This is a genomic window from Dankookia sp. GCM10030260, from assembly GCF_042666655.1.
Classification (GTDB): Bacteria; Pseudomonadota; Alphaproteobacteria; order Acetobacterales; family Acetobacteraceae; genus Paracraurococcus.
In genome coordinates this window covers 54,996-165,302 of sequence record NZ_JBHTDE010000006.1, presented here as the reverse complement: position 1 = coordinate 165,302, position 110,307 = coordinate 54,996, and the positions used below count along the sequence as shown (strand labels likewise).

Genomic DNA, 110,307 nt, shown 5'->3' with positions numbered 1-110,307 from the left:
CTGGCCGAATTCCAGTGCGCCATTTAGGTCCAGCACGACGGGGCTCGGTGGCCGCACCGTCAGCGGGGCATAGACCAGCAACCCGGCTGCTCTTGCCGCCCGGGTCAACACCAGGTCGTCCGACATCGCCTGGTCCCAGAGCCGCGGCAGGTCGAGCCGGTCTAGGGCTTCGCGGCCGATGGCGGTGGCCCCGCCCCAGCAGATGTTCCAGGACGGCGAACGCGGCAGGGTGGCGATGCCGGTCTCGATCAACGATAGCGCCTCGGTCGCCCAGCCGGCACCGGGGGCGGGCAAGGTCCAGCGGTAGCCGGTGGCGATGGCGCCTTGCCCGGTCAGCACGGGGCGCAGCAGGGCGCGGAGTTGGCCGGGGGGCGGCAGCGTGTCGGCATCCAACGTAACCACCGCGGCGTCGGTGGGGCGGCGTTCGCGCAGGGCCGCCAGCAGGTTCTGCACCTTCTGGCCGCGGCCCTCGGCCGGGCCGGCAACGGCCAGCGAGGCACGGCCAGGATTCGCCGAAACATAGGCGGCCAGCACGGCATGCGCCGGGTCGTCCATCGATTCGACCGCGAAGGCGACACGCCAATCGGGCCAGTCCTGTGCCGCGAGCGCGGCGAGGAAATCCAGTAGCAGCGGCCCCGCGCCGCGCACCGGCACCAGCACCAGCACCGGCGGCGTCGCCTCCGGCCAGGGCTGCGGCCGGCGCAGCAGATGTCGCGTCACCGCGCTGGCGAAGGTCGCCATCACGGCCAGTACCAGCCAGGCCGCGACCAGCCCCGCGCCCACGACGCCCATCCCGGCCCTCCCATCTCGTTGCCACCCTGCCGCCCCTTGTGGTGGTTGCCCAGCCTGGGTTTGCACGGCGGCACGGGCAGCGGCATCTTTCCGGCGGATCTTGGGGACCGGGGCGATGGCCGAATACGATCTGGTGGTGCGCGGCGGCGAGGTGGCGACCGGCTTCGGCACGACGCGCTGCGATATCGGCATCCGCGGCGGCCGCATCGCGGCGCTGGCCGACCGCGTCGAGGGCGGCGCCTCGACGCTCGATGCCGGCGGCCTGCTGGTGCTGCCCGGCGGCATCGACAGCCACTGCCATATCGAGGAGCCGTCCCGCGGCGGCTATGTCAGCACCGCCGGCACCCCGCCGGTCACGGTGAACGAGGAGAGCTTCGTCAGCGCCAGCACCTCCGCCTTCGCCGGGGGAACGACCTCGGTCGTGTGCTTCGTGCCGCAATGGAAGCACGAGGGCATCCTGCCGCGGCTGGAGGACTACGAGCAGCGCGCCGCCCGCGGCATGCTGGACTACAGCTTCCACCAGATCATCACCGACCCGACGCCCGACGTGCTGGAACGCGAGGTGCCGCTGATCGTGGCGAAGGGCATCCGCAGCCTGAAGGTCTTCCTGACCTACGAGCCGCTGCACCTGTCGGACGAGGAATACATCAGGGTCCTGGTGACGGCGCGGAAGAACGGCTGCCTGGTCACCGTGCACTGCGAGAACTACGCCGCCATCAAGTGGCGGACCGAGGCGCTGCTGGCCGCCGGCATGACCTCCCCCAAATACCATGCCTGGTCGCGCCCCGGCATCGTCGAGCGGGAGGCGACGCACCGCGCCATCGCCCTGGCCGAGCTGGTGGACCAGCCGATCCAGGTCTTCCACGTCAGCTGCGCCGAGGCAGCCGAGGAGATCGCCCGCGCCCAGCACCGGGGCCTCAAGGTCTGGGGCGAGACCTGCCCGCAATACCTGACCCTGACCGCCGCCGACATGGACCGGCCGGGCTTCGAGGGCGCCGCCTATATGTGCAGCCCCTCCCCCCGCACCGCGGAGGAGCATGGCCGGGTCTGGGAGATGATCCGGCGCGGCACGCTCGACATCGTCTCCTCCGATCATTGCGGGTTCTCGATGGGGGGCGAGCACGGCAAGGCCTCGGCCGGGCGGGATGCGAGCTTCGACGCCATCCCGAACGGCATCCCGGGTCTGGCCGCCCGGCTGCCGATCCTGTTCAGCGAGGGCGTGTCGAAGGGGCGGATCACGCTGGACGATTTCGTCCGGCTGAGCGCGACCAACCCGGCCCGGCTGATGGGGCTGGCACCGCGGAAGGGGATGATCGCGGTCGGCGCCGATGCAGACCTGGCGGTCTGGGACCCGAAGAAGAAGGTCACGCTGACCAACACGCTGATGCAGCACGCCATCGACTACACGCCGTATGAAGGGCTGGAGGTGACCGGCTGGCCGGTGGCCACGGTCCGCCGCGGCACGGTGGTGATGCGCGACGGCGTGGTGCAGGCGGAACCCGGCACCGGGCAGTTCCTGCCGCGCGGGCCCTATGCCATGGCGACGCCGCGCGGCGTGCTGGCCAACGGCTTCGACGCCGCGCCCGCGCCGGGCTGAGCCGGAACCGGAATGCGCGACGGGCGCTGAGGCGTCATGCCGCGCGCCATTCTCCTTCTTGCCCTGCTGCTCGGCGCCTGCGCCGACAGCCGCACCCCGCAGGCCTTCGACCAGCGCATGGCGGGCTTCGTCGGCCGGCCGGAGGCCGAGCTGGTCGCCGGCCTTGGCGTGCCGAGCCGCAGCTACGAGGCGGATGGCCGCCGCCTGCTGCAATGGGACTTCCTGGCACCGAGCACGACGCCCGCGGTCTATCCCAGCATCGGGCTGGGCTTCGGCAGCTTCGGCTTTGGCCGGGGCGGCGGCAGCGGGGTGGGGGTCGGCACCGGGCTGGGCTTCGGCTCACTGGGCGGCGGCGGAGTGCCGCAGGGCTGTTCGGTGATCTTCGAGACGCGGGACGGCACGGTGCAGGGCTTCAACCGCAACGGGCCGGGCTGCATCGCCTAACCGTCTTCCACCACCGCCCGCCCGGTGACGAAGCGCCAGTGGTGCCACAGCAGCCTGGCCGCCAGCGACCGCCAGGGCGCCCATTGCTCGGCCATCGCTACCAGCAGCTTCGGCCCCGGCCGCGCCTCCAGCCCCAGCAGATGCGCGGCACTTGCGGCCAGCGCGACATCGCCGGGCGGGAAGATATCCGCCCGCTGATCCGCGAACAGCAGGTGCACCGCCGCGGTCCAGGGTCCCAGGCCCTTCACCGCGGCGATATGGGCGATGGCCTCGACATCGCCCATCGCGGTCAACCGGCAAAAGTCCAGCCGCCCCTCGACACAGGCTGTCGCCAAGGACCGCGCATGCGCCGCCTTCGGCCGTGACAGCCCGGCCATCCCGCACAAGGTCGCGTCGTCCAGCGCCAGCAGCCCGACAGGCTCCAGCGCCCCGGGCAATCCCGAAAGCCGTTTCCAGATCGCCGAGGCCGCCTGGTTGCTGATCTGCTGGCCACAGATCGCCCGCAGCAGGCCGGGAAACCCCGGCTGCCGCACCCGCCAGGCCAAAGGCCCGGCCGCGGCCTCGATGCCCGCGAAGCGCGGGTCGGCCGCAACCAGCGCGGCGATGCCGGCGCGGGCCCAATCGGGTGCCTCGGGAAAGGGGGGCGGCGGCAGGGTGGTTTGCAAGGGGGGGACCATCCCCGCCGCCGTTTAGACCATCGGCGCCGCGAGGGGGAGGGAGCGGCGCCGACTGCACCCTGAAGCTGGGCCCGTCCTGTTGCCGCGGAAAGCCCCGCGGCGTGCCGAATTGCAACGGCTTGCAACAAGTGACGCCCGTGCAACGTCCTGCAACAATCGTGCTGACAAACTTCGGCACAATCCGCGCCGGCGCGCTATGTAACAACCACGATGGAGCCACAACCCCATATCCTGGTCGTCGATGACGACCGCGAGATCCGCGACCTGCTCTCGAAATTCCTCGAGCGCCAGGGCATGCGCGTCTCCGCCGCGCGCGATGCGAAGGAAGCGCGGAAGCTCTGGCCGCTCGGCCGCTACCACCTGGTGGTGCTGGATTTGATGCTTCCCGGCGAGAGCGGGCTCGACTTCGCCAAATGGCTGCGCGCCCAGGGCGAGGTACCGATCGTCATGCTGACGGCGATGAGCGAGGAGACCGACCGCATCGTCGGGCTGGAGCTCGGCGCCGACGACTATCTCGGCAAGCCTTTCAATCCACGCGAGCTGCTGGCCCGCATCCGCGCCGTGCTGCGCCGGGCGAACGGCGAGCCGGGCGCGGCGAAGGAGCCGCCGGCCAAGGCGATCCGTTTCTCCGGCTGGACGCTGGAGCCCGCCCGCCGCCGCCTGCTGAACCCGGACGGCGCTGAGGTGCCGCTGACGGGCGGCGAGTACGAGTTGCTGCAGGTGCTGGTCGAACGCCCCAACCGCGTGCTGACCCGGGACATGCTGATGGACCTGCTGCGCGGCCGCCAGGCCGGGCCGTTCGACCGGGCGATCGACGTTGCCGTCTCCCGGCTGCGGCGCAAGCTGGAGGATGACGGGCGCAATCCCAGCCTGATCAAGACCGTCCGCGGCGGCGGCTACGTGCTGGCCGCGACGGTCGAGAAGGGGTGAACCAGCTTTCCCGACCGGCGCAGGAGGCGCCGCCGCGCCGCCGCTTCCATCTCTGGCCGCGCAGCCTGGCCGGCCGTACCGCGCTCGTGCTGCTGCTGGCGCTGACCGTGGTGCAGGCGGCCGGGCTCACCATCCACGCGCTCGACCGGGTCGACCTGCAGCGCTTCGCCCAGACGCGGGAGATCTCACAGCGGGCGATCAGCGCCTGGCGCACCGTCCTGCTCGCCCCGCCCGACCGGCGGGCGCAGATGCTGGCGGAGCTGGAGCTGCCCAGCGGCCTGTCGGCGACGCTGGACGACAGGCCGATGGCGCGGCCCGAACTGCCGCCGATGCCGCCGCCGGTCGCCCGGATGCTGCGCTTCGACCTGTTCGCCGCCAGCCCGCCGCGCTTCCGGCCGCGCGAGGTGATCACGTCCTGGATCCCCGGCGGCCCGAGCTTCGCCGCCAGCCTTCGCCTGCCCAGCGGCGAATGGCTGAACCTGCATATCCATCTGCCGCCGCCACGGCCCTGGCATTCCGAGACCTTCCTGATCGCCTTCGCCGCGATGACGCTCGCGGCCGGGCTGCTCATCCTCTGGGCGGTGCGGCGGCTGACCCGGCCGGTGCGGGCCCTGGCCGAGGCGGCCGAGCGGCTGGGCCGCGACGTCAACGCGCTGCCCTTGCCGGAAGCGGGGCCGACCGAGGTCGCCACCGCGGCGCATGCCTTCAACACCATGGCGGCGCGCATCCGCCGCTTCGTCGGCGACCGGACCCAGATGCTGGCGGCCATCGGCCACGACCTGCGCACGCCGATCACCCGGCTGCGGCTGCGCGCCGAATTCATGGACGACGACGAGCAGCGCCGGAAGATGCTGGCCGATCTCGACGAGATGGAAGCGATGGTGGCGGCGACCCTGGCGTTTGCGCGGGACGACGCGGCGGCCGAGCCGACGGTCGCGGTCGATATCGCGGCGCTGTGCCGTACCGTGCTGGACGAGGCGGCGGACGGGCACCCGGACCTGGCCGAGGCCATCGCCTATCAGGGGCCGGAGCGGCTGGTGGCTCAGGTCCGGCCGGTGGCGATGAAGCGGGCCATCGCCAACCTGGTCGGCAACGCGCTGGCCTATGGGGCGGCGGCGCGGCTGACCCTGGCGGCGCCCGAGGCGCCGACCCGCATCCTGCGGCTTGCCATCGAGGATGACGGCCCCGGTATCCCGCTGAGCGAGCTGGAAACGGTGTTCCAGCCCTTCCGCCGGCTGGAGACCAGCCGCAACCGGGAAACCGGCGGGACCGGGCTCGGCCTGCCGATAGCCCGCAACATCTTCCGGGCCCATGGCGGCGACGTGGTGCTGCGGAACCGGCCGGGCGGCGGGCTGGTGGCGCTGGCGACGCTGCCCGGTTAGGCGGCGGGCGCCAGCGCGCGGACGCGCGGGATCACCTCCTCGGCGAAAAGCCTGATCGTCTGGTGCCGCACCAACTGCGGCACGCCATAGGTGGCGTTGCTGACGACCATGTAGTTGAAGCCGAGGTCGATATACGCCTGCAGCCGCCGCGCCACGGTCGCCGGCGAGCCGATCAGGTTCTGCGCCAGGTAGCCCCCCAGGTTGGCGGGGTCGGAGAGCTGCCGCAGGTTGGCGAACATGCGGTTGAACTGCTCGTAGCCCGGGATATTGCCCCAGGGGGCGTGGTCGGACTGGTAGTGCTCCACCTGCAGGGCGAAGAATTTCGGCAGGTATTCCAGCGCCTGGGCCTGGGCTGCTTCGTCGGTCTCCGCGACGAAGCACTTGATGGATATGGGCAGGGTCACGTCGGTCGGGCGGCCGGCGGCGGCGCTGCGGTCCTTCCAGGTCTCCAGGATGCGGCGCAGCAGCTTGTCCGGGAACGATGAGAGGCAGAGCGGCGGCAGGCCGAGATCGGCCATGATCGCCGCGCTCTCGAGGCTGCCGATGGCGCCGTAGAAATTCGGCATCCGGCCTTCCAGCGCCGGCCGCAGCACGGTCGGCGTGGTCCAGTTGGCATAGTGCCCGGCATGGGTCACCGGGCCGCCCTGCAGCGCCTTCCGGGTGAACTCCCAGCATTCGCGGAAGCGGTCGCGGGCGGTTTCCATGCCGATCCCGAAGGCGTCGTATTCCGACTTCGCCGTGCCGCGGCCCATGCCGATATGCAGCGCCCCGTCGCTCAGCGTCTGCAGCATCGCCACGTCCTCGGCAAAGCGCACCGGGTCGTACCAGGGCAGCACCATGACCGAGGTGCCGAGGCCGAGGCCGGGGCAGGCGGCGGCGACGTGCGACAGGAAGAGCAGCGGATTGGGCTGCGGGTAGTAGTCGCTGAAATGGTGCTCCACCATCCAGGCGGCGTCGTAGCGCAGCCGGTGCAGCAGCTCGGCATCGGCGATGGCTTCGCGGTAGAGCTGGCGGTCGGTCAGACCCGCCTCCCCGACGGCGCCGATCTGGTAGGCGAAGCGGGCTTCGGTGGCCATGTGGACCCTCCCCGGGGCGTTCTTGCGAAACGCTACGGAGCGCGGCCGGCCGGCGTCAACTGGCGGGCCGCGCCGGGCGGCGCCATACTGCGGCCAAGGGCAGGGGATGCGGTCATGGAATTCGGACGTCTCGGCGTGTGGTGCTCGACCGACCGGCTGGACGCGGCGGGGCTGCGGGCGCTGCTGCGTAGCGTCGAGGACAAGGGCTACGGCACGCTCTGGTACCCGGAATCGCGCGGCTATGAATCGGTGGCGCTTGCCAGCTTCCTGCTGGCGAACAGCACCAGGCTCGTCATCGGCAGCTCGATCGCCAATATCTATGCGCGCGATGCCTTCACCGCGCGGCGGGCGCTGGCGACCCTGAACGTGCTGCATGGCGGACGCTTCGCGCTCGGGCTTGGCGTCTCCCATATCCCGATGGTGGAGGGTCTGCGCGGGCATCGCTACGACAAGCCGATCCCCGCCATGCGCGCCTACCTGGACGGCATCGCCAAGGGCGGCGAGGCGGCGCTGGAAGGGCCGGTGCTGCTGGCCGCCCTCGGACCGAAGATGCTGGCGCTGGCGGCGGCGCAATCGGACGGTGCGGTGCCCTACAACGTGACGCCCGAGCATACGAAGCAGGCGGCGGAGATCCTCGGCCCGGGCAAGGTGCTGGCGGTGGAGCAGAAGGTCTGCGTCGAGCCCGACAAGGCGCGCGCCCGCGCCTTGGGCCGCAGGGAACTGGCGCGCTACATGACGCTGCCGAACTACGTGAACAATTGGCTGCGGCTCGGTTTCTCCGAAGGTGAACTGGCGAATGGCGGCAATGACCGCTTCATCGACGCCATGGTGATCTCGGGCGACGCCGAGGCGGTGAAGGCCGGTCTCCGCGCGCATTTCACCGCCGGCGCCACCCATGTCTGCATCCAGCCCGTCACCGATGACGGCGATACCGAACACCGCGACGCCATGCTGGCGGCGCTGGCCGATACCTGAGGGAGACGGGTCCGATGCTGACGCTCGGCTACAAGGCCTCTGCCGAACAATTCGCCCCGGCGAAGCTGCTCGATTTCGGCGTGATGGCGGAGCAGGTGGGGTTCGACTCCTGCTTCATCTCCGATCATTTCCAGCCCTGGAAGCACACGGATGGGCATGCGCCCAACTCGCTGGTATGGCTTGGCGCGCTGGGGGCGCGGACGCAGCGGCTGGTGATGGGGACGTCGGTGCTGACGCCGACCTTCCGCTACCATCCCTCGATCGTGGCGCAGGCCTTCGGCACGCTGGGATCGATGTTCCCCGGCCGCGTCATCCTCGGCATCGGCACCGGCGAGGGGCTGAACGAGGTGCCCTCCACCGGCGCGCCCTGGCCGGAATTCAAGGAACGCTTCGCCCGGATGCGGGAGGCGGTGCAGCTGATGCGGAAGCTCTGGACCGAGGAGCGGGTGAGCTTCGAGGGCACCTACTACAAGACCGACAAGGCGACGATCTATGACCGGCCGGAGACGCCGGTGCCGATCTATGTCGCGGCCGCCGGCGCGCTGGTGGCGAAATACGCCGGCCGCGGCGGCGACGGGTTCATCTGCACCAGTGGCAAGAAGCCGGAACTCTATACCGAGACGCTGTTGCCGAACGTTGCCGCGGGGCTGGAAGCGGCGGGCGCGCCGAAGCCGGGCTACGACCGGATGATCGAGGTGAAGGTCTCCTTCGACACCGACCGCCAGCGCGCGCTGGAGGATACCCGGCACTGGGCGGCGCTGGCGCTGTCGCCGGAGGAGAAGATGTCGGTCGAGGACCCGGCCGAGATGGAACGCCTGGCGAATGCCCTGCCGCTGGAACGCGCCGCCAGCCGCTGGATCGTCTCCGACGACCCGGAGGAGCATGTGGAGCGCATCGGCTATTACGTGGGGCTGGGCTTCCGCCACCTGGTCTTCCACGCGCCGGGGCCGGACCAGGCGCGCTTCCTGACCCTGTACGGGGAGCGGGTGCTGCCCCTGCTGCGCCGCCGCTTCGGGTGAGCGAGGCGGTCTCCCTGCTGGCGCTGCCCGGCCTGCCGATGCTGGCGGCGGGCGACGACCTCGGCGCGATCCTGGCGGATGGCATGGCACGGGCCGGCGTCTCGCCGCGCCTCGGCGACGTGCTGGCGGTGGCGCAGAAGGTCGTCAGCAAGGCGGAGGGGCGGAGCGTCGCCTTGAGCAGCGTCACGCCCTCCGCGCAGGCCGAGGCGCTGGGGGCCGAGACGGGCAAGGACCCGCGGCTGGTCGAGCTGATCCTGTCGGAGAGCGTCCGCGTGGTGCGGTCGCGGCCGAACCTGATCATCGTCCAGCACCGCCTTGGCTTCGTCATGGCGAATGCCGGGATCGACCAGTCCAATGTCGGCGAGTCCGGCCATGCGCTGCTGCTGCCGCTGGACCCCGATGGCAGCGCGGCGGCGCTCTCGGCCCGGCTCGGCCTGCCGGTGGTGATCACCGACAGCTTCGGCCGGGCCTGGCGGCGCGGCACCGTCGGCGTGGCGATCGGCGCGGCGGGGCTGCCGGCCCTGCTCGACCTGCGCGGCCGGCCGGACCTGTTCGGCCGCACCTTGATGGTCAGCATCACCGGCTTCGCCGACGAAATCGCTGCCGCCGCCGGCCTGGTGATGGGCCAGGGGGCGGAGGGGCGGCCGGCGGTGCTGGTGCGCGGGCTGCGCTGGGACGCACCGGCGCTGCCGGCCTCGGAACTTGTGCGCGTCGGCGCGGAGGACCTGTTCCGGTGATCGTCGCATTGTCTGGTGGGATCGGCGGGGCGAAGCTCGCGCTCGGCCTGTCGAAGGTGCTGCCGCCTGAAGAATTGCTGGTGGTCGCCAATACCGGCGACGATTTCGAGCATCTCGGCCTGACCATCTGCCCGGATATCGACACGCTGAGCTATACGCTGGCGGGCCTCGACAACCCGGTGCTGGGTTGGGGCCGGCAGGACGAAAGCTGGGCCTGCATGGACACCCTGGCAGGCCTCGGCGGGCCGGACTGGTTCCGCCTCGGCGACCGCGACCTGGCGCTGCACGTGCTGCGGACGCACCGGCTGCGCGGCGGGGAGACGCTGTCCGCCATCACCGAGGACATCCGCGGTCGGCTGGGGATCGGCCCGCGCATCCTGCCGATGAGCGATGATCCGGTGCGCACCCGCATCCGCAGCGACGAAGGCTGGATCGACTTCCAGGACTGGTTCGTGCGGCAACGCGCGGCACCGGCGGTGCGTGCGGTGAAATTCGCCGGTGCCGCGGCGGCGCGCGTGCAGCCGGAGGTGCTGGCGGCGCTGCATGCCCGCCCGCGCGCCGTGGTGATCTGCCCGAGCAACCCCTTCATCAGCATCGAGCCGATCCTGGCGGTGCCGGGAATGCGGGAGGCGATTGCGGCCTCGAGCGCGCCGGTGATCGCCGTCTCGCCCATCATCGCCGGGCAGGCGGTGAAGGGACCGACCGCCAAGATGTTTTCGGAACTCGGCGTCGCACCCTCCGCCGCTGCGGCGGCCGCACGCTATGGCGACTTGCTGCAAGGCTACGTCATGGAGGAGGGCGACGACGCCATCGGCATCGCGCCGCGCGTCTTCCGCGCGGCGACGCTGATGCGGACGCTGGACGACAAGGTGGCGCTGGCACGGGCCGTGCTGGCCGCGGTGGATGCGCTACGGTGACTTTCTGGGCCGTGCTGCCGGTGAAGGAAATGGCGGGGTCGAAGCAACGCCTCTCGCCGCTGCTGTCGCCGGAGGAGCGCGTGGCGCTGATGCGGATGATGGTGGGAGAGGTATTGGAGGCGCTGCTCGGCGCGCGCGGTTTGGCTGGCGTCGCGGTGGTGACGTTGGATGGCTGGACAACGGCGGAGGCCAAGCGCCGCGGCGCGCGAGTGATCACCGCGGGCGCGCGGGATGGGCACACGGGCAGCGTCACCGCAGCGGCTCGGGTGCTGGCGGCGGAGGGGGCCACCGGCGTGCTGACCATGCCCGGCGACATCCCGGCGGTGACGGCGGCGGAGGTCGAGGCGCTGGTCGCGGCGCATGGTGCGGCGCCGGCCTTCACCATCGCCCCGGCGCATGACGAGAAGGGCTCGAACGGCGTGGTGCTGAGCCCGCCCGGCGTGGTGCCGCTGCGCTTCGGCGAGGACAGCTACTTCCCGCATCTGGCCGCGGCGCGGGCGTGCGGCATCGAACCACGCATCGTCCCGCTGCCCGGCGTGGCGATGGACATCGACCATCCCGAAGACATCGCCATGTTCGCCGGCCTCGACGTGGCCCACGGCACCCGCACCCTGGGCTGGCTGCGCGATTCGGGCGTGCTGCTGCGCCTGTAACCCAAGCTGCCCCAAGGCCTTTCGGCTTCAGGCAGGGGTACGGCGTCGCCCTGCTAGGCGTGTTCCCTTCGGCGCGGCGCCGTCTGGATGACGGGTGTGAGGTCCTGCGCCGCGTAGGATGCATGCTTGCGTTCCTCCGACACCGGGCCATACAGCGTCGTGCGCTGCTGCGGCATGCGCCCGATCGAGCGGATCAGCGCCTCCATCGCCTCGGGCGGGAATTCCTGGCCGTGCTGCGTTCCGGCGGCGCGGCTGATGCTCTCGTTCATCAGCGTGCCGCCGAGATCGTTGGCGCCGGCCTGCAGCGCCAAGGCGGCGCCCTGCGGCCCCATCTTCACCCAACTCGTCTGGATGCTGGTGATGTGCGGGTGCAGCACCAAGCGCGCGACGGAGTGCATCAGCAGCGCCTCGCGGAATGTGGGCCCGCGCCGCGCCTGGCCGCGCAGATACATCGGCGCTTCCATGTGCACGAAGGGCAAGGGCACGAATTCGGTGAAGCCCCCCGTTTCCGCCTGCAGGTCGCGCAGCACCAGCAGATGCCGCGCCCAGTTCAGCGGCGTCTCCACATGGCCGAACATGATGGTCGCCGTCGTGCGCAGGCCGAGCGCATGCGCCGCCCGCGCCACCGCGAGCCATTCGGCGGTGTTCACCTTGTCCGGGCAGATGATGGCGCGGATCTCGTCATCCAGGATTTCCGCCGCGGTGCCCGGCAGCGTGCCAAGCCCGGCCGTCTTCAGACGAGCCAGGTAGTCACCGAGCGACAGGCCCAGCGTCGCCGCACCCTGCGTGACTTCCAGCGGCGAGAAGGCATGGATGTGCATCCCAGGCACCGCCGCGTGGATCGCCCGGCAGATGCCTTCATAGGTCGCGCCGGTATAGTCCGGGTGGATGCCGCCCTGCAGGCAGACCTCCGTGGCGCCGCGGGCCCAGGCTTCCTCGGCACGGCGGACGATCTCGGCGTGGTCGAGGTCGTAGGCCGGGCCGCGCAGCGCCTCGTGCGTCTTGCCCTTGCTGAAGGCGCAGAATTTGCACTTGTAGGTGCAGATGTTGGTGTAGTTGATGTTGCGGTTGACGACATAGCGGACGGTCTCGCCGGACATCGCCGTGCGCAGCCGGTCCGCAGCGGCGGCGACATGCGCCTGGTCGGCGTCGCGCGCGTCGAACAGCCGCATGATGTCCGGCACGTCGAGCCGCGCGCCGCCGCTGGCGCGCTCCACGGTGCGGGCCAGCGTCGCATCGGCCGCGGCCAGCCGCGGCGCCCGCAGCAGCGGCAGGCGTGTCTCGCCGGGTGACCAGTCGTCGCCACGGGCGAAGCCTTCGGCATCGCTGGCACGGCGCATCGCGGTGGCAACGGCGGGCGAGAACCAGGCCTCTGGCTCGCGCACGAAGGACGGGTATGTCGGCAGCCGCTGCACCAGCACCTTGCCGGCCTCGGCGGTGCGCGCGGCGAGTTCCTCCAGATGCGGCCAGGGAGCTTCCGGGTTGACGTGGTCCGGTGTCACCGGGGAGACCCCGCCCCAATCGTCGAGCCCGGCCCCGACCAGCTTCTGGTAGACGCCGGGCGACAGGTTCGGCGGCGCCTGGATATGCATCGCCCCGCCCAGCACCAGCCGCGCCGCGGCGATGGTCCAGAGCAGGTCGTCGAGGTCCGGCTCTTCCGCCCCGGCCCGCTTGGTGCGCGGCTTGGCGCGGAAATTCTGGATGATGACTTCCTGGATATGGCCGTGCTGCGCGTGGAGATCGGCGATGGCCCGCAGCGCCTCCAGCCGCTCCGCCCGCGTCTCGCCGATACCGATCAGGATGCCGGTGGTGAAGGGCACGCGGAGTTCGCCTGCCAGCCGCAGCACCTCCAGCCGTGCCTCGGGGTGCTTGTCGGGGCTGCCGTGGTGGACCTGGCCAGGCTCGCACAGCCGCGCGCTTGCGGACTCCAGCATGATGCCCTGGCTGGCGGTGACGGCGCGCAGGGCGGCGATCTCGTCGCGGCTCATTACGCCGGGGTTGGCATGCGGCAGCAGGCCGGTTTCCTTGAGCACCAGGTCGCACATGGCGGCGAGGTAGGAGATCGTCGTCTCATGCCCCAGCGCCGCCAGCGCCTCCCGCGCCTGTCGCCAGCGAAGCTCCGGCTTATCGCCCAGGGTGAACAACGCCTCGGTGCAGCCGGCGGCGGCGCCGGCGCGGGCGACCGCCAGCACTTCCTCGGGCGACAGGTAGGCGCTGTGGCCGGGGCGCGGGGTCTCCGCGAAGGTGCAGTAGTGGCAGACGTCGCGGCAGAGTTTCGTGAGCGGGATGAACACCTTGCGCGAATAGCTGATGACGCGGCCGCACGACGCGTCGCGCAGCGCTGCCGCCTCCGCCATCAGCACGGCCAAGGGCATGGCTTCCAGCCGGTCCTGCACTCTTGCACTCTCCTGCCACTGCCCTCCATCGTGGGTCAGGCACCGCCCGGATGCAATGCGCGGGCGGCGGAGGAAACGGCATGCAGATCGGCTTCAACGCCCCCAGCGGCGGCCCCCTGGCAACCCCGGAGCACCTGACCCGCCTGGCGCAGGAGGCCGAGGCGATGGGCTACGGCTACGCCACCATCAGCGACCACGTGGTGATCCCCAAGGATATCCACGCGAAGTACCCCTACACCGACAGCGGCGAATTCCCCGCCGGCAGCCGCGGCGAACGGCACGAGCAGCTGACCCAGGTGATGTTCCTGGCGGCGAAGACGACGACGCTGCGGCTGGTCACGTCCGTGATGGTGGTGCCGCACCGGCCGGCGCTGCTGACCGCCAAGATCCTGTCCACCATCGACGTGCTTTCGGCCGGGCGGCTGACGCTGGGTATCGGCGCCGGCTGGCTGCAGGAGGAATTCGAGGCGCTGCAGGTCCCCGATTTCGCCGCCCGCGGCAGGGTGACGGACGAATATATCCAGGCAGCGCGCGAGCTCTGGACCGCGCCGGAGCCGCGCTTTGCCGGCGAGTTCGTCCGCTTCCAGGACATCAGCTTCCAGCCGAAGCCCGTCCAGCCCGGCGGGCCGCCGGTCTGGGTGGGCGGGGAGAGCGGCCCGGCGCTGCGGCGCACCGCGCGGCTCGGCGATGCCTGGTACCCGATCGGCACCAACCCCTCCTTCCCGCTGGAGAGCCTGGCACGCTACCGCGCCGCGGTGGCGAAGCTGCGCGGGCTGGTGGAGAAGGAGGGCCGCGACCCGGCCAAGGTGGCGCTGGCCTACCGGGTGCAGAAATACGGGCCGGAGGTGCCGGCGGTGGCCGGCGACGGCGAACGGCGGCTCTTTTCCGGCACGCCCGGGCAGATCGCCGACGACCTGAAGGCGCTGCGCGACCTGGGCGTCGTCGCGGTGGACTTCACCTATCCGGGCAATACGGTCGAGGAGGTCCTCGCCGGCATGCGCGACTTCCGCGACGGCGTGATGGCGGGGCTCTGACCATGCGGCTCGGCCTCACCCTCGGCATGGGCGCCGGCGTCGACACGGCGCTGGTGCTGGAAGCCGAACGGCTCGGCTACCATTCGGTCTGGTGCGGCGAGAGCTACGGCAGCGATGCCGTCACGCCGATCGCCTGGGTGCTGGCGCGCACCACGCGGATCAAGGCCGGCACCGGCATCATGCAGATGCCGGGGCGCACGCCGACCTGCGCGGCGATGACGGCAATGACCCTGCAGCAGTTGTCGGGCGACCGGTTCCTCTGCGGCGTCGGGCCATCGGGCCCGCAGGTGGTGGAGGGATGGCACGGCCAGCCCTACGGCACGCCGATGGTCCGCACCCGGGAATACATCTCCATCATCCGGGCGATCGTGGCGCGGGAGAAGCCGCTGGAACACCAGGGAGAGCACTACCGCATCCCCTATGACGGGCCGGATGCGACCGGGCTCGGCAAGCCGCTGAAGTCCATCCTGCACGGGGCACCGCTGAGATTCTACTGCGCCTCCATCACCCCCGGCGGCATGCGGCTGGCAGGCGAGATCGCCGACGGCAACCTGCCGATCTTCATGTCGCCGGAAGGCGCCGGGCTGGTGACGAAGCCGACGCTGGAGGGCATGGCAAAAGCGGGCAAGCCGGCCAACCTGCACGCCTTCGACATCGCGCCCTATACCAAGATCAAGCTGGGCAACGACCTGCAGGCCTGCCGCGACGCGGCGAAGCCGGAACTCGCGCTCTACATCGGCGGCATGGGCGCGAAGGGCAAGAATTTCTACAACGACTATGTCCGCCGCCTCGGCTACGCGGACGCCGCCGCGGCGATCCAGGAGGCCTACCTGGCACGCCGCCACCGCGACGCCGCGGCGCTGGTACCCGACAAGCTGGTCGACGAGATCGCGCTGGTCGGCCCGGCCGACCGCATCCGCGGCCGGCTGCAGGACTGGAAGGCGGCGGCGCGGGACGGCAGCATCGGCACGCTGGTGCTGACCGGGGCGACGCAGCAGGCGCTGCGGGTGGTGGCGGAAGCGGTGCTGTAGCATCATCGCGCCTCCCGACCCGGAGACCGCCGCGCCATGCCCGCCCATACCCTCCGCGCCCTGCCCGAGACCACGCGCATCGGCGTCTTCAACGCCACCTTCCCGCCGGTGCTGACCATCGCGCCGGGTGACACGGTGGAGGTCGAGTGCATCTCCGGCCGGCCCAGCGTGATGCCGCCGGAAGGCAGCGGCTTCACCGTCCCGCCGGCGCTGCAAGCGGTCATCGCAGCCAACCGCGAGCCCTGGCTCGGCCATATCATGACCGGCCCGATCGCCATCGCCGGCGCCGAGCCGGGCGACACGCTGGAGGTGCGGATCGACCGCATCGAGCCGGGCGCCGACTGGGGCTACAACATCATCCGCCCGCTGGCCGGCACGATCCCCGAGGATTTCCACGAAACCCACCTGATGCATATCCCGGTGGACCGCGACCGCCGGGTCTGCACGCTGCCCTGGGGCACCGAACTCGCCTTGGCGCCCTTCTTCGGGGTCATGGGCGTCGCCCCGCCGCCGGCCTTCGAGACCATCACCTCGATCGCGCCGCGCATCCATGGCGGCAACCTCGACAACAAGGAGTTGCAGGCGGGGTCGTCGCTGTTCCTGCCGGTGCACGTGCCGGGCGCCAATTTCTCGGTCGGCGACGGGCATGGCGTGCAGGGCGATGGCGAGGTCTGCGTCTCGGCGCTCGAGATGTGCCTGACCGGCACCTTCACCTTCCAGCTCCACAAGAAGACCGGCCAGGCGATGCCGCGGGCGGAGACGCCGACCCACTATGTCTCCATGGGCATCAACGAGGATCTCGACCAGGCGATGAAGCAGGCGCTGCGCGAGATGATCGCCTTCATCTGCAGCCGCACCAACCTGGCACGGGAACAGGCCTATGCCTTCTGCTCGCTGGCCGTGGATTTCCACGTGACCCAGACGGTGAACGGGGAGAAGGGCGTGCACGGCCTGCTGAAGAAGGGCCTGCTGTTCTGACCTGAAGGGGGGCGCATCCATGGACCACATCTTCGGCACCGGCGAATTCCGCTACGAAGCCGTGCCCGACTGGGGCCGGCTGCCTGAAGGCTGGTCCTTGAAGGAGGTCGCCGCCGTCGCGGTGGACAGCCAGGACCGGGTCTATGCCTTCAGCCGCGGCGAGCACCCGGTCTGCGTCTTCGACCGCGACGGCAAGTTCCTGACGAGCTGGGGCGAGGGCCTGTTCGGCCGCGCGCATGGCCTGCACATGGGACCGGACGACAGCCTGTGGTGCACCGACGACGGCGACCACACGGTGCGCAAATGCACGCTCGACGGCCGCGTGCTGCTGACCATCGGCCTGCCCGACCGGCCCGCCCCCTTCATGTCCGGCCAGCCCTTCAACCGTTGCACCCATACGGCGCTGTCGCCGGAAGGCGACATCTTCGTCTCCGACGGCTACGGCAACGCCGCCGTGCACAAATACTCGCCCGAGGGCAGGCACCTGTTCTCCTGGGGCCGGCCGGGGATGGAGCCGGGCGAGTTCAACCTGCCGCACAACATCGTCTGCGACGCGGCCGGGCTGGTCTACGTGGCGGACCGGGAAAGCCACCGGGTGCAGATCTTCGATGGGAAGGGGCAGTATCAGGGGCAGTGGACGAATGTGCACCGGCCCTGCTCGCTCTTCCTCGGCAAGGGTCCCTGCCCCTGCTGCTATGTCGGCGAGCTCGGGCCGCAGCTGCCGGTGAACCGGTCCTTTCCCAATCTGGGGCCGCGTATCTCGGTGCTCGACATGGAAGGCCGCGTGCTGTCGCGCTTCGGCGAGCTGGGCGGGGGCCCTGGCCAGTTCTGGTCGCCGCACGGGCTCTGCGTCGACAGAAGCGGCGACCTCTACGTCGCCGAGGTCAGCTTCACCGCGTGGCCGCGCTACCACGACGGCGAGGCGCCGCCGCCGGAGGGCGTGCGCTGCTTGCAGAAATACCGCCGCGTGCCGGCCTGATGGACCGGCTCGAAGCCCTCGCCGCCCGGCTGCCGCGCGCCTATCCGGGGCCGGGCGGCGCCATCGCCGTGCTGAAGGACGGCGCGGTGCTGCTGCGCCATGCCTGGGGCTTCGCCAATGCCGAGCGGCGCATCCCCTTCACGCCGGCCACGCTGTTCCGCATGTGCTCCATCACCAAGCAGTTCACCTGCGCCGCGGTGCTGGACTCCTGCCCCGATCCCACCGTGCTCGACCCGCTGATCCGCGCCCGGCTGCCGCTGCTGGGCGAGGCGTGGCCCGGGGCGCTACATCTGGCGCACAACCAGTCCGGCCTGCGCGACTACTGGGCGGTGGCGATGCTGCATGGCGCGCCGGTCGAATCCGCCTTCGGCGATGCCGAGGCGGCGCGGGTCATCGCCGGTACCGCCTCCCTGCAATTCGCGCCGGGCACGCGGTATTCCTACGTGAACCAGAATTTCCGCCTGTTGTCGGACGCGCTGGAGGACCATGCCGGCCGCGGCTTAGCCGAGTTGCTGCGCACGCGCATCTTCGACCGCGCCGGCATGGCCAGCGCGTTCCTCGCGGCCGACACCCGCGCCATGCCGGACGGCACCGAGGGCTATGAGGGCAATGTCGCCACCGGCTTCCGCGCCGCGGAGAACCGCATCCTCTGGACCGGTGATGCCGGGCTCGGCGCCAGCCTCGACGACATGATCGCCTGGGAGCGGCATATCGACGCGACGCGGGACGATCCGGACTCGCTGCATGGAAGGCTGGCCGCGCCGGTCACCTTCGCCGATGGCGCGCCGGCGCCCTATGGCTTCGGCCTTGGCCGCGGGCGCGAATTCGGCCGGGCGACCCTCGGCCATGGCGGCGCGCTGCGCGGCTGGCGCAGCCATCGACTCTACGTGCCGGCCGAGCGCGTCTCGGTCGTGGTGCTGTTCAACCACTTCGGCGATGCGCATGGCGCGACGATGGAGGCGCTCGGCGCCGTGTTGGACGCGACGCGGCCGGGGCCGGATCCGACGCTGCCGCCGCCCGCCTGGGTGGGCGCCTATCTCGAGCCGGAGACGGGGCTCTCGGCGCGGATCGAAGCCGCAACGCCCGGCCGGCTAAGGCTGCGCTACGGCCACTCGGCCGAACTGCTCGATCTGCAGCCGGATGGCAGCGCGACCAACGGCCAGACCCGGCTTCGCCTGGCGGCCGACGGGCTTTGGATGGACCGGCCGCAGGAGAACCAGTCGAGCCGGCTGCGGCCTTGCGACGGGGAGGCGACGCGCGACCTCGCCGGCCGCTACCGCTGCGCGGAGTTGGATGCCGGGCTCGACATCGTCGATGCCGGCGGCACGCTCTATGGCGGCTTCTCCGGCTGCCTCGGCCAGGGCCGGATGGAATTGCTGGAGCCCATCGCCCACGGTATCTGGGCCCTGCCCTGCCCGCGCGCGCTGGACCACACGCCGCCGGGCGACTGGACGCTCGCCGTCCGCCGCGCCGGGGATGGCGGCATCGAGGGCATCACGCTGGGCTGCTGGCTGGCGCGCCGGCTGGATTACCGGCGCGTCGGGTAGCTACGTCACCGCCTCGATCAACTTCGCCCAGCGGTCCAGCTCCGGCAGGATCACGTCGCGCTTCGCCGCATCCAGGCTCAGCACCACGCGCGCGACGCCCAGGTCGCGGTCGGCCAGCAACGCGTCGCGGTCCTCCTGCACGCCCCAGATGGTGATCGGCACCTCCTCCTCGCGGCGGCCGGCCTCGGCAAGCATGGCGCGGAATTGCGGGACCAGCGCCGCGACATCCGCATAGTGCTTGCGCACCCGGTGCGGCATCCAGCCATTGCCGTAGCGCACCGCGCGCCTGGCGCCCCAGGGAAACGCGCCGCCGACGATGATCGGAGGATGCGGCTTCTGCACCGGCTTCGGCCAGGTCATCATCGGCGGGAAGTCGACGAATTCGCCGTGGTATTCCGGCTTCGGCTGCGTCCAGATCGCCTGCATCGCCTCGATCCGCTCCCGCGCCAGCTTGTGGCGGGTGGCGAAGACGGTGCCGTGGTCCTCGATCTCCTCCTGGTTCCAGCCATTACCGACGCCGAACAGGAAGCGCCCGCCGGAGACCTGGTCGAGCGAGGCGACCGACTTCGCCGTCTGGATCGGGTCGCGCTGCACCACCAGGCAGATGCCGGTGCCGACCAGCAAGGTGCGGGACGCCATGGCCGCCGCGGTCAGCGTCACGAAGGGGTCCATGACATCGTAGTACTGCTTCGGCAGGTCGCCGCCGCTGGGGTGCGAGACGCGGCGGACCAGCGGGATATGCGAATGCTCCGGCGCCCAGAGGCTGTCGAAGCCGCGTTCCTCCAGCGCCAAAGCGAGCTCCGCCGGCGACATGGAATAGTCGGTGAAGAACATCGCCGCGCCGATCTTCATGGCCTTCCTCCCATCGTTGCGGGAAGGCTGGACCGGTGCGGCGGCAGCGGCAAGCCCGGGGTCAGGCCGCCCGAGGGCGGATGCCCGCGGGCGAGAATCTGCCCTGTGGAATTTGCCGCTACTCGGCCTGGGCGCCGCTGATCTCCACCAGCGTCTTCCAGCGTGCCTCCTCGCCGCGCCAGAAGGCGCCGAAGGCCTCGGGCGAAGCGTCCGTCACCGGCTGGAAGCCGAGCGGGACCAGCCGCGCGCTGAATTCCGGTGCCTTGGCGACCTGGGTGATCAGCGCATGCAGCCGGGCCAGCACCGGGTCCGGCGTCCCGGCCGGCGCCATGATGCCGTACCAGACCTGGGCATCGACGCCCTTGCCGGGCAGCAACTCGTTCATGCTCGGCACGGTCTCCAGCCCCGGAACATAGGCGAGGCGCTCGGCGCTGCCAACCGCCAGCGCGCGGAAGCGGCCTTCCCGCACATGCGGCATCAGCGCCGGCATCACGTCGAACATCATGTCGACGTTGCCGGCCAGCAGGTCCTGGATGGCCGGCCCGCCGCCGCGATAGGGCACATGGGTGATGTCGATACCGGCGACGCGCTTCACCAGTTCCATGTAGAGATGGCTGGTGGTGCCGGTGCCGGACGAGCCCATGGTGATCCGGCCGGGGTCCTTCTTCGCCGCCGCCACCAGCTCGGCGAAACTTTTCCAGGGGCGCTGCGCGTTGACCACCAGCAGGATCGTGCCGGTGGAGACGCGGGTGACCGGCGCCAGGTCCTTCATCGGGTCGATCGGCATCCGCGCGCCGTAGAGGTACTTGTTCGCCGCCAGCGTGTTCGCCGCGCCGATCAACAGGGTATGGCCATCCTTGTCCGCCCTTGCCACGAATTCCGCGCCGATGTTGCCGCCGGCCCCGGCGCGGTTCTCCACCACCACCGGCTGGCCGAGCAGCGGCGACAGCTTCTCCCCCAGCATGCGGGCAGTGATGTCCAGCGCGCCGCCGGCGGCGATCGGCACGATGAGGCGGACCGGGCGGTTGGGCGTCCAGGTTGCGGCTGAGCCCTGGGCCCGAGCGGCGGCGGGGACCAGGGTAGCGGCGGCGAGGCCGAACAAGGGACGGCGACGGATCATGCGGGAAAGCTCCGGGGATTGCCCCGCATCTCAGGGCAGCGGGCCCCCGGGTCAACCCAAAAGGAACCCGCCGGGCTGCGGCGCGTGGAAAACCCATGCCGAACGATGCCCCGCCCATGGCCGCGCTGATCGAGGGAAGGCTGGACCGGCTCGGCCTGACGCCCGAGGAAGCCAGTCGCCAGGCCGGGCTGCCGGCGGATTTCCTCGACCGTTTGGCCGAGGGCCGTGTCCCGCCGCCACGCGGCCAGAAGCTGGTCCGGCTGGCCGAGGCGCTGGCCACCAGCGTTTCCTACCTCGTCGGCCTCGACCCCGACACGCCGCCGCCCGCCGAGCTGCTGGAGGAGGAGCAGGGCTCGCTCGGCCTGCTGGCGGGGGATGAGGAGGCGCTGCTGCGGGCCTATCGCCGGCTTGAGTTCCCGCAGAAGGCGGCTGTGGTGCTGGTGATCCGCAGCATGGCGGGGCCGGAGCCGGTGGCGGATGCCGTGCCGCCGAAGCGAGTTGGGCGGCGCTGATGCCGATCATCGCGGCACTAGCGTGACCATCGCCCGGCAGTGCGGAATGTCCTCCATGGTGAGGGCGGTCATGTAGGACTGGCTCTGCAACGAGTCGAGAATGCCGGACCCGCCATCTGGATCGTCACCGCTCCTGGCCCGCCTCCCACCCGGTACCGACCTTCCAGGCGGTAGGCCTGAAGGCGGTCATCGACGAAGATGTTGGCACCCTGCGGGCGGAGGCCTGGGTCAAGCTCGCTTACGGTCGCCAAGTCATGGCCAAACCAAACCTCCAGCCGCGAGGCGCTCTGGTTGGGCGCCAGCATGTCGGTGATGGTGATCGCCCACGCTCCGGTATCGGAATCCGCTCGCCCGCCGCCCCAGCCGGCCTTCGGGCTCCCGGCACGATCGGCGACGCGGCTGCCGCCCTCGATCATCTCCGGGCTTTTCAGAGCCAGCAACACGAGGAAGCTGCCGAACCCCAGGCTGAGTGCGCCTGGCAGGATGCCGATGGCCGGGATCTTCACTTCCCGGGCCTCGAGTCCCCCGCCAAGGATCGCGATTGCGATCATCACGCATCCAAGCAGAAAGGTAATCGTCGGTGCTGGAAACAACATGGCGGCATACGCCCTGAAATGCTTTGGGCGCCGTTGGGTCCGCAACGCCAAGTTTACACGGGATGCGGCCACGCAAGAAGGCAATGCCGCCTCTTGGCTGATGGGCATGTGCGCGCTGGCACAGCGCGCTGCGCCGGCACGGCTCCTCTCGTCCGTGGGCCGTGCCGAGCTGGATTGCATTTTTCCAGGCCTAGTGGCCAGGCTTGGGACGGCGGCGGGCGCTACTCGATCCTGATCCCGGCATTCCGGATCAGCGCCGCATAGCGGTCCGCATCGGCGCGCAGCAGCGTGGCCGCATCGGCGCTGGTGCCGCCGCCGGGGATGAAGCCGGCTTCCTTGATCCGCGGCCGCAGCAACGGGTCGGCCAGCGCCTTGTTGACCGCCGCGGCCCAGCGTTCGCGCACCGGGTCCGGCAGGCCGGGCGGGCCCATCAGCATGTACCAGACATTGGCGTCGAAGCCGGGGAAGCCCGATTCCGCCACGGTCGGCAGGTCGGGCAGCCATTCGATCCGGCCCGGCATGGTGGTGGCCAGCGCCCGCACCCGCTCGCCGCGGATATGCGGCAGGTAGGTGGGGAAGGTGTCGATGGCCAGGTCGATGCGCCCGGCCAGGATCTCGTTTACCGCCTGGCCGGTGCCGCGGAAGGGCACATGGGTCATCCGGATCCCGGCCGAGGCCGCCAGCAGTTCCGCCGCCAGATGCTGCTGCGTGGCGACGCCGGAGGAGGAATAGTTCAGCGCCCCCGGATTGGCCTTGGCATGGGCGATGAAGCCGGCGAGGTCCTTGGCCGGGGAGGACAGCGGCACCACCGCCACCAGCGGCACGGTGGCCGCCAGCACCACCGCGGTCTGGTCCCGAATGATGTCGAAGGGCGGCGGGGTCATCAGCGGCGGCACGACGGCGGAGGCGCTGACGGTCGACATGTACAGCGTATGGCCATCCGGCGCGGCGCGGCTGCCGGCGAGCGCCGCGATGGTGCCGCTGGCGCCGGGCCGGTTCTCCACCGCGATGGGCTGGCCGAATTCGGCCTGCAGCGCGGGCGCCAGGAAGCGGGCGATGATGTCGGTGCCGCCGCCGGGGGCGAAGCCGACCAGCAGGGTGATCGGGCGCGTCGGCTCCCAGCGCGGCTGGGCGCGGGCCAGGTGCGGCAGCGCCAGCAGTCCGGCACCGGCCAGCATGTGGCGGCGGTGGATCATCGGGTTTCCTCCTGCGTGGCCGGGCTGCGCCGGCCTTGGGTTCCTCGGGCCTTGCGGCCGCTTCAGGTGCCGGTCCACTGCATCGGCCGCTTGGCGAGGAAATTCTGCACGCCCTCGCGGAAGTCGTTGCTGGTGAAGCACATGGTCACCAGGTCGTCGCCGTTCACCTGCCGGGCGGCAAGGCGGAGCCGGCGCATCGCCTCCTTGGTCGCGCGCAGCGTCAGCGGCGCGTGGCCGGCGAGCGTGCGGGCCAGCGCCTCGGCGCGCGCCTGCAGCGCCGCATGGTCGGGCAGGATCTCCGACAGCAGGCCGATCGCCTTCGCTTCCTCGGCCTCGACCAGCCGGGCGGTGTAGACTAGGTCGATGACCCGGGCCGGGCCGATCAGCGCGGCGAGCCGGCCGTAATTCGCCATCGACAGGCAATTGCCCAGCGTCTTGGCGATGGGGAAGCCGATCCGCGCATTGGCCGCGGCGATCCGCATGTCGCAGACCGCGGCGATGGCGGCGCCGCCGCCGGTGGCCGCACCCGCGATGGCCGCGATGGTCGGCTTCGGGCATTCCTCGAGCGCGGTCAGCACGCCGTCGATCCGCTCCTCATAGGCCAGGGCATCTTCGGGGGTGCGGAACTCGGTGAACTGGGAGATGTCGGTGCCGGCGGCGAAGGCCTTCTCCCCGGCGCCGGTGATGACGATGGCGCGGAGCGACGGGTCGTCCCCAGCGGTCAGCGCGATCTGCCGCAGCCTCTCGTACATCGGGAAGGTCAGCGCGTTGCGCGCCTGCGGGCGGTTGAGCGTGACGAAGCCGATGCCGTCGCGCGTCTCATACAGCAACTCGTCCATGGGGCCTCCCGGGTTTGCGCCATTGGTGGCGGTTGCGGGGCCGGTTATCAAGCGGGGAAGCCAGGAGGAACGACCCATGCTGCCGCTGTCCCGCTTCACCGTGCTCGACCTCACCCGCGTCCGCTCCGGCCCTACCTGCGTGCGGCAGCTGGCCGACTGGGGCGCCAGGGTCATCAAGATCGAGGCGCCGGAGGAGATCGACACCGGCAGCGGCATGGGCGGCGACCGGCACGGGCCGGACTTCCAGCAGGTGCACCGCAACAAGCGCGGCATCACGCTGAACCTGAAGCACCCGGACGGGCTGGCGCTGTTCCGGACCATGGTGGCGAAGGCCGACGTGGTGGTGGAGAATTACCGCCCCGACGTGAAGGATCGCCTGGGGATCGACTTCGAGGCGCTCTCGGCGATCAACCCGGGGATCGTGCTGGGCTCGATCAGCGGCTTCGGCCAGACCGGGCCCTATGCCAAGCGGCCGGGCTTCGATCAGATCGCGCAGGGGATGGGCGGGCTGATGTCGGTCACCGGCCTGCCGGGCCAGGGTCCGGTACGGGTCGGCATACCCGTCGCCGACCTCACCGCCGGGCTCTACACCGCCATCGGCATCCTGGTGGCGCTGCTGGAACGCGAGCAGACCGGCCGCGGCCGCTGGGTGCATACCTCCCTGCTGGAGGCCATGGTGGCGATGATGGATTTCCAGGCGACGCGCTGGACCATGCGCCACGAGGTGCCGCAGCAGGCTGGCAACGACCACCCGACCACGGTGCCGACCGGGCTGTTCCGGACCAAGGACGGGCTGATGAACCTGGCCGGCGGCGGGCAGGAGATGTGGAACCGCATCGTCGAGACCTTGGGGATCATCCAGCAGGCCAAGGACCCGGATTTCGCCACCGACAAGACCCGCGCGGCGAACCGGGAGAAGACCAACGCCCTGCTGCAATCGGTGCTGGAAACCGACACCTCGGAGAACTGGATCGCCCGGCTGAACAAGGCCGGCGTCCCGTCCGGGCCGGTCTATGCCATGGACCAGGTCTTCGCCGATCCGCAGGTGCGGCACCTGGAGCTCGAATGGCCGGTGGAGCACCCGGCGCTCGGCATCGTCAACCTGGTGCGGGCGCCGATGACGCTGGACGGTGTCGAACCGCCGCGGCGGCCGACGCCGGAACGCGGCGAGCATACCGCCGAGGTGCTGGCCGAGTTCGGCATCGACGCCGCGGCACTGGCGGCGCTGCGCGCCAAGGGCGCCGTCTAGCCCCGCACCGCTTGACCCCGGCGCGGCGCTGCGGCAGCACCGCGCCTCCATGAGGGAGGAACGCGACGCCATGCGCATCGCCTCGGTCCGCGACGGCGTGGTGCCGATCGCCTCCGCCATCGCCAATGCCTATATCGACTTCTCCAAGATGACCGCCTCGGTCGTCGCGGTGACGGTGGAGGACGGCGCCGGCCGCAGCGCCACCGGCTACGGATTCAATTCCAACGGCCGCTACGCCCAGCCCGGGCTGCTGCGCGAACGCTTCATCCCGCGCCTGCTGGAAGCCCCGGAAGCCTCCCTGGTCCATGCCGATGGCGGGCTGGAGCCGGCCGGCGCCTGGGCGGCGATGATGCGGAACGAGAAGCCGGGCGGCCATGGCGACCGCAGCGTCGCGGTCGGCGTGCTCGACATGGCGCTCTGGGATGCCGCGGCCAAGCTGCAGGACAAGCCGCTGTGGAAGCTGCTGGCCGAGCGCTACCGCGGCGGCGAGGCGGACGAGACCGCCTGGATCTACGCCGCCGGCGGCTACTACTATCCCGGCAAGGGGCTGGACGAGCTGGTCGAGGAGATGCGGCGCTACCTCGACCTCGGCTACAGCGTCGTCAAGATGAAGATCGGCGGCGCCCCGGGCACGCCGCTGCGCGACGCGCTGAAGCTCGACGTGCAGCGGATCGAGGCCGTGCTCAAGCTGCTCGGCGGCGACGGCTCCCGCCTCTGCGTCGACGTCAACGGCCGCTTCGGCCTGCATGCCGCGCTGGCCTATGGCGCCGCCCTCGCCCCCTACAAGCTGCGCTGGTACGAGGAGCCGCTCGACCCGCTCGACTACAGCACCCATGCAACGCTGGCCGAGCATTACAGCGGCCCGATCGCCACCGGCGAGAACCTGTTCTCGATGCTCGACTGCCGCAACCTGATCCGCCATGGCGGGCTCAGGCCGGACCGCGACATCCTGCAGTTCGACCCGGCGCTGTCCTATGGCCTGGTCGAGTACCTGCGGACGCTGGCGATGCTGGAGGAGCACGGCTGGTCGCCGCGCCGCTGCGTCCCGCATGGCGGGCACCAATTCGCCTTGAACATCGCGGTCGGCCTCGGCCTCGGCGGCAACGAGAGCTACCCGGAGGTCTTCGCCCCTTTCGGCGGCTTCGCCGATGCGACGCCGGTGCGGGACAGCCGCATCCGCATGCCCGACGCGGCAGGCATCGGCTTCGAGCGGAAGGCCAATCTCTGGGCCGTGCTGCGGGACCTGTAGCGGCTGTGCGCCGGCGCACCGCGCGCCGGCGCGCCGCATCGCAGGGTCGGATCGCACCGGGTGCTTCCACAGCCCCGCCCGGCGCGGGACCGATGCCATGCTCCGCTTCGCCTTGCTTGCCGCCCTGCTCCCCACCGCCGCCCTGGCACAGGTGCAGCCGGTCGTCGCCGGAAACCCCGACCCTTCCTTCCGCCTGATCAACCGCGACCCGGCGGCGATGCACGAGATCTACGTCTCCCCAACCGGCCGGCGGGACTGGGGCGCCGACCGGCTCGGCCAGGACGTGCTGATCCCCGGCCGCTTCGCCCGCATCAGCCTGCCCACAGGGCAGTGCCTGCACGACATCCGCGTGGTCTTCGCCGATGGCCGCGCGGTGGAACGGCGGCGCGTGGATACCTGCGTGGCATCGCAACTGGCCTTCCCCTGATCGCCGGGGCGGCGGCGCGGGGATTTGCCCTGACGCCCGGGCCGGTGGAGTCTGGCGCCACCAGCGCCGGAGCCACCGCATGACCCGCCTCCTCGTCCTCAACGGCAACACCACCCAGGCCGTCACCGACCGCATCGCTGAGGCCGCCCGCAGCGCGGCGCCGGAAGGGATGACCGTGGACGCGATGACCGCCCCCTACGGCCTGCCGCTGATCGTCACCCGGGCCGACTGGCTGCTCTCCGGCCCGCCGATCCTGGAAGCCCTGGCCGCGAAGCGCGGCACCTACGACGCCGCGGTCATCGCCGTCTTCGGCGACCCGGCGCTGGACGCGGCGAAGCTGCTGCTCGATGTGCCCGTGATCGGCATCTCGGAAGCCGCCTTCCATGCCGCGTCCATGCTCGGCCGGCGCTTCGGCATCGTCTCCTTCACCGCCGCGCTGCGGCCGATGTTCGAGGATTGCCTGGACCACCACGGCCTGCGCGGCCGCTGCGCCGGCTTCCGCATGGGTCCGGTCGATGCCTCCTACCCCGCCCAGCTCGGCGCGGCGGAGACGGCGGAGCTGCTGGCGCTGATCGACCAGTCCATCGCGCAGGACGGGGCGGAAGCGGTGATCCTGGCCGGCGGGCCGCTGGCCGGGCTGGCCGCGGTGCTGCAACCCTCGGTCGGGGTGCCGCTGGTCGATGGCACCGTCGCCGCGGTGCGGCTGGCCGCGGCCCTGGCCGGGATGCCCCGCCCCGCGCGGCCCCACCGGGCCCGGCCGCTGACCGGCTACGGGACGGAGGTGGCCTCGCTCTACGGCGCGTGATGGCTGGCGGGGTTGCCAGCCGGGCGCAGCCCGCGTTCCTGGCGGCAACGACCCGGAGCCTCACCACCATGACGACAGCGACCTGGCTGCGCCTCGCAGCCGGATGGGGCAGCGTTGCCGCCTTCCTCGCCTTCGGCGCCGGCGGGCTGCACGACCTGTCCGACCCGCTGCGCGTGGCCGGGCTGTTCGCCTGGCTGCTCGGCGTCATCATCTGGCTCGCCTTCGGGGTGGTGCACGAAGCCGAGGAGTTGGCGGAGATGCTGGGCGAGCCCTTCGGCACCCTCATCCTCACCTTGGCCATCGTCATCATCGAGGTCGCGCTGATCAGCGCGGTGATGCTGGGGGCGAAGGAAGCCCCGGCGCTCGGCCGCGACACCATGTATGCGGTGCTGATGATCGTGCTGAACGGCGTGGTCGGGCTCGGCCTGCTGGTCGGCGGGCTGCGGCACCGGGAGCAGTCCTACAACCTGCAGGGCGCTGCCGCCTATCTGGGGGTGATGATCCCGCTGTCGATCATCGCGCTGGTCCTGCCGAACTTCACCACCTCCACCGTCGACGGCTCGCTGACCCCGGCGCAGGCGGCGTTCTTCTCCCTGTTCACGGTGCTGCTCTACGGCATCTTCCTCTGGCTGCAGACCGGACGGCACAGCGGCTTCTTCATCGACCCGGCGGAGGCCGACGCGCCCCGGCTCGCGGGGCCGCCGCGGAAGCGCGGCGCCACGCTGCCGCATGTCGCGCTGCTGCTGGCCAACATCCTGCCGATCGTGATCCTGTCGAAGAGCCTGGCGGCGGTGCTGGATTTCGGCATCCACGCCATGGGCGCCCCGCCGGCGCTCGGCGGCGTGCTGATCGCCATGGTGGTCTTCACCCCGGAAGGCCTTTCGGCGTTGCGGGCGGTGGCGGCGAACCAGTTGCAGCGGGCGGTCAACCTCTGCCTCGGTGCCGCCACATCGACGCTCGGGCTGACGGTGCCGGCGGTGCTCATGATCGGCCTGCTGACCGGGCAAACCGTGGTGCTCGGCCTGTCGGCGGCCAACATGGTGCTGCTGGTCTCGACGCTGATCCTCAGCGCCCTCACCTTCTCCGGCCCGCGCACCACCATGCTGGAGGGCGCGGTGCACCTGACGCTGTTCGGGGTCTTCTTCGTGCTGATCTTCAGCCCGTGACCCGAACCGGCATCACCCGCGGGTAATGACGATCTCGCTGTAGTCGGACGGCACCCGCAGCGAGCCGTCGGTCGCCGTGTCGAAGCGGGCGATCAGGGCGTGCAGGTCCTCCGCCAGCGCCGCCTGCCCGGCCTGGTCCAGCGCCAGGAAGGCCTTGTGCACCGGCCCGTACCACAACCGGAACACCTCGATGAAATGCGCCGGGGAGCGGTAGCGGAAGACGAAGCGGCGGTCGTGCACCGCGATGCCGCCGGCGCCGGCGCCGAAGACCTCCTCGATCCAGGGCCGGCTGCCCCACAATGCCGGCGACTTCAGCCCGGACGGCGGCGGCACATGCCGGGCCAGCGTGCGGAAGAGCTGGCCGATGAAGCCCTCCGGCGTCCAGTTCGCCATGCCGATCCGGCCGCCCGGACGGCAGACCCGCAGCATCTCCCGCGCCGCGGTGGCCTGGTCGGGGGCGAACATCACGCCGAAGGTCGAGACCACGGCATCGAAGCCGGCATCGGCGAAAGGCAGCCTTTCGGCATCGGCCATCCGCCAGGCGACCTCCAGCCCCTCGGCCTCGGCCCGCGCCCGGCCGCGCGCCAACAGCGTTTCGACATAATCGGTCGAGGTCACCGCGCAGCCGCGGCGGGCGAAGGCCAGCGTCGCATTGCCGTTGCCGGCGGCGACATCCAGCACGTTGGACCCCGCCGGCAGGTCCATCGCCTCGGCCAGGGATTCGCCGGTGATCTGCAGGGTGGTGCCGATGCGCGCATAATCGCCCGAGGCCCAGGCGGCATTCTGCCGTGCCTTGATGGCGGCATAGTCGGGCGCGGCTTGGATCATGGTGTCCATGGCGGTGTCTCCCTTGGGGGCCGGCGGCACGCGGTGCCGGCCCGGCACCCCCGGTATCGCGCAGCCGGGCGCCGGCCTGCTTGGCGGCCAGCCGGGATTTGCATTGACCCGGGTGGGGGATTTGCCGGTGATTGCGGGGGGAAGCCCGCGGGGACGCGATGCTGTACCGGTTCGACGCCTTCGAGCTCGATACGGGGCGCTACGCGCTGCGCCGCGACGGCGCCCCGTGCCATGTCGAGCCGCTGGTCTTCGACCTGCTCGTTTTCCTGCTGCGCAACCCGGGCCGGGTGCTGGGGCGGGAGGAGATCGTCGAGCAGGTCTGGCAGGGCCGCGCGGTGTCCGAGGCGACGATCTCCTCCTGCGTCAAGGCCGCCCGGCGGGCCCTGGGGGACAGCGGGGAGGACCCGACCTATATCCGCACCGTCCGCGGCCGCGGCTTCGAATTCACCGCCCAGGTCTCGGCGCAGCCCGCCACGCCGGATATCGCGCAGGCGGCGAGCCTGCCGGCGACGCCAGCGGCGAGCCTGCCGGCGACGCCGGCGGGCGATGCCTCGCCGCTGCCGATCCTCGCCGTGCTGCCCTTCGCCAACCTCAGCGCCGAGACGGACGCCTATTTCGCCGATGGGCTGACCGAGGACATCATCATGCACCTGGCGCGCTTCCGCGACCTGCGGGTGATCGCCGGGGCCTCCAGCTTCCGCTTCAAGGGCCGCGATGTCGACCTGGCCGAGATCCGCGCCCGGCTGCGGGCCGGGTATGTCGTGCAGGGCAGCGTGCGGCGGGATGCCGGCCGCATCCGCATCTCGGCCCAGCTGGTCGATGCCGCGACCGGGTTGCAGCTCTGGGGCGACCGCTACGACCGGGAGATGGGCGACATCTTCGCGCTGCAGGACGAGGTGACGCGGACCATCGCCGCGGCGCTCGGCGTGACCATGCAGGCGACGGCGCTGCAACGCGCCTTGACCAAGAAGCCGGTCGAGCTCGACGCCTACGACTGCCTGCTGCGCGCCCGGCGCTACACCTGGATGCTGAGCGCCGAGATGCATGCCGAGGCGCGCGACCTGCTAGAACGCGCGGTGGAGCTCGACCCGCTATCGTCGGATGCGCACGCCCTGCTGGCCAACGTCTATCTCGGTGAGCACCGGTTCGAGATGAACCCGCGGCCCAACCCGATCGGCCGCGCCATGGTGCATGCCCTGGCGGCGACGCAGCTCGACCCGCAGAACGCCTATGCGCGCTGCTGGCTGGCGATCGTGCATTTCTTCAGGGGCGAGAACGACCGCTTCGAGATGGAGGCGCAGCGCGCGCTCGAGCTCAACCCGAACGACCCGGAAACCCTGGCCGATGTCGGGCACTATCTGGCCTTCATGGGGGAGTTCGAGCGCGGCGTCGCCCTGTCGCGCCGGGCGCAGCTGCTCAACCCGCTGCATCCCGAATGGTATCTCTTCAGCCTGGCCCGGCTGCACTACAGCCAGCGGCGCTACGCGGATGTTGTCGGCATCATCCAGCGGATCGGCATGCCGCATTTCTACTGGACCCACCTGCTGGCCGCGGCGGCGCTGGGCCAGCTCGGCGACCCGGCGGCGCCCGCGGCGCTGGCGCGGATCTTCGCGGTGAAGCCGGACTTCTCCGCCCGCGGCGAGCTGCGCAAGTGGAACGCCGCGCCGGACGACCTGGACCATATCCTGCAGGGCCTCATGCAGGCGGGGCTGCGGGAGTGATCCGGCCGGGCTCCAGGCTGGCATAGACGTCGCCGCTATTGGCCTCCGGCGGCAGGGCACCGATCCAGGCGGCGATGCCGGCGGCATCCAGCGGGGCGGGATGGACGAATTCCATGCTCTCGCCCAGGCAGGCGTTGAAGCCACGGTAGCCCAGCGCCGCCAGCCGATCGAGGCAGGCGAAGGCCACGCCGGGCTGGATGGTGGTGAATTCGAAGGACAGCGTGCGCGGCGCGAAGGACAGCCCGGTCAGCGCCACCGCCTCATAGCCCTCGACATCGATCTTGATCAGATCCGGCCGGCCATGGGTGGCGGCCAGCGCGTCGAGCGTGGTGACCGGCAGGATGATCTCGGCGTCCCAGGACTGGCCTTCCCAGCCCGGCGCACCGTCCGCCGCGGCGATGAAGTCGGCGCTGGCGGTGGCGACCGTCGGGTTGGCGCTGTTCAGGCGCAGCACCGCCTCCCCCGGCGCGGCGCCGACCAGGGCGGCGACGCGGGCGACGCCGGCATCCCGGCCGAACAACAGCCGCAGCAGCCGGGCAAGCCGCGGCTGCGGCTCCACCGCCACGACCCGGGCGCCGAGCCGGCGGAAGCTGGCCGTCCGGTCGCCGACATGCGCGCCGACGTCGAAGGCCAACTCGCCCGGGGCGAGCAGGCGGCGATGGAAGGCGTCCAGCCGCCCGCCCCGGCCCGGCGGGTAGTAGATCCGCAGGGACCGGCCGATGGCGCGGGCCGTGGTCACGCGGCGGGCGGGGTTTCGTAGCCGGCAAGCTGCCATGCAGCGGGTTCGGCCAGGGCCTCCCGGTACCAGCGGTCGACCAGCGGATGGGCACGCACCGCGGCCATATAGGCCCGGCTGGTCGCCGACAGCACCGGCTGCCAGGTGAGGAAACGCCCGACCACCGGGGCGTACATGACGTCAGCCATGCCGAAGCGCGGGCCGAACAGGAAAGGGCCGCCATGCGCCGCCAGCGCCTCGCCCCAGGCGGCCTCGATGCGGGCGATGTCCTTCAGGGCGTCGGGCGTGCGGCCCAGGCCGGCGAAGTCGGCGCCGGCGTTGAACCACATGGCCTGGCGCAGGCCGCGGAAGCCGGCCGCCATCTCGGCGGCCATGGAGCGCGCGGCGGCCCGGGCGGCGCGGTCCTCCGGCCAGAGGCCGGGCGCCTGCTCGGCGCAGTATTCGCAGATCGACAGGCTCTCCCAGACCCGGGCGCCCCGGTGTTCCAGGTAGGGCACCAGCCCGGCCGGGGTGGCGGCGGCGATCGCCGGCGTCACCGGGCCGGCATCGCGGACGAAGGGGATCAGCACCTCCTCCACCTCGAGCCCGGCCAGGTGCACGGCCAGCCAGCCGCGCATCGACCAGGAAGAATAGCGCTTGTTGCCGATGAGCAGGCGGCCGTCGGGCATGGGGTCAGGGATCCGGGGTCAGGCGGGCGAGGATCTGGTCGAGGGCGAGGTCCTCGTCCGGCAACTCGTCCAGGGTGAAGGGGCAAGGGATGGGGAGGCCGGGGAGCGGTTGGCCGAGCTTGCCGGCCGCGGCGGCGACATGCCATTCCCCTTCGGGCCCGGTCTCCACCAGCCTGCGCATGGAGGGGCGGCCGGGCCGCGCGGCATTCCGGCGAAACACCCGCACGTCCCCGCGCCGATGATTCACCGCGGTCGAATGCGGCGCATGGGCGATGAGAAGCAAGTGCTCCAGTACCAGCAGCGGGTGGCTGCGCATCTTTTCGACCTGCGCGCTCCCCAAATCCTCCATCGCCTCGGCCAGGTGGGGCAGGTCGAGCGCCGCATCGTGGTTCGCGCGCGTCTCCGCCAGCCGGCGCAGCGCGGCGGCCTGTTCCAGGGTCCAGGCGTAGAAGTCGCGGTCGTGCAGGCTGCCGTCCATGGCGGGGTCCTCTCCCCGGATTTCCTAGCATATCCGCCGCCGACGCGGCAGCGCCGGCTTGCCCGCGGCCCGCAGCGGGTGTTCCTTGGGCGGGACTGCCGGAGCTGCCCCCGATGAACGAGATGAACGTCCCGCGTCCGAACAACCTCGACGCCTATTGGATGCCCTATTCGGACAACAAGTACTTCAAGGCCAACCCGCGGATGATCGCCCGCGCCGAGGGCATGTCCTACTTCACCCCGGAGGGGCGGGAGATCCTGGACGGCACGGCGGGCCTCTGGTGCTGCAACGCCGGGCACGGCCGGCGGGAGATCAAGGAGGCGATCCAGCAGCAGGCCGCCATCCTCGACTACGCGCCGACCTTCCAGCTCGGCCACCCCATCGCCTTCGAGGCGGCGGCGCGCATCGCCGAGATCACGCCGGAGGGGATGGACAAGGTCTTCTTCACCAACAGCGGGTCCGAGAGCGCCGACACCGCGCTGAAGATCGCGCTGGCCTACCACAAGGCGCGCGGCGAAAGCAGCCGGGTGCGGCTGGTGGGCCGGGAACGCGGCTACCACGGGGTCGGCTTCGGCGGCATGTCGGTGGGCGGCATCGGCGGCAACCGCAAGCAGTTCGGCGCCCTGCTGCCCTATGTGGACCACCTGCCGCACACCCATGGGCTGGCGGAGAACCTCTTCGCCAAGGGCCAGCCGGACCACGGCGCGCATCTGGCGGACGTGCTGGAGAACCTCGTTGCCCTGCATGGCGCCGAGACCATCGCCGCGGTGATGGTCGAGCCGGTGGCGGGGTCCACCGGCGTGCTGGTGCCGCCGAAGGGCTACCTGGAGCGGCTGCGCGCGCTGTGCACCAAGTACGGCATCCTGCTGATCTTCGACGAGGTCATCACCGGCTTCGGCCGCATCGGGACCAATTTCGGCGCGGAACGGCTGGGCGTGACGCCCGACATCATGACCATGGCCAAGGGGCTGACCAATGCCGCGGTGCCGATGGGCGCCGTCGCCTGCCGCAACGAAGTCTACGACGCCATCGTGGACGGCGCGCCGGCGGGGATCGAGCTGTTCCACGGCTACACCTATTCCGGCCACCCGCTGGCCGCGGCGGCGGCGATCGCCACCATGGAACTGCACCGGGCGGAGGACCTGCCGGGCCGGGCGCGGGCCATCGAGCCCTACTGGCAGGAGGCGGCGCACAGCCTGCGCGCGGCGCCGAACGTCATCGACATCCGCGACTGCGGCCTGATCGCGGGCATCGAGCTGGCGCCGCGGCCGGGCAAGGTGGGACAGCGGGCGATGGACGTGTTCCGCCGCTGCTTCGACGACGGCGTGCTGGTCCGGGTGACCGGCGACATCGTCGCCCTGTCGCCGCCGCTGATCATCGAGAAGGGTCATGTGGACCGGCTGATCGGCACGCTGGACGCGGCGATCCGGGCGGAGGCGGCGTGATCGGTACACGCTGCTGATCAGGCAATCCTGAAGCGGCCTTGTCGGCGGTAGCCTCGCCACTCACGCACGGGTGGCGCGGCGTGCGATGCCCCAAGGACATCGGCGGCAAGGTCCGCGATGCATATCGGACGGGGGCGAAGCCAAACGCCGCGCCCCGCCGGGCCCCGGCGACGCCGGCTGGACATCAGGGGCTGGCGGCCGAGGCGACTCCGGGTCGTTCAGGCAAAAGCCGATATGGTGCGACCGACAGGGCGCGGCACCGTCTACCGATATGCCTGCGGGACCTCGGACGCCGGGACCTGGGGTCGCCGTGCGCTTCAAGGACGATCAGCTCGGTGCCTGGCAGCCGGTGCCGGCAGGTCGCCTGACTCGTGTCGCCCACGCCACCCAGCCCGGATGGGCTCAGCGCAACGTCACGCGCCGGGTGGCACAGCCTGCCGGGATCGACGTCAGCCTTCCCGGCGCAGCGCCACCGCGGCGGCAGCCAGGCCGGCGGCCAGCGAAACGGCGCCCAGGGCCGGCGCCGCCAGAAGCGCCCCCGGTGCCAGGATGGCAGCCGGGCCGAGCGCCAGCCCGACCGAAGCGAGGCCGCCGATGGCGGCCAGGACGGCTAGGAAGCACAGGGCGACCATACGAGGATTCTCCTTCCAGAGGCCAAGCCGGACAACATCGGCAACCACGCCGGCTGCCACGATCATGCCATGATTTGGCCCCGCTTCACCACAATTGCGACTGCGCCGCCCGGGTCAAAGACCCGAACGGCGCAAATGTGACCAAAAGGCGGCAGCGGAAACCGGCCGGCTGATATGCCGCAGGGGTCGCCTCCGACCGCAGCGCCCTGGGGCGCCGCGGTCATCGGACGGCCTCAGCCGGTCTGCTGGATCGCCGAGAGCATCCAGGGGCCGCCCTGGGTGCGGACGAAGGTCCAGAGCTCCGTCACCGTCACGCGGCGGTCGGGATCGCCCTCCACCACCGCGCCGTCGCTGATGCGGCGGGTGACGTCGACCTGGGAGAAGCGCATCGCCACCGTGGCGTATTCGCGCGCACCCTCGCGCCAGGCCTCGGCCAGGTCGCCCTTTTCCAGGACCACGTCGCGCGTCTCGTTGCGCCAACCGCGGCGGGCCAGGTCGCCGAGGTCGCTGCCGAAATACTGCATCATCTCGGGCGTCGCGACCGCACGCATGCCCTGCTCGTCCTGCCGCGACCAGGCGGCGTTGACCACCTTCAGGGCATTCTCGAAGGCCTGGAAATCGGCCGGCGTGACCTGGATCGGCTCACCCACCGGGGCGGCGCCGCCGCCACCGCCGCCGAACATCGGCCGCGGGGCATCCTGCGCCTGCCGCGCCATGGCGCCCATCCCGCCGGCCGGCACCCCGGCCAGGGCCGGCTGCTGGCGCCGGCGGAACCAGCCGATCGCCAGCCGGACCACCAGCACGACCAGGCCGATCTGCAGCAGCAGGCCGAGGAAGCTGGCGATGCCGCTGAAGCCGCCGAACAGCCCATGGCCGAACAGCAGCCCGCCGAGGCCGGCACCGATCAGCCCGCCCATCAGGCCCGCCATGAACGGGGACCGCGAGAAGAAGCCGCCCGCCGGGTTCGGCTGGAACGGCCGCGCCGGCTGGGCCGCACCGACGCCCGGACGGGACGGCTCGGTCATCGTGCGGTCCATCTGCCGGGCGCTGCCCGGCGCGGTCTGGGTCGAAGGCGGCGTGCTGTAGGTGCGGGAACCGCGGCTCCCGGCGGAGGAGCCACCACCCGGCCGTGCATCGGCGATCATCGGCGCAAGCACGAGGGCCGCGGCAGCGAAGGCCGCGAGCAGGAAGGCAGGACGGCGCATGGTCTGGGTTCTCTCCGGCATCATGTTACTTGGCGTCCATATAGGGTGCCGCCGCGGCAATTGCGACGGGGCCGTCAAGGCGTCACCCTGTACCTGCAGCAGTCGGGGGACCATCGGATGGCGAAGGCGTGGATCAGGGGCTTGGTCCTGGGTGGGGCCGTGCTGGCGGCAACCAGCGCCATGGCGCAAACGCCGGCCAGGGTCTTCCGGTTCGCCACCAGCACGGATGCGGCGACGCTCGACCCGCATGCGACCAATGCGCTGTTCACCTACCTCATCGTCTCCCAGGTCTATGAGCCGCTGACCCATCGCGGCGACGACCTGAAGCTACACCCGGGCCTGGCGGTCCGCTGGGAACAGGTCGAGCCGACCCGCTGGCGCTTCCACCTGCGCGACGGGGTGAAATTCAGCGGCGGGGAGAGCTTCGAGGCCGAGGACGCCGCCTTCAGCCTCGCCCGGGTCAAGGCGCCGACCAGCAACTACGGCATCTACGTGGATACCGTCGCCGGCACCGAGGTGGTGGACCGGCTCACGCTCGACGTCATCACCCGCACCCCGGACGCCACCATCCCCGACAAGATGAGCCGCGTGCTGGTGATGGACAAAGGCTGGTCGGAGGCCAACCGCAGCGCCGTACCGCAGAATTTCGGCCAGCGGGAGGAGACCTTCGCCGCCCGCAACACCAACGGCACCGGCCCCTTCGTCATCACCCGGCGGGAGGTCGACCAGCGCACCGTGATGGCCCGCAACCCGGCCTGGTGGGGGACCGAGGCCAAGGCCGCCCCCGGCAACGTCACCGAATTCCAGTACATCGTGCTGAACTCGGATTCGACCCGGGTCGCCGCGCTGCTGTCGGGCGAGGTCGACATGGTGCATGTCGTCCCGGTCCAGGACATCGAGCGCATCCGCCGCGACCCGAAGCTGCGGGTGCTGGAGGGCCAGGAGAACCGCACCGTCTTCCTGGCGATGAACCAGGAGGCCGACGACCTGTCCTCCTCCGACATCCGCGGGAAGAACCCCTTCAAGGATGTCCGTGTCCGCCAAGCCGTCGCGCATGCCATCGACGTCGAGACGCTGAAGCGCCGCACCCTGCGTGGCCAGGCGGTGCCGACCGGGTCGATGTGGACGCAATTCGTCAACGGCTGGACGCCGGAAACCGACAGGCGCCTGCCCTACGACCGCGACCGGGCGCGCGCCCTGCTGGCCGAGGCCGGCTACGGCCAGGGTTTCGCCATCGGCTTCGACTGCCCGGTCGGCACCTATGACGAGGCCTGCCAGGCGATCACCGCCATGCTGGCCCAGGTCGGCATCAAGGCCAGCCTGAACCTGGTGCCGAACAGCCAGTTCATCGGCCGCATCCAGCGCCGCGAGAGCCAGTTCTACGCGCTGTCCTGGGGGGTGCCGACCTTCGATGCGCTGTACACGCTGCGCGCGGTCATGGCGTCCCGCGCCGTCGGCGGCAGCGCCAGCTGGAATGCCGGCGGCTATGCCAATGCCGAATTCGACGCGCTGGTGAAGCGGGTGGAATCGGAGACCGACCCGGAAACCCGGCGCGGCCTGATCGCCCGCGCGCATGCCCTGCACAATGCCGAGCTGGGCCATGTCCCGCTGTACCACATGATGATCCCCTGGGCGGTGCGGCAGGGCGTGGCGGTGACCCACCGGGCGGACAACCAGGTGCAGGTGCGGGAGATCCGCATCGACTGAACCGAGGCGGCAGCGGCAGCGTTGCCGCGGCACCCGCCCGGAGCCGCGCCGCGATGTCCCCGCCCAGCATCCCCGGCGCCCGCGCGCTGGACGCCCTGAATTTCGCCCTGGCCGACGTGCGGGACGGGCTCGGCCCCTATCTCGCGGTCTATCTCCTGGCCCTCGGCTGGGACCCGGCGCAGACCGGCCTCGTCCTCGCCATCTCCGGCGTCGCCGGGTTGCTGGCCCAGGCGCCGGCCGGCGCCCTGGTGGACCGGGTGGCGGCGCGGCGGGCGGTGCTGGCCCTGGCCGCCCTGGTGGTCACCGCCGCCTGCCTGCTGATCCCGGCCTTCCCCGGCTTCTGGCCGGTGGCAGGGTTGCAGGCGGCCAGCGGCATGGCCGCCGCGGTCTTCGCCCCGGCGATCGCCGCACTCACGCTGGGCCTGGCCGGCCGCGCCCGCTTCAGCCGCCGCACCGGCCGCAACGAGGCCTTCAACCATGCCGGCAATGCCGCCTCGGCCGCCGCCGCCGGCGGGCTGTCGCTGTGGTTCGGCCCGGTCGCGGTCTTCTGGCTGCTGGGCGGCATGGCGCTGGCCAGCATCGCCGCCGCCCTGGCCATCCCGGCCGACCGGATCGACCCGGCCCTGGCGCGCGGCGCGGACGAGGCCGGCGGCAGCCAGGCTTCGGCCTGGCGGACCCTGGTCACCTGCCGGCCGCTGCTGGTCTTCGCGCTCTGCGTCGCGCTGTTCCATCTGGCCAATGCGGCGATGCTGCCGCTGGTCGGGCAGAAGCTGGCACAGCAGGACCTCAACCGCGGCACCGCGCTGATGTCGGCCTGCATCGTCGCGGCCCAATTGGTGATGGTGCCGATGGCGGCGCTGGCCGGTGCCCGGGCCGATGCCTGGGGCCGCAAGCCGCTGTTCCTGGCCGGCTTCGCGGTGCTGGCGCTGCGCGGCGTGCTCTACACTTTGTCCGACGATCCCTGGTGGCTGGTCTCGGTGCAGGCGCTGGACGGGGTGGGCGCCGGGCTGTTCGGCGCCCTGATGCCGATGATCACCGCCGACCTGACGCGGGGCACCGGGCATTTCGGCGCCGGACTCGGCGCCGTCGCCACCGCGCAGGGGCTGGGCGCCTCGCTTTCCAACGGGCTGGCCGGCTGGGTGGTGGTGCAGGCCGGCTATTCGGCGGCCTTCCTGGCCCTGGCCGCGACGGCGGCGGCCGGCGCGCTGCTGTTCTGGTGGGCGATGCCGGAGACCGCCCGGAAGTCTATTGCAGCCTCAGCGAGGCCAGCGTGGTGTCCTTCTCCGCCTGGCTGAGCGGAACCATCTGCTGCCAGACCGCGGCGGCCCAGGCCTGGGCATAGCGCGACAGCCGCTCCAGGTCGTGTTCGTCGAGGCTTTCGACATATTCGGCGACGCTCTCGCTTTCGTCGTCCCAGCCGGAGGCGATGTCGACCACCACGGCGGTGGCATTCATCGCGTCGTCGTCCAGGTCACCTGCCTCGAAGGCGCCCATCTCGACCAGTTCGGGCACCTGGTGGGCGGTGACGACGGCCAGTGCCGCGGCCTCGCGCAGCGGCATCCGGCCGTCCTCGTTCAGGCTGAGCTCGGCGAGTGCCGCGATCGCCTCCCGCTCCATGTGCTCACGCGTCTTGCGCCAGTCCTGGACTGCCATGGGTCGCTCCTTCCCTGAAGGTCCGTGAGGTAAAGCAAGACCGGGAAGGAAGCATCCTCCCCGGGCCCCTCCTCTGTTTTTGGGAGTCAACACCTGCCGCGCGGCGGCACTCGACTTGCAAAAAGGAAAGGTGGGGTTCGCGGAGGGCATACGTTTCCCTCCGCAAGCTTGCTTGGTATGCCCTAGCCACCCGCCATGGTCAGGCCCTCGACCCGGATGGTCGGGCTGTCGGTGCCGCGACGGAATTGCAGGTCGTCCGCCGGCGTCAGGTTCAGCAGCATATCCTTGACGTTGCCGGCAATGGTGATCTCGCTGACCGGCTCCGCCAGGGCGCCGTCGCGGATCATGAAGCCGGCGGCGCCGCGGCTGTAGTCGCCGGTGACGCCGTTGACCCCCATGCCGATCAGTTCCGTCACGTAGATGCCCTCGCGGATATCGGCCATCAGCGCCGCCGGCGTCATGCTGCCGGCTTCCAGCCACAGGTTGGTGGTGCTGGGCGAAGGCGGCCCGCCGGTGCCGCGGCCGGCATGGCCGGTCGAGGCCATGCCGAGCTGCCGGGCGCTGCGCCAGTCGAGGATCCAGGTGGTCAGGATGCCGTCCTCGACGATGGCGCGGCGGGTACCCTTCATGCCCTCGCCGTCAAAGGGCCGGCTGCGCAGCCCGCGCCGCCGGGTCGGGTCGTCCACCACCGTCAGCCCGGCCGCCATCACCCGCTGGCCCAGCTTGTCACCGAGGAAGGAGGTGCCCCGCGCGACCGCGGCGCCGTTGATGGCGCCCGACAGATGCCCGAGCAGCGAAGCCGCCACGCGTGGGTCGTAGACCACGGGCACCCGGGCAGTCTTCGGCCGGGACGGGTTCAGCCGCGCCACCGCCTTCTCCCCGGCGCGGCGGCCGAGCATGGCGGCGTCCTCCAGATCGGACAGATGGACGCAGCTGGAATAGTCGTAGTCCCGCTCCATCGACGTCCCCTGCCCCGCCAGGGCGGTGACCGAGATCGAATGGCTGGTGCGGGCATATTCCCCGGCGAAGCCGTTGCTGGCTGCCATGGCGATGGCGTAGCGGCCCCAGCCGGCGCTGGCGCCTTCGGAATTGCTCACCCCGGCCACGGCCAGCGCCGCATCCTCGGCCGCGGCGGCGCGGGCGATCAGTGCGGCGGCGTTGGGCTCCTCGGCATCCGCCAGGTCGAGATCGACCGCGACCAGCCCGTCCGGCGCATCGGCGAGGCCGGCGAAGGGGTCCTCGGGCACCACCCGCGCCATGGCGACGGCGCGCTCGGCCAGCGCGGCGAAGCCCTTGGGCGAGGGGTCGGTGGAGGAGACAATCGCCTGACGCTGGCCGAGGAAGACCCGTAGGCCGAGATCGAAGCCCTCGGCCCGTTCCAGCTGCTCGATCTCGCCGAGCCGGCGGGAGACGTGGAGCGAGGCATTGCTGATCAGGACCGCATCGGCGGCATCCGCCCCGGCCCGGCGGGCAGCGGCGACGAGGTCCTGCAGGGTATCGGCATGGGACATGCGGGCGTCTCTCCTCGAACTCCGGCCCTCGAATTCCGGCGGGGCCCGGCCGTCGCGCACGGGGCCCGGCAGCCGGGGCCCGCGACCGCGGCGGATCGGGGGGCGGACCCTGCCCGGCTGCGCTGTAGCATGACGCGATCTTCGCCGGCCAGTTTGCCGCCCGGGCCCGATGCCGCGAGGTTCATCGCGAACCGTTTGTGTCCTCTCGCCCCGCACGGCATCGTCGCCCCGCCTGGCAACACCTGGCCGACGCGTCGCGGCAGCCATGCCCGCGCAGTACCTTCCCTGGATCGATTCCCGCCCTGGTTGAAACGCAACTCCACCGCGGGACAGCGGCGATCCAGGCCGCGGGCGACGCCACCCGCCGTTACGTCCTGCTCGCCATGCTGGGCTACGTCGCGCTGACGCTGGCGGTGCTGCCCCGTGCCGGCGTGGCGGGGCCGGAGATTCCGGGGATCACCGCGGCCTTCGTCGCCGGGATCGTCATCGCCGAGGCGACCACCGCCTTCCTGCTCCTGGTGCAGTTCCACGCGCTGCGTGCCTGGCCGCTGCTGCTGCTCGGCTGCGCCTACCTGCACAGCAGCCTGATGGCGGTGTTCCATCTGCTGACCTTCCCCGGCGCGGTGCTGGCGGGGCGCGGCGTGATCGGCACCGCGCCTTCGACCGCCTGGATCTTCGTCGCCTGGATCCTCGGCCATGCCGGGCTGTCGCTGGCGGGGATCGTCGTCGCGGTCGCGGCGCCTGGCCGCTGCCCAGCGGGGCGCAGCGGCCGGGCGATCCAGGCGGCGGTCGCGACGGTGCTGCTGGCCGTCGCCGCCATCGTCCTGGCCGCGATCCTGATCCCCGACCGGCTGCCCGACCTGATGGGCCGGGAGCTCGCCTGGACGCCGCTGAACATCGCGGCGAACTGGCTGGCGATCGGCATGCTGGCGGCCGGCGCCGCGCTGGTCCTGTGGGTCCTCCGCGACCGCGACGCGCTGTTCCTGTGGTTGGCGCTGGCGCAGACGACGATGGCCTGCGCGCTGCTGGTGTCGCAGCTCGGCGGCGGCCGCTATTCGGTCGGCTGGATCGTCGCCCGGGCCGGCTGGGTCACCTCGGCCGCCGTGCTGTTCCTGTTCTTCCTGGCGCAATTCGTCCGTCAGCAACGCCAGCTGGCACATGCCCGCGACCAGCTCGAGGCCCGCGTCGCCGCCCGCACCGCCGAGCTGCACCAGGCGCTTGGCCAGCGCGACCTGCTGCTGCGGGAGGTCTACCACCGGGTCAGGAACAACCTGCAGGTGGTCGATTCGCTGGTGCGGATGGAGGCGAAGCGGCAGGACAACCCGGCCGTGGCGGCGCGGCTGACCGGCATCCGCAACCAACTGCATGCGCTCGGCCTGGTGCACGCCCAGTTGATGCGGTCGGACGACCTTGCGACGTTCGATATCGCTCCCTTCCTATATGAATTGACATCCAATCTGGAGCGCTCGCTGTCCCCGTTCGATGACGGGGTCCGGATCGAGGTTGCCGCCGATTCGGTCGCGGTGACCATGGATATCGCCGCCCCGCTGGGGCTGATCGTGACGGAGCTTGTGACGAATGCCGTGCGCCACGCCTATCCGCCCGGCTCCACGGGATCCCTGGCGGTTGGATTCCACCGGGTGAGCGGCGATGCCGCGGAGCTGGTCGTCGCCGACCAGGGCCGCGACCCGGCGGCGGTGGAGCGCTATGCCGCGCGGCCGGGCCTCGGCAGCCGGATCGTCGAGGGGCTGGTCGGCCAGCTGGATGGCGCGCTGGCCATCGCCTATCAGGGCGGCACCCGCGTCACGATCCGGCTGCCGCTGCCGGAAGGGCCCCGATGAGCGACCGCGGCGGTCGCGTGCTGATCGTCGAGGATGAGTTCCTCATCGCCGACACGCTGGCCGACATGGTCGCCGCGTTGCGGCTGGAGGTCTGCGCCACCGCCGACAACGCAAGCCGGGCGATCGCGCTCGCCAAGTTCCACCGGCCGGAGCTGGTGCTGATGGATGTCCGGCTGAAGGGCGAGGCGGATGGCGTGGACGCCGCGCAGGCGATCCATGACGTCCTGGGCTGCCCGGTCATCTTCATAACCGGGTCGCAGGAGCCGGCGACGGTTGCCCGGATCAACAGCGGCCACCCCGCGGCGATCCTGTTCAAGCCGATCACCTTCGAGCAGCTGCGCCGCGCGGTCGTGGCGGCGACCGGCGGGTGACCTGAGGCAGGTCCCGGGGCGTGAATGCCCGGAAGCGTGCATCGGCCCCGGGATCGCGGGCCGCAGCGGTGACGCCGCCGTCGAACGCATCCTGCACGGCGAGCCGCGGACACGCCGCCCGAAGACGTGCCCGGGCGCGAGGGAAGCCGTTCCCCCTGGCTAGGCCGCGAGCCGCCCGGCGATCTCCGCCAGGCCCGGCACCTTGCCCGCCGGCCCGAGCGCCGCGAGCGTCGGCGGCGAGCGGAACGCGGCGCGCGCGGCCTCCTGCACCTCGGCGATGGTGACGGCGGCGATCCGCGCCTTGGTCTCCTCGACCGGGATGATGCGGCCATGCACCTGGATCTGCCGCGCCAGCTGCTCGGTCCGGCTGCCGGTGCTCTCCATCGACATCAGCAGGCTGGCGCGGAACTGCGCCTTGGCGCGGTCCAGCTCGTCCTGGGTCACGTCGGTCTGCACCTTGCGCAGCTCCTCGACCGTCACCGGTACCAGCTCCTCGGCCTCCTTCTCCCCGGTGCCGGCATAGACGGCGAAGAGCCCGCCATCCTGGAAGGGATGGGCGAAGGAATAGATCGAATAGACCAGGCCGCGCTTCTCGCGGATCTCCTGGAACAGCCGCGACGACATGCCGCCGCCGAGCAGCGTGCTCAGCAGCAGGGACGGGTAGTACAGCTTGTCCTTGTAGCCGGCGGCGGGAAAGCCGAGGACGATATGGACCTGCTCCAGGTCGTCCTCCTCACGGAACTCGCCGCCGACGTAGCGGGAGGCCTCGGGCGGCGGCGGCGCGACCTGCGGCAGGTCGGCGAAATGGGTCTGCACCAGGTCCAGCAGCCGGTCGTGGTCGACCGCGCCGGCGGCGGCCACCACCATCCGCTCCGGCCCGTAATGGTGGCGCATGTAGTCGGTCAGCGCCTCGCGCTTCATGCCCTTGATGACGTCCTCGGTGCCCAGCGTCGGCCGTCCCATCGGCTGGCCGGGATAGGCGGTGGTCTGGAAGTGGTCGAAGATGATGTCGTCCGGCGTGTCGTTGGCCTGGCCGATCTCCTGCAGGATGACGCCCCGCTCGCGCTCCAGCTCCTCCGGGATGAAGGTGGAATGGGTCAGGATGTCGCCGATGATGTCGGCCGCCAGCCCCACGTCCTCCTTCAGCACCTTGCAGTAGTAGGCGGTGTTCTCGCGCGACGTGTAGGCGTTCAGGTGGCCGCCGACATTCTCGATCTCGCGGGCGATGGCCAGGGCGTCGCGCCGCTCGGTGCCCTTGAAGGCCATGTGTTCCAGGAAATGGGAGACGCCGTTCTCCGCCGCGCTCTCGTGCCGCGTGCCGGCGGCGACATAGGCGCCGAAGGAGACGGTCTCGACCCGCGGCATGTGCTCGGAGACGATGGTGAGGCCGTTGGGCAGGCGGGTGAGGCGGACGGCGTCGGTCATGCGGTTTCCTCGGGGGGTGGCAGCGGGAGCGGCGGCCGCCAGCCGATCAGGGGTTGTCAGCCTGACATGTAGTACCGCCCGGCGCCCAGCGCGACCGTTGCGCGGGGCACCGGCCATTCGGCGGGGGGCCGGGGCTCAGGCGGCGGGGATGATCCGTGCCTGGCGGAGCCGGGCGAAGAGGTCGAAGAAGGCCTCGTCGGTCGCCTGGTAGTCGAGGAAGCCGAGCTTGCGGCTGCGGCCCATGTCGGTGACCACCTCGATCGGCCGGCCAAGGTCGGCGTCGGTGTGCCAGGCCGAGGCCAGCCGGCCGAGGTCAGCCTCGGCCAGGCCGTGCCGTGCCGCGATCCCGGCCCAGATCGGCCCGGCATCGGCCAGTTGCCGCTCCAGCGGCATCGGCTCGGCCGGGAAGGGCGCCGCGGTCAGCCCGAACCAGCCGGCGATGCGTCCCCACATCCAGCTCCAGCGGAAGACGTCGCCGTTCACCACGTTGAAGGCCAGGTCGCGCGCCGCCGGCGTGGTCGCGGCCCAGGCCAGGTGGCGCGCCAGCAGCCTGGCATCGGTCATGTCGGTCAGGCCGTTCCACTGCGTGGCGGAGCCGGGGAAGACGAAGGGCCGGCCGGTCTCGCTGCAGAGCGTGGCATAGGCCGCCAGCGTGACGCCCATGTTCATCGCGTTGCCGAGCGCATAGCCGATGATGGTATGCGGCCGGTGCACGCTCCAGCCGAAGCCGTCGCGCGCGGCGGCGGCGAAGACCGCGTCCTCCTGCGCATAGTAGAAATTCTCGACATCGAGCCGCGGCTGCTCCTCGCGGAAGGGCGTCGCCGGCAGGCTGCCTTTGCCATAGGCCTCGAAGGGGCCGAGATAGTGCTTGAGCCCGGTGACGAGGGCGACATGCCGCACCGTGCCGGCCGGCCGCAGCGCACCGAGCAGGTTGCGCACCATGGCGGCGTTGACGCGGATGTTCTCCGCCTCGGTCGGCTGGCGCATCCAGGTGGTGATGAAGACATGGCTCGGCCGCGCGCCGTCCAGCGCCGCCCGCAATGCGGCGGGGTCGAGCAGGTCGGCGGCAACCGGCCGCAGCCCGGCGATGTCGGTGGCGGGGCGCCGCGCCAGCCCGGCCACCTCCCAGCCCTGGCCGAGCAGGTGCCGCGCGAGGTTGTTGCCGACGATGCCGCTGACGCCCGCCACCAATGCCGATCCGGCCATGCTGTCCACCCGTTCGCCGCGGCCCTGCGCGGCAAGCCGGCAGATCGGTGGTGCGGATCGGTTGGACCAGGGCGAGCGGCGCCGCGGCTGGTCACCTGGCAGTGTGCGGCACGGGCAGCAAGGCCAGGGAGGAAATATCCGCCGTCCGAGCGGCGACATCCGCTGACACTGCGGACCGGGAACATCCTTGACAGCCTTCTGGTTATGTTCCTGCCCTGCGCCGGTCGATCACCCCGGGATCGATCGCCATGAACCGCGCCAGCCGGTCCCCGGCGGACAATCCGAGCAGCCCGCCCGCCGGCGTCCCGCCCAGATCCACCACGCCGCCCTGCCAGGTCAGCCCGCCCCCCCCTGGCACGCCCGCCGCACCTGGTGGTCCGGCGTGGACCACGGCTCCTCCATCCGGCCGGGATGGCGCCAGGCCGAGGGCTGCCACAGGCTGGCGGGGGGGGGCCTCTGTCCCAACGCCTCTGCGGCCGTACCGCGTCGCGGTCCCGCCGGAAGGCGTCGCACCGCGCCTGCCGCTGCACCGGCAAGGCCGCGGCGATCGCGGGCGCCAGCGCCCCCGGCCGGCCATGCGGCGCCCGCGGGCCATCCTGCGGCCCGGACGCCCCGCTCCGCCGCCAGCGCTCGAGCCACTTGTGCCCGGTCTCCCGGCTGATCCCGCAGGCCGCGCGCAACATGCCGATCGGCGCCTCGTCCCACGACGCCGCAACCACGAACCGCAGCCGTTCCTCGACCATCCCACCGATCGTCCAGGGCACAGGCGGGTGCGCCCCACCCGTGACCGAAGACCGCCGGGCATCCCGCCGGTGCGAGCTGCCAGCTATGTCGCCGGTCCGGCCCCTGCCCGGACCCTCCTCCGGTTTCGTAGGGTGGCCCCTGCCGCGCGGCGGGTGCCAGACTGATGGCAAGGAAGGGTGGGGTTCGGCGAGGGCATGCTCCTCCCTTCCCAACCTTCCTTTCTCAGGCCAGCAGCACCGCGCCGATCTCCCCCCGCCGCCCCGGCACGCTCATCGCCACCGATTCCCCTGCCGCCCGGCCGAGTTGCACGTCGATCCGCGCCCCGCCCAGCGACAGCCCACGCAGCAGCACCCGGTCCAGCCCGGCCGGCAGCACCGGCCGTTCCAGCCGCACCTGCCGCGCCGCCGGGTCGAAGGACAGGCCCAGGCAGGCGCCCAGCAGCCCGATCGGCGCCGCCGCCGCCCAGGCCTGCGGCGCGCAGGCCACCGGATAGGCGGTCGGCCCCTGCCCGCCCCGGCGCGGGAAGCCGCAGAACAGCTCCGGCAGCCGCCGCAGGTCGAGCTTGCCGGCCGCCGCGGTCAGCCCCTCCAGCAGCTTCGCCGCCGCGGCGCGGTGGCCGTAGCGGGCCAGGCCCAGCCCGATCAGCGCGGTGTCGTGCGGCCAGACCGAGCCGTTGTGGTAGCTCATCGGGTTGTAGCGGGCTTCGGTCGTCGCCAGCGTGCGGATGCCCCAGCCGGAATGGAAGCTGCCATCCATCAGGTGCCGGGCGACGGAGGCCGCGCGTTCGGGCGAGGCCAGGCCGCCCAGCAGCACATGCCCGGCATTCGACGACCGCACCCGGCAGGGCCGCTTCTCGCCATCCAGCGCCAGTGCGTAGATGCCAAGGTCGTCGCACCAGAAGGTCGCCTCGAACCGCACCCGCAGCGCCTCGGCCTTCGCCTCCATCGCCGCGGCGCGGTCCTCGCCAAGCCCGAGCGCGCGGGCGATGCGGGCGCCGGCACCCCAGGCGGCATGGACATAGGCCTGCACCTCGCAGAGCGCGATCGGCCCCTTGGCCAGGGTGCCGTCGGCGTGGGAGATCGAGTCCCAGCTGTCCTTCCAGCCCTGGTTCGCCAGGCCGGACTCCTTCATCCGGCCATACTCGACGAAGCCGTCGCCGTCGCGGTCGCCATGGTGCTCGATCCAGCCCAGCGCCGCCTCGATGTTGGGCCATAGGCCGCGCAGCGCCTCGGCGTCGCCGGTGCGGTCCAGCCAGGCGCCGGCCAGCGCGACGAACAGCGGCGTGGAATCGATGCTGCCGTAGTAGCGGCGGAACGGCACCTCCCCCAGCTCGGCCATCTCACCGTAGCGGACCTCGTGCAGGATCTTGCCGGGTTCGGCATCCGCCGCGGCGTCGAACCCCTTGGCCTGCATCGTCGCCAGGTGCCGCAGCACGCCGAGCGCGATCGCCGGGTCGAACCACAGCGTCAGCCAGGCCGTGATCAGTGAATCCCGGCCGAAGACGGTGCTGAACCAGGGCACCCCGGCATAGGGGAAGGGGCCTTCCGGGGTCTGCGTGCTCAGCATGGTCAGGTCGGCGCGGGACCGGCCGATCATCTCGTCGAAGCCGCTGTCGGCGGTGGCGACGGTGGCCGAGCGCGCCTGCACCGCGCGCCGCGCCCGGCTGTCCTCCCACAAAGCGCGGAGGAAGGCGGCATCGGCAGGCTCGCGCGGTTCGTGGTCCGGGTTGCAGCGGGTCTCGATCAGCAGGGTGCAGCGCTCGCCAGCGACCAGGGCCAGGTCGAAGACGGCCTGCTGCGGGGTGATCCGGGTCGGCGTGGGCTCGAAGCGCAGCCGGGTCTCCCGGCGCATCTCGTCCAGCCCGGTATAGGCCAGGGCGATCTCGGCCGGCCCCGCTTCCGGCGGGTGCAGGGTGCCGCGGCGGGCGCGCACCTCGCCGCGCACCTCGAACAGGTCGGCGAAGTCGGCGGCGACCTGCAGGCCGATCTCCAGCCGCAGCGGCTGCTCGCCGTGGTTCCGCACCGCGATGCGTTCGTAGCAGACCCCGTTGCGCAGGAAGGTGGAGCGGCGGAGATGCACCAAGTCGCGCTCGACCGCCGGGCGGCCGGGCCCGGCGGGCAGGTCCGGGTTGGTCAGGTCGCAGGTCAGCATGGCGCCGTCGTCGGAGACGGCGGAGCTCAGCAGCAGCGGCTTGCGGCCAGCGACGGTCAGTTCCAGCCGCGACAGGTGCCGCGTGTCGCGGTGATAGAGGCCCTCCGGCCCACCCGGCAGCGGCTGGGCGTCGCCGTTGCGGTTCAGCACGGCGAAGGTGTCGTCGCCCTTCAGCACGCGGGGCCGCATTTCCTGCAGCGAGATGCCGGCGGTGATCGAATGCGCATCCGCGCCGTCGTGCGTCGCCGTGGCGATGGCCTGGGGTATGGACATGACGGTCTCCTCGGGCCCGGTGATCAGGAGAGGAGGGCACAGTCAGGGGCGCCGGCCGCAACCCGGGATAAGCATGATGACGCATGCGTGACCCGAGGGACGCCGCAAGTCATGTCACGGCTCGCATCGCGCCCTGCGGTGGGCGGAGCCCGCCGCAGGTGCGGCCCCCAGGCGGCTGAGGGCACGGCGCGCCATGCCGGCGGTCATGGAAGATGAGCGGGTCAGGCCGGCGCGAAGCCCAGCGCGACCAGCCGCGCCCGCACCGCCGGCGCCCGCAGCGCGGCGAGGAAGGCCTGCACTGCGGGGCGCGACTCGCGCGTCCCGGGCAGGAAGAAGTCGTAGTGCTCGTCGGCCAGCGGCAGGAAGCCGAGCCCGTAGGACGTGGCGACGGTGGCGATGGCGATGCCCCAATCGGCCCGGCCCTGCGCCACCGCGGCGGCGACGGCGTTGTGCGACTTCGGCTGGTTGGCATGGCCGGCCGGCCGCGCGCCGCCGAGCAGCCCGTCCAGCAGGATGCGGGTGCCGCTGCCGGCATTGCGGTTCACCAGCAGGCAGGCCGGATCGGCCGCGGCGCGACGGATCGCCTCGGGCCCATCGAGGCCTTCGAAGCGCAGGTCGCCGCGGCGGTGCACCACGCCCTGCCGCCGGCGCCAGCCCGGCACCAGGCGGAGGCCGGGGGCGAGGAACCGCGCGTTGTAGGTCCCGCTCGCCGCATCCAGCAGGTGCGCCCCGGCCAGGTCGCATTCGCCCCGCTTCGCCGCCGCCAGCCCGCCCAGGCTGCCGACCGCCAGGGTCCTTCCGGAGATCCCCTGCACCGCCAGCGCCTCCAGCACCGCGTCGAGCCCGAGGCAGTGGCTGCCGATGATGGTCAGGTCGGGCGGCCGGGCGGTGCCGATCAGCCGGACGCCGACCGGCGATCCTGCCTCCGCCCCCTGGTCCAACGCCGGGATGGCGAAGAAGCCGTCGGCCTGGGAGAAGGCGGTGACGCTGCCCGAGCCCTTGCCGAGCGGGAAGGCGCGCAACCCGTCGCCCGCCTCGGCCAGCGAGACCATGACGTATTCGGTGCGGCCCAGCTCGCTCGGGGTGCGGACCGCGAGCGTCGCGGTCCGCGTCGCCTCCTCCCGCGCCGGCAGGCCGGCCAGCGCGCGGATCACCGGGACGACGAATTCGTGGAAGGTGAAGACTGCGCTGGTCGGGAAACCGGGCAGGATCGCCACCGGCTTGCGGCCCACGGCCGCGAGGCAGAGCGGCTTGCCCGGCTTCAGCGCCACGCCGTGCACCAGCACGCCGGGCGGGCCCAGCCCCGCCAGGATGCGGTGCGAGACGTCGCCGGCGCCCTTGCTGGTGCCGCCCGACATCACCACCAAGTCGGCGGCTTCCAGCGCCCGGCGGACGGCGGCTTCCAGCACCGCCTCGTCGTCGCGGAAGATGCCCATCGGCAGCGGCTCGCCGCCATGTTCCGCGACGGCGGCACAGAGGATCGCGGCGTTGCTGTCGGTGATGCCGCCGGGCGGCAGCGTCGCGCCGGGCGGCACCAGCTCGTCGCCGGTGGACAGCACGGCCACGCGCGGCCGGCGCACGACGGGGACCGCGGCCAGGCCGGCTGCGGCCAGCATGCCGATCTCCCGGCTCGTCACCAGGGTGCCGGCGCGCAGCAGGGCCTCGCCACGGGCGATGTCGCTGCCGGCGAAGGCAATGGACTGGCCGGGGGCGGCGGCGCGGGACAGCAGCATGACCGGGCCGTCGGGGCCTTCCTCCAGCGCCGTCTGCTCGATCATCACCACCGCATCGGCGCCGCGCGGCACGACGCCGCCGGTGGCGATGGCGGTCGCGGTGCCGGGGGCGACCGCGATCAGGGGCGCCACGCCGCAGGCCAGCACCTCGGCATTCAGCCGGAAGCGGCGCGGCGCGGCCTCGGAGGCGCCGGCGCTGTCGGCCGCCCGCAGCGCGAAGCCGTCCACCGAGGACCGGTCGAAGGGCGGCGCGTCGGCCAGGGCGGCGATGCCCTCCGCCACCACGCGGCCGAGCGCCGCGGCCAGCGGCACCGTCTCGGCCGACAAGGGCCGCAGGTCGAGCGCGGCGTGGAACCGCCGCGTGGCCTCCTCGGCCGGGACGATGTCGAGGAACTGCTCCTGCCTTGCGGCGCGGCGGATGCGGTCGAGCAGGGCGTCGGGGTCAGTCATGCGGCCTCATAGCGGCTCAAGCGCCACCGCGTTGCCGGCCTCATAGCCCTCGACGCCCGGCGGGACGAGCAGCAGGGCATCGGCCGCGGCCAGCAGCCCGGCCGGCAGGGCGCCGATGGCGAGCGGCTCGGCCAGGTCGGGGGCCAGCAGGCGAACGGGGACGATCTCCAGCAGCCCGACGCTGGAGGCGAGCTTGCGCGCCAGCCGGGCCCGGATCGGGACGGGCGGCGGCGCCCCGGCAAGGTGCCGCAGGGCGGGGCGGCCGAGCAGGTACCAGGCGGCCAGCGCCTCCTCCGCCCGGGCCGAGAGCAGCAGGGCGGGGCGGCCGCCAAGGGTGCCAATCCCCGCCGCCATGCCCGGCCGGGCGCCGAGACCGTGCAGCAGCGGCTCGACGCCGGATGCCTCGGGACCGCCGGCGGCCAGGACCAGGTCGGGCGCGGCCGCGTCCCATTCCGCGCCCTCGGCAGCCAGCAGCGCGGCGAACAACGGCCGCAGCGCATCCTCGCCCGCCCAGGCCCAGCGGGGTACCCGCACCGCGACCTGCGTGATTCCGCATTCCGCCAGCGCCGGCAGGTCGCGCGGCGCCAGGCGCTCCCCGGCCCGGCGCAGCATGGTGCCGGCGGCGACTTCCTCGCCCGGCAGCCGCACCCCCTCGCCCGGCGCCACCGCCTCCAGCACCTGGGCGAAGGGGCCGTCCTGCGCCAGGGCGAAGGGCGGCAGCACGGCATCGGTGCCGGTGGGCAGCAGGTCGCCGGGCGCGACCCGGGCCGGCGCCGCGGCCAGCAGCACCGGCGCGTAGGCGCCGGCGCCGAGCGTGTCCGCCGCCGCCACCGCCCAGCCAGCCTGCAGGGCCATCGGCGCCGCCGGCACCGGGCCGGCCGCCACCAGCGGCGCCGCCAGCACCCGCCCGAGCGCGGCCGCCACGGGTCGCCGGCCGGGCGCGACCGGCCCGGGCAGCAGCGCCAGCAGCCGGGCCAGCGCCTCCGCCGGCGCGGTCAGCCGCAGCGGCATGGTCATGTCGTCCTCCAAGCGGCCATCACCCTTCAGGTGGGAAGGCCAGCGGCAGCGGGCCATAGGGTGACGTCGCCGCTGCCGCCCCCATGTCTCTCCGCGTGACCCAGGCCCATATCAATCGCATCGCCACCGCTTTGCCGCGGCACGAGGTGCATGACGCCTTCCGAATCTTCGCCGGGCGGCAGATCAGCGACCCCCGCACCCAGACCGCCTTCGCGCGGCTGGCGGAGCGATCCCATATCACCCGCCGCTATTCGGTGCTGGAGCCGCGCGCGGATTCCCTCGGCACCACCGACGACTTCTACCGGCTGGAACGCTTCCCCGGCACCGGCAGCCGCATGGCCCGCTACGAGGCCGAGGCGCCGGCGCTGGCCGAGGCCGCCGGCCTGGCGCTGGGGCTGGAGGAGGAAGGGCCGGGCATCACCCACCTGATCCTCGCCTCCTGCACCGGCTTCGCCGCGCCGGGGCTCGACCACTGGCTGATCGACCGCTTCCGCCTGCCCGGCAGCGTCGAGCGCAGCGTGGTCGGCTTCATGGGCTGCCAGGCGGCGATCAACGCGCTGAAGCTGGCGCATCACATGGTCCGCAGCGACCCGCAGGCGCGGGTGCTGGTGCTGAACCTCGAGCTCTGCAGCCTGCACCTGCAGCCATCGACCGAGATCGAGCAATTGCTGTGTTTCCTGCTCTTCGCCGATGGCTGCAGCGCGGCGCTGGTGACGGCCGAGCCGCAGGGCCTGGCGCTGGAAGGCTTCCACGCCGCGCTGATCCCCGAAGCCGCCGACCAGATCACCTGGCGGATCGGCGACGGCGGCTTTGACATGACGCTGTCGGGCTTCGTGCCGCTGACCCTCGCGCGCGCTCTGCCGGACCAGTCGGCGGCGATCCTCGGCGGGGCCAGGGTCACCGATTTCGACCTCTGGGCGGTGCATCCGGGCGGGCGCAGCGTGCTGGATGCGGTGATGCACGGCATGGACCTGCCCGAGGCGGCGCTCGATGTCAGCCGCGGCGTGCTGCGCGACCATGGCAACATGTCCTCGGCCACCGTGATGTTCGTCCTCGCCCGGATGATGGCCGAGGCCGAGCGCGGCCAGCGCGGCTGCGCGCTGGCCTTCGGGCCGGGCCTGTCGGCCGAGACCATGCGCTTCCGGGTCGCCTGAAATGCTGGACCAGCGCAGCACCGCCGACGAATGGATGGACGACATGGCGGCCGGCGAGCCGGAATTCGCCGCCGCCCTCGACGAACTCGGCCGGATCAACCGGCTGACCTTCGCCTTCAACCCCGTGCTGTCCTGGCTCGATCGGCTGGTGCGGCAGACCGGGGCGACGGAGCTGTCCATCCTCGATGTCGGCTGCGGCGGCGGGCAGATGCTGACGGCGATCGATGCCTGGGCGCGGAAGCGCGGCGTGGCGGTGACGCTCGCCGGGCTCGACCACAGTCCCTGGGCGGCGCGCTATGCCGCCGCGCAGGGCGTGCCGGCGCGGATCATCACCGCCGACCTCTTCGACCTCGATGCGGCGGAGCGGTTCGACGTGGTGCTCTGCAACCTCTTCACCCACCACCTGCGCGACCCCGACCTGGTGCGGTTCCTGCACTGGTCGGAAGACCGGGCGACGCGCGGCTGGCTGATCTCCGACCTGCACCGCCACTGGCTGCCCTGGGGCGTGGTCTGGGCCGGCTTCCGGCTGATGCGCTTCAGCCCGATGGTGATCCATGACAGCACCGTCTCCATCGCCCGCAGCTTCGTCCGCGCGGATTGGGAGAGGCTGCTGGCCGAGGCCGGGGTGCAGGCGGAACTGCGCTGGGTCTTCCCCTTCCGCTGGAATGTCGGGGTGATCCGCGGGTGATCGCGGTGATCGGCGCCGGCCCGGCCGGCTGCGCCGCGGCGATCATGCTGGCGCGCGGCGGGCGGCGGGTGCTGCTGCTCGAACGCCAGGCGGCGGCGCGGGAGAGCGTCTGCGGCGAATTCCTCGGCGCCGATGCCGCCGCCGCGCTGGCGGAACTCGGGCTGGACCCTTCGGCGCTGGGCGGCGTGCCGCTGGCCCGCGCCCGGGTCGGCTGGGGCCGGCGGGAGGCCGGCTTCGCCCTGCCCTTCGCCGCCTGGGGCCTGCCGCGGCAGGTGCTGGACGGCGCGCTGCGGGACGCCGCGATGGCGGCGGGCGCCGACCTGCGCAGCGGCGTCGCGGTGCAGGGCGCCGAGCCCGGGCCGGATGGCTGGACCCTGCGCCTGGCCGGCGAGGCGATCGGCGCGCGGCAGGTGGTGCTGGCCACCGGCAAGCAGGCCTTCCGCGGGTACCCGCGCGTGGGGGCGCCGCCGGGCGCGCTCGGGCTGAAGCTGCACTTGGCCGGAGTGGCGGCGGGCGATGCGGTGACGCTGCTGCCCTTCGCCGGCGGCTATGCCGGTCTGCAGCCCCTGCCGGATGGCGGGGCCAACCTCTGCGCCGCGCTGCATGGCGAGGCCGGCACCGCGGCGCGCGACGCGGCGGGTTTCCTGGCGCGGGTGGCGGCCGGTTCGGCGCTCGGCGCGCGGCTGCTGGACGGCGCGCGGCCATGCTGGGACCGGCCGCTGGCGGTGGCCGGGGTGCCCTACGGCTTCCGCGCGGCGGCGGGCGGCCCGCCGGGCCTGTTCCGCATCGGCGACCAGGCGGCGGTGATCCCGAGCTTCACGGGCGAAGGCATCGCACTCGCCCTGCATTCCGGCCTGGCGGCGGCGGCGGCGATCCTGGCCGGGGAGGAAGCCGCCCGCTTCCAGGCCCGCTGGCGCCGCCGCAGCGCCTGGCCGATGCGCTGGGCCGGGCTCGGCGCCTGGGTGCTGCGGCAGGCGCCGGGGGCCTTCACCGGGGCCGCCGCGGTGGCGCCGGCCGCGCGCCTGCTGGCGCGCGGCACCCGCGTCAGTCGATGCTGAGCCCGAGCCGTGCCACCATCGCCTTCTCGTACTCCACGCGCTGCTTGGCGAAGGCCAGGTATTCCGCCGGCGGCAGGTATTCCTTCGGCATGTCCCAGCGCCTGATGATCGCCTGGCTGGCTTCGTCCTCGTAGGCCTTGCGGAAGGCGCGGTGCAGCGTGTCGACGATCTCCGGGTCCAGCCCCTTCGGCCCGGTGATCCCGTAGGGCGAGGTGACGACCATGTCGTAGCCGAGGTCGCGGAGGGTCGGCGCATCGGGGAAGGCCGCCAGCCTCTCCCGCGTCCAGACCGACAGCAGCCGCAGCTCGCCGCCCTCCACGTTCGGCCGCCAGGAGGAGCTGTCCGCCACCACGTCGATCTGCCGGCCGAGCAGCGCGGTGACGCCCTCCTGGCTGCCGCGGTAGGGGATGTGGGTCATCTCCACCTTCTCCCGGGCGCAGATCTCCTCCATCGCCAGATGGTTGGTGGTGGCGATGCCGCTGGTGGAAAACGTCAGCTTGCCGGGTGACTTCCGCGCCGCCTCGATCAGGTCGCGGAAGGTCTTGTAGGGGCTGTCGCTGCGCACCGCGGTGCCGAACAGGAAGCCGCTGACCTGCATGATGTAGGTGAAGTCGGCGATCGGGTCCCAGGTCTTCTGCTTGGTCAGGAAGGGGTGCCGCAGGATCGAGAGGTGGTGGTGCGCCAGGGTATAGCCGTCCGGCTGGGCCTGGTTGACCAGGAAGAGCGCCGCCTGGGTGCCGCGGGCGCCGGGCTTGTTCTCGATCAGCACCGGCTGGCCGAGGTCCTTGTTCATGATCTCGAACATCTGCCGGTGCAGCGCGTCCAGGCTGCCGCCCGGCGGCCAGGGGATCAGGAAGCGGATCGGGCGGTTGGGGAAGCGTCCCTGCGCCAAAGCGGGCGTGGCGAGCAGGCTGGCCGCGGCGCCGAGTGCGCCGCGGCGGGTGAGCGTGGTCATACGCAATATCTCTCCCGGATTTTCTTGGGCGTGGTGGCGGGAAGGCAAGGTCGGGGAGGGAAAGCTATTCCCTCCCCAAGCACCACCCTTCCTCTTTGTGGGCTCGGCATTCGCCGCGCGGCAGGTGCCAACCCACAGAAATAGATGAGGGGGTCCGGGAGAGAATACCTTCTCCCCCGGCCGTGCCTTCCTAATCGATCCGCAGGTTCAGCTTCTTTGCCATCGCCTGCTCGTATTCGGCGCGGCGGGCGATGAACTGCCGGTACTCATCGGTCGGGTAGTATTCCAGCGGCATGTCGAATTGCCCGCGCACGTTGGCATTGGCGGGGTCCATCAGCGCCGCTTTGAAGGCATCGTGCAGCACCCGCACCACGCCGGGGTCCATCCCCTTCGGCCCGGACAGCCCGTAGGGCGAGGTGATGACCATGTCGTAGCCCAGCTCCTTCAGCGTCGGCGCATCGGGGAAGCGCGGCGACCGCTGCGCGGTCCAGACGCAGATCAGCCGGAGCTGCCCGCCCTCCACCAGCGGCGCCCAGGCGGAGCTGTCGGCGACGCTCATCACCTCGCCCGAGGCCACCGCGATCGCCGCCTCGTTCGAGGCGCGGTAGGGCACATGGACGATGTCGAGCTTCTCCCGCGCCGCGAGTTCCTCCATCGCCAGATGGTTGGTGGTGGCGATGCCGGAGGTCGCATAGGTCAGCCGCCCCGGATTGGCCCTGGCATAGGCGAGGAAGTCGGCGAAGCTGCGGATCGGCCCGTCGGCCTTGACCACGATCCCGAACATCCAGCCGCAGAGGCCGATGATGTGGGTGAAGTCGGCGTTCACGTCCCAGGGCGGGGTGCGGACGATATAGGGCCGGCGCACGATCGACATGTGCATCTGCGCCAGGGTGTAGCCGTCCGGCTTGGCCTGGCTGGTCAGGAACTGCGCGCCGAGCGTGCCGGAGGCGCCGGGCCGGTTCTCCACCAGCACCGGCTGGCCGAGCGTCTTCGAGGACAGCTCCGCCAGCGAACGCAATTGCGCATCGGCCGAGCCGCCGGGCGGCCAGGGCACGATCAGCCGGATCGGGCGGTCGGGGAATTTTCCCTGGCCGAAGGCGGCGGGCGCCAGGGCAGGCGCGGCCAGTGCCCCGGCGGCGACGGCGAGCACGGCACGGCGGTGGGTCCCGGCAGGCGGCATGGTCTTTTTCCTCCCTTGGTTGCCGCCAGTCTGGCGGGTCGCGCTTGGCAGGAAAAGGGCCATACAACCGAAGCCTTTGTGCGTTCCTCGCGGCCCCGACGCCCGCCTAGTCTGCCGGCATTCAAGAGAAGGGATTGCCGATGCGCATCATCCGGTCCGCCTTGCTGGCGGCGCTGCTCACCAGTCCGGCCTTCGCCCAACCCGCGCCGGCGCCGCTGCCGCAGGCGCTGTTCGACACGATGGTCGCCGGCAATGGCCGGGTCTATCCGGGCTTCCGGGTGAACCACGCCAAGGGCGCGATGTATGAGGGGACCTTCACCCCGGCGCCCGGCGGCGCCTCGCTGAGCACGGCGCCGCACCTGCAATCCACGCCATCGACCCTGCTGATCCGCTATTCCAATGCCGGCGGCATCCCCGATGCGGCGGACAGCGCGGCCGCCTCCGCGGTCCGCGGCATGGCCTTCACCTTCCATTTGCCGGATGGGGCCGAGACCGACCTGATGTGCATCAACGTGCCGGTCTTCCCGTCGCGGACGCCACGGGATTTCCTCGGCCTGCTGCAGGCGGCGGGGGCGAGCAAGCCGGGCGGGCCACAGCCGCCGCCGATCGGGCCATTCCTCGAGGCGCATCCGGAGACCAAGCGTTTCGTCACCATGCCGAAGCCGATGCCGGAGAGCTTCGCCACCGAGGGCTTCTTCGCGCTGCACGCCTACAAGGTCACCAACGCGGCGGGGGAGTCCCGCTTCGTCCGCTTCCGCGTCGTCCCGGCGGCCGGCACCGCCTACCGCGCCGCGGAGACCGTCGCCGCCCTGCCGCCCAACGTGTTGTTCGAGGAGATGCAGGCCCGTATCGGCGCCGGCCCGGTGCGCTACCGACTGCTCGCCCAGGTCGCCGCGGCCGGGGACCCGACCAACGACCCGACCCAGGCCTGGCCGGAGGACCGCCAACTGGTCGAGCTGGGCAGCATCAGCGTGACCCGCGCGGTGCCGGACAGCCTGGCGGCGGAGCGCAAGGTCGGCTTCCTGCCGAACCGCGAATTGCCCGGCCTGGCGGTCTCGGACGATCCCTTCCTGGGGACGCGGGCGGAGGTCTACGGCATCGCCTTCCCGGCGCGGCAGCCGTAAGCGCGGCGGAGGTCGGGGAAGGAGAAGCATTCCCTCCCCACCCCCCGCCCTTCCTTTTGCGGGTTAGGTGCCGCCGCGCGGCAGGCGCCGACTCCCAGAAACATGAGGAGGGGCCAGGGAGGATACTTCCTCCCTGGCCTCGCCTTGTTCCCGCGCCTCCAGCGGCAGGATGATCTCGGTGAGCCGTTCGGCCGGCGGCAGGCTGCGGCAATCGTTCGGGTAGTCCTCCACAGGCGGGTGGTCGGCCGGCTCCTCGCCGCTGCCGGGCAGCCAGTCGTGGTAGAGCCAGGCCCAGGCATCCTCCGGTTTTGCATGGGGTCCCCGGACGCGCAGCACGGCCACGCGCAGCGCCGGCACCGCGATGATCCGGACTTAGCCGGCGGCCTCGGCCCCTGCCGGCACGGTGCAGCCGGCATCGGTGCGCAGCGCCGCGGCGGGGATGCTCCGCGGGTCGTCATGGGTGATGGCGAGGAAGCGGGTGCCCGGCCCGATCGGGCCGCAGCTGCCGGCCTGGGCGCCGATCCGGTCGAAGGCGCCGGCCATGCCGGCATAGGGGCCGACATGGCGGATCGCTGCCAGGCGGAAGCCGGGGTCGTCGCGCAGGCTGACCTGGTGCATCATGGGCTCCTCTTCCCTGGTCGCCGCCCGGCGCGTGCCCGGCAGCCGCCGGGCGGCATGCCATAGGCGGCGCTGGCATAGCCGACACGGCGGCCGATCGCGGCCAGCGGCAGGCTGCTGCGCGACGGCCCGGCGGCGGCCCGCGACAGCCGGGCGCGCTGCAGCGTCTCGGCCGGGGTCTCCCCGGCCAGGGCGCGATGGATCCGGAGGGAATGGTGAGGAGGAGACGGCGGCGACCTCGGCCAGTTTCTCCAGGCTCGGCGTGTGCCGCAGCTCAGCGGCCGGATGCGCCATGGCCCGGGCGATCCGATGGCGGTGCTGCTGCTGCGCGGCGGTGCGGTTCGGCATGGCGGCCGTCATGCCGCACTCCGGATTGATCGCGCTTGCGGACATGCACCGATGCCGGCGGCGCGCCCCTCCGCCCAAGGCCCCGCGAAGGCGGCATGGCTCCGGCGCAACCCTGCCGCGGGGTTGCGTGAAGCCCCGGTTGGCGCCACTTTCCGCGCGAATTCCGCTGCTTCCATTGCCGCAAGGACCGGGACCCCACCATGCCTGAGAGCTTCGACGTCATCGTCATCGGCGCCGGTCCCGGCGGCTATGTCTGCGCCATCCGGGCCGCCCAGCTCGGGCTGAAGGTCGCCTGCGTCGAGAAGCGCGCCACGCTCGGCGGCACCTGCCTGAACGTCGGCTGCATCCCGTCCAAGGCGCTGCTGCAATCGAGCGAGCATTTCGAGGAGGCCAGGCACAAGCTGGCCGACCATGGCGTGCTGTTCGACGGCGTGAAGCTGGACCTGGCCAAGATGCAGGCACGCAAGGGCGAGGTGGTCGCGGCCAACGTCAAGGGCGTCGAGTTCCTGTTCAAGAAGAACAAGGTGACTTGGCTGAAGGGCGCCGCGCGGATCGTCGCCCCCGGCAAGGTCGAGGTCGCCGGCGAGACCTACGACGCCAAGAACGTCGTCATCGCCACCGGGTCCGAATCCACCCCGCTGCGCGGCGTCGAGGTCGACGAGACCCAGGTCGTCACCTCGACCGGCGCGCTGGAGCTGCCGGCGGTCCCCGGCCACCTGGTCGTCATCGGCGGCGGCGTCATCGGGCTCGAGCTCGGCTCGGTCTGGCGCCGGCTCGGCGCCGAGGTGACGGTGATCGAGTACCTCGACCGCCTCGTCCCCGGCATGGACAACGAGATCGCCAAGCTGCTGGAGCGCACGCTGGGCAAGCAGGGCCTGAGGTTCAAGCTGAAGTCGAAGGTGACCGGCGCGACGAAGTCCGCCGACGGCGTGACCCTGACGGTCGAGCCCGCCGCCGGCGGCGCGGCGGAGGAGGTCAAGGCCGACGTGGTGCTCTTGGCCATCGGCCGCCGCCCCCACACCGAAGGCCTCGGCCTGGCCGAGGCGGGTGTCGAGATGGACGAGCGCGGCCGGGTGAAGACCGACGCCCACTTCGCCACCAACGTCCCCGGCATCTGGGCCATCGGCGACGTCATCGCCGGCGCCATGCTCGCCCACAAGGCGGAGGACGAGGGCGTGGCCCTGGCCGAGATCCTCGCCGGGCAGAAGGGCCACGTGAACTACGCCGCCATCCCGGGCGTGATCTACACCTGGCCGGAAGTCGCCTCGGTCGGCGCTACCGAGGAGGAGCTGAAGGCCGCCGGCGTCGCCTACAAGTCGGGCAAATTCCCCTTCACCGCCAATGGCCGGGCGCGGGCCATGGGCGACATGGACGGCTTCGTGAAGATCCTGGCGGACGCGAAGACCGACCGGGTGCTGGGCGCGCACATGCTCGGCCCCGATGTCGGCACGCTGATCGCCGAGATCTCGCTGGCGATCGAATTCGGCGCCTCGGCCGAGGACGTGGCGCGGACCTGCCACGCCCACCCGACCCTGAACGAGGTGGTCAAGGAAGCCGCGCTCGCGGTGGACGGCCGGGCGCTGCACATCTAGACTCCGCCGCGCAACGTCAGGGGGGCGCGCCGGCGGCGCCGATGATCAAGTACATCGGCAGCAAGCGCCTCCTCGTCACCCGCATCCTGGACGCCATCGGCGCCGCGGTGCCGCCGGGGGCCCCGAAGGGCGCCACGGTGCTCGACCTGTTCTCCGGCACCGCCCGGGTCGGCATCGCGCTGAAGGCCGCCGGCTACCGCACCATCGCCAACGACCACAACGCCTATGCCCATGCCATCGCCACCTGCTACGTGCAGGCCGATGCGGAACGCTGGGCGGACACCGCGCGGCGTATCCTCGACGACCTGCAGCGCCTGCCGCCCAGCCCGGGCTGGTTCACCCGGACCTATTGCGAGCAGGCGCGCTTCCTGCACCCTGACAACGGCGCCAGGGTCGAGGCGATCCGCAACGGCATCGCCGCCCTCGCCGCCGAGCCGGAGCTGGAGGCGATCCTGCTGACCGCGCTGCTGGAAGCGGCCGATCGGGTGGACAGCACCGCCGGCCTGCAGATGGCCTACATGAAGCAGTGGGCGCCGCGGGCGCTGCAGCCGCTGGCGCTCCGCCTGCCGCCCCTGCTGCCGCGCCCGGCGGCCGGCGCCTGCACCGCGCTCTGCGGCGATGCCGAAGCGGTGGCGGCCTCGGTCGACTGTGACCTCGCCTACCTCGACCCGCCCTACAACCAGCATTCCTACCTGCGGAACTACCATGTCTGGGAGACGCTGGTGCGCTGGGACCAGCCGGAGGTCTATGGCTTGGCGCAGAAGCGCACCGATTGCCGCACCCGCCTGTCGGACTTCAACAGCCGCCGGCGCATCGGCCCCGCCCTGGCGCGGACGATCGCCGCCTTGCGCTGCCCGGCCATCATCGTCTCCTTCAACGACGAGGGCTATCTCGCCCGGGCGGAGCTCGAGGCCATGCTGAGCGCGCGCGGGCATCTTGCGGTGATCGAGATCCCGCACGAGCGCTATGTCGGCGCCAAGATCGGCATCCACAACCCGCAGGGCGAGAAGGTCGGCCGGGTCGGCCGGCTGACCAATGTCGAATACCTCTTCGTCGCCACCGAGCGGCGGATCGAGTTGCCGGCGCCCCAGGCAGCGTGATGGCGGGCCGGCCTTCTCTCACCCGCAAATTCGCCGGCTTCGGGCTGCTCGGGCTCGGCGTGCTGGGCCTGGTGCTGCCGATCCTGCAGGGAATCCTGTTCCTCGCCCTCGGCCTCTTCGTGCTGCGCGACCAGTACCATTGGGCGCGGGACGGCATGGCGAAGCTGCGCGCCCGCTGGCCGAGCCAGGTCGATGGCGTCGAGGCGATGGAGGCCAAGCTGGTCGCCTGGTCCCGCCGCCAGGCCGGACGCATCCGGCGGCTGCTGCCCTAGCGGCGGATCGCCGGCTGATGGCGACGCCGGGCGGGGCGGATCCGAACCCCGGCGCATCTCCCGGCGGCCCGGCGATGGGCGGTTGGCCCAGGACACGCAAAGAACCGCATGGCCCGGGCGCCGTTGCTCCTGCTCGCCGGCCACCCCTTCGGGCGGCCGACACGGGAGACTTGCCCATGCACCGCAGACTGACCCTGCTGGCCAGCGCCGCCATCCTCGCCGCCGGCCCCGCCGCCTTCGCCCAGACCCGGCAGCAGCCCGCCCAGGCGCCGCAAGCCGGCACGCCCGCCGGCCGCGCCGAAGTGGTGACCGGCCAGGAATTCATGCGCATGGTCGCCATGAGCGACCGCTTCGAGGTGGCAAGCAGCCGGCTCGCCCGGGAGACCTCGCAGGACGCCAAGGTGAAGCAGTTCGCCGAGCACATGGTGCGTGACCACACCAAGACGACACAGGAGTTGCAGCAGTTGATGCAGCAGCTCCCCGGCGCCGGCACCACCGCCGGGACCCCGCTGCCGAACGGCCGCGAATCGCAGGGCACCCAGGAGAGCGGCCAGATCACCAATGCCCAGGGCGGGCCGCAGCACGAAGGGCTGGACGAGCGGCACACCACGCTGCTGCAGCAGTTGCAGGCGGCCAAGGGCGCCGAATTCGACCGGCTCTATGCCCGGCAGCAGGTCGCCGCGCACCAGCAGGCGGTCGACCTCTTCAGCAACTACAGCCGCTCGGGCGACACGCCGCAGCTCAAGCAATGGGCGGAGAAGACCCTGCCCGCCCTGCAGGAGCACCTGAAGCTGGCCCAGGCGCTGCAGCAGGGCATCCAGGGCTGACGCAACGGATGCCGGGCGGATGATCCCGCCGGGCATCCCCTTGGCAGCGGGCGGCGCGGGCGCGAGACTCGCCCCATGGTCGAATCGAGCCCCGCCGGATGAGCCAACCCGCGGCGCCGGCCCCACCGGGAGCGCGGCGCAACGCCCTGATCCTCGGCGTGGCGCAGACCCTTGCCTGGGCGGTCACCTACTATCTGCCCGCCGTGGTGGCGCCGGTGGTGGTGGCCGATCTCGGCGCCGACCCGGCGCTGGTCTATGGCGCCTTCTCGCTCGCTCTGCTGATCTCCGGCCTGGCCGCGCCGCGGGTCGGCCGGGCGATCGAAGGGCGCGGCGGCCGGCCGGTGCTGCTGGCCTCGGCCGCGCTGCTGGCGCTGGGCCTGGCGCTGCTGGGCCTGCTGCCCGGCCTCTGGGGCTGGACGCTGGGCTGGGTGGTGCTCGGCCTCGGCATGGCGATGGGGCTGTACGAGGCGGCCTTCGCCACCCTTGGCGTGCTCTACGGCCGGGCGGCGCGGCGGCCGATCACCCTGGTCACGCTGCTCGCCGGCTTCGCCAGCACCGTCGGCTGGCCGCTGAGCGCCGCGCTGGTCCCTTTGCTCGGCTGGCGCGGCACCTGCCTGGCCTATGCGGCGCTGCTGCTGCTGGTGGTCATGCCGCTGTACCTGCTGCTGCCGAGATCCGCCGCCCCGGCCGCGGCCGCGCCCGGCGCCGCGCCGGAGGCGGCCGACCCGGCCCTGCCCGCCGCCTGGGTGCGGCGCAGCTTCCTGCTGCTGGCGGTCTTCTTCACCCTGCGCGCCATCATCAGCGCGACCTTGGCGGTGCACCTGATCGCGGTGCTGGGCGGGCTCGGGCTATCGGTGGCGGCGGCGGTCGCCGCGGCCAGCCTGATGGGCCCGGCCCAGGTCGGCGGCCGGCTGCTGGAATTCACCCTCGGCCGGGCGGCGCATCCGCTGACCGCGGCGCGGCTGGGCGGCGCGCTGCTGCCGCTGGGCGCCCTGCTGCTGGTGCTGGCCGGGCCGCTGGCCGCGGTGCCCTTCGTGCTGCTCTACGGTGCCAGCAACGGCATCATGACGATCAGCCGCGGCGCGTTGCCCTTGGCGCTGTTCGGTGCGCGCGGCTACCCAGTGCTGATGGGCAAGCTGGCCCTGCCGATCCTGCTGGCCCAGGCCGGCGCGCCCATGCTGACCGCGCCGCTGGTCGCCGGCCTGCCGGCGGTGACGGTGCTTGGCCTGGCGGGGCTGCTGGCGCTGGCGGCGCTGGGCTGCCTGCTGCCGCTGCGCCGGGCACCCTAGGGCCCAAGGCCGGGGAGGCGGCTTCCCGCCACCCGGCTATTGCTGCCGGTGCTGCCGGGTCCGGGCGAAGGCGATGCAGGCGCCGGCGCTGGCCACCAGCAGGGTCGAGGCGGCGGCCCAGGCCAGCCCGAACAGCGCGACGCGCTGCAGCACGTCACCCGGGACGAGGTCGAGCCAAAGCAGGGTCGCGACCATCACCAGACCCAGGACCCAATGCTGCACCGCTTGCTGCCGCATGATCTTCGTTCCTCCCGCCGGGCGCGGATGCAGCCCGATGCAACATCCAGATACAAAACCGTATACTGCACATGCATGTGATGCAAGCATGTGATTCACTTTACATCCAGGTCGTTTCCGGCGCCCGGCGTCGTTCCGAAAGCCGCCCGGAAGGCTGCGCCGAAGGCCGAAGCGCTGGCATAGCCGACCGCCGCTGCCGCCCGCGCCGGGGTAGCGCCTTGGGCCAGCAGGGCTGCCGCTTCCGACAGCCGCAGCATCTGCCGCCAGCGGCCGAAGCTCATCCCGGTCTCGCGCCGGAACAGCCGGGTCAGGGTGCGGGCGCTGGCGCCGCATTCGGCGGCCCATGCCTCCATCCCCGCCGCCCGTGCCGGGTCGGCCCGCAGCGCCGCCGCCAGCCGCAGCAGCCGCGCATCGCGCGGCGCCGGCACGCCGAGCGGCAGGCTGGGGGCGCGGGCGATCTCGTCGAGGATGAGTGCCGCGAGATGCCCGCCGCGGCCGGCCTCGTCCCATTCCAGCGGCTCGGAACAGGCCGCCAGGATCAGTTCCCGCAGCAGGGCGGAGACCGCCAGGACGGTGACGCCGGCCGGGCCCGCCTGCGCGGCATCGGCGCGGAGGAACAGCGCCCGCATCGCCACCGGCCCCTGCATGGCGGTGACGTGCGGCACCGCGCCGGGCAGCCAGAGCGCCCGGCCCGGCGGCACCACGAAGCCCGCCTCGTCGGTGGTGATCCGCATGATCCCCCGCGTCGCGTAGAGCAGCTGCACCCGTTCATGCGAATGCCGCGGCACGCTGTCGCCGTCGGCATAGTCGCGGGTGAAGCCGACCAGCGGCCGGTCCACCGCATCCTGCGGCAGGCGGCGGGTCGGCGCGGGCGGGAAATGGCCGGCTGGAGACATGGATTGGCCGAACGTCGCTGGACGGCCAGTCTAGGATCGGCCGAACGCCCGAGCAAAGGCCAGGAACGCCCGTGATGCACGACCCCGGCAAGCGGCAGATCGTCTTCATCAATGCTGCCCATACGCTGAATCATTATGGCCTGCTGATCCTCGCCACCGCGGTGCTCGGCATGGTGCAGCAGGCGCCGGAGGCCTTCGGCCGCGACTACGGGCCGATCCTGGCGCTGGGGACGGCGATGTTCGTGCTTTACGGGCTCGGCGCGCTGCCGATGGGCTGGCTGGCCGAACGGGTCGGGCGGAAGGCCTTGATGTGCGCCTTCTTCCTCGGTGTCGGCGTCTCCATGCTGGTGGCGGGCTTCGCCACCTCGCCGCTGGCGCTGGGTGTGGCGCTGGCGTTCATGGGGGCCTTCTCGGCCATCTACCACCCGATCGGCACGGCCATGCTGGTGGAAGCCGCCGGCACCCGGGTCGGCCGGGCGGTCGGCATCAACGGCGTCTTCGGCAATCTCGGCGTGGCGCTGGCCCCGGTGGTGACCGCGCTGCTGGCGGCACGGCTGGGCTGGCACTTCGCCTTCCTGGTGCCGGGGGCAATCGCCCTGGGCCTGGGCCTGCTCTACCTGCGGGAGCCCGCCTTCGACACCGCCAAGGCGGCCGGGCCGCAGAAGCCCTTCCCCGTCATCCCGCCCGCCGTCGTCCGCCGCGCGGTGGCCGTGCTGCTGACCATCGCCGCGGTCTCCGGGCTGATCTTCAACGCCTTCACCCTGCTGCTGCCGAAGCTGATGGAGGAACGCCTGGCCTCGTCCCCGGACCTGCTGCCGGTGGTGGGCCTGCTCGCCTTCCTGGCGACGCTCTGCGGCGGGCTGACCCAGTTCACCGTCGGCAACCTGATCGACCGGCGGACCCTGAAATCCATCTTCCTGCCGCTGGCCCTGGTGCTGGTGCCGGCCATGGTGCTGCTGGCCTATGCCGATGGCTGGGTGGTGCTGCCGCTGGCGGCGCTGATCGCGGCGTCGGTCTTCGGCCAGGTGACGGTGAACGAGACGATGACCGCGCGCTACGTGGCGCCGGCGCTGCGGACCAAGCTGTACTCCATCCGCTTCACCATCGGCTTCCTCGGCGCCGCCACGGCCTCCCCGCTCATCGGCTTCCTGCACGAGGCGACGGGCAGCCTGGCCGCGCCGCTGCTGGTGCTGGCCGGCTTCGGGGTGCTGACCTTCTGCTGCGCCCTGGTCTTCCCCAACCGGCAGGAGGAATTGCAGCCGGAGTTGTGGGCGAAGGCGGCGCCGCTGCCTGCCGGCGTGCCGGCCGCGGCCGAGTAGGCGCCCGCCTACGGCGCCCACAGCAGCGTCAGCCCGTCGATGTCGCTGCCGTCATGCGCCCAGTCGAGCGCCTGCTGGCGGACCACCTGCAGCCCCTCCTTCACCGCGTAGTGCCGCATCAGGTCGAGCGACATGGTGTTCCGCCAATGCGGGTGCCGGCGGAAGTCGCCGCCGGCCAGCGACATGTCGTTCGAATGGTGCAGGAAGGCGTGCCCGCCCGGCGCCAGGGCCCGCCGCGCCTCCCGCAGATAGGCGCGCACCACGTCGCTGTCGAAATGCACCATGGCATCGAAGCAGAACAGGAAGCTCAGCGCCGCGTCCGGCACCGGCAGGCTGCAGCCGTCGTTGGCGGCATAGGCGATGCGCGGGTCGTCGCCGAAGCGGCGCCGGCAGATCTCGACGTTCGAGGCATGGATGTCGACGACATGCAGCCGGCCCGCCAGGGGCAGCAGCTTCGCCGCGTTCCGCCCGTGGCCGGCAGCCAGGTCCAGGGTCACGGCCAGGTCGATGCCCGTGGCCTCGATCTGCAGGAAGGGCAGGATGATGGTGGCCCATTGCAGGTCGGCGGCGGGCTCGGCCTCGGCGAAATAGGCGGCCTCGATCCAGTCGCGCCCGACATCCTGGGCGGCGGCGAGCGTGCCGGGCGGCAGCTTGGTGTCGGACATCGGCGCGGTCACCTGACGCGGGAGGGGATCGGCGTCCCATAGGTCGGCGCGGCGCGGCGGCAAAGCCCGAACCCGGCCCGCGCCCATTGACCGGGGCGCGCGGGCGCGGTTTGCATGGCGCATGACCCTGCTTCCCGGCCCTTTCCTGTCCGGCCATGCCCGCCTCGCCGGCATCCTGGGCTGGCCAGTCGGCCATTCCCGCTCCCCCCGCCTGCACGGGCTCTGGCTGCGCCGCCATGGCATCGACGGCGCCTATGTGCCGCTGCCGGTGCGGCCGGAGGCCTTCGCCGGCGCGGTGCGCGGCCTGGCGGATCTCGGCTTCCGCGGCGCCAACGTGACCATCCCGCACAAGGAGGCCGCCTTCGCGGTCTGCGACACGGTTGACGCCACCGCGCACCGCGCCGGGGCGGTGAACACGCTGGTCTTCCGCGACGGGGCGATCCAGGGCTCGAACACCGACGGCTGGGGCTTCCTGGCCAATTGCCGGGAGGCCGCGCCGGGCTGGACGCCGGATGCCGGGCCGGTGGTGATCCTCGGCGCCGGCGGCTCGGCCCGGGCCATCGCCGCGGCGCTGCTGGATGCCGGCTGCCCGGGCGTCACCCTGGTCAACCGCACCCCGGCCCGGGCGGAAGCCCTGGCGCGGGCACTCGGCGGGCCGGTCTCGGTCGCCGATACGCCGCCGCTGGCCGGGGCGGCGATGCTGGTGAACACCACCTCGCTGGGGATGCAGGGGCAGCCCGGCCTGGTGGTGGACCTGGCGCCGCTGCCGGCCGGCGCGGTGGTCGCCGACATCGTCTATGTCCCGCGCGAGACGCCGCTGCTGGCCGCCGCCCGGGCGCGCCGCCTGGCCGCGGTGGACGGGTTGGGGATGCTGCTGCACCAGGCCCGGCCCGGCTTCGAGGCCTGGTTCGGGGTGACGCCGCAGGTGGACGACGAGCTGCGCGACGTGGTCGGCGGCGACATCCCGGCCCGTGCCGCGCCGCCGCAGCGCCGGGCATGAAGGTCATCGGCCTCACGGGCGGGATCGGCATGGGCAAGTCCACCGCGTCGAACACCTTCCGCCGGCTGCGGGTGCCGGTCTTCGATGCCGATGCCGCGGTCCACGCCCTGCAGGGTCGCGGCGGCCGCGCCGTCGCGCCGATCGCCGCCGCCTTCCCCGGCACGGTGCGCGAAGGCCGGGTGGACCGGGAGGCGCTGCGCCGGGCGGTGCTCGGCCAGCCGGAGGCGATGCGGCGGCTGGAGCGCATCGTCCACCCGCTGGTCCGCGATGCCGAGCGCCGCTTCATGGGCGCCGCCCGGCGCCGGGCGGAGCGCCTGGTGGTGCTCGACATCCCGCTGCTGTTCGAGACCAGGGGCCAGGGCCGCTGCGACCTGGTGGTGGTGGTCACGGCGCCTGCCGCGGTGCAGCGCTGGCGGGTGCTGCGCCGGGCCGGGATGACCGAGGACCGGCTGCGCTACATCCTGTCCCGCCAGATGCCGGACCGGGAGAAGCGCCGCCGCGCCGATGTGCTGGTCCATACCGGCCAGTCGCGCCACGCCGCGCAACGCGCCATACGCCGCCTGGTCAGGGAGATGCGTGCATGAGGCAACTGGTGCTGGACACCGAGACCACCGGCCTCGACCCCGCCACGGGCGACCGCGTGATCGAGATCGCGGCGATCGAGATCGTCAACCTGATCCCGACCGGCGAGGCCTTCCACGTGCTGCTCGACCCCGAGCGCGACGTGCCGCCGGAAAGCACCCGCATCCACGGCTTCACGCTGGAGATGCTGCAGGGCAAGCCGAAATTCCCTGCCGTGGTGGACGACTTCCTCGGCTTCCTCGGCAGCGATCCGATCGTTGCGCACAACGCGCCCTTCGATTTCGGCTTCCTGGATGCGGAGCTGGTCAAGGCCGGCCGGGCGAAGCTGGACCGCGCCCGCATGGTGGACAGCCTGGCGCTGGCCAAGAAGCGCTTTCCCGGCATGCCGAACAGCCTGGACGCGCTCTGCCGCCGGCTCGGCGTCGATAACTCCATGCGCACCAGCCACAACGCGCTGCTCGACGTGAAGCTGCTGGCCCAGGTCTACCTGGAGCTGATGGGCGGCAAGCAGCCCGGCCTGGTGCTGGCGGCGCAGGCCGCCGCACCCGCGGTGACGCTGGGCGGGCTGACCAGGCAGCGCACGCCGCGGCCGATCGCCCCGAGCCCGGCCGAGCTGGAGGCGCATGCCGCCTTCCTGAAGAAGCTGAAGGACCCGGCCTGGCTGAAGCCGCCCTTCGTCGAGGCGGGGCCTGACGGGACGCCGGCAAGCGGCTAGCCTCCCGCCGGGAAGAAACGACGGAGGAAACCATGGGCCAGGTCCAGGGCAAGGTCGCGCTCGTCACCGGGGCGGCGGCCGGCATCGGCGCCGCCATCGCCACCACCTTGGGGCGGGAGGGGGCGACGGTGGTGCTCACCGACCTCGACGACCGCCGCGGCGAGGCGACCGCCGCGGCGATCCGCGCCGCCGGCGGGGAGGCGCTCTATCTCCACCAGGACGTGACCGAGGAGGACCGCTGGGCCGAGGTGATCGGCGAGGTGGACCGGCGCTTCGGCCGGCTGGACGTGCTGGTGGCCAATGCCGGCATCGCCATCATGGGCCCGCTGCTGGAGATGTCGCTGGCCGACTGGCGGAAGCAGACCGCGGTGAACGTCGACGGCGTGTTCCTGACGGTGAAGCACGGCATCCCCCTGATGCGGAAATCCGGCGAGGGCGGCTCGATCGTCATGATCTCCTCGGTCGCCGGGCTGCGCGGCTCGGCCGGGCTCGCCGGCTATTCGGCGACCAAGGGGGCGGTGCGGCTGTTCGCCAAGTCGGTCGCGCTGGAATGCGCCGGGGCGCGGGACGACATCCGCTGCAACAGCGTCCATCCCGGCATCATCGCCACCGAGATCTGGGAGAAGATGCCGGCGGGTGCGAGCGACGTGCGGCGCAACGCGCCGATCGACGCGCGGGCCATCGCCGAGGGCAGCGTGCCGACCGGCAAGCTGGGCACGGCGCAGGACATCGCCAACGGGGTGCTGTACCTGGCCTCCGACGCCTCGCGCTACGTGACGGGGTCGGAGCTGGTGATCGACAGCGGGCTGATGGCGGGACGGGTGGGGAACCTGGCGGCGCGGTAGCCTCAAGCCTCCCGCTCGCGCTCCGCCATCATCTCGCGGCAGGCCGGGCGGGCCTGGCAGGCGGCCAGCCAGGCCTTCACCTGCGGCGCGGCCTCGAACAGCTCGGGCGCCGCGCCGGCATAGCGGATCACCTCGGCCAGGTTCAGGTCGGCGACCGTGAAGCGGCCGCCGACCAGGAAGCCGGTGGCGGCCAGCGCCGCGTCCAGCACCGCGAAGGGCGCCCGCAACGCCGCCACCGCCGCGTCTGCCTTGGCCGGGTCGCAGGGGCCCTGCGGGTTGCCGACGCGGTGGTAGAGCACCTCGATCGTATGCGGCTCGGCCTCGGTCATCGCCCAGATCGACCACATGGTCATCAAGCCGTCCTCGGCCGCGTCGGCCGGGCCCAGCGCGCCGCCATGGCGCTTCGCCAGGTAGAGGTTGATCGCCAGCGACTCGTGCAGCACCAGCCCGTCGTCGTCGATCGCCGGGATGCGGCCGTTCGGGTTCACCGCGAGGAAGGCCGGGGAGCGCGTGTTCAGCGGCGCGTCGGCGGCGGCGGGATCGGCCAAGTTATAGGCCTGGATCACCGGCACCTGGCGGTAGTCCAGGCCGATCTCCTTGGCCAGCCAGAGGATGCGGGAGGCGCGCGAGCGGTGGACGCCGTAGATGGTCAGCATGGGGCGGGTTCCTTCCGATGCCGTCAGCCTGGCACCATCCGCCGCAGCCCGGCCACCCCCGCCGCCAGCGCGTCCTGCAGCAGCCACACGTCGCCGCCCCAGGCGATGAGGCGGAAGCCGTCGTCCAGGGCCCGCTGCGCCTCGGCCGCGCCCGTCACCAGCCGGCCGAGCCCCTTGCCGTGCTTCCGGGCCGCGTCGCAGATCCGCCGCGTCGCCGCGCGGAAATCCGGGTGGTCGAACTGGCCGGGGATGCCGAGCGAGGCCGAGAGGTCGAAATGCCCGAGCCAGAGCGCGTCGACGCCGTCGAGCGCGGCGATCGCCTCGGCGTTTTCGACGCCCTCCGCCGTCTCGATCATCAGGATCAGCACGGTGCGGTCGTTGGCCGCCGCCAGCGCCGCGGCGGGTGCGGCGCTGCGGTAGTTGTCGTGCGCGATGCGCAAGGCGACGCCGCGGCGCCCCTGCGGCGGGTATTTCAGCGCGGCGACGGCGGCACGCGCGACCTCGAGATTGCCGACCAGCGGCAGCATCACCCCTTCCGCGCCGACATCGGTGATGCGGGCGATGTCGTGCGCGTCCCGTGACGGGATGCGCACCAGGGTCGGGATGCCGCCGGCCTCCAGGAAGCGCAGCCCGGCCTTCACCGTCTCCTCGGAGAAGCCGCTGTGTTCCATGTCGAGGAAGGCGAAGTCGCAGCCGGCGCCGGCCAGGATATGGCCGATGCCGGGGGTGACGAATTCCACCAGGAAGGTGCCCGCCGCCAGGTCGCCCGATCGGACCATGGATTTCAGTGATTTGGCCATGCATTCCTCCCTTTGCCACGTGGAACCCGAACCGGCCCTGGGCATTTGCCCGCATTCTTCCACCATGCCTTACTGCCGGGGAAGTCCACGGGGGAAGACAACGACCGATGCCGGAAGCGCCGACGCCGACACGCCTGCAGCCGCCCGCCGATCCGCGCGTCGAGTACTCGGTCCCCGTCGGCGACACGGTGAAGACCACCACCTGCTATATGTGCGCCTGCCGCTGCGGCATCCGGGTGCACCTGAAGGATGGCCGGATCCGCTACATCGAGGGCAATCCCGACCACCCCGTGAACAAGGGCGTCATCTGCGGCAAGGGCAGCGCCGGGATCATGACGCAATACGCCCCGGCCCGGCTGACCAGCCCGCTGCTGCGGGTCGGCGAGCGCGGCTCGGGCGAGTTCAAGGAGATCTCCTGGCCCGAGGCGATGGAGATCGCCACCGGCTGGCTGCGCACCATCCGCGAGACCGACCCGCGCCGCCTCGCCTTCTTCACCGGCCGCGACCAGTCGCAGAGCCTCACCGGCTTCTGGGCAGCACAGTTCGGCACGCCGAATTTCGCAGCCCATGGCGGCTTCTGCTCGGTCAACATGGCGGCCGGCGGGCTCTATTCCATCGGCGGGTCCTTCTGGGAATTCGGCGAGCCGGACTGGGACCGGACCAAATACGTGCTGATGTTCGGCGTGGCGGAGGACCACGACAGCAACCCGATCAAGCTCGGCCTGTCGAAGGTGAAGGAACGCGGGGCGAAATTCGTCTCGGTCAATCCGGTGCGCACCGGCTATTCCGCGGTGGCCGACGAATGGATCGGCATCCGCCCCGGCACCGACGGGCTCTTCGCGCTGGCGCTGGCGCATGAGCTGCTGCGGACGGACAGGATCGACCTCGACTTCCTCGGCCGCTACACCAATGCCGCCTGGCTGGTGGTGCGCAACCCGGGCGGGGCGGATGACGGGCTGTTCGCCCGCGACGAGAATGGCGCGCCGCTGGCCTGGGACCGTGCGCGCGGCGCCATGGATGCCAAGGCAGCCGACCTCTCCCCGGTCATGGTCGGCGACCACGTGCTGCCGGATGGCCGAAAGGCCCGGCCGGTCTTCCACCTGCTGGCCGAGCGCTACCTCGCCGCCGAATACGCCCCCAATGCGGTGGCCGAGCGCTGCGGCGTCCCCGCCGCGACCATCCGCCGCATCGCCGCCGAGCTCGCCGAGGTTGCCTTCGAGCAGCCGCTGGTGCTGGACCAGCCCTGGACGGATGTCTGGGGCAAGACCCACCCGCAGACCATCGGCCGGCCGGTGTCCTTCCACGCGATGCGCGGCATCAGCGCGCATAGCAACGGATTCCATAGTTGCCGCGCGCTGCACCTGCTGCAGATGCTGCTGGGCGCCGTCGATACCCCCGGTTCGTGGCGCTACAAGTCACCCTTCCCGCGGCCGATCCCGCCCGGGCCGCCGCCGGCCGGCAAGGGGGCGAAGCCGAACACCCCGCTGGTCGGCAACCTGCTGTCCTTCCCGCAGGGGCCGGACGACCTGCTGGTGGACGATGCCGGCAATCCGCTGCGCATCGACAAGGCCTTCTCCTGGGAGGCGCCGATGGCGCTGCACGGGATGATGCACACCGTCATCGGCAATGCCGGCGCCGGCGACCCCTACCCGATCGACACGCTGTTCATGTTCATGGCCAACATGGCCTGGAACAGCGCGATGAACCCGGGCGAGGTGATCCGCATCCTGACGGAGAAGCGCGAGGGCGGCGAGCACGTCATCCCGCACGTCATCTACTCGGACGCCTACTACTCCGAGACCGTGCCCTATGCCGACCTGATCCTGCCGGACACGACCTACCTGGAACGCTGGGACTGCATCTCGGTGCTCGACCGCCCCATCGGCAGCGCGCATGGCGCCGGCGACTCGATCCGCCAGCCGGTGATCGCGCCCGACCGCGACGTGCGGCCCTTCCAGGAGGTGCTGATCGAATTGGGCGCGCGGCTCGGCCTGCCGGCCTTCACCAAGGAGGACGGGACCGCGAGGTTCAAGGACTATCCGGACTACATCATCAACCACCAGCGCGCCCCCGGCGTCGGCCCGCTGGCCGGCTTCCGCGGCGCGGACGGCACGAAGAAGGGCATCGGCGAGCCGAACCCGGACCAGCTGCAGCGCTATATCGACAATGGCTGCTTCTGGCGCGACCACCTGCCGCCCGAGCAGCACTGGTTCAAGCACGCCAACCAGGCCTATCTCGACAACAGCAAGGCCATGGGCTTCATCCCGAAGGCCGAGCAGATCGTCATGCAGCTCTGGTCGGAGCCGCTGCAGAAATTCCGCCTGGCCGCCGAGGGCCATGGCGAGCGGCAACCGCCGGACCGCCTGCGGGAGCGCATCCGCACCTATTGCGATCCGCTGCCCATCTGGTACCCGGCCCTGGAACAGCAGGGCGCCGACCTCGAGCGCTTCGACCTGTCCGCCGTCACCCAGCGGCCGATGGCGATGTACCATTCCTGGGGCTCGATGAATGCCTGGCTGCGGCAGATCCACGGCTCCAACAAGCTGTACATGGCGCGCACCAAGGCCGAGACATTGGGGCTGGTGCATGACGACTGGGTCTGGGTCGAAAGCCGTTCCGGCAAGCTGAAGTGCCAGCTCTCGGTGATGGAAGGCGTGAACCCCGACACGGTCTGGACCTGGAACGCCATCGGCAAGCGCGGCGGCGCCTGGGACCTGAGCAACGACAGCCCGGAAGCCCTGCGCGGCTTCCTGCTGAACCACGTCATCAGCGAATGGCTGCCGGCGCAGGAGGGGTTCCGCAGCGCCAATGCCGACCCGGTCACCGGCCAGGCCGCCTGGTACGACCTGCGGGTCCGCGTCACCAAGGCCGACAGCCCCGGCGTGACCGAGCCGCATTTCACCCCGCTGCATGACCGGCCGAACACGCCGAGGCGTGTCGACATCCTGCGCTATGACGTTTCCACGCCGTCCAGCCACGATACGAAGTCAAAAGCATGACCTGCCTGCCCGAGATCACCCCCGGCGCCAAGAAGCTGGGCCTCGTCATCGACCTCGACACCTGCGTCGGCTGCCAGGGCTGCGCGACCAGCTGCAAGGAATGGAACAGCTCCGGCCATTCCGCGCCGCTGCCGGACTACAAGCCCTATTCCGCCGGCGCCGAGGGCGTCTGGTTCAACCGCGTCCACAGCTACGAGGCCGGCGAGGGCGCGGACGGCCGCACGGTCCACTTCCCGCGGTCGTGCCTGCATTGCGAGACGCCAGCCTGCGTCACCGTCTGCCCGACCGGTGCGTCGTACAAGCGCGGCGAGGACGGCATCGTCCTGATCGACCACGACATCTGCATCGGCTGCGGGCTCTGCGCCTGGGCCTGCCCCTACGGCGCGCGGGAGATGGACGAGGATGCGGGGGTGATGAAGAAATGCACCCTCTGCGTCGACCGCATCTACAACGAGACCATCCCCGAGGCGCAGCGCCAGCCGGCCTGCGTGCTGGCCTGCCCGACCAAGGCACGGCATTTCGGCGATCTTGGCGACCCCGACAGCAAGGTCAGCCAATTGGTCGCCGAGCGCGGCGGCCAGCCGCTGATGCCGGAGCTCGGCTACGGGCCGGTGAACAGCTACCTGCCGCCGCGCCGTCGGGTCGATCCCACGCCCATCGAGGACGCGCCGACGCCGATGGACATCAAGAACCCCGTGCTGCGCTGGATGGACCGCGTCCTCTCCCGATGAATCCCGCTCCCTCGATCGTCTTCTTCACCACCGCCTCGGGCGCCGGCTACGGGCTGCTGTTCTGGCTCGGCCTGATGCGGCCGGTCGGGCTGCTGCCGCAGGTGCCCGCCTTCGCGCTGCTCTGCCTGGCGCTGGCGCTGCTGCTGATCACCGCGGGGCTCGCCTCCTCGCTGCTGCATCTCGGCAACCCACAGCGCGCCTGGCGGTCCTTCAGCCAGTGGCGCTCCTCCTGGCTGTCGCGGGAAGGCGTCGCCGCGGTGGCCACCTATGTCCCCGCGCTGGCCTTCGGCTATGCGCTGCTGACCGGGCAGGAGGGGCTGGCCGGCATCGCCGGGCTGCTCGCCGCGGTCGGCGCCGGCGTGACGGTGTGGTGCACCGGGATGATCTACGCCTCGCTGAAACCCATCCCGCAATGGCACCATCCGCTGGTTGCGCCGGGCTACCTGCTGCTCGCGGCCTATACCGGCATGGCGCTGCTGGCCGCCGTCTCCGCCATCGGCGGCGTGGTCGCCGGGCCGGCCAGCTTCATCGTCACCCTCGGCCTCGCCGGGCTGGTGCTGAAGATCGCCTATTGGCGCATGGTCGATGGCGGCATGGGCGGCTCGACCGCCGAGACCGCCACCAGCCTCGGCTTCATCGGCAAGGTGCGCCCGCTCGACCCGCCGCATACCGAGACAAACTACCTGCTGCGGGAGATGGGCTTCCGCCTCGCCCGCAAGCATGCGGCGAAGCTGCGCACCCTCACCCTCCTGGTCGGCTTCGGCGGGCCGGTCCTGCTGGCGCTGCTGGCGACGCAGATCGGCTTCGGCGGGGTGCTGCTGCCGCTGGCCGCGCTGCTGGCGCTGGGCGGGATGCTGGTGGAACGCTGGCTGATGTTCGCCGAGGCGCGGCACACGGTGACGCTCTACTACCACGGGTAAGGGCGGCAGGCCGGATCCGCGCCTCCGGGCATCCGCCCTCCGGCGATCCGGCCTGGCCCCGCTTGCTCCCGGGCACGCCGCTTGCAACGCTGCGCGGCGGAGACGGGAAAGGGCGGGCCGATGCGGAAGCAGCTTCTCGGTGTGGCGATGGCGGCGGCGCTGGCGCTGCCGGCCAGGGCGGCGGACATCACCATCGCGGTCGGCGGCGCCTTCACCTCGATGGACCCGCATTTCTTCGACCTCACGCCGAACCATGCGCTGACCTGGCATGTCTTCGACCGGCTGGTGCATCCGGATGCCGACCAGCGCCCCTCCCCCGGCCTGGCGACCAGCTGGAAGCCGCTCGACGACCGGACCTGGGAGTTCAGGCTGCGGCAGGGCGTCACCTTCCACGACGGCACGCCCTTCACCGCCGACGACGTGGTCTTCACCTTCGCCCGCGCGCCGAACGTCCCCAACAGCCCGACCTCGATGGGCCAGTACATCCGCCCGGTGACGCGGCTGGAGGTGGTGGATGCCCACACCATCCGCCTGCACACCGCGGAACCGGTGCCGCTGATCCCGCAGATGATGAGCAGCTTCTCGGTCGTCGGCCGCAGGCAGGGCGACGGGATGAGCACCTCCGACTACAACAGCGGGCGCGCCGCGGTCGGCACCGGCCCCTACAAGCTGGCCTCCTTCACCCTCGGCGACCGGGCGGTCTTCACCAGGAACCCGGATTGGTGGGGTCCCGCCCAGCCCTGGGACAAGGTGACCTACCGGCTGATCACCAACGACAGCGCCCGTGTCGCAGCACTTCAATCCGGCGACGTGGATGCGATCGACGCGGTGCCGACGCGCGACGTGGCGCGGCTGCAGAAGGATGCGCGGCTCAGCGTCGCCTCCCGCCCCGGCCTGCGGCTGATCTACCTCTATGTCGACTCCAACCGGCCGCAGACGCCGCATGTCACCGACAAGGCCGGCAACCCGCTGCCGAAGAACCCGCTGATGGACGTGCGGGTGCGCCAGGCGCTCAGCATGGCGATCAACCGCGACGGTATCCGCCGGCAGATCATGGAGGGCTTTTCCCTGCCCACCGGCCAGGCGCAGCCGGAAGGCGCGATGGGCTACGACCCGTCCATCAAGGTGCCGGCCTACGACGCCGACGGCGCGCGCAAGCTGCTGGCCGAGGCCGGCTATCCGGACGGCTTCGCCATCACCCTGCACGGGCCGAACGACCGCTACGTCAACGACGATTCCATCGCCCAGGCCCTGGCACAGATGTGGAGCCGCATCGGCGTGAAGACCGCCGTCGCCACCGCCCCGGCCAGCGTCTTCTTCACCGCCGGCGGCGTGCGTGACGAACACTCCATCGCGCTGACCGGATGGAGCACCTCGACCGGCGAGCCCGACACGCATCTGTCGCTGATGCTCTCGACCCCCGACCCGCAGCGCGGCCGCGGCACCCGGCTGCGGCCCTCGCACTACAGCAATCCCGAGCTCGACCGGCTGGTCGACCGGGCGCTGACCACGATCGACCAGGAAGCGCGGGAGAAGCTCTATTTCGAGGCGATCCGCTGGGGCTTCCAGAAGGAGCTGGCGGTGATCCCGATCCACCACCAGGTGAATATCTGGGCGATGCGCAAGGGCCTCGCCTATGCGCCGATGCTGTCGGAGCAGACCAGGGCGACGGAGTTTTCGCTGGCGAAGTAGGCAAGGTCGGGGAGGGAAAAGTAGTCCCACCCAGAACCCCTCCCTTCCTTTTCGTGAGTTTGATGCTCGCCGCGCGGCAAGTGCCGAACTCAGAAAATAGCGGAGGGTTGGACGCATGCGTCCAGCGGGAGGATGCCTCCTCCCCGGCCTTTTCCTTCATCCCACCGTCGACATCCCCGTCTCCTCCCGCCGCCGCTTCGCCACCTCCTCGCCATAGCGGCGCAGCAGATGCGCCTCCGTCAGCAGCCCGAGCACCCGCTTCTCCGGCCCGTCCACCACGGCCAGCGCCTCCGCCTCCGCCGCCTCGAAGATCGCCATGGCGTCGCGCGCATTGGTGCGCGGCAGCAGCACCCGGTCGGCGTGCCGGGCCAGCGCCGCCAGCGTCGCGGTCTCCGGCGGCGCCGCATGCGCCTCGGCGACCGCGACCATGCCCGCATAGCGACCGTCCGCGTCCAGCAGCACCACCTGCGTCGCGGCGCCCAGCGGCACGGCGGCGCGGAAGGCCTCCATCGGCATCGTCGCCGGCACGCTGCGCGGGTCGCGCCGCATCAGCCGCCCCGCCGTCAGGTCGTTGATCCAGCCGATGTCGTGCGCGCCACGGATGGACTCGCCGCGCAGGTGGAAGCGCCAGGTGGCGAAGGAATAGCCGAACAGCCGCCGCACGAGCAGCCCGGCCACCGCGACCGCGGCCAGCACCAGGCCGGTGACGGCCAGGCTGCCCGTCGTCTCCAGCGCCAGGAAGGTCATCGCCAGCGGCGCGCCGATCACCGCGGCGCCGAAGGCGCTCATCCCCACGATCGCCATCACCAGCGGGTCCGGCCCGGGCGGCACCGCCAGCGCCAGCAGCGCGGCGAACAGCTTGCCGCCCAGCGCGCCGATGAGCAGGGAGGCGAAGAACAGCCCGCCCCGGAAGCCGCTGGCGACCGAGACCATGGAGGCCAGCGACTTCACCACGATCAGCAGCAGCACCAGCCGCGCCGGCGTCTCGGTCACGAAGGCCAGGTGCAGCGCGCCGTGCCCGGCCGACAGCGCGACGGTCGAGACGGTGGCCAGCCCGCCGACGCAGAGCCCCCCCAGCATCAGCCGCAGCGCGGTGGACGGGATGGCGCGGGACAAGGCCATCTCGGTCAGCGCCACGCCGCGCATCAGCAGGATGGCGCCCAGCCCGCAGAGGACGCCGAGCCCGAGCGCCAGCGGGTAGAGCTCGGTGTCGACCACGCTCGGCGCGCTGGATTCGACCGCATAGGTGCCGGCTTCCAGCGCCCGCGCGACCAGGGTGGCGGAGACGGCGGAGGCGATCACCGGGAACAGCGCGCCGATGCTGTAGGTGCCGATCACCAGCTCGAAGGCATAGAAGGCGCCGGTCAACGGCGCGTCGAAGGCGGCGCCGATGGCGCCCGCGGTGCCGGCGCCGACCAGCACGCGCAGGTCGCCCCGCCGCAGCGCGAAGGTGGTGCCGAGGCGCGAGGCGATCCCCCCGCCGGCCTGGGCATAGCCGGCCTCAAGACCGACCGAGGCGCCGACGCCGTTCGACAGGATGGTCTGCACGCCGACCACCGCCGCATCGGTCAGCGACAGCCGTCCGCCATGCAGGGCATTGGCCTCGATCGGGTCCACCGGCGGCTGCGGCCGCCAGCGCTTCAGCGCGCGGTTGAGCCCATAGAGCGCGAGCCCGCCCAGCATCGGCACCAGCAGCAGCCGCCAGCCGGGGATGAAGCTGGCGGCGGACAGCCGGACCTGCCCCTCAAGGCCGAACAGCACCAGGTGCAGCCCGCGCGCCGCCGCCCCCATGCCCCAGGCCAGCAGCCCCACCGCGGCGCCGGTCAGCGCCGCGAGGGCGACGATCGCCACCTCGCTGCCGCGGACCCAGCTGCGCAGCGCGACGCCGCGGCGGGCCCGGCGGCGCAGCAGCACCAGCCTGCGGCGGATCAGCACCCGCCTATTCGGCCCGGATGGCGTTGGCCTTCACCACCTCGCCCCAGCGGGCGTGGTCGCGGCGCATGGTCTCGCCGAGCTGCTCCGCCGTGCCGCCGCCCGGCTGGTCGCCGCGGCTGGTGATGTTGCGGCGGATCGCCTCATCCTGGCTGGCCTTGTTCACCGCGGCATTGGCGCGCTGGATGATCTCGCGCGGCGTGCCCTTGGGCGCGAACATGCCGATCCAGGCGAGCACGACGAAATCCTGCAAGCCCTGCTCGGTCGCGGTGGGGATGTCGGGGAAAGCCGGGATGCGCTCGGCGGTCGTGACCAGCAGCCCGTTGAGCTGCTTCGCCTGGACGAAGGGCGCCACCACGCTGGCGCCGTCGGCCATGATCTGGAAGCGGCCGGCGATGAAGTCCTGCATCGCCGGGCCACTGCCGCGGTAGGGCACATGGGTCATCTCCGGCCCGCCGATGCGGGCGCGGAACAGCTCCATCGCGACATGGGACAGGCTGCCGGCGCTGGCCGAGCCGTAATCGACATCGCCCTTCTTCACCTTCGCCCAGGCGGCGAATTCGGCGACGGTCCTGGCGGGGACCGAGGGATGCGTGCAGAAGATCAGCCCGCTCTGCAGCATCATCCCGATCGGCTCGAGCTCGAGCGGGTTGAAGCTCATCGAGGGCATGGTGTGCGGGTTGATGACCAGCGGGTTGGCATTGCCGACCAGCAGCGTGTAGCCGTCGGGCCTGGCCCGCATCACCGTCTCGGTGCCGAGGTTGCCGCCGGCGCCGCCGCGGTTGTCGATGACCACCGGCTGGCCGAGCGCCTGCTGCAGGCCGTTCTGCAGCACGCGGGCGGCAAAGTCGGTCTGCCCGCCGGGCGGGAAGCCGACGACCAGGGTGATCGGGCGGCTCGGCCATGGCGCCTGCGCCAGGGCGGGCGCGGCGAGGCCGCCGGCGCCGAGCGCCAGGGCGGCACGGCGGGTGAAGGTCTGGGTCATGCGCGTCGCCTCCCGGATGGGCCGCCGGCTGGATCGGCCGCGGCTGCCGGCGGATACCAGACCCGGCGGCCGTCACACAGTCGCAACCCCGCGTGCGGCTGGCCCGGGGCGTCCGGCCGGGGCAGGATGACGGCAATGCCATCCTGGGGAGGAACAAGCATGACCATTACCCGCCGCGCGGCCCTGGCCGCGCCCGCCCTGCTGCTCGCCACCCGGGCCGGGGCGCAGGCCGCCTTCCCGAACCGGCCGGTGCGCATCGTCGTCCCCTATACGCCGGGCGGGGTGTCCGACATCACCGCGCGGCTGATGGCGGAGCCGCTGGCGGCGGGCTGGGGCCAGCCGGTGCCGGTCGAGAACCGCGCCGGCGCCGACGGCGTGATCGGCACCGAGGTCATCGCCCGCGCCGCGCCGGACGGCCATACGCTGGGACTGGTCTCGGTCGGTCATCCGGTGAACCCGGCCTACTACAAGCTGCCCTTCGACACGCTGCGCGACTTCACCTTCGTCACCCAGACCACCTCGACCCCGCTGGTGGTCTGTGCCGCCAAGGGCTTCGGGCCCGGCACGGTGGCGGAGCTGATCGCGCACGCGAAGAAGAACCCGGGCGTCACCTTCGCCGGCACCGGCGGCGTGGTGCGGCTGGCCCCGGTGCTGTTCGGCCAGCAGACCGGGACCGAGCTCGCCTATGTCCCCTATCGCGGCAGCACCCAGGCGCATCCGGACCTGATGGCCGGGCGCGTCGACATCATGTTCGACACCGTCCCGGCGGCACTGCCGCATATCCAGTCCGGCGCCCTCAAGGCCTTGGCGACCACGGGGGCGAAGCGCGCGCCGCAGCTGCCCGACGTGCCGACGGTGAGCGAGACGCTGGCCGGGTTCGAGGCGGCGACCTGGGGCATGGTGTTCGCCCCGGCCGGGCTGCCCGAGGCGGTGCTGGCCAAGCTGAACGCCGACTGCGTCGCGGCGCTGAAGCGGCCGGAAGTGGTCGAGAAGCACCGGCTGCTGGGGGCCGAGGTGGTGACCTCGACCCCGGCCCAGATCCGCGCCTTCACCGAGAGCGAGATGAAGAAGTGGGGCGAGGCGGCGCGCAAGGCGGGGATCGTGCCGCAGTAGCTTGACGGGTCGGCGCAGGCAGGCGGAGGCTTCGGCAAAGACCGGAGGAAACCCCATGCGTCGCGCCCTTCTCGCGCTCGGCCTGCTGCTGGCTTTCGCGCTGCCCGCAGCGGCGCAGGCGCCGGCCTACCAGGTCGATCCCGCCTGGCCGAAGCCGCTGCCCAACCGCTGGGGCATCGGCCAGGCGGCCGGCGTCGCCACCGATGCGCGCGACCATGTCTGGGTCATCCACCGCCCGCGCACCATGACGGCGGACGAGCGCGGCGCCGCGGCGACGCCGCCTTTGAGCGAATGCTGCATCCCGGCGCCCTCGGTCATCGAATTCGACGAGGATGGCAACGTCGTGCAGGCCTGGGGCGGGCCCGGCCACCACCCGTCCTGGCCGGAGAACGAGCACGGCATCCATGTGGACCACAAGGACAATGTCTGGATCGCCGGCAACGGCGCCAACGACCATGTGCTGCTGAAATTCACCCGCGAGGGGCGCTTCCTGCTGCAGATCGGCCGCAAGGGCGAGACCGGCGGCAGCAACGACCCGGACCGGCTCGGCCGGCCGGCGGATGTCGAGGTCGATCCGGCGACCAACGAGATCTATGTGGCCGACGGCTACGGCAACCGCCGCGTCATCGTCTTCGATGCCGAGACCGGCGCCTACAAGCGGCATTGGGGCGCCTATGGCGAGAAGCCGCCGGCCGATGACAAGCTGCCGGCCTACGAGCCCGGCGCCTCCGCGACCAGCCCGGCGCGGTTCTTCCGGAACCCCGTGCATTGCGTGCGGCTGGCGAAAGACGGCCTGCTGTACGTGTGCGACCGCGCCAACGACCGCATCCAGGTCTTCCGCAAGGACGGCACCTTCATGCGCGAATTCATCGTCGCGCCGGACACGCTCGGCAGCGGCTCGGTCTGGGACATGGATTTCCTGCCGGACCCGACGCAATCGGTGCTGCTGGCGGCCGATGGGTCGAACAACGTGGTGTGGTTGCTCGAACGCGGCGGCGGCGCCCTGCTGGGCCGGTTCGGGCGCAACGGCCGCAATGCCGGCGAATTCCACTGGGTGCACAACATGGCGGTCGACAGCCGCGGCAACGTCTTCACGACCGAGGTGGATACGGGCAAGCGGGTGCAGCGTTTCCGGCTGGTGAGCCAGCTGCAGCGCTAGGGCTTCCCATTCCGCTTCGGCTATAGCGCGTCCTCGACACCTGCCGTCACCGTCGACGCGGCTATGGTACTCGCAGAGGCGCCCGTCCTGGCCCTGATTGTGGCGCTCTGCGCGACGGTCGCCTACATGGCGGCGGTGGGCGAGTTCGGCCTGTCGAACGAGACAGCCGGCGTCTTCATCACCGTCGCCGTCCTGGCCTGGGCCTGCCTGCTGTTCGGCAAATGGCTGTTCGGGCCGGGCAGGACGGACCGTTCGCCGTGACCATCGGCAAGTCCAGGCCGGCGGCCCGGCTCGCATTGCTGCTGCTCAGCACTTGCGCGCCGCAGGATGTCCCTGCCGCGAATCCGCCCGGTGGGACTGCCGCTGAGACGCTGGCGGGGATCCTGAGCGGCCGACACGGCTCGGGAGCCATAGCCGGCGCGGCGCTTGGCGCCGTCACCGGCCAGGCGAGCCTTGCCACGCGGGGCGGCGAAATCACCGTTTCGCATCCGGTCGCGCCGTCCGGCTATGGGCTCCACGTTCATATCCTGCCCGGACGCATGGTCGACGACTCGACCCTTGGCGAGATCGCCCGCTTCCACTGCGCCCGGCTGCTGTCCGCCGGTCCCGGCGGAGTTCTCAGCCAGGCGGCAAAGGACCGCCCGGCCACCGCGCTCTTTGTCCTGCCGACGCGCCTGGACATGCCGCGCGGCACCAGCCGGTACATCGACGTGGCCCTGGCCCATGAACTGCTGCGCCAGCGCGTCCCGCAGCCGAACATGACCCGCGTTCATGTCGTGGCGACGGCACAGCCCCTTGGCGCGGGTGAGCCGCAGGTCACCGACAAGGTCATCCAGCTGCAGGGAATGGCCCCACCCTTCGTGACGACCTGGCTCCTCCGCCTCGCGCAGTCGATCGAGGATGGCCGGATCGATGCACCGGAAACCCTCGATCTCAGGCTGCGCAGCGTCTTCTGGCAGGTCGGTGCGGCCGGCAGCCGGGTTGGCATCAAGCCGGCCGCAGCGACCCCAGGACCCGCCTGCTCCGCGCGCTGATCGCCGGCCCGAAGCGCCGCCCTGCCGTCAGGCCTTCGCCACCTCGCCCCCGGCCTCGACCCAGTCCTTGAAGCCGCCGAGGTTGCGGACGTCCTTGTAGCCGAGGTCCTGCAGCAGCTTGCCGGCCAGCGCGGCGCGGCCGCCGGAAGCGCAATAGGTGATCACCACCGGCTTCTGGAAGGCCGGGTTGCGGTCCGGGCTCTCCGGGTCGGCGCGGAATTCCAGCAGCCCGCGCGGGATCGGCAGGGCGCCCGGGACGGTGCCCGAGGCGGCCAGTTCCGGCGGCTCGCGCAGGTCGATGAAGACCGCCTCGCCCTTGGCATGCAGCGCGCGGGCATCGGCGGCCGAGATGCGCGGCACGGCGGCGTTCGCCGCGGCAACCAGCTCCTTGACGGTGGTCGGCATCGGTCTTCCTCCCTGGTGTTGAAGGACGGAGCCTAGCCCAGCGCATCCGCCAGGACGAGGCCGAGCAGCGCCGCCGCGCCGACGCCAACGACCGTGAAGGTCAGCGCCATGCCGGCGGAGCGGAAGCGCAGCACCTCGGGCTCCCGGCTGATGCCCCAGGCATGCAGCAGGCGGCCCGCCAGCAGCGCGCTGCCCAGCGCATGCACGCCCCAGGACGGCAGCCCCATGCCTTCCAGCAGGCCCAGCAGCACCAGGGCGAAGGGGACATATTCGGCCCAATTGCCATGCGCCCGCACCGCGCGCTCGACCAGCCGGTGCGGCGCGCCGAGGGCGACGCGGTAGCGATACCGCAGCTGCACGACCCGCAGGGACAGGGCCAGGAACAGCGCCGCCAGCAGGGCGGCATAGCGGGCGGTGGCGGGCAGGGGCATATGCGGGTGCTCCGAGGCGGCAGGAAGGCCTATATCGCACGGGATGGAACCCCTCGCCCTCTACCTGCACTGGCCTTTCTGCGCGTCGAAATGCCCGTACTGCGACTTCAACAGCCATGTGCGCGACCGCATCGACCAGGGCCGCTGGCGCGACGCCCTGCGGCGGGAGCTGGCGCGGGAGGCAGGACGCGCGGGGCGGCGCCCGCTGGCCAGCATCTTCTTCGGCGGCGGCACGCCGAGCCTGATGGACCCGGAGACCGCCGCGGCGCTGATCGCGGATGCACGGCGCCTGTTCGACGCGCCGGACGACCTCGAGGTCACGCTCGAGGCCAACCCGACCAGCGTCGAGGCGGCCAAGCTCGCCGCCTTCCGCGCGGCCGGGGTCAACCGCCTCTCGCTCGGCGTGCAGTCGCTGGATGCGGAGGCGCTGCGCTTCCTCGGCCGCAGGCACGACGTGGCCCAGGCGATCGCCGCGCTGGAGGCGGCGCGCGGGCTCTTCCCCCGACTGTCCTTCGACCTGATCTATGCCAGGCCGGGCCAGGCGGAGGCGTCCTGGCGGGCCGAGGTGCGGCAGGCGCTGGCGCTCGCCGCCGACCACCTCTCGCTCTATCAGCTGACCATCGAGCCGGGCACCCGCTTCGCCACCGAGCACGCCCGCGGCGCCTTCGCCCTGCCGGACGATGACGCGGCGGCGCGGCTCTACTGGGCGACGGTAGAGGAGGCGGCAGGCTACGGCCTGGCGCCCTACGAGGTCTCCAACTATGCCAAGCCGGGCGCCGCCAGCCGGCACAACCTGGTCTACTGGCGCTATGGCGACTACCTCGGCATCGGGCCGGGCGCGCATCAACGCCTGATGCTCGACGGCGCGCTGCTGGCCGCCCGCCGCCACCGCGCACCGGAGGAATGGCTGGCGCGGGTGGAGCGCGACGGCCATGCGGTGACCGAGGAGGAGGCGCTGAGCCCGCGCGACCGGGCGCGGGAGGCGCTGCTGATGGGGCTGCGCCTGGCCGAGGGGATCGACCCGGCCCGGCTGGCGGCGCGCAGCGGGCAGACGCTGGCGGAAGCGGTGGACCCGGCGATGCTCGCGGCCTGCCTCGACGAAGGCTACCTGGAATGGGGCGCGGCCGGCCATCTGGTGGCGACCGACGAGGGCCGCATGCGGCTGGACGCGATGCTGCCCGTGCTGCTGCGGTAGCGCCGGCTGCCGCTTGCGCTGCAAGCGGAAGCCTGCTGCCCTGGCGCCCGACGCGGCCGCAGGCCCGCGCGGGAGGATATCCGGATGGCGACCATCCCAGGGCGCCGCGCCATCGTCATCGGCGGCTCGGTCGGCGGGCTCTTCGCGGCCAACCTGCTGCACCGCCGCGGCTGGGACGTGCGGGTCTACGACCGCGTCCCCGGCAGCCTGGAATCCCGCGGCACCGGCATCGCGCATCACCCGGAAACCGAGGCGATCCTCGCCCGCGCCGGCGCCACGGACCAGCACGCGCCGGGCGTCCGCGTGGAGGGGCGTGTCGCGGTCGGGCCAGGTGGAGAAATCCTCGCCCGCCAGCACTACCCGCAATACGTCACCGCCTGGGGCCGGGTCTTCAACCCGCTGCGCCTGGCCTTCCCGGCGGCGCGGATGCGCACGGGGATGGAGCTGCGCGGCCTTGACCAGGGCGCCGAGAGCGTCACCGCGCATTTCGCCGATGGCAGCAGCGCCACGGCCGAATTGCTGGTCGGCGCCGACGGCTTCCGCTCCACCGTGCGCGGCGTGGTCGCCCCCGCGGTGCAGCCGATCTATTGCGGCTATGTCGGCTGGCGCGGCCTGGTCGAGGAAAGCGCCTTCTCCGCCGCCTTCGCCCCGGTCTTCGCCCAGTTCACCTTCCTGTTCCCCGGCCATGGCGAGTTCATCGGCTACCCGATCCCCGGGCCGGACGACAGCGCCGAGCCGGGCCGGCGGCGCTACAATTTCCTCTGGTACTACCCGGTCGATGCCGGCGCGCCGCTGGACGACCTGCTGACCGATGCGGCCGGCACGCGGCACGCCTTCTCCATCGCGCCCGGGCTGCTGCGGCCGGGGCCCATCGCCGCCGTGAAGGCCGATGCCGCGGCGCGGCTGCCGGAACCCTATGCCGAGGCGGTGCGGCGCGCCGAGGGCTTCCTGGTGCAGCCGATCTACGACCTGGAATCGCCGGCGATGAATTTCGGCCGGGTGGCGCTGCTGGGCGATGCCGCCTGCACCGGCCGGCCGCATATCGGCGTCGGCGTGCTGAAGGCGGCGGAGGACGCGGAGGCCCTGGCCGAGGCGCTGGATGCGGCCCCGGATGGGGCAGCGGTGCCGGCGGCGCTGGCCGCCTACAGCGCGCGCCGCCTGCCGCCTTCCCGCGCCGCCATCGCGCTCAGCCGGCATCTCGGCGCCTTCATCGAGCGGCGGCTGCCGCGGCCGGAAGCCGACCCGGCGCTCGGCCTGACGCTGGAACGGCTGCTGGCGCTGAGCGGGCGGCCGATTGACGGGAATGCGGATTGACCACGGGGCACCGCCGCCGGCATCGTTGCGGCAAGGCGGCCCCGCCGAGGGCCAGGGAAGGAACGACGGGAATGGCCGATCTCGACCGCTTGGGCATCACGGCGGAGGCCCTTGCGCAGATGGCGAAGACGCCGGACCCGCGGATGCGCGAGGTCATGGCCGCCGCGATCCGGCACCTGCACGACTTCGCCCGCGAGGTGGACCTGAAGCCGGACGAATGGCTGGCCGGCATCGCCTTCCTCACCGCCGTCGGCCAGGCCTGCACGCCCTACCGGCAGGAGTTCATCCTGCTGTCGGATGTGCTCGGCCTGTCGCGCCTGGTCAACGTGATGCACGACGCCACGGGCCGCGAGGCGGCGGGGACCGAGACCAGCCTGCTCGGCCCCTTCTTCCGCGAGAAGGCGCCCGAATTCGCCCCCGGCGAGAGCATCGCGGTGCATTCCACCGATGGCGAGGAACTGGTGCTGTTCGGCACGGTGACCGATGCCGAAGGCAAGCCGGTGCCGGATGCCGGGATCGACATCTGGCAGACCGACGCGCACGGGCTCTATGACCTGCAGGCCAACGACCCCGAGGTGATGGACCTGCGCGGCCGCTACCGCACCGACGCGGAGGGGCGCTACCACATGCGGACGGTCAAGCCGATCGGCTATTCCATCCCGATGGACGGGCCGGTGGGCAGGATGGTGCAGCAGCAGCATCGCCACGGCATGCGCCCGGCGCATATCCATGTGCTGGTGCAGGCGCCCGGCCATCGGGAACTGGTCACCGCGCTCTATCTCGGCGACGACAAGAACATCGACAGCGACACCGTCTTCGGCGTCTCCGACTCGCTGGTGGTGACGCCGGCGAAGGGGCTGCCGGGCGCGCCGCGCGCCGATGTCGCGGCGGTGCGCTACGACTTCCGGCTGTCGCGCCTGGCGGCGGGGGAGACAGGGGGGCGGGTCGGCGCCGATCCATCGCAGATGATGCCAGCGGCCCAATAGAGGCCGCCGAAACATCCAGGGAGGAAACAAGAATGCCTGAGATCACCCGACGCGGCCTCGGCCGCGCCGCCGCTGCCGGCGCCCTGACCGCCGCCGCTGGCGCTTTCCCCGCCTTCGCCCAAGGGTCCAATCCGCTGCGCATCGGCTTCTCGATGTCGCTGTCGGGCGGGCTGGCGGCGAATGGCCGCTCGGCGCTGCTGGCGCAGAAGATCTGGGCGGAGGACGTGAATGCCAAGGGCGGCATCCTCGGCCGCCAGGTCCAGCTGGTCTCCTACGACGACCAGAGCAACCCGGCCAATGTCCCCTCGCTCTATACGAAGCTGATCGACGTCGACAAGGTCGACATCGTCACCTCGCCCTATGCCACCGCGATGATCGCGCCGTCCATGCCGGTCGTGATGCAGCGCGGCATGTGCTACGTCTCGCTCTTCGGCGCCGGCACCAACGAGAAGCTGAAATACAACCGCTACTTCTCGATGAACGTCACCGGGGACGACATCAAGGGCACCTATGCCCGCGGCTTCCTCGAATGCGCCAAGATGCTGTCGACGCCGCCGAAGACGATCTCGATCCTCGCGGTGGACAACGACTTCGCCCAGCGCGCCGCGGAGAGCGTCCGCCTGCTGAGCAAGGAATACGGGCTGCGGGTGGTCTACGACCGGTCCTACCCGCCGAGCACGGTGGACTTCACGCCGACCATCCGCGCCATCCAGGCGCAGCGGCCGGACGTGGTCTTCTTCGCCTCCTACCCGCCGGATTCCAACGGCATCCTGCGCGCGGTCAGCGAACTGCGCTTCACCGCCGCGCTGTTCGGCGGCGGCATGATCGGGCCGCAGATCGCAGCGGTCCAGGCGCAGCTCGGCCCCATCCTGAACAACCTGGTGACCTGGGACGTCTATTCGCCGGAGCCCACCATGCGCTTCCCCGGCGTGGTCGAGTTCCAGGAGAAGTATCGCGCCCGCGCGCCGCAGGAACAGACCGACCTGCTGGGCAACTACCTGCAGCCCTATGCCTATGCCCAGATGCAGGTGGTGGAACAGGCGCTGGCCCGGGTCGGCAAGGTGGACCAGGCGGCGCTGGCCGCCGACATGCGCGCCAACACGTTCAACACCATCGTCGGCGAGATCGCGTTCAGCGCGCTCGGCGAATGGAAGACGGAGCGCAACCTCTTCGTCCAGTTCCAGAACATCACCGATGGCGACCTGGAGAAGTACAAGAAGCCCGGCACCAAGGTGATCCTGTATCCGCCGTCGCTGAAGTCGGGCACGCTGCAGACGCCCTACGGCGCGCCGGCCTGATACCCGGCATGGATCCCGATCTCTCGCTGCTGCTGAACGGCATCGTCAGCGGCCTGCTGCTCGGCGGCCTCTACGCCGCCGCGGCCTCCGGCCTCGCGGTCTCCTTCGGCATGCTGGACATCGTCAACATCGCGCATCCCGTGCTGATGGTGGCGGGCGGCTTCTTCGTCGTGCTGATCGGCACGACGCTGGGGCTGGACCCGCTGCTGGTCGCGGTGCTGCAGGCGCCGCTGTTCTACGTGGTGGGGATCGGGCTCTACACCGCCTACAACCACTTCTTCGAACGCCGAGGCGATGAGGCGCTGCAGGGCCTCGCCTTCTTCTTCGGCGTGATGTTCATCATCGAGGTCGGGCTGGTCATGCTGTTCGGGCCGGAACAGCGCTTCCTCGACCCCGACTATGCCTTCGTCACCTGGCGCCTGGGCGAGATCGACGTGCCCTTGCGCATGCTCGTCCCGGCGCTGCTGGCGATGGCGGCGATCGGCGCGCTGTACCTGTTCCTGCAGCGCAGCTTCACCGGCCTGGCCATCGCCGCCGTCGCGCAGGACCCGGAAGCCTTGCGGCTGATGGCGGTGGACCCGGTGCGGATCAAGCGCATGGCCTTCGGCATCTCCGTCGCACTGGCCAGCGTCGCCGGCGGCGCGCTGGTGGTGGTGCAGCCGATCGATCCCTCGACCCACCATGTCTTCATCGGCCGGGTCTTCGCCATCTGCATCATGGGCGGCATGGCCAGCCTGCCCGGCTGCATCCTGGCCGCCCTGCTGTTCGGCGTGGTGGAGAACCTGACCGCCACCTTCTACGGCCCGTCCTGGGCGCCGGCCGTCGCCTTCGGCTGGCTGCTGCTGGTGCTCGCGGTCCGCCCCCAGGGCCTGTTCGGGAGGACGGCATGAGCGCCGCCACCCTGCCCGCCCCGGCCCTGCCGGCGGAACGGAAGCACCTGACCTACTGGCTCGGCGCCGCGGCGGTGGCCGCCGCGCTGATCGTCGGCCTGCGGCTGATCGGCAACGAGTATGGCTGGTATGCCGGCTACTTCGTGTTGCAGTACGTCGTCCTCGCCGCCGCCTGGAACATCCTCGGCGGCTATGCGGGCTACGTGAATTTCGGCGCGGCCGGCTTCATGGCGACCGGGTCCTACACCGCGGTGGTGCTGAACGAGGCCTTCGGCTTCGGCGTGCTGCCCGGCATCGCCGGCGCCGCGCTGGTCGCCGGGCTGCTGGGGCTTGGCACCGGCTACCTGACGCTGCGCCTGCGCGGGGTCTATTTCTCGATCGCCACGCTGTGCCTTTCCGTGGTGCTGCAGACGCTGGTGGTGAACTGGGACTATGTCGGCGGCTCGCGCGGCGCCTACATCATCCGGCCGATGGGCGTGCCGGGCTTTACCAGCTACGGCGAATACATCTTCGTCGTCATGCTGGTGCTGGCGGTGATCGCGGTCGGCATCGGCCGCACGGTGGAGATGTCGCGGCTCGGCCGCGGGCTGCAGGCGATCCGCGACAACGAACGCGCGGCGGAGGCGGTCGGCGTGCCGACGCTCCGGCTCAAGCTCATCGCCACCACGCTGTCGGGCGCGCTGATGGGCGTGGCCGGGGCGCCGCTGCCCTTCTATGCCGGCTACATCAACCCGGAGGGCGCCTTCAACCTGGCCTATGCGGTGAACTCCATCGCCATGCCGCTGATCGGCGGCGCGGGCACCTGGCTCGGCCCGGTCATCGGCGCGGTGCTGCTGGCGACGATGCAGCAGGCGGCGACGGTGACGATCTCCTCCGCCCTCAATCTCTGGATCGTCGGCTGGATGCTGGTGCTGTTCGTGGCGCTCGCCCCGCGCGGCATCCTCGGCTGGTTCCGCAAGCGATGAGCGGGCGCGAGATCCTGCTGAAGGCGGATGGCGTCGGCAAGCGCTTCGGCGGCTTCGTCGCGCTGCAGGGCATCGACCTGGAGCTGCGCGCGGGCGAAAGGCTGGGGCTGATCGGCCCCAACGGCTCGGGCAAGTCCACCTTCGTCAACTGCATCAGCGGCGACTTCGCCGCGCATGACGGGCAGGTCACGCTGGGCGGGCAGGCGCTGGGCGGGCTCAAGCCGCATCGCCGCGCGCGGCTCGGCCTGGCGCGCACCTTCCAGCTGCCGCAGCCCTTCACCAGCCTGTCGGTGCTGGAGAACGTGCGGGTGCCGCTGCTGTTCTCGGGCGAGGCGGCAGACGCCTCGCGCCGCGCGCTGGAATGCCTGGAACAGGTCGAGCTCGCGGCCAAGGCGGACAAGCTGCCGAAGGAGCTGACCCAGGTCGAGCAGCGCCGGCTGGAACTCGCCCGCGCCATCGCGCTGCGGCCGCAGCTGCTGATCGCCGACGAGGCCATGGCCGGCCTGTCCCATGCCGAGGTCGACCAGATCATCGCCCTGCTGCTGCGGCTGAACGCGGCCGGCACGGCGGTGATCATGATCGAGCACATCATGCGCGCGGTGACGCAATTCGCCGAACGCCTGATCGTCTTCGTCGCCGGCCGCAAGATCGCCGACGGCACGCCGCGCGACGTGCTGGCGCTGCCCGCGGTGGAGGACGCCTATCTTGGCAAGCAGTAGCGCGCTCGAGATCCACGGCATCGATGCCGGCTACGGCGCCGTGCGGGTGCTGGAGGACGTGACGCTGAGCGTCCCGGCCGGGGAGACGGTGGTGCTGCTCGGCACCAACGGCAACGGCAAGACCACCCTGATGCGCAGCATCATGGGCCAGGTGCGGCCCAGCGCCGGCACGGTGCGCGCGGTGCTGGACGGCGTCGCCACCGACCTCGTCGGCCTGTCGCCGGAACAGGTGGTGGAGCTCGGCATCGTGCTGGTGCCGGAGGGGCGGCGGTTGTTTCCCCGCCTGACCGTCGAGCAGAACCTCCGGCTCGGCGCCTTCCGCCCGGCGGCGCGGGCCAGGCTGGCGGAGAACATGGCGCTGTGCCTCGAGATGTTCCCGCGCCTGGCCGAGCGCCGCACCCAGCTGGTCGGCAGCATGAGCGGCGGCGAGCAGCAGATGGTGGCGCTCGGCCGCGCGGTGATGTCGGCGCCGCGCATCCTGCTGGTGGACGAGCCCTCGGTCGGCCTGGCGCCGATCCTGGTCTCCCGCACCATGGAGATGATCGCCGAGATGAAGCAGCGGCTGGGGCTGACGGTGCTGATGGCGGAGCAGAATTTCCACCAGGCGGTCCGCATCGCCGACCGGGGCTATGTCATCGTGCACGGGAAGATGGTGTTCGAGGGCGGCTCGGCGGCCGAGCTGCAGGACAACGAGCTGGTGCGGAAGGTCTATCTGGGGCTGTAGCGAAGGTTGGGGAGGAAAAAGCATTTCCTCCCCCAACCCCACCTTTGCTTCCTGTGGGTTGGCGCCTGCCGCGCGGCGAATGCCAGACTCACAAGAATAGAGGAGGGGCCAGGGAGGATACTTCCTCCCTGGCCTTGCTTTCAGCCCAAGCGGTTGAGCACGCCCAGCGTATGCCCGGCGATCATCCCTTCCTCGTCGGTCCGCCGCACCAGCACCTTCACCGCCGCGCCCGCGACGGAGATCTCCGCCGCATGCGCCGCGTTGCGCGCCGCATCGAGCGTGATGCCGAGGAATTCCAGCCCGGCGCAGATCCGCGCCCTGACGCCCTGCGCGTTCTCGCCGATGCCCGCGGTGAAGACCAGCGCGTCGATCCCGCCGATCGAGGCCGCCATGGCGCCGATCTCCCGCCGCACGCGGAAGGCGAAATGCTCCAGCGCGTGTGCCGCCGCCTCGGTCCCCGCCGCCTCGATCTGCCGCACGTCCTGCGAGACGCCGGACATGCCCTTCAGCCCGCTGCCGTTGTAGAGCAGCTTGGTCACCTCCGCCGTGGTCATGCCCAGCCTGTCGATCATGTGCAGGATGACGCCGGGGTCGATCTGGCCGCTGCGGGTGCCCATCGGGATGCCGTCCAGCGCGGTGAAGCCCATGGTGCTGGCGCGGCTCCGCCCGCCCTCGATCGCGCAGAGCGACGCCCCGTTGCCGAGATGCGCCACCACCAGCCGGCCGGCGCCCAGCGTCGGATCCTCGGCGGCGATGCGCCGGGCGATGTATTCGTAGGACAGGCCGTGGAAGCCGTAGCGGCGGATGCCCGCATCGTAGAAGCGCGGCGGCAAGGCGAAGGTCTGCGCCGCCCAGCCCTGGGTGCGGTGGAAGGCGGTGTCGAAGCAGGCGACCTGCGGCACGCCGGGGAAATGCTCCGCCGCGGCGCGGATGCCGACCAGGTTGTGCGGCTGGTGCAGCGGCGCCAGCGGCACCAGCGTCTCCAGCGCCGCCATCGTCGCGTCGTCGATCCGCATCGGCGCGGCGAAATCCGTCCCGCCATGCACCACGCGGTGGCCGATGCCCAGGATCGGCTCGCCGTGCAGGGCCTTGTCCAGCCCACGGACGATGACGCCGAGCGCCTCCGCATGGTTGGCCGGGGCGTCGCCGCCGTCCCAGCGGTGGTCGGCGATACCCTCCCCGGCGGCGGTCTTCGCCACCAGGCGCGGCGCGGCGCCGATCCCTTCCACCTGCCCGGCGAAGCGCGGCCGCGGCCCCGCCGGCGTCGCGGCGAAGCCGGCGAATTTCAGCGAGGAGGAACCCGCGTTCAGGACCAGGACGATGCCCGCATCAGGCGACATTGTGCAGCCCGCCATCGACGAAGATGGTGTCGCCGGTCATGCCCGACGCGGCCGGGCCGACCAGGAAGGCCACCACCCGGCCGACCTCGGCGATATCGACCAGCCGCTGCGCCGGGGCGCGGCTCTGCGCCATCTCCACCAGCGCGTCGAACTGCGCGATGCCGCTGGCGGCGCGGGTCTTCAGCGGCCCGGGCGAGACGGCGAAGACGCGGATGCGCTTCGGGCCGAGCTCCGCCGCCATGGCGCGGACCGAAGCCTCCAGCGCCGCCTTCACCGGGCCCATGATGTTGTAGTTCCCCACCGCCTTCTCGGCGCCGTAGTAGCTCATCGTCACCAGCGCGCCGCCATCGGCCATCAGCGGCTCGGCCAGCTTGGCCATGCGCAGGAAGGACCAGCAGGAGACCTGCATCGCCTGGCCGAAGCCGGCCGCCGAGCAGTCGACGACGCGGCCGTGCAGGTCCTCGCGCGGGGCGAAGGCGATGGAATGGATGACGAAATCCAGCCGGCCCCAGTCCGCGGCGATGCGGTCGAACACCGCTTCCAGCTGGCCCGGCTGCGCCACATCGAGCGGCAGCATGATGGAGGCGCCGAGCTGCTCGGCCAGCGGCCGGACATGCTTCTCGGCCTTCGCGTTCATCCAGGTGACGGCGAGCTCCGCGCCGAAGGCGCGCAGCTTGGCGGCGCAGCCGAAGGCGATGGAATCCTGGTTGGCGATGCCGACGACCAGGCCACGCTTGCCGCGCAGCATGTCGCCGATCCGGTCGTCCGGGTTCCAGACGCTGGGCAGCGGGTCGGGCATGGCGGGAACCTCTCGGGCGGCTTGCTGCGCCGCAGCATAGACCAGGGCCGGTCGCGGCGGAACGGCGCTTTCCGCACCCCGGCGGCGCGGCCATCATGGCGGCCTCGATCCGGGGGACAGGATGACAGACAGCGCTCCGTGGCCGCAGCCACTCGACGGCACGATCACCCCGCGCTTCGCCGGGCCGGCCAGCTTCATGCGCCTGCCGATGCGGGCGGACGCGACCGGGCTGGATATCGCGCTGCTCGGCGTGCCCTTCGACGGCGGCACCACCAACCGCCCCGGCACGCGGCACGGCCCGCGGCAGATGCGGGAGATGTCGGCGATGCTGCGCCGGGTGCATCCGGTGAGCCGCATCGAGCCCTACCGGCTCTGCCGCATCGCCGATGTCGGCGACGTCGATGCCAACCCGATGGACCTGATGGGCGCGCTGGACTCGATCGAGGCACGGGTGGCGGCGTTGCGCGCCGGCGGCGCCTGGACCCTGGCGGCGGGCGGCGACCACCTGATCTCGCTGCCCATCCTGCGCGGCATCCACCGCGCGGCGCCCGGGCTCGGGCCGCTCGGCCTGGTGCATTTCGATGCGCATTCCGACACGAATGACAGTTATTTCGGCGGCAGCCGCTTCACCCACGGCACGCCCTTCCGCCGGGCGATCGAGGAAGGGCTGCTCGATCCGCGACGGATCGTGCAGATCGGCATCCGCGGCTCGCTGTTCGATCCGGAGGACATGGTCTGGGCCCGGCAGGTGGGCGTCAGGATCCTCACCATCGAGGAATGCGAGGAGCTCGGCCCCGCCGGGGTGGTCGCCGAGGCGCGGCGGGTGGCGGGCGACGGCGCGACCTACCTGACCTTCGACGTGGACAGCCTCGACCCCGCCTTCGCCCCCGGCACCGGCACGCCCGAGGCCGGCGGCTTCACCCCGCGCGAGGCGCAGCGGATGCTGCGTGGCCTGGCCGGGCTGAACCTGATCGGCGCCGACGTGGTCGAGGTCTCGCCGCCCTTCGATGCCGGCGGCGGGACGGCGCTGGTGGGGGAGACGATGATGTTCGAGATCCTCTGCCTGCTGGCCGAGGCGCGGCATCGCGCGGCGGCGTGAAGCAAGGCCAGGGAGGAGGTATCCTCCCTGGACCCTCCGCTTTTTTTGTGGGTCGGCACCTGCCGCGCGGCGGGTGCCGGCCTCCCAAAAAGGAAGGGTGGGGCTTGGGGAGGGAATAGTTTCCCCTCCCCAGCCTTGCCTGCCCGGTGGCCCGCGGTTTGCTGCGTAACAGGCATCCGGGACAAGGAATCCGACACTCGTGCGAAAGCTGCTCGCCGGCCTGCTGCTGCTGGCCTCGACCTATCCCGCCATGGCGCAGGCGCCCATCAGCCTGGTGGTGAATTTCGGCACCGGCGGCTCGGCCGACCGGATGGCCCGGCTGATCGCGCCGGAACTGGCGGACAGCCTCGGCACCGCGGTGGTGGTGAAGAACAGCACCGGCGCGGCCGGCGCCATCGGCGCGGCGGAGGTGGCGCGCGCCCGGCCGGACGGCACCACGCTGCTGCTGACCACGACCGGGCCGATGGCGATCCAGCCCTTCTTCCGCCCCGACCTGCCCTACAGGCCGGCGGATTTCGCGCCCATCTGCATGCTGGGCGACGCGCCGGTGGTGATGATGTCGGCGCCGAACAGCCCGGTGCGGCGGGTGGCCGACCTGCTGGCCAGGGCGCGCGCCGGGGCGGTGAACTATGGCTCGGCCGGGCCGGGGTCGCTGCCGCATATCGTCATGGCGGCGCTGGCGCAGCAGGCCGAGGTGGAGATGACCCATATCCCCTTCCGCGGCAGCGCCGAGGCGATCATCGCCCTGCTGCGCGACGATGTCTCGGTCTATGCCGACCTGCCGGGGGCGCTGAAGGTGAACCAGCTGCAGGCGGTGGGGGTGATGGCGGACAAGCGCACGGCGGAATTCCCGGAGGTGCCGACGCTGCGCGAACAGGGCCATGACCTGGTCTATTCGATCTGGGGCGGGGTCTTCGCGCCGGCCGGGACGCCGGCGGAATTCCTCGACCGGGCGGAGGCGGCCTGCGCCCGCGCGCTGCGCGCGCCGGCCGTGGTCGAGGGATTCGCGCGGATCGCCACGCCGATCACCTTCCGCGGGCAGCGGGACTTCGCCGGGTTCCTGGAGGGGGAATTCGCCAAGTTCCGCGCGGTGGTGCAGGCGGCGGGGCTGAAGCCGGGGGATTGAGGGAGTGGCGCGGTGGCGTCCCCGGCGGGATTCGAACCCACGGCCCCCAGATTAGGAATCTGGTGCTCTATCCGGCTGAGCTACGGAGACCTGCGGGGTCCATACCACGCCCCGCCCCCCGCTTGAAGCACCCGTCCCGTCCGGCCGCGCAAGCAACCCCCGCCCCGCCGCGCCCGTTGCCCCTGCCTCAACCAGCAGGAGGCAACACCCCATGGCCAGCACCGCCCAGGACATCTACCTGACCGGCCTGCGCAATGCGCATGCCCTCGAAGCCCAGGCCGACCAGCTGCTCTCCCGCCAGGTCGAGCGGATCGAGAACTATCCCGCCATGCGCCAGCGCCTGCAGCAGCATATCGAGGAGACCCAGCGCCAGTCGAAGCGGCTGGAGCAGATCCTCGAGGCGCACGGCACCAGCGCCAGCACCCTGAAGGACCTCGCCACCGGCTTCATGGGCAACATGGCGGCGCTCGCCCATGTGCCGATGCAGGACGAGATCCTGAAGAACAGCTTCGCCAACTACGCCTTCGAGCATTTCGAGATCGCCTCCTACCGGGCGCTCATCGAGATGGCCGGCGCGGCGGGCGACCAGACGTCGATCCCGCTGCTGCAGGAATCGCTGAAGGAGGAGATCGCCATGGCCGAATGGGCCGGGCAGAACCTGCCGGACGTGGTGCAGACCTATATCCGGCTGGAGACCCAGGGGAAGAAGTCGGGGATCTGACCCCGGCGCCTAGCCCCGCCGGCGGAACCGCTCCACCGCGCTGACCAGCGCGGTGCGCACCCCGGGCTCCAGCGCCGAATGCCCGGCATCCGGCACCACGGTCAGCCGGGCCCGCGGCCAGGCCGCCACCAGGTCGAAGGCGGTCTCGGCCGGGCAGACCATGTCGTAGCGGCCCTGCACCACCTCGGCCGGGATATGGGCGATGCGGTCCATATGGGCCAGCAGCCCGCCCTCCGGCAGGAACAGGTCGTGCGCGAAGTAATGCGCCTCGATCCGCGCCAGCCCCAGCGCGGTGCGGTCCTGGGCGAAGCTCGCCACCGTGTCCGGGCTGGGCAGCAGGGTGGAGCACGACCCCTCGTACTGGCTCCAGGCCCGCGCCGCCGGCAGGTGCACCAGCGGGTCGGGGTCGCAGAGCCGGCGCAGGTAGGCGCCCAGGATGTCGCCGCGCTCCGCGGGCGGCAGGTGCTCGACGAAGGCGGCCCAGGCATCCGGGAAGACCCGGCGCAGCCCGGTCAGGAACCACTCCACCTCCGCCGCCCGGCCGAGGAAGACGCCGCGCAGCACGCAGCCGGTCACCCGGTCCGGATAGGCCTGCGCGTAAGCCAAGGCGAGGGTCGAGCCCCAGGACCCGCCGAACAGCAGCCAGCGCTCGATGCCGAGCGAGCGCCGCAGCGCCTCGATGTCCTCGACCAGATGCGGGGTGGAATTGTCGCGCAGCTCGCCCAGCGGGCGGGACCGGCCGGCGCCGCGCTGGTCGAAGATCACCACCCGCCAATGGCCGGGGTCGAAGAAGCGGCGATGCACCGCCCCGGCCCCGGCGCCCGGGCCGCCATGCAGGAACAAAGCGGGCTGGCCGCGCGGGTTGCCCACCTGCTCCCAGTACATCACATGCCCGCCCGAGAGGGGCAGCAATCCGGTCTCGTAGGGCGCGATATCGGGGAAAAGGTCGCCACGTGGCATGGCCGCACTATCCCCACACGACGCGCCGGGAGCAACACCGCCAGCGCCGGAAAGACGCAAACCGGGCCGGGCGGCGCCTGATCGTGCATCCCCCCCCTTCGCCTTTCGCCCCGGCATGCCTAACTTCCTGGCAATGCCGGTCCCCTCCTCCGCCCCGTCCCGCCCGCCCGCGGCCGAAGCGCTGCCGCGCTGCGCCGTCTGCGGCACCGGCAGCCGCCAGCCCCCCTTCCGGCCCGACCCGCCGGAACAGGCCCCCGACCTCGACCTGCGGCCGGGCGAGCCGGTGCGCTCCACCATGGCGCGCTGGCTGCAGCAGTGCCCGTCCTGCGGCTATGCCGCGCCCAACATCACCAAGGCGCATCCGGCCGCGGCCCAGGCGGTTGCCGCCGCGCCCTTCCGCGCGCTGCTGGCGGAAACGGGCTACCCGCCGCTGGCCCGCCGCTTCCTCGCCTGGGCGCATGTGCTGGAGGAGACCGGCGCGCTGCATGCCGCGGCCGAGGCCACGCTGCACGCCGCCTGGGTGGCCGACGACCTGGCCAAGGACGACCTGGCCCGGATGTGGCGGCTGGATGCGGTGGCGCTCTGGCGCGGCGGCCCGCCGCTCGACCAGGAACAGACGGTGCGGATCATCGACGCGCTGCGCCGGGCCGAGGCCTGGGGCGATGCCTTCGCCACGGGCGAGGCGCTCGGACTGGCCGATCCGCCGGACGCGGTGGCGCAGGTGGTCGGGCTGGAGATGCGGCTGATCACGGCGCGCGACGCCGGGCGGCACACGGTCGCCACCGCCCTGCCGCCGCCGGCGCGGCGGCCGCATGCCTCGCACCAGGCCATCGCATCGCGCGGCGAGGGCTTCCTGGCAAAGCTGCGCCGCTGGCTCGGCCGCCGCTGAGCCCTGGCCCGACTGGGCTGCGCGTTATATTATAACGCCATGCTCCCCCGTCGCACCCTGCTGGCCTTGCCCGCCTTCCTTCCCGGCCTGCTGCGCGCCCAGCCGCGCCCCGTCACCGTCGCCGCCTTCTCCATCCTCGGCGACCTGGCGCGGCAGGTCGCCGGCGACGACGCGCCGATCCGGGTCCTGGCCGGGCCGGAGACCGACCCGCATCTGTTCCAGCCCCGCCCCTCCGAGGCCGAGGCGATCCGCGGCGCCGCCCTGGTCATCCGCAACGGCCTGGGCTTCGAGCCCTGGCTGGACCGGCTGCTCGCCGCCACCCGGCATGCCGGGCCGGTGGTGACGGCGACCGAAGGCATCACCCCGCTGCCCGCCTCGGCCGGGCATGGCCACACCCGCGGCGCGGCGGCGCCGGACCCGCATGCCTGGCAGGATGTCGGCCTGGCGCGATCCTATGTCCGGGTGATCGCCGCGGGCCTTGCCGCCGCCGACCCGGCGCGGGAAGCGCCGATCCGCGCGGCGGAGGCGGCCTACCTCGCCCGCCTGGCGGCACTGGATGCCTGGGTGCGGGAGCGCCTGGCGACGGTGCCGGCGGAGCGCCGGGTCATGGTCACCAGCCACGCCGCCTTCGGCTATTTCGCCCGGGCCTACGACGTGCGGGTGCTGGCGGTGCAGGGCGTGGCGGCCGAGGGCCAGGCCTCCGCCGGCCGGGTCGCCGCGCTGATCCGGCAGATCCGCGCCGAGCGCATCACCGCCGTCTTCATCGAGGGCCGGCGCAGCCAGGCGGTGCTGGAACGGCTGGCGGCGGATGCCGGCGTCGTGCCGCGCGGGCGGCTCTATGCCGAGACGCTGTCGCCGCCGGACGGGCCCGCCGCGACCTACGAGGCGATGGTGCGGCAGAATATCGGGCTGATGGTGCCGGCGATGCTGGGGTGAAAGGGCCGGGGAGGAAAAGGCATTGCCTCCCCAGACCCCGCCTTCGCCGACCCGGAGAAAAGGAGGAGGGTCCAGGGAGGCTGCTTCCTCCCTGGCCTTGCCTGCCCGCATCGGGCAGCGGCAGCGGGATCGCCATGATGTGCGCGCCCGCCCGTCCCACCTGCGCCATGCTCGGCGGCGCCGAGGCCGCGGCACGACCGGCCCGGCGGCAGGGAGTCCTCCGCATGCTCGGGCTGATGCAGCGTCACCCGCTCCTGCTCTCCGGCATCATCACCCATGCCGCGCGCCACCACGGCGATACCGAGGTGGTCTCGGTGCCGGGCGACGGCCGCACCCACCGCACCGATTATGCCGGCATCGAGCGCCGGGCGCGGCGCCTGGCCCGGGCGCTGCAGCGGCTCGGGGCGCAGCCCGGCGACCGCATCGCCACCCTTGCCTGGAACGACCACCGCCACCTGGAACTCTACTACGCCGTCTCCGGCATGGGCGCGGTCTGCCACACGGTGAATCCGCGCCTGGCGCCGGACGACATCGCCTTCATCATGGCCGATGCGGCGGACACGCTGCTGTTCGCCGATCCCGGCTTCGCGCCGCTGGTCGCGGCGCTGGCGCCGCGCGTGCCGTCGCTGCGCGCGGTGGTGCTGCTGGGCGACCAGGCGGCGCTGCCCGACCTGCCGCTGCCGCCCGGCGTCGCGCCGCACGCCTACGAAGCGCTGCTGGACGCGGCCGACGACGACTACGTTTGGCCGGTCTTCGAGGAAGATACCGCCAGCGCGCTCTGCTACACCTCGGGCACCACCGGCCGGCCGAAAGGCGTGCTGTACAGCCACCGCGCCGCCATGCTGCACGCCTATGCCGCCAACACCGCGGACGCCTTCGGCTTCCGCGCCACGGACCGGGTGCTGGTCGGCGCCGGCATGTTCCACGCGACCGGCTGGGCGATGCCCTATTGCGCGCCGATGGCGGGCGCGGCGCTGGTGCTGCCGGGGCGGCAGCTCGACGGTGCCTCGCTGGTCCGGCTGCTGAACGCCGAACGGGTCACCTTCGGCTCCGCCGTGCCGACCATCTGGCTCGGCGTGCTGCAGGAGCTGGAACGCAGCGGCGGCCGGCTGGAGACCTTGCGGCGCGTCGTCAGCGGCGGCTCCGCCGTGCCGCGGCTGATGTTCGAGGCGCTTGGTGCACAGGGCGTCACCGTGCAGCAGGCCTGGGGCATGACCGAGACCAGCCCGCTGGTGACCATCAACCCGCCGCTGCCGATCCAGGCCGACGCGGCGGCGGAGGCGGCGGCGATGCGGCGGCGGCTGAAGCAGGGCGGCGTGGTCTGCGGCGCCGACATCCGCATCACCGATGCCGACGGCGCGGTGCTGCCCTGGGACGGCGTCGCCTTCGGCGACCTGCAGGCGCGCGGCCACTGGGTCGCCCGGGAATACCTGAACCGCGGCGCCGAAGGTGCCGCCGATGCCGAGGGCTGGTTCCGCACCGGCGACGTCGCCACCATCGACCCGGACGGCATCGCCGAGATGGTCGACCGCTCGAAGGACGTCATCAAGTCGGGCGGCGAGTGGATCAGCTCCATCGCGCTGGAGAACATCGCCGTCTCCCACCCCGATGTCATGGAGGCCGCGGTGATCGCGGCGCGCCACCCGAAATGGATGGAACGGCCGCTGCTGCTGGTGGTGCCCAAGCCCGGCCGGACGGTGACGCCGGCGGCCATGCTGGCGCTGTACGACGGCCAGGTGGCCAGCTGGTGGACGCCCGACGCGGTGCTGGTGGTCGAGGACCTGCCGCATGGTGCGACGGGCAAGCTGAACAAGCTGGCGCTGCGGCAGCAATACCAGGACCACCTGCTGCAACCGGGCTGACCCTGCCGGGTTCGGGCCGGGCGCATCGGCGCGGAGGCCCGGACGGCAGGCATGGACCCAGCGAAGCCCGACATCCCGCCCGAATGGCTCGACCCGCCCGACCTCGCCGCCGCCCGCACGGCCCAGGTGGCGCTGGCCGCCCGCGTGGTGCGGGCGGACGCCCATGGGCCGGTCCGGCTGATCGGCGGGGTCGACATCAGCAACAACCGGTTCGACCCGGAAGGCCGGGTCTATGCCGCCGTCGTCGTGCTGGAATGGCCCGGGTTGCGGGTGGTCGAGACCGCCGGGGCGGAGGCCCGCGCCGCCATGCCCTACATCCCCGGCTTCCTCGGCTTCCGCGAGGTCCCGGCGCTGCGCGCCGCCTGGGCGAAGCTGGCGGTGAAGCCCGACCTGGTGCTGGTGGACGGGCATGGCATCGCCCATCCGCGGGGCTTGGGGATCGCCGCCCATCTCGGCGTGGTGCTGGACGTGCCCAGCATCGGCGTCGCCAAGTCGCCGCTGGTCGGCCGGCCGGAGGCCGCGCTGGGCGAGGAGCCCGGCGCCACCCAGCCGCTGCTGTGGAAGGGCGAGCGGCTGGGGACGGTGCTGCGCAGCAAGCGGCGGTCGAACCCGCTGTGGATCTCGGTCGGCCACCGGGTCTCGCTGGACAGCGCCGTGGCCTGGGTGCGGCGCTGCGACACCGGCTACCGGCTGCCGGAGCCGACCCGGCAGGCGCATCTGGCGGCGAACCTCGTCAGGCGGGCGGGGATGGCGGCGGCGGGGACGCCGGAGTAAGCCCCCCGCCATGCATCGTCTCTGGCTCTTCCTCGGCGCCATCGCCGGCCTCGGCGCCGTCGCCCTTTCGGCCTGGGCGGCGCATGGCGCGCCGGCGCGGCTCGACGCCCGGGCGCTCGGCGCGCTCGACCGCGGCATCACCATGCAGGGCTGGCACGCGCTGGCCCTGGTCGGCGTCGCGCTCTGGGCCGACCGGCAGGGCGGCTGGCTGCCCAACCTGGCCGGCGCCGGCTTCGCCCTCGGCCTGCTGCTGTTCTGCGGCGGGGTCTATGCCAGCGCGCTCGGCGGGGTCTCGCTGGGGCCGCTGGCGCCGGTCGGCGGCTCGCTGCTGATGGGTGGCTGGGCCATGCTCGCCGCCTCGGCGCTGCGGCGATGATCGGCGCGGCCTACCTGGCGGCGGATGGCTTCGAGCCGGACCTGGCGGAGGAGCTGCGCCGCGCCGGCCGGACCATCGCCGCCTGGCATGGCCGGCTCGCCCTCAGCCCGGAGCCGCCGGTGCCGGTGGTCTGGGCGCTGGAGACCTGGACCGACCCGCGCGAATTGCCCGCGCCGTCGGTGAAGGCCACCGCCGACGCGCTGCGCGGCATGCAGCGCAATTGGGCGCTCTACGCCGCCGCGCACCACCGCCGCGCCGCGCTGATCGAGGACCGCCTGCCGCCGGTGAAGGCCAGGCCGCTGGTCTTCCCGGAAGCCGCCCCCGCCGGGCATCTCGGCGCCTGGACCCTGCTGGCGACCGACCGGCTCCTGGCCAGCCCGACCAAGACCAGCCCCTTCGTCAACGGGGAGGTCCGTTTCGTCGAGGACAAGGCAGGCCCGCCCAGCCGCGCCTACCTGAAGCTGTGGGAGGCGCTGACCCGGGCCGGCCGCTGGCCGCAGCCGGGCGAGACCTGCCTCGACCTCGGCGCCGCCCCCGGCGGCTGGACCTGGGCGATCGCCCAGCTCGGCGCGCAGGTGACGGCGGTGGACAAGGCGCCGCTCGACCCGGCCGTGGCCGCCATGCCGGGCGTGTCGATGCGGCAGGAGAGCGCCTTCGGGCTCGACCCGCGCGACATGCCGGCGGTGGACTGGCTGTTCAGCGACATCATCTGCTACCCGGCCCGGCTGCTGGCCCTGGTGCGGCGCTGGATGGAGGCCGGCCGGGCGCGGCACGTCTGCTGCACCATCAAGTTCCAGGGCGAGACCGACCACGCCGCCTGCGCCGAATTCGCCGCCCTCCCCGGCGCGATGGTGTTCCACGGCGCGCACAACAAGCACGAGGCGATGTTCGTCCGGCTCGGGGCGTAGCAGGCCGTCGTTGCATTTCCCGCCGGGACATGCGATAGGAATATCGTCAAGGCCGGCGGCCCGGACCTGGGGCATGGCCCGGCGGGCCGGCGATTGAGATCCTGAATTCCAAAACGGCCAGGCGACGCAAGCCCCTGGCAAGCCGGGCGTTCCGCCGATCCGGGCCGGATCGGCCTCAACCGGATTGCGGGAAGTTGAGCCGGGTTGAAGCGCCGCGCCAGGCTGCCTCGCCGCCCCGCTCCGGCCGGCGATCCCGCCGCCGCTTCGCCGCAAGGCCGGCCCCGGTCAAGGGTTTCGGCTCGACCGGGGCGTCGCCGCGGCGCCGCGGTCGCGGGCCGGGGCTTTGTCCGAATCCCTGCTTCGGCCGTCGGGCGCGGTGCCGTCCGGCCGCCGGGCCATGCGATCCTCCGCCGCCCCCGATGCGCCGGCCGGTTGCCGCGGCGGCGGCGCGCCGGCACCATCCGGCCGGACACCGGGGAAACGCCATGCGCCTGACCATCCAGGAGGTCGCCGTCCGCGCGGTGGACGCGCCGCTCGACCCGCCGCTGCGCAACAGCCTCAACGTCATCCCGCGCGCCCCGCTGGTGATCGCCGAGCTGCGGACGCATCAGGGCGTGACGGGCACCGCCTATGTCTTCCCCTACACGCCGGTGGCGCTGGGCGCGACCGCGGCGCTGGTGCGCAACATCGGCGCCGGGCTGGCGGGGCGCGAGGTCGCGCCGGCGACGCTCTGGGCCGAGCTGCACAACGCCTACCGCATCCTCGGCACCGAGGGGCTGGTGCAGATCGCGCTGTCCTGCCTCGACATGGCGCTGTGGGATGCGCTGGCCCGCGCCGCCGGCCAGCCGCTCTGCCGGCTGCTGGGGGCGGCGCCGCGGCCGCTGCCGATCTACGCCTCGCTCCGCGGCTGGGGGGCGGCGATGCTGGCCGAGGAGGCGGGCCGGGCGGTCGCCGGGCTCGGCGCCCGGACGGTGAAGTTCAAGGTCGGGCAGCCAAGGCTGGAGGACGACCTCGACACGGTCCGTGCCGTGCGCGCCGCGGTCGGCGACGGGGTGGAGATCCTGGTGGACTACAACCAGGGCCTGACCCGGCCGGAGGCGGCGCGGCGCGGCCTGGCGCTCGAGGCGCTCGACGTGCGCTGGCTGGAGGAGCCGCTGCCGGTGGATGACGATGCCGGCCTGGCGGCGCTGCGCGGCCAGTTGCGCGTCCCGGTGCAGGGCGGCGAGAATTGGTGGGGGCCGAAGGGCATGGCGCGCGCGCTGGAGGCGGGGGCGGTCGATCTCTGCATGCCGGATGCGATGAAGATCGGCGGGGTGACCGGCTGGCAGCAGGCCGCGGCGCTGGCCGCGGCGAAGCGCATCCCGATGTCGTCCCACATCTTCGTCGAGGCCAGCGCGCAGCTGCTGCCGGCGACGCCGACGGCGCATCTGCTGGAACACCTGGACGTGGCCGGGCCGCTGCTGCGGACGCCGCTGGCGGTGAAGGACGGCATGGCGGTGGTGCCGGAACGGCCGGGGCTCGGGCTGGAGTGGGACGCGGCGGCGCTGGCGCGCTGGGCGGCCGATGTCTAGGCGGGCGGCGGCCCTGCTGGCGCTGCTGGCCCTGGCCGGCTGCACCGGCGTCAGCGGCATCCGCCTGCCCGGCGGGCCGAGCCGCGGCAGCATGACCTATGACGAGGCGATGGGTGCCCGCAGCGGGCTGACGACGCTGGACCGGGTGCCGGCGGAGCGTTGAGCAGGCAAGGTCGGGGAGGGAACAGTATTCCCTCCCCGAACCCCTCCCTTCCTTTTTGTGGGTTGGGCATTCGCCGCGCGGCAGGTGCCAACCCACGGAAATAGATGAGGGGTCCGGAGAGAACACGTTCTCCCCAGCCTTGCTCCGCCGCCGCACTGGACCCGCCCGCCGCGCCCGCTACCATGCGCCGCCAACACGCCCGGGGACCCGAAGCCATGCGCGCACTCTTCGTCGATGCCAACGACTCGCTGGCCGAGGTGACGGAGAGGCTGCTCCGCCCCGGCGACCCGGCGGTGTCCATCCACCGCGACCCGGACATCGCCCCGGCCGACCTGCCGCGGCTGCTCGCCGGCCATGCCATCGCGATCGACGACCACACCCAGTTCCCGACCGACATCGTGAAGCAGTGCCCGGACCTGAAGCACATCGTCTTCCTCGGCACCGGCGCCCGCAGCTACATGGACCCGGAGGCGCTGGAGGCGATCGGCGTTAAGGTCCACATCATCAAGGGCTATGGCGACACCGCGGTCGCCGAGATGGCCTTTTCCCTGTTGTGGGACGCGGCCAGGCAGACCGCGATGATGGATGCGGCGATCCGCGGCAACGAATGGCCGCGCGTGGTCGGCATGCAGCTCACCGGCAAGACCATCGGGCTGATCGGCACGGGCGGCATCGGCGCCGAGATGGCGCGGCTCTGCAATGGGATCGGCATGAAGGTGCTGGCCTGGAACCGCTCGCCCAAGGCGATGCCGGGGGTGGAGTTCGTCAGCCTCGACCGGCTGCTGGCCGAGAGCGACGCGGTCTCGATCCATCTGCTGCTGAACGACGAGACGCGCGGGTTCCTCTCGGCCGAACGCCTCGCGCAGATGAAGCCGGGCGCCATCCTGGTGAACACCGCGCGCGGCGCCATCGTGGACGAGACGGCGATGTGCGACGCGCTGGAGGCGGGGCGGCTGGGCCATGCGGCACTCGACGTCTTCGTCGAGGAGCCGCTGCCGGCCGGCCACCGGCTGCGCGGCATCCGCAACACGACGCTGACATCGCATGCCGCCTTCCGCACGCCGGAGGCGAGCGACAACCTGATCGGCGCGGCGCTCGACCATTGCCGGCGGATCGTGCAGGACGGGACATAGGACCGAGGGTGGGCATCGGGGCCGCGGCGCCGGTCCCGCTTCTGCCCATCCCGGGCGATGTGATACTTTTGCCGGACGGGGGCGTGGCGAAACGGTAGACGCAGGAGACTTAAAATCTCTCGGGCAAACGCCCGTGCGGGTTCGAGTCCCGCCGCCCCCACCACAACCCGATTTGAATCCCCAACGGAGCGGTCGGGGAAGGATAATCGTCCCTTCGCAAGGGGGCGCGCATGGCATTCGTTCGGGACGGCGGCGTGGCCGCGATCGGCCGCCGGGCCTTGGGGGCGGGCCTGCTGGCCGGCGCCCTCGCGCCGCGGCCCTCCGCCGCGGCGCCGGCCCCGCCCGCGGCGCTGCGGCACGGGCTCAACCTCACCAACTGGTTCCGCTTCCCGGCGAGCCCCGAGCCCGAGCGCCTGCGTGCCTACCTGCCCGACGCCGCCATGGCGGAGATCCGCGCCGCCGGCTTCACCTTCGTCCGGCTCTGCATCCAGCCGCAGGTGCTGCTGCGGGCGGACGGGTCGCTGCACCCGGCGCGGCTCGCCGTGGCGCTGGAGGCGGTGGAGCGGCTGCAGCGCGCCGGGCTCGCCGTCATCGTCGATGCCCATCCCGAAAGCTGGTACCCGGAGGACCACCCCGAGCACGGCCGGGCGCTGCTCGATTTCTGGCGCGGCATGGCGCCGGCGCTGCGCCGCTTCGACCCCGACCGCACCGTGGTCGAGATCCTGAACGAGCCGATCTTCCGCGACCACGCGGCCTGGGCGGCGCTGCAGGAACAGGCGCTGGGCGTGGTCCGCGCCGCGCTGCCCGACCACTGGGTGGTGCTGACCGGCGCCGACTGGGGGTCCCTGGACGGGCTGCAGCGCCTCCGCCCGCTGCGCGACGCGCGGGCGATCTACAGCGTGCACGACTACTCGCCGGGCATCCTCGCCGGCCTCGCCTCCTGGGAGCAGGGGCTGGATTCGGACGCGCTGGCGCGGCTGCCCTTCCCGGTCACCGATGCCGCCCGCTGCCGGGCCGCGCTGGATGGCAGCCCGCACGCCCGCACCCGGGCGATCGGCGCGCATTACTGCGACGAGGGCTGGAACGCCGCCCGCCTGCACGCCCAGCTGGCCCGCGCCGCCGCCTGGGGCCGGGCGCACAAGGCGCCGGTGATGATCCTCGAATTCGGCGCCCATGCGCATCTGAACCAGGCCGCGCGGCTGGCCTATTTCGAGGCCTTCGCCAAGGCCGCGGCGCGGGAGGGGCTGGGCTGGGCGCTC

At 72.1% G+C, this 110,307-nt stretch carries 108 protein-coding genes and 2 tRNA genes (2 of these 110 running past the window's edge); 70 read left to right on the top strand and 40 right to left on the bottom strand.

Annotation, left to right across the window (positions count from 1 at the left end):
* Positions 1-792: the 5' portion of a glycosyltransferase gene (locus ACFQS7_RS19885; protein WP_380068868.1), read on the bottom strand. The gene continues 387 nt to the left of window position 1, outside the view; 792 of the gene's 1,179 nt are visible here — the first part of the coding sequence; it begins with the start codon at positions 790-792; its stop codon lies off the left edge, out of view.
* Positions 793-907: 115 nt separating this feature from the next.
* On the opposite strand from ACFQS7_RS19885, the gene hydA reads away from it, so the two are divergent.
* Together hydA and ACFQS7_RS19875 are read left to right on the top strand one after the other, a co-directional pair.
* The gene (hydA, locus tag ACFQS7_RS19880; RefSeq protein ID WP_380068867.1) at positions 908-2,389 is read left to right on the top strand and encodes a dihydropyrimidinase; all 1,482 of its coding nucleotides are present in this window, start codon (positions 908-910) and stop codon (positions 2,387-2,389) included.
* A 36-nt stretch (positions 2,390-2,425) separates the two neighbouring features.
* Positions 2,426-2,833 (top strand): hypothetical protein, encoded by a 408-nt coding sequence (locus ACFQS7_RS19875; protein ID WP_380068866.1) that lies wholly within the window; start codon positions 2,426-2,428, stop codon positions 2,831-2,833.
* Here the strand turns inward: ACFQS7_RS19875 and ACFQS7_RS19870 are convergent.
* Entirely contained in the window at positions 2,830-3,498 is a 669-nt protein-coding gene (locus ACFQS7_RS19870; RefSeq protein ID WP_380068865.1) for a DNA-3-methyladenine glycosylase family protein, read from the bottom strand. The genes ACFQS7_RS19875 and ACFQS7_RS19870 overlap by 4 nt on opposite strands.
* 222 nt (positions 3,499-3,720) lie before the next feature.
* Between ACFQS7_RS19870 and ACFQS7_RS19865 the strand changes: the two genes are divergently transcribed.
* Positions 3,721-4,440 carry a response regulator gene (locus tag ACFQS7_RS19865; RefSeq protein ID WP_380068864.1) on the top strand — a complete coding sequence of 240 codons (720 nt, stop codon included), beginning with the start codon at positions 3,721-3,723 and terminating at the stop codon, positions 4,438-4,440.
* Positions 4,437-5,822 (top strand): ATP-binding protein, encoded by a 1,386-nt coding sequence (locus ACFQS7_RS19860; protein WP_380068863.1) that lies wholly within the window; start codon positions 4,437-4,439, stop codon positions 5,820-5,822. The genes ACFQS7_RS19865 and ACFQS7_RS19860 overlap by 4 nt, the downstream gene beginning before the upstream one ends.
* Here ACFQS7_RS19860 and ACFQS7_RS19855 read toward each other — a convergent pair.
* Positions 5,819-6,898, bottom strand: a complete 1,080-nt coding sequence (locus tag ACFQS7_RS19855; RefSeq protein WP_380068862.1) for an LLM class flavin-dependent oxidoreductase — start codon at positions 6,896-6,898, stop codon at positions 5,819-5,821. The genes ACFQS7_RS19860 and ACFQS7_RS19855 overlap by 4 nt on opposite strands.
* Before the next feature lie 114 nt (positions 6,899-7,012).
* On the opposite strand from ACFQS7_RS19855, the gene ACFQS7_RS19850 reads away from it, so the two are divergent.
* The 5 genes from ACFQS7_RS19850 to cofC are packed head-to-tail and all read left to right on the top strand — an operon-like array spanning position 7,013 to position 11,199.
* A complete protein-coding gene (locus ACFQS7_RS19850; RefSeq protein WP_380068861.1) occupies positions 7,013-7,873 on the top strand; it encodes a TIGR03620 family F420-dependent LLM class oxidoreductase in 861 nt (286 codons plus the stop codon).
* 14 nt (positions 7,874-7,887) lie between these two features.
* On the top strand, positions 7,888-8,892 hold the full coding sequence (gene fgd, locus ACFQS7_RS19845) for a glucose-6-phosphate dehydrogenase (coenzyme-F420) (RefSeq protein WP_380068860.1): 1,005 nt from the start codon (positions 7,888-7,890) through the stop codon (positions 8,890-8,892).
* Positions 8,889-9,629, top strand: coding sequence for a coenzyme F420-0:L-glutamate ligase (cofE, locus tag ACFQS7_RS19840; RefSeq protein ID WP_380068859.1), 741 nt, complete (start codon positions 8,889-8,891; stop codon positions 9,627-9,629). The genes fgd and cofE overlap by 4 nt, the downstream gene beginning before the upstream one ends.
* Positions 9,626-10,546, top strand: a complete 921-nt coding sequence (gene cofD / locus ACFQS7_RS19835; RefSeq protein WP_380068858.1) for a 2-phospho-L-lactate transferase — start codon at positions 9,626-9,628, stop codon at positions 10,544-10,546. The genes cofE and cofD overlap by 4 nt, the downstream gene beginning before the upstream one ends.
* Entirely contained in the window at positions 10,543-11,199 is a 657-nt protein-coding gene (gene cofC / locus ACFQS7_RS19830; RefSeq protein WP_380068857.1) for a 2-phospho-L-lactate guanylyltransferase, read from the top strand. Before cofD ends, cofC begins: the two co-directional genes overlap by 4 nt.
* 53 nt (positions 11,200-11,252) lie before the next feature.
* Here cofC and cofH read toward each other — a convergent pair whose 3' ends face one another.
* A complete protein-coding gene (cofH, locus tag ACFQS7_RS19825; protein WP_380068856.1) occupies positions 11,253-13,595 on the bottom strand; it encodes a 5-amino-6-(D-ribitylamino)uracil--L-tyrosine 4-hydroxyphenyl transferase CofH in 2,343 nt (780 codons plus the stop codon).
* Positions 13,596-13,675: 80 nt separating this feature from the next.
* On the opposite strand from cofH, the gene ACFQS7_RS19820 reads away from it, so the two are divergent.
* The 5 genes from ACFQS7_RS19820 to ACFQS7_RS19800 are packed head-to-tail and all read left to right on the top strand — an operon-like array spanning position 13,676 to position 19,164.
* Positions 13,676-14,629, top strand: coding sequence for a TIGR03619 family F420-dependent LLM class oxidoreductase (locus ACFQS7_RS19820; protein WP_380068855.1), 954 nt, complete (start codon positions 13,676-13,678; stop codon positions 14,627-14,629).
* A gap of 2 nt (positions 14,630-14,631) precedes the next feature.
* Positions 14,632-15,660, top strand: coding sequence for an LLM class F420-dependent oxidoreductase (locus ACFQS7_RS19815; protein WP_380068854.1), 1,029 nt, complete (start codon positions 14,632-14,634; stop codon positions 15,658-15,660).
* A gap of 36 nt (positions 15,661-15,696) precedes the next feature.
* Positions 15,697-16,638: an acetamidase/formamidase family protein gene (locus tag ACFQS7_RS19810; protein WP_380068853.1), complete on the top strand. Its 942-nt coding sequence runs from the start codon at positions 15,697-15,699 to the stop codon at positions 16,636-16,638.
* Between the two features lie 19 nt (positions 16,639-16,657).
* Positions 16,658-17,617 (top strand): peptidyl-alpha-hydroxyglycine alpha-amidating lyase family protein, encoded by a 960-nt coding sequence (locus ACFQS7_RS19805; protein ID WP_380068852.1) that lies wholly within the window; start codon positions 16,658-16,660, stop codon positions 17,615-17,617.
* Positions 17,617-19,164 carry a D-aminopeptidase gene (locus tag ACFQS7_RS19800; RefSeq protein ID WP_380068851.1) on the top strand — a complete coding sequence of 516 codons (1,548 nt, stop codon included), beginning with the start codon at positions 17,617-17,619 and terminating at the stop codon, positions 19,162-19,164. Before ACFQS7_RS19805 ends, ACFQS7_RS19800 begins: the two co-directional genes overlap by 1 nt.
* On the opposite strand, the gene ACFQS7_RS19795 is transcribed toward ACFQS7_RS19800, so the two are convergent.
* Positions 19,165-20,016: an LLM class F420-dependent oxidoreductase gene (locus ACFQS7_RS19795; protein WP_380068850.1), complete on the bottom strand. Its 852-nt coding sequence runs from the start codon at positions 20,014-20,016 to the stop codon at positions 19,165-19,167.
* A gap of 118 nt (positions 20,017-20,134) precedes the next feature.
* On the bottom strand, positions 20,135-21,136 hold the full coding sequence (locus ACFQS7_RS19790) for a Bug family tripartite tricarboxylate transporter substrate binding protein (protein WP_380068849.1): 1,002 nt from the start codon (positions 21,134-21,136) through the stop codon (positions 20,135-20,137).
* A 95-nt stretch (positions 21,137-21,231) separates the two neighbouring features.
* On the opposite strand from ACFQS7_RS19790, the gene ACFQS7_RS19785 reads away from it, so the two are divergent.
* Positions 21,232-21,648, top strand: coding sequence for a helix-turn-helix domain-containing protein (locus ACFQS7_RS19785; RefSeq protein WP_380068848.1), 417 nt, complete (start codon positions 21,232-21,234; stop codon positions 21,646-21,648).
* A 68-nt stretch (positions 21,649-21,716) separates the two neighbouring features.
* Here ACFQS7_RS19785 and ACFQS7_RS19780 read toward each other — a convergent pair whose 3' ends face one another.
* From ACFQS7_RS19780 to ACFQS7_RS19770, 3 genes are all read right to left on the bottom strand, one after another.
* The gene (locus ACFQS7_RS19780) at positions 21,717-22,199 is read right to left on the bottom strand and encodes a hypothetical protein (RefSeq protein ID WP_380068847.1); all 483 of its coding nucleotides are present in this window, start codon (positions 22,197-22,199) and stop codon (positions 21,717-21,719) included.
* Between the two features lie 266 nt (positions 22,200-22,465).
* Positions 22,466-23,440: a Bug family tripartite tricarboxylate transporter substrate binding protein gene (locus ACFQS7_RS19775; protein WP_380068846.1), complete on the bottom strand. Its 975-nt coding sequence runs from the start codon at positions 23,438-23,440 to the stop codon at positions 22,466-22,468.
* A gap of 62 nt (positions 23,441-23,502) precedes the next feature.
* Positions 23,503-24,279, bottom strand: coding sequence for an enoyl-CoA hydratase (locus ACFQS7_RS19770; protein WP_380068845.1), 777 nt, complete (start codon positions 24,277-24,279; stop codon positions 23,503-23,505).
* A 76-nt stretch (positions 24,280-24,355) separates the two neighbouring features.
* Here ACFQS7_RS19770 and ACFQS7_RS19765 point away from each other — a divergent pair, with 76 nt between their 5' ends.
* The 5 genes from ACFQS7_RS19765 to ACFQS7_RS19745 all read left to right on the top strand — a co-directional run bounded on the left by ACFQS7_RS19765 (position 24,356) and on the right by ACFQS7_RS19745 (position 29,175).
* The gene (locus ACFQS7_RS19765) at positions 24,356-25,528 is read left to right on the top strand and encodes a CaiB/BaiF CoA transferase family protein (RefSeq protein ID WP_380068844.1); all 1,173 of its coding nucleotides are present in this window, start codon (positions 24,356-24,358) and stop codon (positions 25,526-25,528) included.
* Between the two features lie 70 nt (positions 25,529-25,598).
* Positions 25,599-26,777: an enolase C-terminal domain-like protein gene (locus ACFQS7_RS19760; protein WP_380068961.1), complete on the top strand. Its 1,179-nt coding sequence runs from the start codon at positions 25,599-25,601 to the stop codon at positions 26,775-26,777.
* Between the two features lie 97 nt (positions 26,778-26,874).
* The gene (locus tag ACFQS7_RS19755) at positions 26,875-27,204 is read left to right on the top strand and encodes a hypothetical protein (RefSeq protein WP_380068843.1); all 330 of its coding nucleotides are present in this window, start codon (positions 26,875-26,877) and stop codon (positions 27,202-27,204) included.
* 79 nt (positions 27,205-27,283) lie between these two features.
* Positions 27,284-28,009: an aspartate/glutamate racemase family protein gene (locus ACFQS7_RS19750; protein WP_380068842.1), complete on the top strand. Its 726-nt coding sequence runs from the start codon at positions 27,284-27,286 to the stop codon at positions 28,007-28,009.
* A 68-nt stretch (positions 28,010-28,077) separates the two neighbouring features.
* Complete coding sequence (locus ACFQS7_RS19745; RefSeq protein WP_380068841.1) at positions 28,078-29,175, top strand: calcium:proton antiporter; 1,098 nt, start codon at positions 28,078-28,080, stop codon at positions 29,173-29,175.
* Between the two features lie 12 nt (positions 29,176-29,187).
* On the opposite strand, the gene ACFQS7_RS19740 is transcribed toward ACFQS7_RS19745, so the two are convergent.
* Entirely contained in the window at positions 29,188-30,012 is an 825-nt protein-coding gene (locus tag ACFQS7_RS19740) for a class I SAM-dependent methyltransferase (protein ID WP_380068840.1), read from the bottom strand.
* 158 nt (positions 30,013-30,170) lie between these two features.
* Here ACFQS7_RS19740 and ACFQS7_RS19735 point away from each other — a divergent pair, with 158 nt between their 5' ends.
* Positions 30,171-31,733 (top strand): winged helix-turn-helix domain-containing tetratricopeptide repeat protein, encoded by a 1,563-nt coding sequence (locus ACFQS7_RS19735; RefSeq protein WP_380068839.1) that lies wholly within the window; start codon positions 30,171-30,173, stop codon positions 31,731-31,733.
* On the opposite strand, the gene ACFQS7_RS19730 is transcribed toward ACFQS7_RS19735, so the two are convergent.
* Genes ACFQS7_RS19730 through ACFQS7_RS19720 form a run of 3 tightly spaced genes read right to left on the bottom strand, consistent with a single transcriptional unit; the run spans position 31,708 to position 33,615 of the window.
* Positions 31,708-32,472, bottom strand: coding sequence for an FkbM family methyltransferase (locus ACFQS7_RS19730; RefSeq protein WP_380068838.1), 765 nt, complete (start codon positions 32,470-32,472; stop codon positions 31,708-31,710). The genes ACFQS7_RS19735 and ACFQS7_RS19730 overlap by 26 nt on opposite strands.
* Positions 32,469-33,137 carry a glutathione S-transferase N-terminal domain-containing protein gene (locus ACFQS7_RS19725; protein WP_380068837.1) on the bottom strand — a complete coding sequence of 223 codons (669 nt, stop codon included), beginning with the start codon at positions 33,135-33,137 and terminating at the stop codon, positions 32,469-32,471. The genes ACFQS7_RS19730 and ACFQS7_RS19725 overlap by 4 nt, the downstream gene beginning before the upstream one ends.
* A gap of 4 nt (positions 33,138-33,141) precedes the next feature.
* Entirely contained in the window at positions 33,142-33,615 is a 474-nt protein-coding gene (locus ACFQS7_RS19720) for a DUF29 family protein (RefSeq protein WP_380068836.1), read from the bottom strand.
* A gap of 122 nt (positions 33,616-33,737) precedes the next feature.
* Between ACFQS7_RS19720 and ACFQS7_RS19715 the strand changes: the two genes are divergently transcribed.
* On the top strand, positions 33,738-35,060 hold the full coding sequence (locus ACFQS7_RS19715; RefSeq protein WP_380068960.1) for an aspartate aminotransferase family protein: 1,323 nt from the start codon (positions 33,738-33,740) through the stop codon (positions 35,058-35,060).
* Positions 35,061-35,509: 449 nt separating this feature from the next.
* Here ACFQS7_RS19715 and ACFQS7_RS19710 read toward each other — a convergent pair whose 3' ends face one another.
* Together ACFQS7_RS19710 and ACFQS7_RS19705 are read right to left on the bottom strand one after the other, a co-directional pair.
* Positions 35,510-35,758, bottom strand: a complete 249-nt coding sequence (locus ACFQS7_RS19710) for a hypothetical protein (protein WP_380068835.1) — start codon at positions 35,756-35,758, stop codon at positions 35,510-35,512.
* A gap of 167 nt (positions 35,759-35,925) precedes the next feature.
* Positions 35,926-36,897 carry a TIM44-like domain-containing protein gene (locus tag ACFQS7_RS19705; protein ID WP_380068834.1) on the bottom strand — a complete coding sequence of 324 codons (972 nt, stop codon included), beginning with the start codon at positions 36,895-36,897 and terminating at the stop codon, positions 35,926-35,928.
* Between the two features lie 180 nt (positions 36,898-37,077).
* Here ACFQS7_RS19705 and ACFQS7_RS19700 point away from each other — a divergent pair, with 180 nt between their 5' ends.
* Both ACFQS7_RS19700 and ACFQS7_RS19695 read left to right on the top strand, forming a co-directional pair.
* A complete protein-coding gene (locus tag ACFQS7_RS19700; RefSeq protein ID WP_380068833.1) occupies positions 37,078-38,604 on the top strand; it encodes an ABC transporter substrate-binding protein in 1,527 nt (508 codons plus the stop codon).
* Between the two features lie 53 nt (positions 38,605-38,657).
* Positions 38,658-39,899: an MFS transporter gene (locus ACFQS7_RS19695; RefSeq protein WP_380068832.1), complete on the top strand. Its 1,242-nt coding sequence runs from the start codon at positions 38,658-38,660 to the stop codon at positions 39,897-39,899.
* Here the strand turns inward: ACFQS7_RS19695 and ACFQS7_RS19690 are convergent.
* Entirely contained in the window at positions 39,850-40,257 is a 408-nt protein-coding gene (locus ACFQS7_RS19690; RefSeq protein ID WP_380068831.1) for a hypothetical protein, read from the bottom strand. The two genes, ACFQS7_RS19695 and ACFQS7_RS19690, sit on opposite strands and share 50 nt — an antisense overlap.
* Positions 40,258-40,439: 182 nt before the next feature.
* Complete coding sequence (locus ACFQS7_RS19685; RefSeq protein WP_380068830.1) at positions 40,440-41,768, bottom strand: TldD/PmbA family protein; 1,329 nt, start codon at positions 41,766-41,768, stop codon at positions 40,440-40,442.
* Positions 41,769-42,151: 383 nt separating this feature from the next.
* Between ACFQS7_RS19685 and ACFQS7_RS19680 the strand changes: the two genes are divergently transcribed.
* Together ACFQS7_RS19680 and ACFQS7_RS19675 are read left to right on the top strand one after the other, a co-directional pair.
* Positions 42,152-43,609, top strand: coding sequence for a sensor histidine kinase (locus ACFQS7_RS19680; protein ID WP_380068829.1), 1,458 nt, complete (start codon positions 42,152-42,154; stop codon positions 43,607-43,609).
* The gene (locus tag ACFQS7_RS19675) at positions 43,606-43,980 is read left to right on the top strand and encodes a response regulator (RefSeq protein ID WP_380068828.1); all 375 of its coding nucleotides are present in this window, start codon (positions 43,606-43,608) and stop codon (positions 43,978-43,980) included. The genes ACFQS7_RS19680 and ACFQS7_RS19675 overlap by 4 nt, the downstream gene beginning before the upstream one ends.
* A 159-nt stretch (positions 43,981-44,139) precedes the next feature.
* Here the strand turns inward: ACFQS7_RS19675 and ACFQS7_RS19670 are convergent, their stop codons facing one another.
* From ACFQS7_RS19670 to ACFQS7_RS19645, 6 genes are all read right to left on the bottom strand, one after another.
* Positions 44,140-45,405: a M16 family metallopeptidase gene (locus ACFQS7_RS19670; RefSeq protein WP_380068827.1), complete on the bottom strand. Its 1,266-nt coding sequence runs from the start codon at positions 45,403-45,405 to the stop codon at positions 44,140-44,142.
* A 135-nt stretch (positions 45,406-45,540) separates the two neighbouring features.
* On the bottom strand, positions 45,541-46,611 hold the full coding sequence (locus ACFQS7_RS19665; RefSeq protein WP_380068826.1) for an SDR family oxidoreductase: 1,071 nt from the start codon (positions 46,609-46,611) through the stop codon (positions 45,541-45,543).
* Positions 46,612-46,813: 202 nt separating this feature from the next.
* Entirely contained in the window at positions 46,814-46,969 is a 156-nt protein-coding gene (locus tag ACFQS7_RS19660; RefSeq protein WP_380068825.1) for a hypothetical protein, read from the bottom strand.
* 608 nt (positions 46,970-47,577) lie between these two features.
* Positions 47,578-49,779: a glycogen debranching N-terminal domain-containing protein gene (locus ACFQS7_RS19655; RefSeq protein WP_380068824.1), complete on the bottom strand. Its 2,202-nt coding sequence runs from the start codon at positions 49,777-49,779 to the stop codon at positions 47,578-47,580.
* 221 nt (positions 49,780-50,000) lie between these two features.
* Positions 50,001-51,962, bottom strand: coding sequence for a molybdopterin biosynthesis protein (locus tag ACFQS7_RS19650; RefSeq protein WP_380068823.1), 1,962 nt, complete (start codon positions 51,960-51,962; stop codon positions 50,001-50,003).
* 6 nt (positions 51,963-51,968) lie between these two features.
* Complete coding sequence (locus ACFQS7_RS19645; protein WP_380068822.1) at positions 51,969-52,979, bottom strand: molybdopterin biosynthesis protein; 1,011 nt, start codon at positions 52,977-52,979, stop codon at positions 51,969-51,971.
* A 95-nt stretch (positions 52,980-53,074) separates the two neighbouring features.
* Between ACFQS7_RS19645 and ACFQS7_RS19640 the strand changes: the two genes are divergently transcribed.
* Genes ACFQS7_RS19640 through ACFQS7_RS19630 form a run of 3 tightly spaced genes read left to right on the top strand, consistent with a single transcriptional unit; the run spans position 53,075 to position 55,879 of the window.
* Complete coding sequence (locus ACFQS7_RS19640) at positions 53,075-54,133, top strand: type III polyketide synthase (protein WP_380068821.1); 1,059 nt, start codon at positions 53,075-53,077, stop codon at positions 54,131-54,133.
* 1 nt (position 54,134) lies between these two features.
* Positions 54,135-54,821: a methyltransferase domain-containing protein gene (locus ACFQS7_RS19635; protein ID WP_380068820.1), complete on the top strand. Its 687-nt coding sequence runs from the start codon at positions 54,135-54,137 to the stop codon at positions 54,819-54,821.
* Complete coding sequence (locus ACFQS7_RS19630) at positions 54,818-55,879, top strand: NAD(P)/FAD-dependent oxidoreductase (RefSeq protein ID WP_380068819.1); 1,062 nt, start codon at positions 54,818-54,820, stop codon at positions 55,877-55,879. Before ACFQS7_RS19635 ends, ACFQS7_RS19630 begins: the two co-directional genes overlap by 4 nt.
* Here the strand turns inward: ACFQS7_RS19630 and ACFQS7_RS19625 are convergent.
* Complete coding sequence (locus tag ACFQS7_RS19625; RefSeq protein WP_380068818.1) at positions 55,866-56,834, bottom strand: tripartite tricarboxylate transporter substrate binding protein; 969 nt, start codon at positions 56,832-56,834, stop codon at positions 55,866-55,868. The genes ACFQS7_RS19630 and ACFQS7_RS19625 overlap by 14 nt on opposite strands.
* A 190-nt stretch (positions 56,835-57,024) precedes the next feature.
* Entirely contained in the window at positions 57,025-58,014 is a 990-nt protein-coding gene (locus ACFQS7_RS19620; RefSeq protein ID WP_380068817.1) for a tripartite tricarboxylate transporter substrate binding protein, read from the bottom strand.
* Between the two features lie 140 nt (positions 58,015-58,154).
* Here ACFQS7_RS19620 and ACFQS7_RS19615 point away from each other — a divergent pair, with 140 nt between their 5' ends.
* Entirely contained in the window at positions 58,155-59,138 is a 984-nt protein-coding gene (locus tag ACFQS7_RS19615) for a catalase family peroxidase (protein ID WP_380068816.1), read from the top strand.
* 63 nt (positions 59,139-59,201) lie between these two features.
* Here ACFQS7_RS19615 and ACFQS7_RS19610 read toward each other — a convergent pair whose 3' ends face one another.
* Positions 59,202-59,495, bottom strand: coding sequence for a GyrI-like domain-containing protein (locus tag ACFQS7_RS19610; RefSeq protein ID WP_380068815.1), 294 nt, complete (start codon positions 59,493-59,495; stop codon positions 59,202-59,204).
* Positions 59,496-59,510: 15 nt separating this feature from the next.
* A complete protein-coding gene (locus ACFQS7_RS19605; RefSeq protein WP_380068814.1) occupies positions 59,511-59,759 on the bottom strand; it encodes a GyrI-like domain-containing protein in 249 nt (82 codons plus the stop codon).
* A gap of 545 nt (positions 59,760-60,304) precedes the next feature.
* Between ACFQS7_RS19605 and lpdA the strand changes: the two genes are divergently transcribed.
* The 5 genes from lpdA (at position 60,305) to ACFQS7_RS19580 (ending at position 65,184) form a co-directional block, all read left to right on the top strand.
* A complete protein-coding gene (gene lpdA / locus ACFQS7_RS19600; protein ID WP_380068813.1) occupies positions 60,305-61,696 on the top strand; it encodes a dihydrolipoyl dehydrogenase in 1,392 nt (463 codons plus the stop codon).
* A gap of 41 nt (positions 61,697-61,737) precedes the next feature.
* Positions 61,738-62,796, top strand: a complete 1,059-nt coding sequence (locus ACFQS7_RS19595) for a DNA adenine methylase (protein WP_380068812.1) — start codon at positions 61,738-61,740, stop codon at positions 62,794-62,796.
* Complete coding sequence (locus tag ACFQS7_RS19590; protein ID WP_380068811.1) at positions 62,796-63,068, top strand: hypothetical protein; 273 nt, start codon at positions 62,796-62,798, stop codon at positions 63,066-63,068. The genes ACFQS7_RS19595 and ACFQS7_RS19590 overlap by 1 nt, the downstream gene beginning before the upstream one ends.
* Before the next feature lie 176 nt (positions 63,069-63,244).
* Entirely contained in the window at positions 63,245-63,895 is a 651-nt protein-coding gene (locus tag ACFQS7_RS19585; protein ID WP_380068810.1) for a DUF4142 domain-containing protein, read from the top strand.
* A 98-nt stretch (positions 63,896-63,993) separates the two neighbouring features.
* Positions 63,994-65,184, top strand: coding sequence for an MFS transporter (locus ACFQS7_RS19580; protein ID WP_380068809.1), 1,191 nt, complete (start codon positions 63,994-63,996; stop codon positions 65,182-65,184).
* A gap of 36 nt (positions 65,185-65,220) precedes the next feature.
* On the opposite strand, the gene ACFQS7_RS19575 is transcribed toward ACFQS7_RS19580, so the two are convergent.
* Together ACFQS7_RS19575 and ACFQS7_RS19570 are read right to left on the bottom strand one after the other, a co-directional pair.
* Positions 65,221-65,421 carry a hypothetical protein gene (locus ACFQS7_RS19575; protein WP_380068808.1) on the bottom strand — a complete coding sequence of 67 codons (201 nt, stop codon included), beginning with the start codon at positions 65,419-65,421 and terminating at the stop codon, positions 65,221-65,223.
* A gap of 95 nt (positions 65,422-65,516) precedes the next feature.
* Positions 65,517-66,317: a helix-turn-helix domain-containing protein gene (locus ACFQS7_RS19570; RefSeq protein ID WP_380068807.1), complete on the bottom strand. Its 801-nt coding sequence runs from the start codon at positions 66,315-66,317 to the stop codon at positions 65,517-65,519.
* Positions 66,318-66,391: 74 nt separating this feature from the next.
* Between ACFQS7_RS19570 and ACFQS7_RS19565 the strand changes: the two genes are divergently transcribed.
* The gene (locus tag ACFQS7_RS19565; protein ID WP_380068806.1) at positions 66,392-67,636 is read left to right on the top strand and encodes an MFS transporter; all 1,245 of its coding nucleotides are present in this window, start codon (positions 66,392-66,394) and stop codon (positions 67,634-67,636) included.
* An 8-nt stretch (positions 67,637-67,644) separates the two neighbouring features.
* Here ACFQS7_RS19565 and ACFQS7_RS19560 read toward each other — a convergent pair whose 3' ends face one another.
* The gene (locus tag ACFQS7_RS19560; protein ID WP_380068805.1) at positions 67,645-68,301 is read right to left on the bottom strand and encodes a class I SAM-dependent methyltransferase; all 657 of its coding nucleotides are present in this window, start codon (positions 68,299-68,301) and stop codon (positions 67,645-67,647) included.
* Positions 68,302-68,422: 121 nt separating this feature from the next.
* Between ACFQS7_RS19560 and ACFQS7_RS19555 the strand changes: the two genes are divergently transcribed.
* The 4 genes from ACFQS7_RS19555 to ACFQS7_RS19540 are packed head-to-tail and all read left to right on the top strand — an operon-like array spanning position 68,423 to position 71,443.
* A complete protein-coding gene (locus ACFQS7_RS19555; protein ID WP_380068804.1) occupies positions 68,423-69,301 on the top strand; it encodes a shikimate dehydrogenase in 879 nt (292 codons plus the stop codon).
* Positions 69,298-69,885 (top strand): dephospho-CoA kinase, encoded by a 588-nt coding sequence (gene coaE / locus ACFQS7_RS19550; protein ID WP_380068803.1) that lies wholly within the window; start codon positions 69,298-69,300, stop codon positions 69,883-69,885. Before ACFQS7_RS19555 ends, coaE begins: the two co-directional genes overlap by 4 nt.
* Positions 69,882-70,598: a DNA polymerase III subunit epsilon gene (dnaQ, locus tag ACFQS7_RS19545; RefSeq protein WP_380068802.1), complete on the top strand. Its 717-nt coding sequence runs from the start codon at positions 69,882-69,884 to the stop codon at positions 70,596-70,598. Before coaE ends, dnaQ begins: the two co-directional genes overlap by 4 nt.
* A gap of 32 nt (positions 70,599-70,630) precedes the next feature.
* On the top strand, positions 70,631-71,443 hold the full coding sequence (locus ACFQS7_RS19540) for a glucose 1-dehydrogenase (protein WP_380068801.1): 813 nt from the start codon (positions 70,631-70,633) through the stop codon (positions 71,441-71,443).
* Between the two features lie 2 nt (positions 71,444-71,445).
* On the opposite strand, the gene ACFQS7_RS19535 is transcribed toward ACFQS7_RS19540, so the two are convergent.
* Together ACFQS7_RS19535 and ACFQS7_RS19530 are read right to left on the bottom strand one after the other, a co-directional pair.
* The gene (locus tag ACFQS7_RS19535) at positions 71,446-72,099 is read right to left on the bottom strand and encodes a glutathione S-transferase family protein (RefSeq protein WP_380068800.1); all 654 of its coding nucleotides are present in this window, start codon (positions 72,097-72,099) and stop codon (positions 71,446-71,448) included.
* Positions 72,100-72,122: 23 nt separating this feature from the next.
* A complete protein-coding gene (locus ACFQS7_RS19530; RefSeq protein WP_380068799.1) occupies positions 72,123-72,899 on the bottom strand; it encodes an HpcH/HpaI aldolase/citrate lyase family protein in 777 nt (258 codons plus the stop codon).
* A 107-nt stretch (positions 72,900-73,006) separates the two neighbouring features.
* Between ACFQS7_RS19530 and ACFQS7_RS19525 the strand changes: the two genes are divergently transcribed.
* The 4 genes from ACFQS7_RS19525 (at position 73,007) to ACFQS7_RS19510 (ending at position 79,241) form a co-directional block, all read left to right on the top strand.
* Positions 73,007-75,898, top strand: a complete 2,892-nt coding sequence (locus ACFQS7_RS19525) for a molybdopterin oxidoreductase family protein (protein ID WP_380068798.1) — start codon at positions 73,007-73,009, stop codon at positions 75,896-75,898.
* Complete coding sequence (locus ACFQS7_RS19520) at positions 75,895-76,629, top strand: 4Fe-4S dicluster domain-containing protein (RefSeq protein WP_380068797.1); 735 nt, start codon at positions 75,895-75,897, stop codon at positions 76,627-76,629. Before ACFQS7_RS19525 ends, ACFQS7_RS19520 begins: the two co-directional genes overlap by 4 nt.
* Positions 76,626-77,549 (top strand): dimethyl sulfoxide reductase anchor subunit family protein, encoded by a 924-nt coding sequence (locus ACFQS7_RS19515; RefSeq protein WP_380068796.1) that lies wholly within the window; start codon positions 76,626-76,628, stop codon positions 77,547-77,549. Before ACFQS7_RS19520 ends, ACFQS7_RS19515 begins: the two co-directional genes overlap by 4 nt.
* 120 nt (positions 77,550-77,669) lie before the next feature.
* Positions 77,670-79,241, top strand: a complete 1,572-nt coding sequence (locus ACFQS7_RS19510) for an ABC transporter substrate-binding protein (protein ID WP_380068795.1) — start codon at positions 77,670-77,672, stop codon at positions 79,239-79,241.
* 156 nt (positions 79,242-79,397) lie between these two features.
* Here the strand turns inward: ACFQS7_RS19510 and ACFQS7_RS19505 are convergent, their stop codons facing one another.
* Complete coding sequence (locus ACFQS7_RS19505) at positions 79,398-81,176, bottom strand: chloride channel protein (protein WP_380068794.1); 1,779 nt, start codon at positions 81,174-81,176, stop codon at positions 79,398-79,400.
* A gap of 4 nt (positions 81,177-81,180) precedes the next feature.
* Positions 81,181-82,158: a Bug family tripartite tricarboxylate transporter substrate binding protein gene (locus ACFQS7_RS19500; RefSeq protein WP_380068793.1), complete on the bottom strand. Its 978-nt coding sequence runs from the start codon at positions 82,156-82,158 to the stop codon at positions 81,181-81,183.
* A 159-nt stretch (positions 82,159-82,317) separates the two neighbouring features.
* Between ACFQS7_RS19500 and ACFQS7_RS19495 the strand changes: the two genes are divergently transcribed.
* The 4 genes from ACFQS7_RS19495 (at position 82,318) to ACFQS7_RS19480 (ending at position 85,464) form a co-directional block, all read left to right on the top strand.
* Entirely contained in the window at positions 82,318-83,271 is a 954-nt protein-coding gene (locus ACFQS7_RS19495; RefSeq protein WP_380068792.1) for a tripartite tricarboxylate transporter substrate binding protein, read from the top strand.
* A 55-nt stretch (positions 83,272-83,326) separates the two neighbouring features.
* Positions 83,327-84,430 carry a hypothetical protein gene (locus ACFQS7_RS19490; protein WP_380068791.1) on the top strand — a complete coding sequence of 368 codons (1,104 nt, stop codon included), beginning with the start codon at positions 83,327-83,329 and terminating at the stop codon, positions 84,428-84,430.
* A 63-nt stretch (positions 84,431-84,493) separates the two neighbouring features.
* Positions 84,494-84,691: a hypothetical protein gene (locus ACFQS7_RS19485; protein ID WP_380068790.1), complete on the top strand. Its 198-nt coding sequence runs from the start codon at positions 84,494-84,496 to the stop codon at positions 84,689-84,691.
* Positions 84,688-85,464, top strand: coding sequence for a hypothetical protein (locus ACFQS7_RS19480; RefSeq protein WP_380068789.1), 777 nt, complete (start codon positions 84,688-84,690; stop codon positions 85,462-85,464). The genes ACFQS7_RS19485 and ACFQS7_RS19480 overlap by 4 nt, the downstream gene beginning before the upstream one ends.
* A gap of 27 nt (positions 85,465-85,491) precedes the next feature.
* Here the strand turns inward: ACFQS7_RS19480 and ACFQS7_RS19475 are convergent, their stop codons facing one another.
* Both ACFQS7_RS19475 and ACFQS7_RS19470 read right to left on the bottom strand, forming a co-directional pair.
* Positions 85,492-85,869: a rhodanese-like domain-containing protein gene (locus ACFQS7_RS19475; protein WP_380068788.1), complete on the bottom strand. Its 378-nt coding sequence runs from the start codon at positions 85,867-85,869 to the stop codon at positions 85,492-85,494.
* Between the two features lie 32 nt (positions 85,870-85,901).
* Positions 85,902-86,300, bottom strand: coding sequence for an MAPEG family protein (locus ACFQS7_RS19470; protein ID WP_380068787.1), 399 nt, complete (start codon positions 86,298-86,300; stop codon positions 85,902-85,904).
* 43 nt (positions 86,301-86,343) lie between these two features.
* On the opposite strand from ACFQS7_RS19470, the gene hemW reads away from it, so the two are divergent.
* The 8 genes from hemW to ACFQS7_RS19430 all read left to right on the top strand — a co-directional run bounded on the left by hemW (position 86,344) and on the right by ACFQS7_RS19430 (position 94,391).
* On the top strand, positions 86,344-87,495 hold the full coding sequence (gene hemW, locus ACFQS7_RS19465) for a radical SAM family heme chaperone HemW (RefSeq protein WP_380068786.1): 1,152 nt from the start codon (positions 86,344-86,346) through the stop codon (positions 87,493-87,495).
* An 84-nt stretch (positions 87,496-87,579) separates the two neighbouring features.
* Entirely contained in the window at positions 87,580-88,809 is a 1,230-nt protein-coding gene (locus ACFQS7_RS19460; RefSeq protein ID WP_380068785.1) for an FAD-dependent monooxygenase, read from the top strand.
* Between the two features lie 71 nt (positions 88,810-88,880).
* Positions 88,881-89,795 (top strand): dioxygenase, encoded by a 915-nt coding sequence (locus ACFQS7_RS19455; protein WP_380068784.1) that lies wholly within the window; start codon positions 88,881-88,883, stop codon positions 89,793-89,795.
* A gap of 32 nt (positions 89,796-89,827) precedes the next feature.
* Positions 89,828-91,093 (top strand): amino acid ABC transporter substrate-binding protein, encoded by a 1,266-nt coding sequence (locus ACFQS7_RS19450; RefSeq protein ID WP_380068783.1) that lies wholly within the window; start codon positions 89,828-89,830, stop codon positions 91,091-91,093.
* Between the two features lie 8 nt (positions 91,094-91,101).
* On the top strand, positions 91,102-91,983 hold the full coding sequence (locus ACFQS7_RS19445; RefSeq protein WP_380068782.1) for a branched-chain amino acid ABC transporter permease: 882 nt from the start codon (positions 91,102-91,104) through the stop codon (positions 91,981-91,983).
* A complete protein-coding gene (locus ACFQS7_RS19440; RefSeq protein WP_380068781.1) occupies positions 91,980-92,948 on the top strand; it encodes a branched-chain amino acid ABC transporter permease in 969 nt (322 codons plus the stop codon). Before ACFQS7_RS19445 ends, ACFQS7_RS19440 begins: the two co-directional genes overlap by 4 nt.
* Positions 92,945-93,667: an ABC transporter ATP-binding protein gene (locus tag ACFQS7_RS19435; protein WP_380068780.1), complete on the top strand. Its 723-nt coding sequence runs from the start codon at positions 92,945-92,947 to the stop codon at positions 93,665-93,667. Before ACFQS7_RS19440 ends, ACFQS7_RS19435 begins: the two co-directional genes overlap by 4 nt.
* The gene (locus tag ACFQS7_RS19430; RefSeq protein WP_380068779.1) at positions 93,654-94,391 is read left to right on the top strand and encodes an ABC transporter ATP-binding protein; all 738 of its coding nucleotides are present in this window, start codon (positions 93,654-93,656) and stop codon (positions 94,389-94,391) included. Before ACFQS7_RS19435 ends, ACFQS7_RS19430 begins: the two co-directional genes overlap by 14 nt.
* A 140-nt stretch (positions 94,392-94,531) precedes the next feature.
* Here the strand turns inward: ACFQS7_RS19430 and ACFQS7_RS19425 are convergent, their stop codons facing one another.
* The gene (locus ACFQS7_RS19425) at positions 94,532-95,731 is read right to left on the bottom strand and encodes an acetate/propionate family kinase (RefSeq protein ID WP_380068778.1); all 1,200 of its coding nucleotides are present in this window, start codon (positions 95,729-95,731) and stop codon (positions 94,532-94,534) included.
* Entirely contained in the window at positions 95,721-96,530 is an 810-nt protein-coding gene (fabI, locus tag ACFQS7_RS19420) for an enoyl-ACP reductase FabI (RefSeq protein WP_380068777.1), read from the bottom strand. The genes ACFQS7_RS19425 and fabI overlap by 11 nt, the downstream gene beginning before the upstream one ends.
* Before the next feature lie 121 nt (positions 96,531-96,651).
* On the opposite strand from fabI, the gene speB reads away from it, so the two are divergent.
* Both speB and ACFQS7_RS19410 read left to right on the top strand, forming a co-directional pair.
* Entirely contained in the window at positions 96,652-97,629 is a 978-nt protein-coding gene (gene speB, locus ACFQS7_RS19415; protein WP_380068776.1) for an agmatinase, read from the top strand.
* A 199-nt stretch (positions 97,630-97,828) separates the two neighbouring features.
* Positions 97,829-98,755, top strand: coding sequence for a Bug family tripartite tricarboxylate transporter substrate binding protein (locus ACFQS7_RS19410; RefSeq protein ID WP_380068775.1), 927 nt, complete (start codon positions 97,829-97,831; stop codon positions 98,753-98,755).
* 13 nt (positions 98,756-98,768) lie between these two features.
* Here the strand turns inward: ACFQS7_RS19410 and ACFQS7_RS19405 are convergent.
* Positions 98,769-98,845, bottom strand: a tRNA-Arg gene (locus ACFQS7_RS19405).
* Between the two features lie 121 nt (positions 98,846-98,966).
* On the opposite strand from ACFQS7_RS19405, the gene ACFQS7_RS19400 reads away from it, so the two are divergent.
* Positions 98,967-99,476, top strand: coding sequence for a ferritin-like domain-containing protein (locus ACFQS7_RS19400; RefSeq protein WP_380068774.1), 510 nt, complete (start codon positions 98,967-98,969; stop codon positions 99,474-99,476).
* 9 nt (positions 99,477-99,485) lie between these two features.
* On the opposite strand, the gene pip is transcribed toward ACFQS7_RS19400, so the two are convergent.
* Positions 99,486-100,436, bottom strand: coding sequence for a prolyl aminopeptidase (gene pip / locus ACFQS7_RS19395; RefSeq protein ID WP_380068773.1), 951 nt, complete (start codon positions 100,434-100,436; stop codon positions 99,486-99,488).
* 133 nt (positions 100,437-100,569) lie between these two features.
* On the opposite strand from pip, the gene ACFQS7_RS19390 reads away from it, so the two are divergent.
* The 11 genes from ACFQS7_RS19390 to ACFQS7_RS19340 form a co-directional block, all read left to right on the top strand.
* A complete protein-coding gene (locus tag ACFQS7_RS19390) occupies positions 100,570-101,325 on the top strand; it encodes a hypothetical protein (protein ID WP_380068772.1) in 756 nt (251 codons plus the stop codon).
* 39 nt (positions 101,326-101,364) lie between these two features.
* Positions 101,365-102,261: a metal ABC transporter solute-binding protein, Zn/Mn family gene (locus ACFQS7_RS19385; protein WP_380068771.1), complete on the top strand. Its 897-nt coding sequence runs from the start codon at positions 101,365-101,367 to the stop codon at positions 102,259-102,261.
* A 224-nt stretch (positions 102,262-102,485) separates the two neighbouring features.
* The gene (locus ACFQS7_RS19380) at positions 102,486-104,123 is read left to right on the top strand and encodes a long-chain-fatty-acid--CoA ligase (RefSeq protein ID WP_380068770.1); all 1,638 of its coding nucleotides are present in this window, start codon (positions 102,486-102,488) and stop codon (positions 104,121-104,123) included.
* A 51-nt stretch (positions 104,124-104,174) separates the two neighbouring features.
* On the top strand, positions 104,175-104,897 hold the full coding sequence (nfi, locus tag ACFQS7_RS19375; protein WP_380068769.1) for a deoxyribonuclease V: 723 nt from the start codon (positions 104,175-104,177) through the stop codon (positions 104,895-104,897).
* A 10-nt stretch (positions 104,898-104,907) separates the two neighbouring features.
* The gene (locus ACFQS7_RS19370; RefSeq protein WP_380068768.1) at positions 104,908-105,273 is read left to right on the top strand and encodes a DUF423 domain-containing protein; all 366 of its coding nucleotides are present in this window, start codon (positions 104,908-104,910) and stop codon (positions 105,271-105,273) included.
* Positions 105,270-106,181, top strand: coding sequence for an SAM-dependent methyltransferase (locus tag ACFQS7_RS19365; RefSeq protein WP_380068767.1), 912 nt, complete (start codon positions 105,270-105,272; stop codon positions 106,179-106,181). The genes ACFQS7_RS19370 and ACFQS7_RS19365 overlap by 4 nt, the downstream gene beginning before the upstream one ends.
* A gap of 485 nt (positions 106,182-106,666) precedes the next feature.
* A complete protein-coding gene (locus ACFQS7_RS19360) occupies positions 106,667-107,752 on the top strand; it encodes an enolase C-terminal domain-like protein (protein WP_380068766.1) in 1,086 nt (361 codons plus the stop codon).
* On the top strand, positions 107,745-107,915 hold the full coding sequence (locus ACFQS7_RS19355) for a hypothetical protein (RefSeq protein WP_380068765.1): 171 nt from the start codon (positions 107,745-107,747) through the stop codon (positions 107,913-107,915). Before ACFQS7_RS19360 ends, ACFQS7_RS19355 begins: the two co-directional genes overlap by 8 nt.
* A 215-nt stretch (positions 107,916-108,130) precedes the next feature.
* Positions 108,131-109,048 (top strand): NAD(P)-dependent oxidoreductase, encoded by a 918-nt coding sequence (locus ACFQS7_RS19350; RefSeq protein ID WP_380068764.1) that lies wholly within the window; start codon positions 108,131-108,133, stop codon positions 109,046-109,048.
* A 77-nt stretch (positions 109,049-109,125) separates the two neighbouring features.
* Positions 109,126-109,211 (top strand) — tRNA-Leu (locus tag ACFQS7_RS19345).
* Between the two features lie 67 nt (positions 109,212-109,278).
* Positions 109,279-110,307: the 5' portion of a glycoside hydrolase family 5 protein gene (locus tag ACFQS7_RS19340; RefSeq protein ID WP_380068763.1), read on the top strand. Its footprint extends 99 nt past the window's final position; only the first 1,029 of its 1,128 coding nucleotides appear in the window; its start codon is at positions 109,279-109,281; its stop codon lies beyond the right edge, outside the window.

Coding starts and splice junctions, on each gene's coding strand:
- hydA (WP_380068867.1), top strand. CDS start 908: ATGGCCGAATACGATCTGGTGGTGCGCGGCGGCGAGGTGGCGACCGGC.
- ACFQS7_RS19875 (WP_380068866.1), top strand. CDS start 2,426: ATGCCGCGCGCCATTCTCCTTCTTGCCCTGCTGCTCGGCGCCTGCGCC.
- ACFQS7_RS19865 (WP_380068864.1), top strand. CDS start 3,721: ATGGAGCCACAACCCCATATCCTGGTCGTCGATGACGACCGCGAGATC.
- ACFQS7_RS19855 (WP_380068862.1), bottom strand. CDS start 6,898: ATGGCCACCGAAGCCCGCTTCGCCTACCAGATCGGCGCCGTCGGGGAG.
- ACFQS7_RS19850 (WP_380068861.1), top strand. CDS start 7,013: ATGGAATTCGGACGTCTCGGCGTGTGGTGCTCGACCGACCGGCTGGAC.
- fgd (WP_380068860.1), top strand. CDS start 7,888: ATGCTGACGCTCGGCTACAAGGCCTCTGCCGAACAATTCGCCCCGGCG.
- ACFQS7_RS19820 (WP_380068855.1), top strand. CDS start 13,676: ATGCAGATCGGCTTCAACGCCCCCAGCGGCGGCCCCCTGGCAACCCCG.
- ACFQS7_RS19815 (WP_380068854.1), top strand. CDS start 14,632: ATGCGGCTCGGCCTCACCCTCGGCATGGGCGCCGGCGTCGACACGGCG.
- ACFQS7_RS19810 (WP_380068853.1), top strand. CDS start 15,697: ATGCCCGCCCATACCCTCCGCGCCCTGCCCGAGACCACGCGCATCGGC.
- ACFQS7_RS19805 (WP_380068852.1), top strand. CDS start 16,658: ATGGACCACATCTTCGGCACCGGCGAATTCCGCTACGAAGCCGTGCCC.
- ACFQS7_RS19800 (WP_380068851.1), top strand. CDS start 17,617: ATGGACCGGCTCGAAGCCCTCGCCGCCCGGCTGCCGCGCGCCTATCCG.
- ACFQS7_RS19795 (WP_380068850.1), bottom strand. CDS start 20,016: ATGAAGATCGGCGCGGCGATGTTCTTCACCGACTATTCCATGTCGCCG.
- ACFQS7_RS19790 (WP_380068849.1), bottom strand. CDS start 21,136: ATGATCCGTCGCCGTCCCTTGTTCGGCCTCGCCGCCGCTACCCTGGTC.
- ACFQS7_RS19785 (WP_380068848.1), top strand. CDS start 21,232: ATGCCGAACGATGCCCCGCCCATGGCCGCGCTGATCGAGGGAAGGCTG.
- ACFQS7_RS19780 (WP_380068847.1), bottom strand. CDS start 22,199: ATGATCGCAATCGCGATCCTTGGCGGGGGACTCGAGGCCCGGGAAGTG.
- ACFQS7_RS19775 (WP_380068846.1), bottom strand. CDS start 23,440: ATGATCCACCGCCGCCACATGCTGGCCGGTGCCGGACTGCTGGCGCTG.
- ACFQS7_RS19770 (WP_380068845.1), bottom strand. CDS start 24,279: ATGGACGAGTTGCTGTATGAGACGCGCGACGGCATCGGCTTCGTCACG.
- ACFQS7_RS19765 (WP_380068844.1), top strand. CDS start 24,356: ATGCTGCCGCTGTCCCGCTTCACCGTGCTCGACCTCACCCGCGTCCGC.
- ACFQS7_RS19760 (WP_380068961.1), top strand. CDS start 25,599: ATGCGCATCGCCTCGGTCCGCGACGGCGTGGTGCCGATCGCCTCCGCC.
- ACFQS7_RS19755 (WP_380068843.1), top strand. CDS start 26,875: ATGCTCCGCTTCGCCTTGCTTGCCGCCCTGCTCCCCACCGCCGCCCTG.
- ACFQS7_RS19750 (WP_380068842.1), top strand. CDS start 27,284: ATGACCCGCCTCCTCGTCCTCAACGGCAACACCACCCAGGCCGTCACC.
- ACFQS7_RS19745 (WP_380068841.1), top strand. CDS start 28,078: ATGACGACAGCGACCTGGCTGCGCCTCGCAGCCGGATGGGGCAGCGTT.
- ACFQS7_RS19740 (WP_380068840.1), bottom strand. CDS start 30,012: ATGGACACCATGATCCAAGCCGCGCCCGACTATGCCGCCATCAAGGCA.
- ACFQS7_RS19735 (WP_380068839.1), top strand. CDS start 30,171: ATGCTGTACCGGTTCGACGCCTTCGAGCTCGATACGGGGCGCTACGCG.
- ACFQS7_RS19725 (WP_380068837.1), bottom strand. CDS start 33,137: ATGCCCGACGGCCGCCTGCTCATCGGCAACAAGCGCTATTCTTCCTGG.
- ACFQS7_RS19720 (WP_380068836.1), bottom strand. CDS start 33,615: ATGGACGGCAGCCTGCACGACCGCGACTTCTACGCCTGGACCCTGGAA.
- ACFQS7_RS19715 (WP_380068960.1), top strand. CDS start 33,738: ATGAACGTCCCGCGTCCGAACAACCTCGACGCCTATTGGATGCCCTAT.
- ACFQS7_RS19710 (WP_380068835.1), bottom strand. CDS start 35,758: ATGATCGTGGCAGCCGGCGTGGTTGCCGATGTTGTCCGGCTTGGCCTC.
- ACFQS7_RS19705 (WP_380068834.1), bottom strand. CDS start 36,897: ATGCGCCGTCCTGCCTTCCTGCTCGCGGCCTTCGCTGCCGCGGCCCTC.
- ACFQS7_RS19700 (WP_380068833.1), top strand. CDS start 37,078: ATGGCGCAAACGCCGGCCAGGGTCTTCCGGTTCGCCACCAGCACGGAT.
- ACFQS7_RS19695 (WP_380068832.1), top strand. CDS start 38,658: ATGTCCCCGCCCAGCATCCCCGGCGCCCGCGCGCTGGACGCCCTGAAT.
- ACFQS7_RS19690 (WP_380068831.1), bottom strand. CDS start 40,257: ATGGCAGTCCAGGACTGGCGCAAGACGCGTGAGCACATGGAGCGGGAG.
- ACFQS7_RS19685 (WP_380068830.1), bottom strand. CDS start 41,768: ATGTCCCATGCCGATACCCTGCAGGACCTCGTCGCCGCTGCCCGCCGG.
- ACFQS7_RS19680 (WP_380068829.1), top strand. CDS start 42,152: ATGCTGGGCTACGTCGCGCTGACGCTGGCGGTGCTGCCCCGTGCCGGC.
- ACFQS7_RS19675 (WP_380068828.1), top strand. CDS start 43,606: ATGAGCGACCGCGGCGGTCGCGTGCTGATCGTCGAGGATGAGTTCCTC.
- ACFQS7_RS19670 (WP_380068827.1), bottom strand. CDS start 45,405: ATGACCGACGCCGTCCGCCTCACCCGCCTGCCCAACGGCCTCACCATC.
- ACFQS7_RS19665 (WP_380068826.1), bottom strand. CDS start 46,611: ATGGCCGGATCGGCATTGGTGGCGGGCGTCAGCGGCATCGTCGGCAAC.
- ACFQS7_RS19655 (WP_380068824.1), bottom strand. CDS start 49,779: ATGTCCATACCCCAGGCCATCGCCACGGCGACGCACGACGGCGCGGAT.
- ACFQS7_RS19650 (WP_380068823.1), bottom strand. CDS start 51,962: ATGACTGACCCCGACGCCCTGCTCGACCGCATCCGCCGCGCCGCAAGG.
- ACFQS7_RS19645 (WP_380068822.1), bottom strand. CDS start 52,979: ATGACCATGCCGCTGCGGCTGACCGCGCCGGCGGAGGCGCTGGCCCGG.
- ACFQS7_RS19635 (WP_380068820.1), top strand. CDS start 54,135: ATGCTGGACCAGCGCAGCACCGCCGACGAATGGATGGACGACATGGCG.
- ACFQS7_RS19625 (WP_380068818.1), bottom strand. CDS start 56,834: ATGACCACGCTCACCCGCCGCGGCGCACTCGGCGCCGCGGCCAGCCTG.
- ACFQS7_RS19620 (WP_380068817.1), bottom strand. CDS start 58,014: ATGCCGCCTGCCGGGACCCACCGCCGTGCCGTGCTCGCCGTCGCCGCC.
- ACFQS7_RS19615 (WP_380068816.1), top strand. CDS start 58,155: ATGCGCATCATCCGGTCCGCCTTGCTGGCGGCGCTGCTCACCAGTCCG.
- ACFQS7_RS19605 (WP_380068814.1), bottom strand. CDS start 59,759: ATGATGCACCAGGTCAGCCTGCGCGACGACCCCGGCTTCCGCCTGGCA.
- lpdA (WP_380068813.1), top strand. CDS start 60,305: ATGCCTGAGAGCTTCGACGTCATCGTCATCGGCGCCGGTCCCGGCGGC.
- ACFQS7_RS19595 (WP_380068812.1), top strand. CDS start 61,738: ATGATCAAGTACATCGGCAGCAAGCGCCTCCTCGTCACCCGCATCCTG.
- ACFQS7_RS19590 (WP_380068811.1), top strand. CDS start 62,796: ATGGCGGGCCGGCCTTCTCTCACCCGCAAATTCGCCGGCTTCGGGCTG.
- ACFQS7_RS19585 (WP_380068810.1), top strand. CDS start 63,245: ATGCACCGCAGACTGACCCTGCTGGCCAGCGCCGCCATCCTCGCCGCC.
- ACFQS7_RS19580 (WP_380068809.1), top strand. CDS start 63,994: ATGAGCCAACCCGCGGCGCCGGCCCCACCGGGAGCGCGGCGCAACGCC.
- ACFQS7_RS19575 (WP_380068808.1), bottom strand. CDS start 65,421: ATGCGGCAGCAAGCGGTGCAGCATTGGGTCCTGGGTCTGGTGATGGTC.
- ACFQS7_RS19570 (WP_380068807.1), bottom strand. CDS start 66,317: ATGTCTCCAGCCGGCCATTTCCCGCCCGCGCCGACCCGCCGCCTGCCG.
- ACFQS7_RS19565 (WP_380068806.1), top strand. CDS start 66,392: ATGCACGACCCCGGCAAGCGGCAGATCGTCTTCATCAATGCTGCCCAT.
- ACFQS7_RS19560 (WP_380068805.1), bottom strand. CDS start 68,301: ATGTCCGACACCAAGCTGCCGCCCGGCACGCTCGCCGCCGCCCAGGAT.
- ACFQS7_RS19555 (WP_380068804.1), top strand. CDS start 68,423: ATGACCCTGCTTCCCGGCCCTTTCCTGTCCGGCCATGCCCGCCTCGCC.
- coaE (WP_380068803.1), top strand. CDS start 69,298: ATGAAGGTCATCGGCCTCACGGGCGGGATCGGCATGGGCAAGTCCACC.
- dnaQ (WP_380068802.1), top strand. CDS start 69,882: ATGAGGCAACTGGTGCTGGACACCGAGACCACCGGCCTCGACCCCGCC.
- ACFQS7_RS19540 (WP_380068801.1), top strand. CDS start 70,631: ATGGGCCAGGTCCAGGGCAAGGTCGCGCTCGTCACCGGGGCGGCGGCC.
- ACFQS7_RS19535 (WP_380068800.1), bottom strand. CDS start 72,099: ATGCTGACCATCTACGGCGTCCACCGCTCGCGCGCCTCCCGCATCCTC.
- ACFQS7_RS19530 (WP_380068799.1), bottom strand. CDS start 72,899: ATGGCCAAATCACTGAAATCCATGGTCCGATCGGGCGACCTGGCGGCG.
- ACFQS7_RS19525 (WP_380068798.1), top strand. CDS start 73,007: ATGCCGGAAGCGCCGACGCCGACACGCCTGCAGCCGCCCGCCGATCCG.
- ACFQS7_RS19520 (WP_380068797.1), top strand. CDS start 75,895: ATGACCTGCCTGCCCGAGATCACCCCCGGCGCCAAGAAGCTGGGCCTC.
- ACFQS7_RS19515 (WP_380068796.1), top strand. CDS start 76,626: ATGAATCCCGCTCCCTCGATCGTCTTCTTCACCACCGCCTCGGGCGCC.
- ACFQS7_RS19510 (WP_380068795.1), top strand. CDS start 77,670: ATGCGGAAGCAGCTTCTCGGTGTGGCGATGGCGGCGGCGCTGGCGCTG.
- ACFQS7_RS19500 (WP_380068793.1), bottom strand. CDS start 82,158: ATGACCCAGACCTTCACCCGCCGTGCCGCCCTGGCGCTCGGCGCCGGC.
- ACFQS7_RS19495 (WP_380068792.1), top strand. CDS start 82,318: ATGACCATTACCCGCCGCGCGGCCCTGGCCGCGCCCGCCCTGCTGCTC.
- ACFQS7_RS19490 (WP_380068791.1), top strand. CDS start 83,327: ATGCGTCGCGCCCTTCTCGCGCTCGGCCTGCTGCTGGCTTTCGCGCTG.
- ACFQS7_RS19485 (WP_380068790.1), top strand. CDS start 84,494: ATGGTACTCGCAGAGGCGCCCGTCCTGGCCCTGATTGTGGCGCTCTGC.
- ACFQS7_RS19475 (WP_380068788.1), bottom strand. CDS start 85,869: ATGCCGACCACCGTCAAGGAGCTGGTTGCCGCGGCGAACGCCGCCGTG.
- ACFQS7_RS19470 (WP_380068787.1), bottom strand. CDS start 86,300: ATGCCCCTGCCCGCCACCGCCCGCTATGCCGCCCTGCTGGCGGCGCTG.
- hemW (WP_380068786.1), top strand. CDS start 86,344: ATGGAACCCCTCGCCCTCTACCTGCACTGGCCTTTCTGCGCGTCGAAA.
- ACFQS7_RS19460 (WP_380068785.1), top strand. CDS start 87,580: ATGGCGACCATCCCAGGGCGCCGCGCCATCGTCATCGGCGGCTCGGTC.
- ACFQS7_RS19455 (WP_380068784.1), top strand. CDS start 88,881: ATGGCCGATCTCGACCGCTTGGGCATCACGGCGGAGGCCCTTGCGCAG.
- ACFQS7_RS19450 (WP_380068783.1), top strand. CDS start 89,828: ATGCCTGAGATCACCCGACGCGGCCTCGGCCGCGCCGCCGCTGCCGGC.
- ACFQS7_RS19445 (WP_380068782.1), top strand. CDS start 91,102: ATGGATCCCGATCTCTCGCTGCTGCTGAACGGCATCGTCAGCGGCCTG.
- ACFQS7_RS19440 (WP_380068781.1), top strand. CDS start 91,980: ATGAGCGCCGCCACCCTGCCCGCCCCGGCCCTGCCGGCGGAACGGAAG.
- ACFQS7_RS19435 (WP_380068780.1), top strand. CDS start 92,945: ATGAGCGGGCGCGAGATCCTGCTGAAGGCGGATGGCGTCGGCAAGCGC.
- ACFQS7_RS19425 (WP_380068778.1), bottom strand. CDS start 95,731: ATGTCGCCTGATGCGGGCATCGTCCTGGTCCTGAACGCGGGTTCCTCC.
- fabI (WP_380068777.1), bottom strand. CDS start 96,530: ATGCCCGACCCGCTGCCCAGCGTCTGGAACCCGGACGACCGGATCGGC.
- speB (WP_380068776.1), top strand. CDS start 96,652: ATGACAGACAGCGCTCCGTGGCCGCAGCCACTCGACGGCACGATCACC.
- ACFQS7_RS19400 (WP_380068774.1), top strand. CDS start 98,967: ATGGCCAGCACCGCCCAGGACATCTACCTGACCGGCCTGCGCAATGCG.
- pip (WP_380068773.1), bottom strand. CDS start 100,436: ATGCCACGTGGCGACCTTTTCCCCGATATCGCGCCCTACGAGACCGGA.
- ACFQS7_RS19390 (WP_380068772.1), top strand. CDS start 100,570: ATGCCGGTCCCCTCCTCCGCCCCGTCCCGCCCGCCCGCGGCCGAAGCG.
- ACFQS7_RS19385 (WP_380068771.1), top strand. CDS start 101,365: ATGCTCCCCCGTCGCACCCTGCTGGCCTTGCCCGCCTTCCTTCCCGGC.
- ACFQS7_RS19380 (WP_380068770.1), top strand. CDS start 102,486: ATGCTCGGGCTGATGCAGCGTCACCCGCTCCTGCTCTCCGGCATCATC.
- nfi (WP_380068769.1), top strand. CDS start 104,175: ATGGACCCAGCGAAGCCCGACATCCCGCCCGAATGGCTCGACCCGCCC.
- ACFQS7_RS19370 (WP_380068768.1), top strand. CDS start 104,908: ATGCATCGTCTCTGGCTCTTCCTCGGCGCCATCGCCGGCCTCGGCGCC.
- ACFQS7_RS19365 (WP_380068767.1), top strand. CDS start 105,270: ATGATCGGCGCGGCCTACCTGGCGGCGGATGGCTTCGAGCCGGACCTG.
- ACFQS7_RS19360 (WP_380068766.1), top strand. CDS start 106,667: ATGCGCCTGACCATCCAGGAGGTCGCCGTCCGCGCGGTGGACGCGCCG.
- ACFQS7_RS19355 (WP_380068765.1), top strand. CDS start 107,745: ATGTCTAGGCGGGCGGCGGCCCTGCTGGCGCTGCTGGCCCTGGCCGGC.
- ACFQS7_RS19350 (WP_380068764.1), top strand. CDS start 108,131: ATGCGCGCACTCTTCGTCGATGCCAACGACTCGCTGGCCGAGGTGACG.